This is a genomic window from Spirosoma luteum DSM 19990, from assembly GCF_000374065.1.
GTDB classification, from domain to species: Bacteria; Bacteroidota; Bacteroidia; order Cytophagales; family Spirosomataceae; genus Spirosoma; species Spirosoma luteum.
The window spans coordinates 57,672-173,014 of sequence record NZ_KB893279.1 but is presented as its reverse complement, the minus strand read 5'-3'; the positions used below and the strand labels follow the sequence as shown (position 1 = coordinate 173,014).

The 115,343-nt window shown below is 49.7% G+C and carries 83 protein-coding genes (1 of these 83 only partly in view); 45 read left to right on the top strand and 38 right to left on the bottom strand.

The features are described 5' to 3' along the window. Positions 1–140: 140 nt before the first annotated feature. On the bottom strand, positions 141–707 hold the full coding sequence (locus B156_RS0122105; RefSeq protein WP_245563800.1) for a Uma2 family endonuclease: 567 nt from the start codon (positions 705–707) through the stop codon (positions 141–143). A gap of 106 nt (positions 708–813) precedes the next feature. Between B156_RS0122105 and B156_RS0122100 the strand changes: the two genes are divergently transcribed. The 4 genes from B156_RS0122100 to B156_RS0122085 all read left to right on the top strand — a co-directional run bounded on the left by B156_RS0122100 (position 814) and on the right by B156_RS0122085 (position 6,222). Beyond that, the gene (locus tag B156_RS0122100; protein WP_018621975.1) at positions 814–3,108 is read left to right on the top strand and encodes an ATP-dependent helicase; all 2,295 of its coding nucleotides are present in this window, start codon (positions 814–816) and stop codon (positions 3,106–3,108) included. A gap of 80 nt (positions 3,109–3,188) precedes the next feature. Further along, complete coding sequence (locus tag B156_RS0122095) at positions 3,189–4,814, top strand: OmpA family protein (protein WP_018621974.1); 1,626 nt, start codon at positions 3,189–3,191, stop codon at positions 4,812–4,814. A 101-nt stretch (positions 4,815–4,915) separates the two neighbouring features. Beyond that, positions 4,916–5,788, top strand: a complete 873-nt coding sequence (locus B156_RS0122090; RefSeq protein WP_018621972.1) for a transglutaminase domain-containing protein — start codon at positions 4,916–4,918, stop codon at positions 5,786–5,788. Continuing rightward, positions 5,785–6,222 carry a hypothetical protein gene (locus tag B156_RS0122085; RefSeq protein ID WP_018621971.1) on the top strand — a complete coding sequence of 146 codons (438 nt, stop codon included), beginning with the start codon at positions 5,785–5,787 and terminating at the stop codon, positions 6,220–6,222. The genes B156_RS0122090 and B156_RS0122085 overlap by 4 nt, the downstream gene beginning before the upstream one ends. A gap of 67 nt (positions 6,223–6,289) precedes the next feature. Here the strand turns inward: B156_RS0122085 and B156_RS0122080 are convergent, their stop codons facing one another. After that, complete coding sequence (locus B156_RS0122080) at positions 6,290–7,225, bottom strand: hypothetical protein (RefSeq protein WP_018621970.1); 936 nt, start codon at positions 7,223–7,225, stop codon at positions 6,290–6,292. A gap of 372 nt (positions 7,226–7,597) precedes the next feature. On the opposite strand from B156_RS0122080, the gene B156_RS0122075 reads away from it, so the two are divergent. Together B156_RS0122075 and B156_RS0122070 are read left to right on the top strand one after the other, a co-directional pair. Continuing rightward, entirely contained in the window at positions 7,598–8,413 is an 816-nt protein-coding gene (locus tag B156_RS0122075; RefSeq protein WP_018621969.1) for an Fpg/Nei family DNA glycosylase, read from the top strand. A gap of 86 nt (positions 8,414–8,499) precedes the next feature. Then, positions 8,500–9,360 (top strand): pirin family protein, encoded by an 861-nt coding sequence (locus B156_RS0122070; RefSeq protein WP_018621968.1) that lies wholly within the window; start codon positions 8,500–8,502, stop codon positions 9,358–9,360. A gap of 63 nt (positions 9,361–9,423) precedes the next feature. On the opposite strand, the gene B156_RS0122065 is transcribed toward B156_RS0122070, so the two are convergent. Next, positions 9,424–10,689: a DNA polymerase Y family protein gene (locus tag B156_RS0122065; protein WP_018621967.1), complete on the bottom strand. Its 1,266-nt coding sequence runs from the start codon at positions 10,687–10,689 to the stop codon at positions 9,424–9,426. Between the two features lie 144 nt (positions 10,690–10,833). On the opposite strand from B156_RS0122065, the gene B156_RS0122060 reads away from it, so the two are divergent. The 9 genes from B156_RS0122060 (at position 10,834) to B156_RS0122020 (ending at position 23,222) form a co-directional block, all read left to right on the top strand. Beyond that, on the top strand, positions 10,834–11,523 hold the full coding sequence (locus tag B156_RS0122060; RefSeq protein WP_018621966.1) for a LexA family transcriptional regulator: 690 nt from the start codon (positions 10,834–10,836) through the stop codon (positions 11,521–11,523). A 679-nt stretch (positions 11,524–12,202) separates the two neighbouring features. Next, positions 12,203–14,317, top strand: a complete 2,115-nt coding sequence (gene fusA / locus B156_RS0122055) for an elongation factor G (RefSeq protein WP_018621965.1) — start codon at positions 12,203–12,205, stop codon at positions 14,315–14,317. A gap of 268 nt (positions 14,318–14,585) precedes the next feature. After that, positions 14,586–14,891: a 30S ribosomal protein S10 gene (gene rpsJ / locus B156_RS0122050; protein ID WP_018621963.1), complete on the top strand. Its 306-nt coding sequence runs from the start codon at positions 14,586–14,588 to the stop codon at positions 14,889–14,891. Positions 14,892–15,109: 218 nt separating this feature from the next. Continuing rightward, positions 15,110–17,110, top strand: a complete 2,001-nt coding sequence (gene mutL, locus B156_RS0122045) for a DNA mismatch repair endonuclease MutL (RefSeq protein ID WP_018621962.1) — start codon at positions 15,110–15,112, stop codon at positions 17,108–17,110. Between the two features lie 37 nt (positions 17,111–17,147). Next, entirely contained in the window at positions 17,148–17,927 is a 780-nt protein-coding gene (locus B156_RS0122040; RefSeq protein WP_018621961.1) for a rhomboid family intramembrane serine protease, read from the top strand. Between the two features lie 2 nt (positions 17,928–17,929). After that, positions 17,930–18,853: a rhomboid family intramembrane serine protease gene (locus B156_RS0122035; protein ID WP_018621960.1), complete on the top strand. Its 924-nt coding sequence runs from the start codon at positions 17,930–17,932 to the stop codon at positions 18,851–18,853. Between the two features lie 214 nt (positions 18,854–19,067). Continuing rightward, positions 19,068–21,002: a 1-deoxy-D-xylulose-5-phosphate synthase gene (dxs, locus tag B156_RS0122030; protein WP_018621959.1), complete on the top strand. Its 1,935-nt coding sequence runs from the start codon at positions 19,068–19,070 to the stop codon at positions 21,000–21,002. An 84-nt stretch (positions 21,003–21,086) separates the two neighbouring features. After that, positions 21,087–22,346 carry an aspartate kinase gene (locus B156_RS0122025; RefSeq protein WP_018621958.1) on the top strand — a complete coding sequence of 420 codons (1,260 nt, stop codon included), beginning with the start codon at positions 21,087–21,089 and terminating at the stop codon, positions 22,344–22,346. 54 nt (positions 22,347–22,400) lie between these two features. Next, entirely contained in the window at positions 22,401–23,222 is an 822-nt protein-coding gene (locus B156_RS0122020) for an aminotransferase class IV (RefSeq protein ID WP_018621957.1), read from the top strand. Here the strand turns inward: B156_RS0122020 and bioD are convergent. Further along, the gene (gene bioD / locus B156_RS0122015) at positions 23,184–23,825 is read right to left on the bottom strand and encodes a dethiobiotin synthase (protein WP_018621955.1); all 642 of its coding nucleotides are present in this window, start codon (positions 23,823–23,825) and stop codon (positions 23,184–23,186) included. The genes B156_RS0122020 and bioD overlap by 39 nt on opposite strands. Before the next feature lie 163 nt (positions 23,826–23,988). On the opposite strand from bioD, the gene B156_RS0122010 reads away from it, so the two are divergent. After that, positions 23,989–24,339, top strand: a complete 351-nt coding sequence (locus B156_RS0122010; protein ID WP_018621954.1) for a hypothetical protein — start codon at positions 23,989–23,991, stop codon at positions 24,337–24,339. A gap of 25 nt (positions 24,340–24,364) precedes the next feature. On the opposite strand, the gene nadC is transcribed toward B156_RS0122010, so the two are convergent. After that, positions 24,365–25,198, bottom strand: a complete 834-nt coding sequence (gene nadC, locus B156_RS0122005) for a carboxylating nicotinate-nucleotide diphosphorylase (RefSeq protein WP_018621953.1) — start codon at positions 25,196–25,198, stop codon at positions 24,365–24,367. Positions 25,199–25,606: 408 nt separating this feature from the next. Between nadC and B156_RS0122000 the strand changes: the two genes are divergently transcribed. The 7 genes from B156_RS0122000 to B156_RS0121970 all read left to right on the top strand — a co-directional run bounded on the left by B156_RS0122000 (position 25,607) and on the right by B156_RS0121970 (position 34,387). Then, a complete protein-coding gene (locus B156_RS0122000; RefSeq protein ID WP_245563799.1) occupies positions 25,607–25,987 on the top strand; it encodes a hypothetical protein in 381 nt (126 codons plus the stop codon). A 124-nt stretch (positions 25,988–26,111) separates the two neighbouring features. Further along, a complete protein-coding gene (gene secDF / locus B156_RS0121995; RefSeq protein WP_018621951.1) occupies positions 26,112–29,195 on the top strand; it encodes a protein translocase subunit SecDF in 3,084 nt (1,027 codons plus the stop codon). 166 nt (positions 29,196–29,361) lie between these two features. Then, the gene (locus B156_RS0121990; RefSeq protein WP_026260985.1) at positions 29,362–30,864 is read left to right on the top strand and encodes an APC family permease; all 1,503 of its coding nucleotides are present in this window, start codon (positions 29,362–29,364) and stop codon (positions 30,862–30,864) included. Positions 30,865–31,034: 170 nt separating this feature from the next. Continuing rightward, positions 31,035–31,841 carry a sulfite exporter TauE/SafE family protein gene (locus B156_RS0121985; protein ID WP_018621949.1) on the top strand — a complete coding sequence of 269 codons (807 nt, stop codon included), beginning with the start codon at positions 31,035–31,037 and terminating at the stop codon, positions 31,839–31,841. Between the two features lie 40 nt (positions 31,842–31,881). Further along, positions 31,882–33,285, top strand: coding sequence for an MBL fold metallo-hydrolase (locus tag B156_RS0121980; protein ID WP_018621948.1), 1,404 nt, complete (start codon positions 31,882–31,884; stop codon positions 33,283–33,285). 12 nt (positions 33,286–33,297) lie between these two features. Then, entirely contained in the window at positions 33,298–33,873 is a 576-nt protein-coding gene (locus tag B156_RS0121975) for a YeeE/YedE family protein (protein WP_018621947.1), read from the top strand. Positions 33,874–33,919: 46 nt separating this feature from the next. Next, positions 33,920–34,387, top strand: a complete 468-nt coding sequence (locus B156_RS0121970) for a DUF6691 family protein (protein ID WP_018621946.1) — start codon at positions 33,920–33,922, stop codon at positions 34,385–34,387. 122 nt (positions 34,388–34,509) lie between these two features. Here the strand turns inward: B156_RS0121970 and B156_RS0121965 are convergent, their stop codons facing one another. The 7 genes from B156_RS0121965 to cobA all read right to left on the bottom strand — a co-directional run bounded on the left by B156_RS0121965 (position 34,510) and on the right by cobA (position 47,204). Further along, a complete protein-coding gene (locus B156_RS0121965; protein WP_018621945.1) occupies positions 34,510–37,383 on the bottom strand; it encodes a M16 family metallopeptidase in 2,874 nt (957 codons plus the stop codon). Between the two features lie 126 nt (positions 37,384–37,509). Further along, positions 37,510–37,905: a hypothetical protein gene (locus tag B156_RS0121960; protein ID WP_018621944.1), complete on the bottom strand. Its 396-nt coding sequence runs from the start codon at positions 37,903–37,905 to the stop codon at positions 37,510–37,512. Positions 37,906–37,944: 39 nt separating this feature from the next. Next, the gene (locus B156_RS0121955) at positions 37,945–39,402 is read right to left on the bottom strand and encodes a rubredoxin (RefSeq protein WP_018621943.1); all 1,458 of its coding nucleotides are present in this window, start codon (positions 39,400–39,402) and stop codon (positions 37,945–37,947) included. Positions 39,403–39,447: 45 nt separating this feature from the next. Next, on the bottom strand, positions 39,448–43,065 hold the full coding sequence (locus B156_RS29660; RefSeq protein WP_040586186.1) for a nitrate reductase: 3,618 nt from the start codon (positions 43,063–43,065) through the stop codon (positions 39,448–39,450). A 100-nt stretch (positions 43,066–43,165) separates the two neighbouring features. Next, positions 43,166–44,464 carry a NarK family nitrate/nitrite MFS transporter gene (locus B156_RS0121945; protein WP_018621941.1) on the bottom strand — a complete coding sequence of 433 codons (1,299 nt, stop codon included), beginning with the start codon at positions 44,462–44,464 and terminating at the stop codon, positions 43,166–43,168. Positions 44,465–44,503: 39 nt separating this feature from the next. Continuing rightward, on the bottom strand, positions 44,504–45,994 hold the full coding sequence (locus B156_RS0121940; protein ID WP_018621940.1) for an alginate export family protein: 1,491 nt from the start codon (positions 45,992–45,994) through the stop codon (positions 44,504–44,506). 451 nt (positions 45,995–46,445) lie between these two features. Next, positions 46,446–47,204 (bottom strand): uroporphyrinogen-III C-methyltransferase, encoded by a 759-nt coding sequence (gene cobA / locus B156_RS0121935; RefSeq protein ID WP_018621939.1) that lies wholly within the window; start codon positions 47,202–47,204, stop codon positions 46,446–46,448. A 277-nt stretch (positions 47,205–47,481) separates the two neighbouring features. Here cobA and nirB point away from each other — a divergent pair, with 277 nt between their 5' ends. The 4 genes from nirB (at position 47,482) to B156_RS0121915 (ending at position 52,731) form a co-directional block, all read left to right on the top strand. Continuing rightward, positions 47,482–50,001, top strand: a complete 2,520-nt coding sequence (gene nirB, locus B156_RS0121930) for a nitrite reductase large subunit NirB (RefSeq protein WP_026260984.1) — start codon at positions 47,482–47,484, stop codon at positions 49,999–50,001. Between the two features lie 80 nt (positions 50,002–50,081). Then, positions 50,082–50,435 (top strand): nitrite reductase small subunit NirD, encoded by a 354-nt coding sequence (nirD, locus tag B156_RS0121925; RefSeq protein ID WP_018621937.1) that lies wholly within the window; start codon positions 50,082–50,084, stop codon positions 50,433–50,435. A 47-nt stretch (positions 50,436–50,482) separates the two neighbouring features. Then, a complete protein-coding gene (locus B156_RS0121920; protein ID WP_018621936.1) occupies positions 50,483–52,051 on the top strand; it encodes an ATP-binding protein in 1,569 nt (522 codons plus the stop codon). Positions 52,052–52,053: 2 nt separating this feature from the next. Then, positions 52,054–52,731, top strand: coding sequence for a response regulator transcription factor (locus tag B156_RS0121915; protein WP_018621935.1), 678 nt, complete (start codon positions 52,054–52,056; stop codon positions 52,729–52,731). 7 nt (positions 52,732–52,738) lie between these two features. On the opposite strand, the gene B156_RS0121910 is transcribed toward B156_RS0121915, so the two are convergent. From B156_RS0121910 to B156_RS0121895, 4 genes are all read right to left on the bottom strand, one after another. After that, a complete protein-coding gene (locus B156_RS0121910) occupies positions 52,739–53,893 on the bottom strand; it encodes an acyltransferase family protein (protein WP_052635784.1) in 1,155 nt (384 codons plus the stop codon). Between the two features lie 47 nt (positions 53,894–53,940). After that, positions 53,941–54,714 carry a hypothetical protein gene (locus B156_RS0121905; RefSeq protein WP_018621933.1) on the bottom strand — a complete coding sequence of 258 codons (774 nt, stop codon included), beginning with the start codon at positions 54,712–54,714 and terminating at the stop codon, positions 53,941–53,943. A gap of 249 nt (positions 54,715–54,963) precedes the next feature. After that, positions 54,964–55,488, bottom strand: a complete 525-nt coding sequence (locus B156_RS31985) for a transposase (protein WP_211211245.1) — start codon at positions 55,486–55,488, stop codon at positions 54,964–54,966. After that, positions 55,458–55,736, bottom strand: a complete 279-nt coding sequence (locus B156_RS0121895; protein ID WP_157627130.1) for a hypothetical protein — start codon at positions 55,734–55,736, stop codon at positions 55,458–55,460. The genes B156_RS31985 and B156_RS0121895 overlap by 31 nt, the downstream gene beginning before the upstream one ends. 24 nt (positions 55,737–55,760) lie before the next feature. Between B156_RS0121895 and B156_RS0121890 the strand changes: the two genes are divergently transcribed. Further along, complete coding sequence (locus B156_RS0121890; RefSeq protein ID WP_018621930.1) at positions 55,761–56,216, top strand: cytidine deaminase; 456 nt, start codon at positions 55,761–55,763, stop codon at positions 56,214–56,216. A gap of 157 nt (positions 56,217–56,373) precedes the next feature. Here B156_RS0121890 and nagB read toward each other — a convergent pair whose 3' ends face one another. Next, entirely contained in the window at positions 56,374–58,350 is a 1,977-nt protein-coding gene (gene nagB / locus B156_RS0121885) for a glucosamine-6-phosphate deaminase (protein ID WP_026260981.1), read from the bottom strand. A 186-nt stretch (positions 58,351–58,536) separates the two neighbouring features. Next, positions 58,537–59,682, bottom strand: a complete 1,146-nt coding sequence (locus tag B156_RS0121880; RefSeq protein WP_026260980.1) for a Gfo/Idh/MocA family protein — start codon at positions 59,680–59,682, stop codon at positions 58,537–58,539. A gap of 134 nt (positions 59,683–59,816) precedes the next feature. On the opposite strand from B156_RS0121880, the gene B156_RS0121870 reads away from it, so the two are divergent. The 6 genes from B156_RS0121870 to B156_RS0121845 all read left to right on the top strand — a co-directional run bounded on the left by B156_RS0121870 (position 59,817) and on the right by B156_RS0121845 (position 65,081). After that, positions 59,817–60,314 (top strand): (2Fe-2S)-binding protein, encoded by a 498-nt coding sequence (locus tag B156_RS0121870; RefSeq protein WP_018621926.1) that lies wholly within the window; start codon positions 59,817–59,819, stop codon positions 60,312–60,314. Further along, entirely contained in the window at positions 60,311–62,494 is a 2,184-nt protein-coding gene (locus tag B156_RS0121865; RefSeq protein ID WP_018621925.1) for a xanthine dehydrogenase family protein molybdopterin-binding subunit, read from the top strand. The genes B156_RS0121870 and B156_RS0121865 overlap by 4 nt, the downstream gene beginning before the upstream one ends. Before the next feature lie 13 nt (positions 62,495–62,507). Next, positions 62,508–63,113, top strand: a complete 606-nt coding sequence (locus tag B156_RS0121860) for a nucleotidyltransferase family protein (RefSeq protein ID WP_018621924.1) — start codon at positions 62,508–62,510, stop codon at positions 63,111–63,113. A 5-nt stretch (positions 63,114–63,118) separates the two neighbouring features. Then, complete coding sequence (ruvX, locus tag B156_RS0121855; RefSeq protein ID WP_018621923.1) at positions 63,119–63,541, top strand: Holliday junction resolvase RuvX; 423 nt, start codon at positions 63,119–63,121, stop codon at positions 63,539–63,541. Between the two features lie 94 nt (positions 63,542–63,635). Beyond that, positions 63,636–64,208, top strand: a complete 573-nt coding sequence (def, locus tag B156_RS0121850; RefSeq protein WP_018621922.1) for a peptide deformylase — start codon at positions 63,636–63,638, stop codon at positions 64,206–64,208. A gap of 57 nt (positions 64,209–64,265) precedes the next feature. Continuing rightward, positions 64,266–65,081 (top strand): amidohydrolase, encoded by an 816-nt coding sequence (locus tag B156_RS0121845; protein ID WP_018621921.1) that lies wholly within the window; start codon positions 64,266–64,268, stop codon positions 65,079–65,081. Here B156_RS0121845 and B156_RS0121840 read toward each other — a convergent pair. Continuing rightward, positions 65,071–65,766, bottom strand: a complete 696-nt coding sequence (locus B156_RS0121840; RefSeq protein WP_018621920.1) for an HAD family hydrolase — start codon at positions 65,764–65,766, stop codon at positions 65,071–65,073. The genes B156_RS0121845 and B156_RS0121840 overlap by 11 nt on opposite strands. 175 nt (positions 65,767–65,941) lie before the next feature. On the opposite strand from B156_RS0121840, the gene B156_RS0121835 reads away from it, so the two are divergent. Next, positions 65,942–67,441, top strand: coding sequence for a DUF4301 family protein (locus B156_RS0121835; RefSeq protein WP_018621919.1), 1,500 nt, complete (start codon positions 65,942–65,944; stop codon positions 67,439–67,441). A gap of 84 nt (positions 67,442–67,525) precedes the next feature. Here B156_RS0121835 and B156_RS0121830 read toward each other — a convergent pair whose 3' ends face one another. The 5 genes from B156_RS0121830 to crcB form a co-directional block, all read right to left on the bottom strand. Then, positions 67,526–68,020, bottom strand: coding sequence for an RrF2 family transcriptional regulator (locus tag B156_RS0121830; RefSeq protein ID WP_018621918.1), 495 nt, complete (start codon positions 68,018–68,020; stop codon positions 67,526–67,528). Positions 68,021–68,286: 266 nt separating this feature from the next. Beyond that, entirely contained in the window at positions 68,287–70,008 is a 1,722-nt protein-coding gene (locus tag B156_RS0121825) for an IPT/TIG domain-containing protein (protein WP_018621917.1), read from the bottom strand. Between the two features lie 50 nt (positions 70,009–70,058). Next, positions 70,059–72,947 (bottom strand): TonB-dependent receptor, encoded by a 2,889-nt coding sequence (locus B156_RS0121820; RefSeq protein ID WP_018621916.1) that lies wholly within the window; start codon positions 72,945–72,947, stop codon positions 70,059–70,061. Between the two features lie 672 nt (positions 72,948–73,619). Next, a complete protein-coding gene (locus B156_RS0121815; RefSeq protein WP_018621915.1) occupies positions 73,620–75,041 on the bottom strand; it encodes a M14 family zinc carboxypeptidase in 1,422 nt (473 codons plus the stop codon). A gap of 117 nt (positions 75,042–75,158) precedes the next feature. After that, positions 75,159–75,548, bottom strand: a complete 390-nt coding sequence (crcB, locus tag B156_RS0121810; protein WP_040586216.1) for a fluoride efflux transporter CrcB — start codon at positions 75,546–75,548, stop codon at positions 75,159–75,161. A 398-nt stretch (positions 75,549–75,946) separates the two neighbouring features. Between crcB and B156_RS0121805 the strand changes: the two genes are divergently transcribed. From B156_RS0121805 to B156_RS0121785, 4 genes are all read left to right on the top strand, one after another. Further along, on the top strand, positions 75,947–76,996 hold the full coding sequence (locus tag B156_RS0121805; protein WP_018621913.1) for a ribonucleotide-diphosphate reductase subunit beta: 1,050 nt from the start codon (positions 75,947–75,949) through the stop codon (positions 76,994–76,996). A gap of 132 nt (positions 76,997–77,128) precedes the next feature. Further along, complete coding sequence (locus tag B156_RS0121800; protein WP_018621912.1) at positions 77,129–77,401, top strand: DUF4258 domain-containing protein; 273 nt, start codon at positions 77,129–77,131, stop codon at positions 77,399–77,401. Next, positions 77,379–77,573 carry a DUF2283 domain-containing protein gene (locus tag B156_RS0121795; RefSeq protein ID WP_018621911.1) on the top strand — a complete coding sequence of 65 codons (195 nt, stop codon included), beginning with the start codon at positions 77,379–77,381 and terminating at the stop codon, positions 77,571–77,573. The genes B156_RS0121800 and B156_RS0121795 overlap by 23 nt, the downstream gene beginning before the upstream one ends. 110 nt (positions 77,574–77,683) lie before the next feature. Then, complete coding sequence (locus B156_RS0121785) at positions 77,684–78,379, top strand: class I SAM-dependent methyltransferase (RefSeq protein WP_018621909.1); 696 nt, start codon at positions 77,684–77,686, stop codon at positions 78,377–78,379. Positions 78,380–78,389: 10 nt separating this feature from the next. Here the strand turns inward: B156_RS0121785 and B156_RS0121780 are convergent, their stop codons facing one another. From B156_RS0121780 to B156_RS0121765, 4 genes are all read right to left on the bottom strand, one after another. Next, a complete protein-coding gene (locus tag B156_RS0121780; protein ID WP_018621908.1) occupies positions 78,390–79,877 on the bottom strand; it encodes a M48 family metalloprotease in 1,488 nt (495 codons plus the stop codon). Positions 79,878–79,932: 55 nt separating this feature from the next. Beyond that, positions 79,933–80,853 carry a glycosyltransferase family 2 protein gene (locus B156_RS0121775; RefSeq protein ID WP_018621907.1) on the bottom strand — a complete coding sequence of 307 codons (921 nt, stop codon included), beginning with the start codon at positions 80,851–80,853 and terminating at the stop codon, positions 79,933–79,935. A gap of 77 nt (positions 80,854–80,930) precedes the next feature. Beyond that, positions 80,931–81,392, bottom strand: coding sequence for a regulatory protein RecX (locus tag B156_RS0121770; protein ID WP_026260977.1), 462 nt, complete (start codon positions 81,390–81,392; stop codon positions 80,931–80,933). Between the two features lie 57 nt (positions 81,393–81,449). After that, positions 81,450–82,463, bottom strand: a complete 1,014-nt coding sequence (locus tag B156_RS0121765) for a nucleoside hydrolase (protein ID WP_026260976.1) — start codon at positions 82,461–82,463, stop codon at positions 81,450–81,452. 91 nt (positions 82,464–82,554) lie between these two features. Here B156_RS0121765 and B156_RS0121760 point away from each other — a divergent pair, with 91 nt between their 5' ends. The 3 genes from B156_RS0121760 (at position 82,555) to B156_RS0121750 (ending at position 85,180) form a co-directional block, all read left to right on the top strand. After that, entirely contained in the window at positions 82,555–83,739 is a 1,185-nt protein-coding gene (locus B156_RS0121760; RefSeq protein ID WP_018621904.1) for a glutathionylspermidine synthase family protein, read from the top strand. Positions 83,740–83,805: 66 nt separating this feature from the next. After that, positions 83,806–84,153 carry a DoxX family protein gene (locus B156_RS0121755; RefSeq protein WP_018621902.1) on the top strand — a complete coding sequence of 116 codons (348 nt, stop codon included), beginning with the start codon at positions 83,806–83,808 and terminating at the stop codon, positions 84,151–84,153. Between the two features lie 337 nt (positions 84,154–84,490). After that, entirely contained in the window at positions 84,491–85,180 is a 690-nt protein-coding gene (locus B156_RS0121750) for a TetR/AcrR family transcriptional regulator (protein ID WP_018621900.1), read from the top strand. A 70-nt stretch (positions 85,181–85,250) separates the two neighbouring features. On the opposite strand, the gene B156_RS0121745 is transcribed toward B156_RS0121750, so the two are convergent. The 6 genes from B156_RS0121745 to B156_RS0121720 form a co-directional block, all read right to left on the bottom strand. Further along, on the bottom strand, positions 85,251–87,305 hold the full coding sequence (locus B156_RS0121745) for a kojibiose hydrolase (RefSeq protein ID WP_018621899.1): 2,055 nt from the start codon (positions 87,303–87,305) through the stop codon (positions 85,251–85,253). A gap of 119 nt (positions 87,306–87,424) precedes the next feature. Then, complete coding sequence (locus B156_RS0121740; RefSeq protein WP_018621898.1) at positions 87,425–88,780, bottom strand: vanadium-dependent haloperoxidase; 1,356 nt, start codon at positions 88,778–88,780, stop codon at positions 87,425–87,427. A gap of 102 nt (positions 88,781–88,882) precedes the next feature. Next, positions 88,883–92,275 carry a VCBS repeat-containing protein gene (locus B156_RS0121735; protein WP_040586213.1) on the bottom strand — a complete coding sequence of 1,131 codons (3,393 nt, stop codon included), beginning with the start codon at positions 92,273–92,275 and terminating at the stop codon, positions 88,883–88,885. 45 nt (positions 92,276–92,320) lie between these two features. Continuing rightward, a complete protein-coding gene (locus B156_RS0121730; protein WP_018621896.1) occupies positions 92,321–95,740 on the bottom strand; it encodes a VCBS repeat-containing protein in 3,420 nt (1,139 codons plus the stop codon). 208 nt (positions 95,741–95,948) lie between these two features. After that, a complete protein-coding gene (locus tag B156_RS0121725; protein ID WP_026260974.1) occupies positions 95,949–97,424 on the bottom strand; it encodes a RagB/SusD family nutrient uptake outer membrane protein in 1,476 nt (491 codons plus the stop codon). Between the two features lie 128 nt (positions 97,425–97,552). Next, complete coding sequence (locus B156_RS0121720; RefSeq protein WP_018621894.1) at positions 97,553–100,687, bottom strand: SusC/RagA family TonB-linked outer membrane protein; 3,135 nt, start codon at positions 100,685–100,687, stop codon at positions 97,553–97,555. A 472-nt stretch (positions 100,688–101,159) separates the two neighbouring features. Between B156_RS0121720 and B156_RS0121715 the strand changes: the two genes are divergently transcribed. Further along, positions 101,160–104,111 carry an FAD-binding and (Fe-S)-binding domain-containing protein gene (locus tag B156_RS0121715; protein ID WP_018621893.1) on the top strand — a complete coding sequence of 984 codons (2,952 nt, stop codon included), beginning with the start codon at positions 101,160–101,162 and terminating at the stop codon, positions 104,109–104,111. 236 nt (positions 104,112–104,347) lie between these two features. Next, positions 104,348–106,921: a GEVED domain-containing protein gene (locus B156_RS0121710; RefSeq protein ID WP_026260973.1), complete on the top strand. Its 2,574-nt coding sequence runs from the start codon at positions 104,348–104,350 to the stop codon at positions 106,919–106,921. A gap of 12 nt (positions 106,922–106,933) precedes the next feature. Here the strand turns inward: B156_RS0121710 and B156_RS0121705 are convergent, their stop codons facing one another. Further along, complete coding sequence (locus B156_RS0121705; RefSeq protein ID WP_026260972.1) at positions 106,934–108,313, bottom strand: APC family permease; 1,380 nt, start codon at positions 108,311–108,313, stop codon at positions 106,934–106,936. A gap of 156 nt (positions 108,314–108,469) precedes the next feature. Beyond that, positions 108,470–111,568 (bottom strand): carboxypeptidase-like regulatory domain-containing protein, encoded by a 3,099-nt coding sequence (locus B156_RS0121695; RefSeq protein WP_018621889.1) that lies wholly within the window; start codon positions 111,566–111,568, stop codon positions 108,470–108,472. A 312-nt stretch (positions 111,569–111,880) separates the two neighbouring features. On the opposite strand from B156_RS0121695, the gene B156_RS0121690 reads away from it, so the two are divergent. Further along, the gene (locus B156_RS0121690; protein ID WP_018621888.1) at positions 111,881–113,227 is read left to right on the top strand and encodes a Gfo/Idh/MocA family protein; all 1,347 of its coding nucleotides are present in this window, start codon (positions 111,881–111,883) and stop codon (positions 113,225–113,227) included. 118 nt (positions 113,228–113,345) lie between these two features. On the opposite strand, the gene B156_RS0121685 is transcribed toward B156_RS0121690, so the two are convergent. Continuing rightward, complete coding sequence (locus B156_RS0121685) at positions 113,346–114,386, bottom strand: aminoglycoside phosphotransferase/kinase family protein (protein WP_018621887.1); 1,041 nt, start codon at positions 114,384–114,386, stop codon at positions 113,346–113,348. 39 nt (positions 114,387–114,425) lie between these two features. After that, positions 114,426–115,343, bottom strand: partial view of a glutamine synthetase family protein gene (locus B156_RS0121680; protein ID WP_018621886.1) — the 3' portion only. Its footprint extends 444 nt past the window's final position; only the last 918 of its 1,362 coding nucleotides appear in the window; its start codon lies off the right edge, out of view; it ends in the stop codon at positions 114,426–114,428.

Below are 115,343 nucleotides of genomic sequence, written 5' to 3'. Positions count from 1 at the left end.
ACTAGGGCATTCTGGAAGGATTCGTTTACAATGACCATACGCATGAGTAGTGGCGATACGGCAAAGGAGACGGGGCGTTGCCACTAATTAGTCGGTATCGACGCTGATGGACGTGGATATGGGGCCAATGGCCTAAAAAATCAGGCAAACAAATCGGCTACGGCGAATTGAAAGTCAGGTAGAATAGGAGCCGCCGAAATGATTTCTGTCCCTTTGTACGCTTTCGACTCGTCGGGGGATGAGTAAACGTAAATTTTTTGCTGTCCAGGAACAATGTACCAAACTAATTGAGTACCCGCATCAAAGTAGTCCTGAATTTTATCTGTAACATCTTTATAGGATTCGGAATCGGACAGGATTTCGATGGCAAACAGCGTCGCCAGGTGTTGCCCGGCCCTCATTTCCGCGATTTGTTCAGCCGTAAAATAGGCCAAATCAGGCCGACGTTTACGAGTGGAATCAATGTAAGCATCCATTTCCTGAAACAACTCACCTCCACTCTGAAAGGCTGATGTCGCTACAAAAATCCGGGTGAGGAATTTAATAATAAATGCTTCCAACTGCTTCATTTCTTTCTTTTCAATAATACGCCCCCGAACAAACTCATAACTCCCCTCATGAGCATATTGCTCCTGCCATTGCTCAAACTCCTCCACCGTTTTTAGATGAGTTGGCAACAGTATGTCTGATGTTTGTGCAGTAGTCATAGCGTTTTGAACGTTGGCCATCTCCTCAAAGATACCCTTTTGTGACAAGGCCCCAACCAAATTATTTCCTACTTTTATGGGTTATATAAGGATAGAAACGAGCTGAATGGTTGATTATATTTCCGGGTTGAATGACCCCCAGCGGGAAGCCGTTATGCACGGCAATGGCCCCTTGATGATTATTGCCGGTGCCGGTTCGGGCAAAACCCGTGTGCTGACCTACCGCATTGCCTACCTCATTGAGAAAGGCGTTGACCCGTTCCGGATTCTGTCGCTGACGTTTACCAATAAGGCAGCTGGTGAGATGCGGAACCGGATTGAAAAAGTAGTGGGCACCGAAGCCCGCAATATCTGGATGGGTACGTTTCACTCCGTATTCGCCAAGATTCTGCGTATCGAAGCCAAAGCCATTGGCTACACCAGCAACTTCTCCATTTACGATACCGACGACTCGAAATCGCTGTTGCGGAGTATCATCAAAGAAATGGGACTGGACGATAAGACGTACCGGGTCAACAGTGTGTTCGGGCGGATTTCAGGGGCTAAAAACCGGCTGATTGGACCGGACGATTACATCAATAACGCAGTCATTACGGCGGATGACGAGTCGGCTCGGATGCCGCATACGGGCCGGATTTACAAGCAGTACAGCGTTCGCTGTTTTGCCGCCAACGCGATGGACTTTGACGATTTATTGTTCAATACCAACGTGTTGTTCCGCGACCATCTGGATATTCTGAACAAATACCAGCACAAGTTTCAGCACGTACTGGTCGATGAGTTTCAGGATACCAACGTGTCGCAATACCTGATAACCCGCAAGCTGGCCGCTGTTCACGAGAACATTTGTATCGTTGGCGATGATGCCCAGAGCATCTACGCTTTCCGGGGTGCCAACATTGAAAACATTCTGAACTTCCAGCGCGACTATGGGAAGGAGAACGTCAAAATAGTGAAACTGGAGCAGAACTACCGCTCCACTAACACCATTGTGCAGGCGGCCAACTCAATTATTGCCCGCAACAAAAACCAGCTGGAGAAACACGTCTTTACCGCCAATGACGAGGGGCCGCTGATTGACGTTATCAAGGCTTCGTCGGACAATGAAGAGGGGCGACTGGTGGCATCGGCTATTTTTGAAGCCAAGATGAACGAGTCACTAGTAAATAACGATTTCGCCATTCTGTACCGGACCAATGCCCAGTCGCGGGCGTTTGAAGAAGCCCTGCGTAAGGTGAGTATTAAGTACCGAATTGTGGGTGGACTGTCCTTTTACCAGCGGAAGGAAATCAAGGACCTGATAGCTTACCTGCGCTTTACAGTTAATCAGCAGGACGAAGAAGCGTTCAAGCGTATTATCAACCTGCCCAAGCGCGGCATTGGCGACACGACGGTGGCAAAAATTGCGGTCATCGCAGCCGAAAAGCAGGACTCTGTTTGGGAAATCGTCGCCGAAATTGGCAAACACATCGCCGGGCGGGCGTCCATTGCTATTGAAGGCTTTGCCGATTTAATCAAGAGTTTCAAACTCCTGCTGGATCAGAAAGATGCCTACGAAGTAGCTTCCCATATTGCCAAAGCATCGGGACTGCTCAAGGAACTGTACGATGATAAAACAGTTGAAGGGTTGGCCCGCTATGAAAACGTGCAGGAATTGCTGAACGCCATCAAGGAGTTTGTCGATAACCCCGACAACGACGAAAAAAGCCTGGGAGCCTTTCTGCAATCCGTTTCGCTGCTGACCTCTGCCGATGAGAAAGAGGACGATGGTGATAATGACCGGATTACGCTGATGACCATCCACGCAGCCAAAGGGCTGGAGTTTAAGAACGTTCACATCGTTGGGCTGGAAGAAGATTTGTTCCCCAGCCAGATGATGCTCGAAAGCCGGAATGACCTGGAAGAGGAACGGCGCCTGTTTTACGTGGCCATTACCCGCGCCGAAAAACGCCTGTCGATTTCCTACGCCGAAACGCGCTACCATTACGGCCGCCTGAAAATGTGTGAACCCAGCCGGTTTCTGATGGAAATCGACCAGAAATACCTGAAGATGTCGAAGTTACGATCGGCACCCAGTCGGATGGATTTCGACCGGCCCGAACGGGATCGCAGCGAGAGTACATCGACTGGCTCAATGGCCTTTGTCCGGTCGCTGGCGCAGAAAACGGCCCGTTCGCAGGCTCCGCAGCCAACGGTATCCCACACTCCTTCGGCCGATTTTGCCCCGACCAGCACGGCCGAGCTGGCAACCGGACAGAAGGTTGAACATGCCAAGTTTGGGTTCGGCGTCGTCAAATCAATAGATGTGAACGGTACCGACCGGAAAGCAACCATCCAATTTGAAAAGGCTGGGGAGCGTACGTTACTGTTGAGCTTTGCCAAATTGAGGATTGTGGTATGAGGTTATTCGTTAACATACAAAACCCGCTGTTTGTATCGTTTTGAAAGTAACTACATCCCACTCTCCCTTCGCTTAATGTTATGAATGCCAATGGTGCCCTGGCTCTGTGCCTGATTTTCCTGTCAACTACCCTAGCTGTCAACGGTCAGCCCGGTGCCCCGGCACGTGACTCGACTAACGCTGAAAATCTGGGCAATCAGGTCAATTCGGAGTATAACGAGATTAACCCCCTTATCTCACCGGACGGTCGTACGCTGTACTTTGCCCGGATTAGCCATCCCAATAACACGCACGGCGATAAAGGCAGTCAGGATATCTGGTTTTCGGAATTTGATACCGTCAATAACCGGTGGGGGCCTGCCCGGCGCATGGGGTTCCCGCTTAATAAAGATGAGTACAACTGCGCTTACAGCATTACGCCCGATGGCAACAGTATGCTCATCAAAGGGCAGTATAACAATGGCGCTTACGAAACCCGTGGCTTCTCGCTCAGCAAGAAAACCGCCACCGGATGGTCGCCCCCGCAAAAGCTGGACATTCCCAATTACGTCAGTATGAGCAAAGGTCAGTTTGACTGTGGTTTTATGTCGGCGGATGGAAAAGTGTTGCTGATGGCGTTCAGCGAGAAGAAAAACAGTAAGGAAGATGACATCTATGTCAGCTTTCGGCAGAAAGACGGGTCGTGGAGCAAGCCGATGGATTTGGGGGATGAGGTGAACACTAAATTCACTGAAACTACCCCTTTTCTGGCACCCGACGGGGCCACGCTGTATTTTTCCAGTAATCGGGAAGGCGGTCTGGGCAGCAACGATATTTACGTGTGCAAGCGGGTCGATAAAACCTGGAAACACTGGTCGAAACCCGTTAATCTGGGTCCGAAAGTTAACACCGATGGGTACGATGCATATTACACCCTAAGTGCATCCGGGGATTATGCCTACCTTACAACCTTTAAAAACACGCTTGGCAAAGGCGACATTGTACGGGTAAAACTCACCACCGACCAACCTGATAATCAGCCGGGTAAGGTTGGCGGGGGCAGTGAGGTTGCCGGCACCACAGACGTGACCCGCCCCGACCCGGTTGCGCTCATTAGTGGTAAAGTAATTGACCAGGTTACGGGCAAACCGATTGAAGCCCGGATCATCTACCAAACCCTGCCCGACGGTGCCGAAGCGGGCGAGGCTACGTCTGACCCACTCACGGGCGAATACAAAATTGTGCTGCCTTATGGACAAAAGTACAGCATGCGGGCCATTGCTAAAGATTTCATTGCGGAAGGCGACAACGTCGATCTGACCCAGCCCAAAGCGTTCCAGGAAATAAAGGGCCGGGAAATTAAAATGGTGCCCATAAAAGAAGGAAGTATCGTTCGGTTGAACAATATCTTTTTCGACACGGGTAAATCGGAGCTTAGATCGGAATCAGGTCCCGAACTGGATCGGCTGGTTACCACGTTCAACGAAACCCCAAAAATGGTTATCGAAGTACGCGGTCATACGGACAATACGGGCTCTGACGAGATAAATAATAAACTCTCGCAGGATAGAGCGGACGCCGTTCGGGAGTATTTTATCAGTAAAGGCATTGAACCAGATCGTATTGCCAGTAAGGGATTTGGCAAAGCCAAGCCAATCGCCACGAATGATTCCGATGCCGGTCGTCAGCAAAACCGGCGGGTAGAATTTGTCATTATCAAGAAATAACTGCCTCTTACCGGTAATCAGCATAATTACGTCAACCATATACATTGTTTTGTGTTTATCCCTTGACAACCCCTGTTCTCTACTGACATAACTGACAAACAATGCAACTTGACGCTGGCTGTGAACTGTCTTTTGACGCCCAAACGCCAACTCCCCTAATCCTGATGTTACGCCCTCGTTCCGGTGCTGGCCAGTGGATTGTTCGGGAAGAATACCAGATAACACCCTCTGTTAACGTAACGGAGTTTACCGACTTATACGGTAATCTTTGCCAAAGGGTCGTTGCCCCCGAAGGCCCTTTCTCCATTCATTTTTCGGCTACTGTTCAAACTGCGGATGTGATCGACATTGCTCCCGGTGCTCCTTATACGCCGGTTGAGGAATTGCCCGATGATGTATTGCATTATACCTTACCAAGCCGCTACTGCCAATCTGACCAGTTGGGCGAATTGGCCACCCAAATTACCGAGAACGCCGAACCGGGTTACGATCAGGCCGAAGCCATTCGGAAATGGATCCATGAGAATATAAAGTATGAATATGGAACCAGCGATGCCAGCACCTCGGCTGTCGATACGGCCGATAACCGCGTTGGCGTTTGCCGGGACTTTACTCACCTGGGCATTTCTCTTTGCCGTGCTCTGAATATTCCTGCCCGTATGGTCGTTGGTTATTTGTATCAGCTTGAACCAATGGACCTTCATGCCTGGTTTGAAGCTTACGCTGATGGCCGTTGGTTTACATTCGATGCAACGCAGGAGACCCCCCGGGGAAACCGCATAACCGTTGCCTATGGGCGTGATGCAGCCGATGTGGCCTTTACGACTCAATTTGGGCCGATGCAGCTCAACGACATGAAAGTTTGGGTCGAACTGGCACAGAATGATACAAACGAGAGTGAAAAAAAAGCCAATCACGCTCCAACCAATTCAATGTCATCAGGGTCTAATCAGCAACCAAGCAATACACCATGAAAAAACCACTGCTTTTCTGCTCATTGATAGGCGCCTTGTCGGGTTGTTACAGCGAAACTGATATTTTGCCTGAATCGTCTTCGCCGGCATCCAGAGCGGTGGGTTTGTATCGTACCAATTTCTACCTCGACCCGTCCAGTGTGGCCATACCGGCTGACAAAATGCCTTATACTGAACTAAGAGCAGAGTCGGATAGCACCCTGACACTTACCTACACTAAATTCTACCCGACCCCGAGTAGCCAGTTTATCCAGCACATACTGGTAAGACAGCAATCGGATGGTATACAATTTGAACTGGCAGGTGCAGCAATCGGGACGCTGAAGGTTGACCGTATTTTCACTAATAACGGGATGGAAAAACAGGGGCAACTCCTGCGCCTAACCCTACCGGGTGATTCGACGAATAACCTGAATTTCAGCGGAATACAGTAAAGACCCAGTCCATAAAAAAAGCGTAACACCGTCGGGTGCTACGCTTTTTTTATGCGCTATTAATGAATTACCGTATGGCAAACTCACCCTGCCCGATCCGGAAACCTTCCGAGTACAGTTCTACCGTGTATTTACCGGCTTTATAAGGAATACCACGGGTATAAAGCAACTCAACATTCTTACCAGTGTTGGTGTAGTTGACGGTCTGCTTAGTCGTGTAAATGGTTTCATTGCCATCTACACTGAATGTACCTGACCCATTAGCCATGTCAGATACAACAGCACCCGACGGATCCAGTACCCGAACGTACACATCCTTAGGCTCTTCTTTCGTCAATGGGTTATCCAGCAGCGTGTAAACCAGTTTGATTTTGTCCAGACGCTTGGCCTTATATGAGTCGTCTTCTTTTACTTTACCCTTCGAGTTGACAGCAAACACTTTCACGTTCTGTGCTTTCAGCGCAGCAGCCCTAGTAACTTTACTAGACAACTCTTCGTTTTTCGATACAACCGTGGTTACGGAGTCCGCCAGTTTCTGCCGTTCTGTTTTTAAACCGCTGTTTTCCTCATCCAGCACTTTCACGTTAGTAGCCAGCGTCACGTTTTCGCGCTGTAGATTAGAAATCAGCGTATCCTTCTCGACGAGAAATGCTTCGTACTGCTTGATCTTGGCTTCGTATTTTGCCAGCGATATCCGGTTACCTCTTTTCAGTGACGCTTTATCTTCATTTAACTGGGCTTTTACTTTTTCCAGTTCTGAAACATCACCCCCTAGTTTTTGTACTTCGGCAATTTTGGCATCCAATGCAGTCGAGATCGAATCCAGTTTAACGCGGGTTGTCGACAGTTCTTCAACGCGCTCAGAAATGGTTACTTCCTGATTTTCGGCAACTTTCTTCTCATCAAAGTAAAGGTAACTCGCTACACCGGCCAGGCCAGTCATAATAATTAAGGCCGCGAGTAAGGCACCGTTGGTCTTTGATTTCTGCGGAGTATTTTCCATTGTTTTTTTTCAATTTTTATGATTGAACATACACAAACTTGGTAAAAAGCCGCTCGCGCGGTTGTGTAAAGTCTATTACATTTATGGTCTTTTTAGGGTTAAGAAATTAACTTTTATGACCAGGATCAGAATTCACCTTTTGGCCAATAGTATCGGAACGTTCACTTCTCCCAGCCTATTGCTCCCTACAACGAATATTTATTGAGAAATGTTTTTTATGGCCCTGGCAACATCGACAAAAATAGATATTGACTATCAAATAAATACGCCATCCAGTCAATCTTTGTTTTCTCAAACAAACTGCCAGCCATTGCTTTTCTACGCCAAACAACGAACTACTACCCACAGTTATTCCGCAAACAGCCCGTAAAGATGCCCGAACTTCCGGAGGTTGAAATCAGACGACATTACCTCGAAACGTCTTCGCTTCATCAGCCTATCAGCCACATTGAGATTGAGGATAAAAAATTAGTAACAACTGACCCATCCACCTTCGTAGCAACCCTAGTGGGCAGGCAGTTTATCGAAACCCGGCGCGTTGGTAAGAACCTTTTTGTCCTGACTGACCAACCCGGTGTAATCCTCCATATGCATTTCGGCATGACCGGCGATTTGGACTATTATCATGCTTCGCTGGACCGGCCCCGCTTTGCCCGCATTGTTTTCTCGTTCACAACTGGCTTTAATCTGGGGTTCCTGTGTCCGCGCAAATTCGAGCGGGTTGGTTTGATCGACGATGTTGATACCTTTTTAAAGCGAAAGAAAATTGGTTCGGATGGTTTGGCGATTTCCTTACCGGAACTGACAGGAAAATTACGAGCCAAAAAAGCGTTCATCAAACCGGTGCTACTGGATCAAAGCATTGTGGCTGGTTTAGGGAACTGGATTGTGGATGAAGTCTTATTTCAGGCGGTTGTCCACCCGCAACAGCGCGCCAATACCCTGACAGATAAGCAGATTGCCGGGATTCATGACGCTATTGGACTGGTACTCAACACGGCAATTCGCTACGAAGCTACCTATCGGGATTTCCCGAATACTTTCCTGATTCACGTTCGGGAGTGGGATAATTCCCCTTACGAGGATTTGGAAGCCCATAAATACTGCCCTCGTTGCGGTTCCCGCATCGAACGCTCGACAGTTGGTGGGCGAACCACTTTTTTCTGTCCAACCGAGCAGCTCATTTAATGTTGATACGATGTGATGTGAACTTGCTAGTGAAAAACACAGTTTAGTAATTTAATGTATATACATTTAGTACAAATACATCAATTATGAAAACGCAACGTACCATAGCCAACATTCAAACCGCCACCCCGAGTAGTGTGGGTGACGGGTTTGTTGGTCTTAACGCCTTTCACCCTCAGGGTTCAAGACCGTTTAATCCTTTTTTACTGCTGGACCATCATGGCCCCATGCAAGTGGAACCCTCTAGGGAGCCGAAAGGCGTCGACCAACATCCACACCGGGGCTTCGAAACGGTAACTATCGTCTTTGAAGGGGCTCTGGAGCACCGCGACTCGGCGGGGAATCAGGGGAAACTCTTCGCGGGCGATGTGCAGTGGATGACGGCCGCATCGGGTATTATTCACGATGAGAAACACGAACGCGAATTCTCGCGCCAGGGTGGGCAGCTGGACTTTGTGCAGTTGTGGGTCAATTTACCCGCCAAAGACAAGATGAGCCCTCCGAAGTATCAGGAAATTACGGCGGACAAAATTCCCTCGTCTACATTGGCGGGTGGTGGTCAACTACGGGTTATTGCCGGAGAACTGACCGGTCTGGCAGGCCCGGCTCATACATTCAGTCCAATTGTAGTAGCAGATTTAATGCTCTCTGGTGGACAAACCGAGACCCTTACTGTACCCCATGACTATAGCCTGATGGTGTATGTACTGAGTGGTTCGGCTGGTGCGAACTCGCAACCCATTGAACGGGGGCAAATTGCCCTTTTCAACGCCGATGGCGATACCATTACGTTGTCCACAGTGGCTGGAACGAAATTGCTCATTCTGGCTGGCGAACCAATCAGGGAGCCACTAGCCGTGTATGGTCCTTTCGTAATGAACACACGGGAAGAGATTCTGGCAGCCTTCGATGATTTTCAGAATGGGCGCATGGGCGTACTGAACTAATTTCTGGTTCCTGGCTGGCATTCATCATTATCTATCAATGAATGCCAGCCAGGAACCCTTTTTCTACAAATCCTTAATATTTCCGAACCCTATCACGTCCCGGTAGACCGGATTATCGCGTAGTTCCGTGGCACGAACCAGTTTACCGGCTCTGAACTTCGTTTTGGCATCATATAGGGTTTGGCGGAATTTACTTTTTCGGCTATTGTTTTCGAACAGGTTCAGCGGCACTACCTCCGCTGGTATGAACTGGAAAACAGCCACGCACATGCTCCGCAAATGCTCATTCAGGACAGGTTCGCACTGGTGCGCCGACTGAAACTTTACCATCCGTTCCCGAATAATCTGGTACAGTTCCGTGCCGTCCTGTTTCGGCGTGTCAAAATGGACTTCGTAATTATAGGTTTTGCCCGTATGGTATCGGCAGGAAAACGACATGTCCCGGCAATAGATACCTTTTTGCACCATCCGCCGTTCCAGGGTCAGGCAGAGCGATTGCAGCAACTCATCCAGCCGGTCGGTTGAGTGACGCTGGTCTGCCGAAATCGTCCGCATGGCCGACATACTTTTAGTATCCGGGTTTGTGTCCAGATCCACCTCTCCTTTAAAATTTAGCCGCAGGTGCCAGTGCCAGCCAACGATGCTCTTACAAACGGCCCGCAGGTGTTCCGGCGATGCATACCGTAGTTCGAGCGGTGTGTGTACACCACCAGCCTGCAATCGGGCTGCCATTCGATGACCAATTCCTGGCAAATCGGTGAGCACCAGGGTTCGCAGCACATCGTCAATAGTATCGGGCGTAATGACGGTCAGGCCATCGGGTTTCTGCATATCGGAGGCCAACTTAGCCAGGAACACGTTGGGAGCCATACCAATGGAACACCGCAGCCAGTCGCCCACTTTTTGCCGGATGGCCTGTTTGATAGCCAGCGCGGTTTGCCGCATGTCTTTATATACAAGCTGGTAGTTCGTCAAATCAACAACCGCTTCGTCAATGCTTTTTGGCACTACATCATCGGAGAATGTACGGAGCACGTCAATAATCCTGACGTGGTATTCCCTATACCGGGCCGGGTGGGTTTCGAGCGGTACTAAATCCGGGCAAAGTGCAATGGCTTCATCCAGCCGCATACCTGTTTTTACGCCCCTCACCTTTGCCTCTATCGAAGGCGCAATAATGCACCCGTGCCGCCCCGTGTATACACACACCCCCACCGGCCGACCCCGTAACCAGTAATTATCCTGCTGCTCGCAGGAGGCAAAGAAACTATTCATGTCGATGAATAATATCGTGGGCAGACTATGGGTACTGAGTCGGTTCCGGTTCATTGCGTCTCAATGAAGAAATTGGCTGTTCTTTTATGGATTCGTCTGTATTCGTAGTATATTTGTCGTAATACAAGTGCAATATATTTTACTTATATCATATCAGCAAGTATCTGCCCCGTAATGGTTGAAAATTGTTTGAAGAATATGGACACTTCCCTAACGATTCAGGACCGGCTGAAACAGATTTTCGATGCGCTGGGAATCACTATTTACCAGATTGCCAAAGAGTTGGGGGAGAACCCATCCAAGTTTTACAACATCCTCAATGGCCGGGCAAAGCCATCGTACGATACAATCATGAGTTTGCTGGCCTGTTACCCCCAAATCAGTGCCGATTACCTGATTCGGGGTATTGCACCCGTACTGAATTCGCCCGAAGCCAATGCCCGGATCATGGTTGCTGAAGACGATACCATCGACGTTCCGTTCATACCGGTCAAGTTTTACGCCACGTTTGTCGAAAGTTATTCAGATACGGTTAGTTCGTCTGATATAGAGCATTTTCGGGTTCGCAGACCACTGATAAAAGGACAGAAGAACACAGTTGTGCTGGAAATTTCGGGCAATAGTATGAGTCCGCAGCTGGCACATGGTGCCAAGGTATTAGCCATGCCTGTTAATGAGAACGACTGGGAGTATCAGTCGGGTGCGGTGTATGCGGTGATGTACCGGGATTACTTCGTTGTCAAACGCATCCGGGACAATGAACTTCTGACCCGTAAATACCTGACGCTTCACTCGGACAACCCCAACGGCGGCAACGTAACAGTGCCATTGCAGGATATCCGGGGATTATGGAAAATAATAGCCATTGTGGAAGCCCCCGTAGAGTAACATCATTCTAATGACATACAAAAAGACCTCTTCATCAACCTGAAGAGGTCTTTTTGTATGTCATTAGACTAGAACTAAGCCTTCTTCTGCTTCATCATTTCTTTCGGGTGCCCCGCTAAATAGCGAGCTCCGCTTCAAGGTCTACAAGGCTGGTTAGCTCATTCAGCAGGCTAAAGTCACTGATGCGGGCGGTCAGCACAACCCTTACAGCGCGAGCCGTAGCCGCAACCCACTCCCACCGATGAGCACCACGCGTTTATCCAGATTTTATTGAAAAAGCAAATCAATTTCACTGGGTACTTTTGCTGTGAATTACCCACTCGTCCGTGCGATAAATTGAGTCCGTCAATGGCAACAGTCTGCCAGTTGGCAGATAGCCTATAGAAAATAGACAACTACGTACTGCCGTTTTTCCTGGCGGGCATACGTCCAGGCAATTCTGAGTGGAGCGATGTACGAATTTTGCATGATTCCAAGTTGCAACCATGTTCTACGGTAACCTTCTCATGGTTAGAATGGTCGAAAAAGGGGAATAGTTTCTGCGATATTCTTGGGCATAGCATTGATTTTTCGGTTGACTTTCAGTAATTTTGCGTCCTGATTTACAGAGGGGTCAATTATTTTCAGTACCGATTCCTTTTCCGATTACAGAAAACATAACTTTTAGGATAACAAACTAATGGCTCGCGATTTAGATTTCACGAGGAACATCGGTATCGCTGCCCACATTGATGCGGGCAAGACGACCACAACCGAACGTATCCTCTATTACGCCGGCGTAAGTCACAAGATTGGTGAAGTACACGACGGTGCCGCTACCATGGACTGGATGGAGCAGGAGCAGGAACGGGGTATCACTATTACTTCCGCTGCTACTACTGTTGACTGGACCTACCGCGACAAAAAATACCATATCAACATCATCGATACCCCAGGTCACGTTGACTTTACGGTTGAAGTAAACCGGTCGCTGCGTGTATTGGATGGACTGGTATTCCTGTTTAGTGCCGTTGACGGCGTTGAGCCACAGTCGGAAACGAACTGGCGTTTGGCCAATAACTACAACGTAGCCCGTTTGGGATTCGTTAATAAAATGGACCGGTCTGGTGCCGACTTCCTGAACGTGTGCAAGCAGGTGAAGGAAATGCTTGGTAGCTATGCCGTCCCGCTGCAACTACCAATTGGCGAAGAAGACAACTTTAAAGGCGTAGTTGATCTCGTTAACTTCCGGGGTATTCAGTGGAATGAAGACGATAAGGGTATGACCTTCCAGGAGGTTCCTATTCCGGCCGACATGCTGGAGGAAGCAACCGAATGGCGGGAGAAACTTCTCGAAGCCGTTGCCGAATTTGACGATACGCTGATGGAGAAATTCTTTGAGGATCCTGAGTCGATTTCAGAAGATGAGATTCTGACGGCCCTGCGTAAAGCAACGATCTCGATGAAAATCGTTCCAATGCTTTGCGGTTCGTCCTTCAAAAACAAGGGTGTTCAAACCATGCTCGATTATGTAATGGCCCTGTTGCCATCACCGATGGACAAGGAGAGCATCAAAGGAACCAACCCAAACACGGGTGAAGAAATTTCGCGCAAGCCATCGTCGCTGGAGCCTTTTGCTGGTCTGGCCTTCAAAATTGCTACTGACCCTTACGTAGGTCGTCTGTGTTTTGTTCGTTCGTATTCGGGTGTACTGGAGTCAGGATCGTATGTACTGAACAACCGTTCGGGCAATAAGGAGCGTATCTCGCGTATTTTCCAGATGCACGCTAACAAGCAGAATCAGATTGATCGGCTGGAAGCGGGTGACATTGGTGCGGTAGTTGGATTCAAAGACATCAAAACGGGCGATACCCTGTCGGATGAAAAGAATCCAATCGTACTCGAGTCGATGGTGTTCCCGGAGCCGGTTATTGGTTACGCTATCGAGCCGAAGAAAACGGCCGATCAGGACAACTTCTCGAAAGCAATTGGTAAACTGATTGAAGAAGATCCAACCCTTAAAGTTGAATCGAACGAAGAAACCGGCCAAACCATTATCCGGGGGATGGGTGAACTTCACCTCGAAATCATCATCGACCGGATGCGTCGTGAGTTCAAGGTAGAAGTAAATCAGGGTGCTCCGCAGGTGGCTTACAAAGAGAAGCTGACCAAAAACGTTGAACACCGCGAGGTATACAAGAAACAAACGGGTGGTCGCGGTAAATTTGCCGACATCGTGTTTGAACTTGGGCCACGGGGCGAAGATGAAACGGGTGTTATTCAGCCGGGTCTTGAGTTTGTGAATGGTATTGTAGGTGGTGTGATTCCCCGCGAATTTATCCCTGCCGTTCAGAAAGGATTCGACGAATCGCTGAAAAACGGACCACTTGCCGGCTTCCCGCTCGAAAGCATGAAAGTTCGGTTAGTCCACGGTTCGTACCACGATGTTGACTCCGATTCGCTATCCTTCGAAATGGCAGCGCGTTTGGGCTTCCGTGAAGCTGCCCGTCAGGCTGGTCCGAAATTACTCGAACCAATCATGGCCGTTGAAGTATTAACACCAGAAGAATACACAGGTCCTATCACCGGTGACCTCAACCGTCGTCGGGGTGTAATGAAAGGCATGGATAGCAAAGCGGGCTCGCAGGTAATTAAAGCAGACGTTCCCCTGTCGGAGTTGTTCGGTTACGTAACGGACCTGCGTACGATGTCGTCGGGCCGGGCTACGGCTAACCTGACCTTCGCCCACTACGAAGTAGTACCGCAGAGCATTGCCGATACCGTTGTTGCCAAAGAAAAAGGCGGCAGCAAATAAATAAGCTTACCAAGCACTAGCACAAACAGAAGAGCCGTTCGGGAAGCTGAACGGCTCTTCTGTTTGTGGAGATTAAATTTGTGCGAATAAGCACTTGGTTTGCCGATAATGCGATTGCTTCGCATTATCGGCAAACAATCTTAAAAGAAATAGTCGGTCTGAGTTTTCTCCTCTCCTGATTTTCCCGTACCTTTGCACCCGCATTTAAGGCCCCGACGGAGTAAATGGTTCTTTCGCCGGATGCTTTCATCTAATGAACCAGAACACAATGAGTCAAAAAATTCGCATTAAGCTGAAATCATTCGACCACATGCTGGTCGATAAGTCAGCAGAGAAAATTGTCAAGGCGGTTAAGTCAACCGGTGCCATTGTTAGTGGACCTATCCCCCTGCCAACCAAAAAGGAAATTTATACTGTACTGCGGTCGCCCCACGTCAATAAAAAGGCGCGGGAGCAGTTTCAGCTTTGTACCTATAAGCGGCTCGTTGACATTTACAGTAGCAGTGCCAAAACGGTGGATGCTCTGATGAAACTCGAATTGCCGAGTGGTGTTGATGTAGAAATCAAAGTTTAACGGCTTTTTTGAGAATTTTAATGCTGCCAGCTCGAGACACTTTCTGTTTCGGGCTGGCAGTTGCTTTTTACTTTCCTGTCTTATCCAGTCGGTGGTAGCATACGGAAACAGAAAGAATACTCCTGGCTGATCAAACCGTTCTTGTTGAATTATCTACAGCTATTATGGGTTATTTTTTTGTATTGTTAAGGTTCCGTTAGTCATCGCATACCAGGTATATGTTAAATGTAATTCAGCTGCTACCCGATTCGATTGCCAATCAGATTGCTGCTGGTGAGGTGGTTCAACGTCCTGCTTCGGTGGTAAAAGAGTTGCTGGAGAATTCGGTGGATGCCAAAGCTAAATCGGTGCAGGTCATCATCCGGGAAGCAGGCCGTAATCTGATTCAGATTGTGGATGATGGCTCCGGCATGACCGAAACCGATGCCCGTATGAGTTTTGAGCGTCATGCCACATCCAAAATCCGCTCGTCTGATGATTTGTTTCGCATTCGAACCATGGGGTTTCGGGGCGAAGCGCTGGCTTCCATTGCGGCTGTTGCCCAGATTGAGATGCGGACGCGCCGGGCGGAAGAAGAACTGGGCACCCTGATTCGGATTGAGGGCTCCGACATTAAAGCCCAGGAATCCATATCCTGTTTACCCGGTACCAACCTGCTCATCAAGAACCTGTTCTTCAACGTACCTGCCCGACGCAACTTTCTGAAGTCGAATTCGGTGGAGATGCGACATATCATCGACGAGTTTCAACGGGTAGCTCTCGCCAATCCAGAGGTTGCCTTTTCGCTTTTCCACAACGATCAGGAACTATACAATCTGCCCGCTGGAAAACTCAGTCGCCGAATTGTGGATATGTTTGGCAAAAGCTACCGGGAGCAATTGAACTTCTGCGAGGAGCAAACTCCCTACGTCACCGTGCATGGCTACATTGGCAAACCGGAATCGGCCAGGAAAGCACGGAATGAGCAGTTCTTCTTCGTCAATAACCGATACATTAAGCATAACTACCTGCATCATGCCGTTGTGGGAGCCTATGAGGGCACCCTCCCCGACGGAAGCCAGCCTTTCTACGTCCTTTTTATTGATATTGACCCATCGCACATCGATATCAACATTCACCCGACCAAAACGGAGATAAAATTTGATGACGAGCGGTCTGTATATGCCATAATGATGGCGGCTGTTCGTAAAGCCGTTGGTGTGTACAATCTGGCTCCGTCGCTTGATTTTGAATTGGATGTTAACTTCCTGACCGGTTCCCGGCCCGACGCCACTCAACCTTCAGTTGGTGTTAAGGGCGCATCCACACACAGTACAGAAAGCCAGCTACCCCGTCCCGTTACGCCTTCCTGGTCGTCGGGCACTTCGACAAAGGAGCAGAATCCATCCCGCACTGACTCACTGGATAAAGCGGCTGGCAGTAGCTTCGATCTGCCCAAAAGACCATCGGTCAATAACTGGCAAACGCTCTACGAGGGCGTTGCCGGAACCGATACGCCCGTTCGGACAACCGACAGTACTGACGAAGGCGACTGGCTGGGCAATTCTAAACCGGCAGCGCCAGGTTCCGATAATGAGTCCATTACGCTGGGTAGCCGTGCCAATCAGTTGCAGATGGGGCTGGAAACAGCCGGAGCCGATGCCCCGGCACTGATGGAAGATGAGCACATTATTCAGGTACAAAACCGATATCTGTTAGCCCCGGTTAAATCGGGCGTGATGCTCATTGACCAGCGTCGGGCTTACGAGCGTATCCTGTACGACCAGTTTCATACAGCATTGACCAAGCAGAACGGAGCCTCGCAGCAGTTGTTATTCCCTAAAACAGTGACGTTGATGCCCGTTGATTTCCAGTTGGCACTTGATTTGCGCGAAGACCTGATTCATCTGGGTTTTGAATTTGATGAACTTGGCGCAAACACCTTTATCATTCGGGGTGTTCCTACATTGACCATGGGGGAAAATGAAGAAGACCTGTTTGCCAACTTACTGACTCAATTACGGGCTGATACAGGCCAGTTAAAATTAGACAAGATTGAGTCTATGGCCCGATCGCTATCGCGCCGATCTGCGTTGCATCACCTGACCCGCTTGAGTGCAACCGAGTGCCGGTCTCTGGTCAATCAATTGTTTGTATCGGCAAACCCAAGCTATACGCCGATGGGTGAACCGGTAATGGTTATGTTGACATTGGATAAAATTGCAGGACTTTTACGCTGAAAATTGAATTAATCAGCATAAATTAGGCTATATTAACATGTTTAATCTTACTCCGGTAGTTCGCGTATTATTGATAATAAACGTGCTGGTTTTTTTTGTTACGAACGAGTCGGTTATTGAGCAGTTTGGACTCCACTCGTTTCTATCTGATAAATTTAACCCGATTCAGCTTCTGACGCACATGTTTCTGCACGGTGGTTTCGGGCACATTTTTAGTAATATGATTGGCTTGATCGTGTTCGGGCCCATGCTGGAGACGTTCTGGGGCCCAAAACGATTTACGTTCTTTTACTTTTTTTGTGGTTTAGGGGCTGCATTGCTGTTTTCAGGAATAAACTATTTTGAGATGCACGACGTATATGAAACTATTCAGGCGTATCGGGCAAATCCAGGATTTGAGCCTTTTTCGGGCTTTATTGATCAGCATGCAAGTGCTTATTATGACCGGTTGCTACCGTTCATTGAGCAGTTTAAGAGGTTTCCAAGCGATAGTAAAAACATTCAGGACAGTGTAGCCATTGCCAACCGTATTTTTACGAATCAGGTCGATGAGCCGATGGTAGGCGCTTCCGGCGCAATTTTCGGTGTAATTATGGGTTTTGGTTTGTTGTTTCCGAACACTCAATTATTTTTATTGTTTCCACCTATACCGGTTAAAGCAAAGTATCTCGTTCTCTTCTACGGAGCCTTTGAACTTTATTCGGGAGTTTATCGGGCGCAGGCCGACAACGTTGCCCATTTTGCCCACATAGGCGGCATGTTGTTTGCATTTATCCTGGTGAAATACTGGGGTTCCCAACGAAAAACGTTTTACTAGTGATGAGCGGGTTGTTTGAGGATTTTCGGAGCGAATTCAATAAGCCCAACAATACGTTGGTGCAATTGATATTGGTAAATACGGTCGTATTTCTGCTGCTGTTGCTGGCCAAAGTTGGTCTGCAGATGGCGCAGAATATGGACGTTTACTACTTCATTCGGGGGCAGATGATGCTACCTGGTGGATTGAGCGACTTTTTGCGTAAACCCTGGACGCTGGTCACGTACTTCTTCATGCACGAAGATATTTTCCACATTCTTTACAACATGCTTTTCCTGTACTGGTTTGGGCGGTTGATTGATGAGTACCTGGGAAATCGTCGATTAATTGGTCTTTATATAATGGGTGGACTGGCCGGTGGTGTTCTCTACCTGGTCATGTATAACCTGGTTCCTTATTTCCAGAATCAAGCTGACACGGCCCGCATGCTTGGGGCTTCCGCAGCTGCTTTTTCGGTTGCGGTAGGAGCAGCCACACTACTGCCTAACTATACGTTTCATCTGTTCTTAATTGGCGCAGTACGCATTAAATACATCGTCCTCTTTTTCATAATCATCTCTTTTGCTCAGTCAGCCGGTCCAAATGCGGGTGGAAACTTAGCGCACTTGGGGGGAGCACTGATGGGCTTTTGCTATGTCAAACTCCTGCAGAACGGGACGGACTTAGGCAGGCCTATTTATTGGATAGCGGATGGATGGAGCAATTTGCTGAAGCCCAAACCGCCCGTTAAAGTATCCTATCGGCAGCGGAGCAGTGCCAGTACGCAGGGAGGCTCTTATCTGGCAACTACGGGTACTGCAACGGCCGTTTCAACACCTGACCAGGATGAGGTCGACATGATTCTGGACAAAATATCCCGGTCCGGTTATGAAAGCCTGACCCGCGAGGAAAAACAGAAACTCTTTCGGGCCAGTCAGCGTAATTGATTGGGTATTGGAAAAGGTACGTTCCAGTCCATAGGACAGCTATTCCTTTTAAAATCTAAGCCGCTCGTGTTCACGTAGATATACTGACGCGAGTGGCTTAGATTTTTTATAATTAAAGAATTAAGTGGTAGCTTCGCTTTTTGTATACATTAGCGCCTGTAGAACATTGTAATTAATACGTGTGTTATAAAGCAGACGTCTATTTACTACCATCATGCTCATTACCCCCGGCAGTCTTCTGGCCACCATCAACTCTCCTGACGATCTTCGCAAACTTGACAAGTCTCTTTTACCGCAGGTTGCCAATGAACTTCGACAGTTTATCATCGACGATGTATCGGTATTTGGTGGCCATTTCGGGGCTAGCCTGGGCGTAGTCGAATTAACGGTTGCTCTTCACTATGTGTTCAACACCCCTGACGACCAGCTGGTTTGGGATGTAGGCCACCAGGCATATGGTCACAAAATTCTGACGGGCCGACGGGACAATTTTCACACCAATCGTTTCTATAAGGGACTTTCAGGTTTTCCGAAGCGCAAAGAAAGTGAGTATGACTCGTTCGGCGTCGGTCACTCCTCCACGTCTATTTCGGCAGCTCTGGGCATGGCCGTAGCTTCTCAGCTACAGGGAAACATGCAGCGGAATCATATTGCCGTTATTGGCGATGGTGCTCTCACCGCCGGAGAGGCCTTCGAAGGCATGAATCACGCCGGTGCTACGGATAGTAACCTGCTGATTGTGCTGAACGACAATTGCATGAGTATCGACCCGAATGTTGGGGCTTTGCGGGAATATTTAACGGACATCACGACATCGCAAACCTACAACAGGGTAAAAGACGAAATCTGGAACATCCTGGGCAAAATGGACAAGCTGGGCAAGACCGCTCAGGATTTAGTGTCGCAGGTTCAGTCGGGCATTAAAAGTTCACTGCTGGAACAGAGTAATCTCTTTGAGTCACTGCATCTACGGTACTTTGGCCCTATCGACGGGCACGACATCGATCATTTGGTAAGTGTCCTGGACGATCTCAAAAACATTCCAGGCCCCAAACTGCTGCATGTGCTAACCGTGAAGGGCAAAGGTTATGGCCCCGCCGAGAAAGATCAAACGAAATGGCACGCCCCCGGTCTGTTCGATAAAGTGACGGGAGTCATTCAGAAAAAGGTTTACGATAAAGTCCAGCCGCCCAAGTATCAGGATGTATTTGGGAACACACTAGTTGAACTGGCGGAGAAAAATCCGCACATAGTAGGCGTAACACCGGCCATGCCCTCTGGTTCTTCCATGAACATCATGATGAAGGCTATGCCCACCAGAGCCTTCGATGTCGGTATTGCGGAGCAGCATGCCGTTACGTTTTCGGCCGGCATGGTAACGCAGGGTGAAGTGGTATTCTGTAATATTTACTCCACATTCATGCAGCGGGCCTATGATCAGGTAATTCATGACGTTTGTATTCAGGAACTACCCGTTATTTTCTGTCTGGATCGGGCGGGTTTTGCTGGTGCCGATGGCCCAACGCACCACGGTGCGTATGATTTGGCCTATATGCGCTGTATTCCGAATATGATTGTTGCGGCCCCCATGAACGAACAGGAGTTGCGAAACATGATGTTCACTGCCCAGTCTGATGACGTTCAGCAGGGCAAGCGGGCCTTTTCTATTCGCTATCCACGGGGCGAAGGTGTCATGCCCGACTGGCGTACACCCTTTGAAAAACAGATTGTTGGTAAAGGTCGCCAGATTGCCGACGGTACCGATGTGGCCATTTTAACCATCGGCCACATGGGCAATTACGCGGTTCAGGCTACTCAGCTACTGATAAAGGAGGGTATCCATCCCGCCCATTTCGACATGCGCTATGTGAAGCCATTGGATGAGGAATTGCTGCACCAGGTTTTTAGTCGCTTCGACCGTGTATTGACCGTTGAAGACGGTTGCCTGATGGGTGGTTTCGGCAGTGCAATTGTTGAGTTCATGAGTGATCACGGCTACACCGCCCGCATAAAACGGCTGGGTATTCCCGATGCCGTTATCGAGCATGGGGAGCAACTTGAATTGCACCGCGAATGCGGATTCGATCCACCTGGTATTGCCGATGCAGTGCGCGAGTTGCTGTTCACAAGCAAGCCGGTGTTCGTCTGATAAACTGATTTTTTGACAGGATTGCCAAATCAACAGGATAACGTCCTGCTCTGATACACGGGCAATCCTGTTGTTTTTTGCAGTATGAGAGTTTTTAAATTCGGCGGTGCTTCGGTTAAAGACGCCAATGGTATTCGAAATGTAGCGGAGATCATTAAAACCCAATGCCCAAGCGAGGTCGTTGTCGTATCGGCGATGGGCAAAACAACCAATGCGCTGGAAGAACTGGTTGCAGCCTACATGAATCAGCAGACAGAGCGCATTCAGGCGACCTTGTCAACAGTGAAATCGTACCATACGGCCATCATGAATGAACTGGAAGGCGACTTTGGCGCCGTCCATGAAACGTTCTGCTTTCTTGAGGAGTGCGTGGCCGTAAAACCTGTTTGCTCCTATAATGAGACCTACGACCAGATTGTCTCACTGGGCGAAATCCTGTCGACTCAAATCATTGTTGCGTATTTGAAAGCACATTATGTCCCCGTAATGTGGTTCGACGCCCGGCAGCTCATCCGTACCGATACGAATTTTCGGGAAGGCCGGGTCGACTGGCAGGAGACAGCCCGGCGTATCAGCGAGACCCTGGTTGGTAAAGGCGTGAAGATAACCCAGGGATTTATTGGTCAATCTGCCAATGGACGCACCGTAACCTTGGGCCGGGATGGTTCGGATTATACAGCGGCTATTTTCGCCTACTGCCTGAATGCGGAGAGTGTCACCATCTGGAAAGATGTTCCCGGTGTACTCAATGCTGACCCTAAGTGGTTCGATGAAACGGTTTTACTGGATACCATAACGTACCAGGATGCCATTGAACTTGCCTACTATGGGGCAACGGTTATTCATCCAAAAACCATTAAACCTATTCAGAATAAGGGGATTCCACTGCACGTAAAGTCGTTTTTGACTCCCGATGCACCAGGAACAACCATTGGGAATTTTAAGCAGCACTTATTGACCCCTTCCTTTATTTTCAAGGTAAATCAGGTACTTATCTCGCTCCATCCAAACGATTTTTCGTTCATTGCCGAAGATAATTTAAGCCATATTTTCGGTCGGTTTGCGATGGCGGGAGTGAAGATTAACCTCATGCAAAACACGGCTATCAGTTTCTCGGTCGTTGTCGATGATGATCCCGACCGAATTCCCCGGCTATTGGGTCAACTGAAGGATGACTTTCGTGTCAGCTACAACGAAAACCTAGAGTTGATCACGATTCGATACTACGATCAGGCCACCATTGATCGGGTGCTCGTTCACAAAAAGTTGTTGCTGGAGCAGAAAAGCCGCTATACCGTGCAGTTAGTCGTCACAGACGTAGCGCAGGAGCAGCGAGTTTTTTAGCGGTAATACGTCCGCTTACCTTATCTTTGATTTCGGACAAATCAACGCCATTTTATGCATTACGGGTATCTAAATGGCGTTATTGCGCCCACAGATCAACTTACCATCGGTATAACCGACCTGAGTCTGCTTCGGGGCTATGGCCTGTTCGATTACTTTCTGACTTACAATGGCCGCCCTTTTCAGTGGGATTGGTATTGGGAACGATTTCAAAATTCGGCTACCCGGATGCATTTACCCTTGCCGCTGGACAAAGGAGAAACGTATGGGATATTGATGGATCTTATCGAGCGTGGTGGCGAAGTTGACGTTGCGTTTCGGTTCGTAATGACCGGGGGTTATTCCGCCGATAGCATTACCATCGAACGCCCAAACCTGCTTATTTTAACCGAGTCCATTCACCCTGTGCCATCCATCCAGTACGAACAGGGAATCAAAGTAATTCTGGACGAGTACGTTCGGGAAATGGCCGAAGTCAAAAGTACGGATTACAAACGGGTTATATTATTGGCTCAGGCTATCCGTTCGGCGGGGGCTACGGATGTTTTATACCAGAAGGGAGGAGAAATCAGCGAACTAAGCCGAAGTAATTTTTTCCTGGTTCAGGGCAATCGGCTTATAACGCCCAACCGACATATCCTGCATGGTATTACCCGCCGGACTATCATGCAATTGGCGCAAACTGATTTTCAGGTTGAAGAGCGCCCTGTGCTTCTGTCTGAGCTTTATGACGCCAGTGAAGCTTTCACAACCAGTTCCACAAAAAAAGTGCTCCCCATCGTGCAAGTCGGGGATTTGACCATTGGAGATGGGCAGGTTGGGCCAGCAGTGAAGTTCCTACTGGAGCGATTCAATGAGTTGATTGAGACCTGGTAGCAACAAATCTGCATAACGCCGAATGATTTCGGGCGTTATGTGTTGCTCCTGCCCTATTCGCCCCACGCAGGGTAAACCCGTATAATTCAGGATAAACGTTTCGGTCGTTTCAACAGTAGGTCCGTTAAACAGGATTCCTGCCAGGGAAATGTTCCGTCTTCTACAGACATCCACCGACAACAGCGTATGGTTGATACTCCCCAGGTAGTTCTGTGATACCAGCACAACGGGCAAACCCAGTTCCTTGACCAGGTCAATATTCAGCTTGTGGCTGTTGAGTGGCACCATCAGGCCACCCGCCAGTTCTACAACCAGCGCATTATCCGTTTTGGGTGCTTTTATTCTATCCAGTTCAATCGTGACGTTATCAATGGCAGCCGCGGCATGGGGGGATAGCGGTTGTGTGAGTCGGTACGCTTCCGGATGAAACCGCGAAACCAGATTACTGGTCAGTCTTTTCACTGCATCGGTATCCGAATCATCTAACCCACCCGATTGGACAGGCTTCCAATAATCGGCCTTGAGGGCTTCTACCAATACGGCCGATACCACTGTTTTACCAATTTCGGTACCGATTCCGGCAACAATAATATGAGCAGGCATGCAGCTAGTTTAGTCAGGCACAAAAAAAGCCCGACCTGGTGGCCGGGCTTTGATTAGCGCAATTATAGGTAAAACGCCCTTAACCCTGTTTTAGTTTACGTAGTGAAAAATAATTAAATAATTTTTCACTATAATCGCATTGTTGATAGAATCATCATTCCCAATGACAAATTCCGCCGTTTTACGTCCTTCGGGACGAATCATTTACGAAGTCACTATTCAGCATATAGGGTCACTATCCTCCCTGCGGCATCGTGAACCAACGATAGTTTTCTTCTCGAACCTGCGAAAAGCCGTCGACGCCATTACAGCGGAGTTGGCTCTGAACAACTGGCCTCCACGGGTAAACTACACTGCCGTTTACCGGGGCGTCAAGGAACGGGCTTTCTATAGTTGCGATTTTAACGTGGCCGGAACGCGCATCTTTCGGATTAAAGTCACGCCGAGAACCCTCAATCCAGCGTTACCCCGGCTGGGAATCGATGAAAACCCAGCTGACTCCGGGAAGACATAAAGAAGAAGCTAGTCTGCAAACGGGTTCAGTAAGCCTTTAAACTTAAGTCCAGGCTTTTAATCTGGTGAGTCAGGGCACCGGATGAGACATAGTCTACCCCCGTTTCGGCGTATGCCCGCAGGTTCGTTTCATCAATTCCCCCCGACGCTTCGGTGGTGAAGCGGCCATTTACAAGTCGCACCATATCCCGGATGCCATCAGGTGGGAAGTTGTCGAGCAGGATTACGTCTACTTGTCCCACGCGCAGCACTTCTTCAACTTCGGCCCGATTCCGGGTTTCTACTTCGATGCGTAGCGTCCGCCCGGTTTCTTTCAGGTACGAAACAGCTTTTGTGACGGCGGCTTCGATGCTTCCGGCATAATCGACGTGATTGTCTTTGATGAGAATCATGTCGTACAGACCAAAGCGATGATTAACAGCTCCCCCAATTTTGGTAGCCATTTTCTCGCAGATGCGAAAATTAGGTGTGGTTTTACGCGTATCCAGCAACTGGGCACGGGTACCTTCCATTAGATTGACCAGCTCGCGAGTGTGGGTTGCAATACCGCTCATGCGCTGCATGCAGTTGAGTACCAACCGCTCGGCGGTCAGAATGTTGCGGGCGTTTCCACTAACCGTCAACACAATGTCGCCGGGTTTGATGGCAGCCCCATCGGGCATCAGCACATCAACGACAAAGGCGGGGTCTACTTCGGCAAAAATAGCCTGCGCCACGTCGACACCGGCCAGGATACCGGCTTCCTTCACCAGCAACCGGGCACGTTTCTGAGCATCGGCCGGAATGGTGGATAAGGAGGTATGGTCGCCATCGCCAACGTCCTCGGCCAGAGCCAACTGAATAAATTCGTGTAAGTTCATGCCCGCAAGTTATACGTTTCTTACAAACCAACTGGCTGAGAGGCTATAGGTTTTGCCGGGTTGGTGATAAAGCGTAGTAGTTCAGTTGATTAATTGGAACTCAACGCGGCTCTTAATTCATCAGGACGTATGTTTCTGGCAATGATCGTTCCGTTCGGACTAATGACCACAGAAGTCGGTAGACCTATAACATGGTACAGGCATGTACTAAGAGAACGCTTGAAAGCAGTATCCAGACCGAGTTTTTCGGGATCTTCATGTGCTAAGAATCGATTTTACAAGCTCGCCAGGCACCCAGGCAGGATAGCAATCTAATTTACTCAACTATATGGATATGTAATACCCTCTCCGTTCAAATTTGCATTCTTCCCGAATTGGTGCGAAATTTGTTATCCGCTAAGGAATTACATGAAGAAAACCCGTGTCATATACCGTTTTTCGAGCCTAATGCTGGCTACCCTGTTGCTGTTTACGGCCGTATGGGGGTATGGCAATGTAACGCCTGTTCAGCAACTGGCCGCTCAAAAAGCAGTTGCCCAACACGCTAAATCAGGTAAAGCGGATAAGTCAGCGGAGGTTCAACTCAGTGCTGCTCAGTTTGAAGCGGTTGTTACCCCAGCCATTCAGTTAGGCGAATCGGGACAGTCCGCGTTTCTATTACCAGTCCCCACGCTGGTTATCTTACTGCTGTTGAGCATTGTTCTGCTCCGGCACTTTACGCTTCCCCATTTTTATTTCTCTTATTTCAGGCACGTATTCGGGCATCATATTGCCACGAATGCACCCTGATGCGTAGCCAGGCTGGATCGCACAGCCTGCGTTTGACCGTCCGTTCCTCTTCAGCGTCAGTCTGTTGAGTCTCTTTTCAGTTTACCTATATTTTCCTAAAGCAGGCAACCGCCTGTTCTAACTAATGCAAAACAGAACCGGAATTCTTATTCTGACGGGAGTTATTACAGCCATCTGTATCTACTTCCTGTCGTTCACCTTCGTGTCGCGTAACATCAAAGCCGATGCTGAGACTTACGCGACGACCAAAGATGGTCAGGTTGACCGCAACAAAAAACAGCGTTACCTCGATTCGCTCTGGAAAGAGCCTGTCTATTTGGGCAGCACCCTGCAGGAAGTAACCGAGCGCGAACTGGGTCTGGGTCTTGACCTTCAGGGAGGTATGCACGTCGTGCTGGAAGTGTCGCCCGTTGAAATTATGCGCAGCCTGTCCGGTAACAACCGTGACCCTAAATTCAATCAGGCTTTGAAGCAGGCGCTGGAAGACCAGAAAACGAGCACCAAGCCCTTTGTAGACCTGTTTGTCAGTGCCTTCCAAAAGATTGCACCCGGTACCAAACTAGCCACCGTATTTGCTACCAGTGCCAACCGGAGCAAAATCAATTACCAGTCGACGGATACCGAAGTACAAAAGTTACTGACCAGTGAGGTGAATGATGCCACCACCCGGGCCTTCCAGATCATTCAGGCGCGGGTCGACAAGTTTGGAGTTGCCAACCCAAACATTCAGCGGTTACCCGGTTCGGGCCGGATTCAAATTGAACTACCGGGCGTTGACAATCCAGAACGTATCCGTCGCCTGCTGACGGGCGCGGCCAAACTGGAATTTACCGAAGTCTATCGCCTGAACGAACTCGCCCCGGCTATTGAAGGTATGGGGGCGTATTTGTTGCGCGAAGAAACTGTCCGCAAAGCCTCATTGAACACAACGGCTCCGGCAGCAGGAACGGCTGCCAAAGGAACGTCGAGCCTTGAGTCACAACTGGCGCAGGGTGCCAAGAAAGATTCGACAGCCGCCGGGGATACAGCAGCCGCAGCCGCGCAGGGAACTGCTCTGACGCAACTGTTTTTGCCCGTTGGCCAGGATCAACTGGGTGTTTACTTGAAAGATACAGCCCGTGCCAATGAGGTACTGAATGCTGCCGAAGTAAAAAGTCTGTTTCCGTCCGATGCCGTATTTGTCTGGGATCGGAAACCGTATAAAGCAACGGATGGTAAGGAAATTCTACCCCTGTATTTCATTAAAAAACCAGGTGGGCGTTCTCCCCTCGAAGGCGATGTAATCACTGATGCTACCAGTGATTATGATGACCGGGGTCGTCCGGAAGTGACGATGAACATGAATGCCGAAGGTGCCCGCAAATGGCGGAACCTCACGGCTGCCAATGTAAACCGGCCCGTGGCTATTCTGCTGGACAACCTGGTTTATACCGCTCCCAACGTACAGAACGAGATTCCAAACGGACGTTCGAGCATTTCGGGCAACTTCACCATTGAAGAAACCAAAGATTTAGCCAACGTGCTAAAAGCCGGTAAACTTCCTGCCCCTACCAACATTGTGGAAGAGAGTATTGTGGGTGCCACGCTGGGTTCCGAAGCCGTTAATGCCGGGGTACTATCATCTATCGTTGGTATTCTGCTGGTGCTGGCCTTTGTGGTGTTCTACTACAACCGGGCCGGTCTCATTGCCGATTTAGCGCTTGTAGTAAACCTCTTTTTCCTGTTGGGTGTCATGGCCTCGCTGGGTGCCGTACTAACCATGCCGGGTATTGCCGGTATCGTGCTCTCTATTGGTATGGCCGTGGATGCGAACGTACTTATTTTCGAGCGGATTAAAGAAGAACTGGCGGAAGGAAAAGGCTTCAAACAAGCCGTTGGGGATGGTTTCAAAAACGCGCTGTCGTCTATCATCGACTCCAACGTAACTACCTTCCTGACGGGTATCGTTTTGTTTGCCTTCGGAACGGGCTTGATTCTGGGCTTCGCTACCACGCTGATTATTGGTATCCTGACCTCTCTGTTCGCGGCTATCTTCATCACCCGCCTGATTCTGGAGTACTATATTCGGAACGGTAAAACCCTGTCTTTTTCGTCGAAATGGGCAAAAAACCTGTTCGCTGATTCCAACTTCGATTTCGTATCCCGCCGGAAACTGTACTACACCGTCTCGTCGGTTATCATTGCACTTGGTATCGTTTCGGCTATTTACAAAGGGTTTGGCTTAGGTGTCGATTTTAAAGGCGGCCGTTCGTACGTCGTTCGGTTTGAGAAAGCGGTAAGTACAGACGATGTTCGTAGTTCATTGGAGACTGTTTTGGGTGCTGCCCCCGAAGTAAAAACGTATGGTGGTACGGGTATCGGCTCTAATCAGGTGAAAGTAACGACTCCTTTCCTGATCGACGATAATACGCAGGGAGCCGACAAGCGGGCTGAATCAACGATTTATCAGGGTTTGAGCAGCATCAAAGGCAATCCAGCCCGGATTGAAAGCTCGCAGAAAGTAGGACCAACTATAGCGAATGATATTCTGACCTCTGCCATATGGTCCATCCTGCTAGCCGTAGCAGTCGTATTCGTTTACATTCTTATTCGCTTCAAGCGACTGGCGTTCGGCTATGGAGCGGTAGTGGCCATGTTCCACGACGTACTGATTATCCTGGCTATTTTCACCTTCTTCAACGGCATCCTGCCCTTCTCACTGGATGTAGACCAGGCTTTCGTGGGCGCATTGCTGACCATCATGGGTTACTCCATGAACGACACTGTGGTTGTGTTTGACCGGGTACGTGAATACCTGAATGAAAATAAAGGCCGGAGTGAAAGTATTCCGACCATTATCAACAACGCGCTGAACAGCACGCTGAGTCGTACGGCCGTAACGGGTTTCTCCACGATTCTGGTACTGCTGGTACTGTTCATCTTCGGGGGCGAAACTATCCGTGGTTTCTCGTTCGCGATGCTGATCGGTGTAATCGTGGGTACTTACTCTTCCCTGTTCGTCGCTACTCCTATTGTGGTTGATGCACTCAGCCGTGATCAGGAAAAGGGCGAAAATATGAGCGATAAGCCTGCCGTAGCTGAGAAGAAAACAGGCTTCGATGCCGTTCCGGTAGACTTTACGAGTGCCGCCCCCGCCACACCGGCTGAGTTCACGGCCAAGAAGGAGAAGAAAGACAAGAAGCCCTTAATCCGGCCTTCGCAGTCATAAAATCAGAGAGCGAATGGGTGAAAGAGTGAACGAGCGGGTGGCATTCAATATTTTTTTTCGCTCGTTCACTCTTTCACCCATTCGCTCTTTAATTTTCGTATATTTCGGCTTAAATGCCCTATAATCTTTTTCGAAGAGACACTATCACCAAACTCTATTTTGCTGCATGGAAACTAAATCAAAGCCTGTTAATACTAGTGTTATGCGCAAAAAGCCGCTTGCGGCTTATGCGGCAGACATGCAAAAAAGCGAACTAAAACGTGTTCTGACTCGATGGGGTCTCACCTCACTCGGTATCGGGGCCGTTATTGGGGGGGGCATTTTTGTACTAACGGGTATTGCCGCCAACGAATGGGCTGGACCAGCACTAGCCCTGGCGTTTGTGATTGCCGGGATAGCCTGTACGTTTGCCGCCTTGTGCTACGCCGAGTTTGCGTCTATTCTACCCGTTGAAGGCTCAGCCTATGCTTATTCGTATGGTACGGTAGGCGAGTTATTCGCCTGGCTTATTGGCTGGAACCTGATTCTGGAATATATGATGGGGGCTACTACCGTAGCAGTAAGCTGGTCGGGCTATTTTGAGAAGTTTCTGCACCTGTTCCATATTGATCCACCCCTTTGGTTGATGAACGACCCTATTACCGCTCAGGAAAAGGCGGACGTTATGCGGGCTGCGGGCCAGATAGTGCCTGAATTCAGTTTTGCCGTCAACCTGCCGGCCTTCCTGATTGTGTGGGTGGTAACGTATATCCTGGTGAAGGGGATCAAAGAAGCGGCTAGTACAAACAACCTCATTGTCATCGTGAAGGTGGCAACGGTCATCTTTGTTGTCATAGCCGGTTCTTTTTATATAGATGTGGCCAACTGGACCCCTTTTATTCCGGCTCCGGTTGTGGACGACACCGGGCAAACTCACTTCGGATTTGATGGTATTGTAACCGCTGCAGGTATCGTTTTCTTCGCCTATATCGGTTTCGATGCGGTTTCCACCCAGGCTGGTGAGGCTATCAACCCCAAGAAAGATGTTCCCTTCGCCATCATTGCCTCGCTGATTATCTGTACCGTATTGTATATCCTGGTTTCGCTGGTGCTGACGGGAATGGTTCCTTACAACCAGCTTGACCTGAAGGCCCCGGTAGCGCAGGCATTCTCTGATGTAGGCCTGACCTGGTCGGTGTACCTGATTACTATTGCAGCCATCGCGGGTCTGACCTCGGTTATGCTGGTCATGATGCTGGGACAGACCCGGATTTTCCTGGGTATGGCCAAAGACGGATTGCTACCCAGGAATCTTTTTGCGTCTATTCACCCCAAATTCAAAACGCCCTGGAAGAGTACCATTTTTGTGGGCGCAGTTGTTTCAATAGTGGCTGCTGTCACTCCCATTGATAAAGTGTCGCAGCTAACCAGCTCAGGAACCTTGTTTGCTTTTGCCATGATTTGTGGAGCGGTATGGCTACTGCGCGTTCGGGAACCAAATCTGGAACGCCCCTATCGTACCCCTGCCCTGCCGGTGATTGCCACCCTGGGAATTGTGGCGAACCTGTATCTGATGTGGAACCTGCGGACAGACACGAAACTCACCTTTTTAGTCTGGGGTATCATTGGTTTGATTGTTTACTTTCTTTACAGCCGCAAGCACAGTAACCTGAACAATCCTCAGGAGTAGCTTAATTGATTTGTATAAAACCTGTAAAACGCCCCCAACAACGTGTCGGGGGCGTTTTGTGTTTAGAGATTTTTCCGTCAGCCGTCTTTACCGCGCAAAAAAGGTAAAAATCCGTCTGTGTGACGTTAGTCACATAACAAGAGCATCGCCCACCCTACTTTTGTTGCGTAATGAGTATTCAGGAACTAATTGGTTACGCTTCGGCAGTGGTTGTGGGATTGGTTATTGGGTTGGCCGGGGGCGGAGGTTCTATATTGACCGTTCCAATCTTCGTCTACGTATTCGGCGTCCCAACCATGCTGGCCACTACTTACTCCCTGTTTGTAGTGGGGTCAACGTCGGCGATTGGATCCATTAATCATATCTGGAAAAAACGGGTAGACTTGCGGGTAACGATGGCTTTTGCCGCCCCCTCATTCCTGTCGGTTTATCTGACCCGCCGGTTTCTGGTTCCTGCCCTCCCCGACCCTCTGTTTCAATTCGCTACGTTTACGTTATCGAAGAACGATGCCATTCTGTACTTTTTCGCTTTCGTTATGGTTGTGGCTGCCCGCGCCATGATTCGCAGCGACCAGCCGGAACAGGGTGAAGCCGCTGATGGTCATCCCCGTTATGTAAGCTTGGCTCTCGATGGGCTGGCGGTAGGTTTGCTAACGGGGACAATTGGAGCCGGGGGCGGGTTTATTATCGTACCCATGCTGGTACTGCTGGCTGGGCTGCCCATTCACCGGGCCATAGCAACATCGGTGTTAATAATAGCCGTGAATTCATTCGTCGGTTTTCTGGGCGACATGCACCACACGGCTATGGACTGGAATTTTCTGTTACCCTTTACCAGTTTATCCATTGGTGGTATTTTCATTGGCATGTACCTGGCCCGCTTTATAGCCTCCGACAAATTAAGAAAAGGTTTCGGGTGGTTTGTATTGACGGTGGCAGGTTACATAATTTTTCAGGAAATATTCCACGGACATTAGTCCGTCCTTACCAACCTGGGTATACACCCAATCAATTACTATGCTAATCGAACAGATTTATACAGGCTGCCTGGCGCAGGGAGCCTACTACATTGAAAGCAACGGAGAAGCCGCTATTATCGACCCACTGCGCGAAACGGCCCCTTACATACAGAAGGCGGAGCGGTCGGGGGCAAAAATAAAGTACATTTTTGAAACCCATTTTCACGCCGATTTTGTATCGGGTCATCTGGATCTGGCCAAAGAAACGGGCGCAACCATTGTGTATGGTCCGCAGGCCAACACAGCCTATCCGGTTCATCATGCTACCGACGGCGAGCAGTTTACGGTGGGTACTCTCACCATCAGGGTGCTGCATACGCCCGGCCATACATTCGAATCGACTACTTATTTACTGATTGACGCGGCCGGGAAAGATCACGCCATTTTTACCGGTGATACGCTGTTCATTGGCGATGTAGGGCGGCCGGATTTAGCCATAAAAGGGACGCTAACCGAACGCGACCTGGCGGGTATGCTATACGACAGCCTGCAAACTAAAATCATGCCCCTGGCCGATGATGTTATCGTTTATCCGGCTCATGGCGCGGGTTCGGCCTGTGGCAAGAATATGAGTAAGGAAACGGCCGATTCGCTGGGTAATCAGAAGCGGTTCAATTATGCTTTACAGGCCAAGTCGAAAGCCGAGTTTGTCGAAAAAGTGCTGGATGGCCTGACTACCGCCCCCGCTTATTTTGCGGAGAATGCCCGGCTTAACAAAGAAGGCTACGAATCCATAAACCGGGTGATGCAGCGCGGCAGTCATGCCCTCTCGGCCGAGGCTTTCGAAGCTGCAGTGAATGAAACCGGTGCTCTGGTGCTGGACGTTCGGGAAGCCGCCGATTTTGCAAAGGGGTTTATCCCAAATGCTATTAACATTGGTCTGAATGGACAGTTTGCTCCTTGGGTAGGCGCGCTCATCCCCGATCTGAAACAACCAATTGCCCTCGTCACCCCCGAAGGGCAGGAGAGTGAAACCGTTTTGCGGCTGGCCCGTGTTGGGTATGATGCCTGTATCGGTTTTTTGGCGGGTGGCATGGCTGCCTGGAAACAGGCAGGAAAGGAAATTGATACGGTTACCTCTGTTACGGCCGACGAGTTTGCCCGGCAGCACCGGCAAAACCCGTCAATAGCCGTTGTTGACGTTCGGAAGCCCGACGAGTTTACGAGTGGCTATGTAGCCAATGCCGAAAATTTCCCTTTAGACAATCTCAACGAGTATATGGCAGAGCTGACCCACGACGAACCGCTTTATGTTCACTGTGCCGGTGGTTATCGCTCTATGATAGCCAACTCGATACTTAAGGCACGAGGTTTCGATAATGTTGTAAATGTGGAGGGTGGCATTGCTGCCATCCAAAAAACGGGGGTACCCGTACATACAAAACAATCGGTTAACCAGTAAATTCTTTTTATTGTGCTCGACTTCATCTCACAGCCCTGGCCCTGGTACGTGGCCGGTACGCTCATTGGTCTCATTGTACCCACGTTGCTTATTCTGGGCAACAAAGCCTTTGGCATTTCCTCTTCGCTGCGACACATCTGCGCGGCCTGTATACCCGCCAAACTTCCGTTTTTCGATTATGACTGGCGTAAAGAGTCCTGGAACCTGTGGTTTGTGGGTGGTATTGTTGTTGGCGGGTTCATTGGCGGTTCATTGCTGAAAAACCCGGCAGCCATGATTATTGCTCCCGATACCCTGCACAGTTTACAGGCCCTGGGTATCCGTGATTTTACCAGTGGCTTGTTGCCCACAGATATTTTCAACTGGGGAAATTTATTCACCGCCAAAGGGCTGGTCTTCTTCATTCTGGGTGGATTTCTGGTCGGTTTCGGTACCCGTTATGCGAGGGGATGCACATCGGGACATGCTATTATGGGATTGTCCAATCTGCAATGGCCTTCGCTCGTAGCCACGGTAAGTTTTATGATAGGCGGCTTCGCCATGACCCATCTGGGTATGCCTTATCTCATGCGCTGGGTGGGCCTCTAAGCCCGGAAGGTTGGTTCTTTTTTCAAAATTTTACGGTTTAAATAGCATGGTTCTTACAGGCAAATCAGAAGAGAAGATAGCTCCCGTAGCAACGCGCACTAAAGTAGCCAACTGGAAATTTGGTCTGGTGGGCGTTTTCTTCGGTATTGTATTCGTCAAAGCGGAGGTGATCTCCTGGTTTCGGATTCAGGAAATGTTCCGGCTCGATTCATTCCACATGTACGGCATTATTGGTACAGCCGTAGTAATAGGCATAATTTCCGTTTTCCTCATTAAACGACTAAATATCAAAACCTTACAGGGCGACCCCATCACTATTACGCCAAAGCAATTCAGCAAGGGGCAGATTTATGGAGGGCTAATGTTTGGGTTTGGCTGGGCCATTACGGGTGCCTGCCCAGGGCCATTATTCGCTCAGATTGGCGCGGGTTACTCCGTGGTTATCGTGTCTCTGCTAAGTGCTATTGCTGGTACATGGGTTTACGGAGCCCTTCAAAAGTACCTACCGCATTGAGGGCGAGTATGCTTCGTTGCCAGCATCTCATCCTGCCTGTTCTGTAAGCGGGCGATTTAAATCGCTCGCTTACAGAACAGGAACAATCAGGCCAAGGCCTTTTTTAAATCTCTTACTTCTCATTACTTCTTCTCCGGCATCAGCACCAGCCGAATGTAGTTTGAGCCAAAATACTGGTTAGCGGCTTCTTTTGTACTCTCTACAGTCACCTTGGCCAGCTGCGCGTCTTCGTGCAGCACCTCATCGGGCGCATCGCCGTTGTAATACTGGTTCTGGAGGTAGCCGAGCCAGAACTGGTTATCTTTCAACTGCAGTTCCGTTTCCCGGCGGGTTTCGGCTTTAAACTTAGCGATGTCGGTGGGTAAGGCTCCTTTTTGTTTGAGGTCATTAATTAACGCCTGCGTTTTGGCAATCAGTTTATCCACGTTTTCAGGGGCACAGCCAAAGTTGATGCGAAAGGTATAGCGAGGCACCGGATATTTGGCGTAAGCACCATTGGCACTCACTCCATACACGCCACTTTCCTCTTCGCGGAGCTTCTCAATCAACTTAATTTCCAGCACTTCACCCAATGCGTCCAATTGCATCGTCGTTTCCGGCGACCAGGTAATATCGCCACTATAAATCAGTTGAACAGAAGCTTTGGGGTCAAGTCCCTTATAGACCGTTTTGCTGACTTCCCCCTTTGGCGCCCGGATACCCAGGTCCTTAAATTTCTCCTTTGTATCTGTGGCAGGCAAACCGCCGAGATACTTTTCGACCAGTGGCTTCAACGTTTCCTCCTTAATGTTACCCACAAAGAAGAATGTAAAGTCACCCGCATTGGCGAAGCGCTCCTGGTAAATTTGAATGGCGCGGTCGAGGTCAATTTTATCCAGGTCGGCGGGTGTGAGGGGTTGCCGACGTGGATTATTACTCCCCAGCGTCACCGTTACCGTGTCCTGAAACACCTGCTGGGGCGTGGGTGTGTTGATACGATTTTGCAGGGCACTTCGCTGATTGGATAGAAAGCCTTTTATTACATCGGCATCTTTGCGGGGTTGTGTAAAGTAGCTGTAAATAAGCTGCATAGCTGTTTCCAGTTCCTTCGGAGCTGTACTGCCGCCAATCCCTTCGTTCAGTTCCCCCACAAAAGGATACACACTAACCTGTTTCCCCGACAGAAATTTGCCGAGTTGAATTTGGTTGTACGCCCCCGTTCCACCCATAGCGGCCAGCGTACTCGCAAACCGCGCCGATGGGAAGTCCTTCAGGTCGTACAGCGAAGAACCACCGAAGCTAGTGGCCGAAAACAGAATCTGGTCATTCTTGAAGTCCGTGGGTTTAACCACTACGTGAACACCGTTTTTAAGTGTCCACTCCGTTACACCGATGTCCTTGATTTTTTTCTCCTCCACCACGGGCAAGCCCGTTGGTACTTTTGCCAGCAGTGGGCTATCGAGCGTTTTATCGTCGTAGGCGGTCAGTCCTTTTCCCGCATCGTTTACATAGCTCAAAATCTGGGCTTCGGTTGGGAGTTTGTCCTTATCCTTCTCCGGTGCCAGGACAATCACGGCCCGGTTGTCATTATGGATAAACAGGTCGACAAGGGCGTTTACTTCGGGGAGTTTGATGCCGTCCTGCTCCCGCTTCAGGAAATCGTAGTAGAATTCGATGCTGGTGTATGGCTCCTTATCCGTGAAATTCTGAACGTACTCGTTCACGTAATTGACGGACCGGGTTTTGTTCCGTTCGCTGTACGCCTGCTCTACACTCGTCATGAACTCCTGCTTGGCACGGGCCAATTCGGTGGGGGTAAAACCAAACTGTTTAACGCGGGCATTCTCGTCCAGCACCGCTTTAATGGCTCGCTCTACGTTGCCTTCTTTCGCGATGGCAATAGACGTAAACGCATCCAGATTGCCCAGAAAATCGCTGTAGTTACTGTAGCCACCCAGAAACGGCGGGTCGGCCTGTTGGGTGAGTTCCTGAATCCGGTTGCCCAGCATGGTGTTGAACAATCCCCGTTTGATGCTCTCGCGCAGGTCGTTTAAGGTTTTCTCCTTTATTTCGGGCCGTTTATAAATTACCTGCACCACCGTGTTGGGCTGTTCGGGGTCGGTTACAATAACGACTTTGGTGTCTTTATGCGGAGGAATTTCATACTCCGTCCGGGGCTTGGGCATCTTTACAGCCGGAATCCGGCCAAACTTTTCCCGTATAATCCCCTCTACCTCGCTGATGTTGAAATCGCCCACGGCAATAACCGCCATCAGGTCGGGTCGGTACCAGTCTTTATAAAACTGCTCCAGGGTGGCCGGTTTAAACGTTGTCAGTACCTGCTCCGTACCAATGGGCAGCCGCTTTGCATATTGTGAATCGTTAAGCAGGGCCGGAAAGTACTTGTCACGCATCCGCTGACCAGCTCCACGACCCAGCCGACGCTCTTCCAGTACAACACCCCGTTCTTTGTCAATCTCCGCCGGGTCGAGCGTCGCGTTATGCGCCCAGTCTTCCAGAATCTGAAAACCCCCTTTAAATACGTTGGCCGAATCGGTTGGAACGGGCAGTTGATAAACCGTTTCGTCAAAGCCCGTGTAAGCGTTCAGGTCAGCACCAAACCGCACACCCGCCGATTGCAGAAAATTGACCAGTTCGTTTTTAGGGAAATTTTTCGTGCCATTGAACTCCATATGCTCCATGAAGTGCGCCAGCCCCTGCTGGTTGTCATTCTCCAAAACGGACCCCGCCCGAATCACCAGCCGTAGTTCGGCCCTATTTTTCGGCTCCGCATTTTTACGGATATAGTAGGTCAGTCCATTGGATAGCACCCCTACTTTCACAGCCGGGTCGAGCGGGATGGGCGTATTGAGATTAGTAGTGGCAGATGCCTTTCCAACTTTCGACGGTACTGTACTGACCGTTGCCTTACCGGGTGATTTTGCTTTGGGCGCGGGTTGCGCCAGTACAAGTACTGTACTCAATAAAAAACTTATGCTTAAAGGGAAACGTACCATCTGGTCGCCTGCGGTTTTTGTTCAACGGGTTGAAATCTGGAACAATAACGCCACAATACGCTGAATCGTTTAGCAATTGACTGAGTTAGCAATTTGAGGCTGAAAACGATTAACGTAACCAGTTTCTTACTGTTTCCACACTAACAGTATGGCAATGATGACCGATGCAATAACCGAGAACCAGCAGATGGCGACCACCCACCGAATGGGTATTTCCCACATCGGTGCGTGGAGCAAAACCGTTTCGTCGTCTGCCGCCACTTCCCCGTAAAAATTGCGGGTACAGAAATCTGCCCAGTCATCGTAGTCAACAAACTGGGCCAGGGTATCCAAAGAGTCTGGTGAAGGAACAACCGATGATTGCCAGAAATTTTGCAACGAATGAGCATCAACCCGCTGATGGGTGTAGCGAAAAACAAGATTGCTCAGGTGGGCAAAATCACGCGTTCGCCAGTGGGATGACTGCTCCCAGCGCAACACCCGTTCTATCTGCTGTTTGAGGTCGATGGTATGACGAAACATACCTTAATAATAAAACTTTTTTCCGTAACTCCGTCTCTCCTACACCACCGTCATCAACTGAACAGGGTTCATATCCTGCTTTGGCGCGTCGCAGGTTGAGCAGGCGTAGTCCGCAGGCAACTGCCCAAATGGCGTACCCGGCAGAATCCCAGCTCGTTCATCCCCATATTGTTCGTCGTAAACCGTGAAACAGTGAGGGCACTGGTGCACCGACGGGGCATTTTTGTAATCAGGTTCAATTTTTTCTGTCTCCTGACGTACCGGCTCCAGCCCTTCCTGTATCCGCCCGGCGTTGAATTTACGGCACAGGCGATGCAACTGATTAGGCAGGTGCAGTTTGAGTAAACCTTTCTCAAACAACCGATAGGTCCGGCTGTTGGGATTGAAGTTTTCAGTAAAATAAATGTCGTATAAACTGAACAGGGATACTTGTCCGATTTGTACCAAAGAGCGTTTCCGAATCAGAACGGAGCCGAATACTTCTGATTTTGGCCGTGTCTGAATACCAAAACATACCCCAAACGTTCGGGTGTCGTTTTTCGCAAAGAAGCGAATAATGTAGTTCTTCAGATTGGCCCCGTCTTCGTTTTGGTCCTCGGTTTGCCAGGCCAGTTCATTAGCCGCATGGCGCACGTTGATATTGTGTTTTCCCAGCACATACGACCACATCGCCCGGTCTTTCTCTTCGATTCCTTTAATAATGAGTGATTTCCAGGTTGTCACACACAGCTCGCCGATACGGGTTTTCAGGCACAACGCGCACACATCCAGCAGGAACGCCACCGAGAACTGCTCATCCCGCCGATAAAGTCCCAGCCACGACCGCTGCCCATACCGATTGAATCCTTCATAATAAGGCAGTGAAAATTCGGGTAGGTCAATTTCCTTTACAGCCGGTTGCGTAATAAATGTCTGTCCCGATGTAACAGCCTTATAAATCTCGGCCTCCGTTTGCTTGCCCTCATCCAGCATAGCCTCCTCAATGGCTTTGGCAAGTCGCCCAACGTCGTTGGTATAAATCAATTCGGGCCATCGGAACAAAGTATTCGTTTGTTTCGGCCGAATGTATAAATACAAAAAATGCGGTTCGGGGGAGGTGATAAAATTAAGATTACCCGTGAAAAATGGCGTAAAGCTCTGATTAAAATCGGACAGGTTTACTTTGAGTCGTGGACCGTAATCAAACTGGTCGAGCATGGTATGGTATTCGCTTTCGCGCAGCCACGCCCCCGCCCGAAACACGTCTTCCCCGCAATACGAGCTGATAACATTGGGGTAGGATTCGGTATTTACCTCATACGGCATCGACTGCTGTTTGAGGTCTTTCTCCAGAAAACGCATATCCTCATAATGCACCGTCATCAGCAATTGCTGTCGCGCGCCGAAGCGCACAGTCCGAACATGCGCGCTGTGCGCCATCGTCAGAATAGTTTGCAAAGCACCGGGTGCTACAATACCACCGGGCAAATTGACTTTTACGGTATAGTAATCGCGCATGAAAGTAAAGAGCGAAAGAGTGAAAGAGCGAGTCAATAGGGCGAATTATTCCTCTGCTGAGTATTCGCTCTTTCGCTCTTTCGCTCTTTCACTCATTAAAATAAGTATACTTCGCACTTCGGGTCGGCAGGAGCCGCAGCCGGTTCCGGCCCCCGTTTGCTGGCACAGTTGTTGAAAATCGCTGCATCCAGCCTGAATAGCCCGCTCCAGATTACCCTGCCCGACACTATTGCAGGAGCAAACCAGCTTGCCTGCTACAGGGTCCACTTTCTTGCTGGCCCGCAGCAGTTGCAATCGTTTGTCGGATAGTTCGAGTCCGCTGGCAATGAGTTCGCGAAATTCGGCAAACTCATTTTTATCACCAACCAGTACGGCACCCACCAGTTTATCCCCTTTCACAATGCACTTCTTGTAGTAGCGCTTTGCTTTGTCAATGAAGATGATTTCTTCGTAGTCATTTTTTGATGCGGCTGGCACTTCGGTAATACCCATGCTGCACAGGTGCAATCCCTCCATTTTGAGAATACTAATGGCCAGACTACCCCGGTAGGGTTCCGAAATATCGCCCGCAATGAACCGGGCAGCTACTTCGGCCTGTTGCTCAGCCGCCAGCGTGATACCCCACATCTGACCATCCCACTGGGCCACTTCGCCAGCGGCAAAAATAGCCGGATCAGAGGTTTGCAGGTAATCGTTGACTACCACCCCCCGGTTGCAAACCAGACCCGCTGCCTGGGCAAGTTCAGTATTGGGCACAGTTCCAATGGCAATAACTACCGCCTGACAGGCAATCTGTTTTCCGGAGTTTAATCGCACACCGGCAACGCGGTCCGTTCCTATGTAGGTCTGCACCTCTTCGTTGAAATAAATATCAACGCCCCGGTCAATCAGTTCCAGATACAACAACTCACTGGCCATGGGGTCGAGCTGACGTTCCATGAACCGACCTGCCCGTTGAACCACCGTAACCCGAATCCCAATCTGACGCAGGGAAGCAGCTAATTCCAGCCCCAGTAACCCCCCACCCACAATGACGGCAGCCGGCGGCTCGGCCGATGTACTGCCCGATGGATTCAGGAATGGCATCAGTGAGTCAGCATCCAGCCGGGAGCGCATGTTGAAAATACCGGGCAGGTTCGGTATGCCTTTGGGCATAAATGCCCGGCTGCCGGTACCCAGCAGAATCTTATCGTAGCAGTGCTCTACGCCTTCGGTATCCGTTACAACCTTCGCTTTCCGGTCGATGTGAGCAATCCCCACCCCTTTATGCACAATGATGCGGGCTTCGTCGAACTGGTCTTCTCGCAGTTTGACGAGCTGTTCCCACGATTGCGCTCCACTGATGTAATCGGGTAGCAATACGCGGTTGTAGAACGGAAAAATTTCCTTCGAGAATACATGCAGTTCATCTTCCACCGGCCAGGTAGTCCGGCCCGAACGCAGAGCGCGGTAGGCATTAATAAAGCCAAGTCCGGCAGACCCCGCTCCGATAATGATTATCTTCTCAACCGGCTTCCTGTACGGCGTGACTTCCACCGCCGTAAACTTAAAATCCGGTTCTTTTGAGCGCGGGTCGACCAGCGAATTTGTCAGGTTATTGGCCCGGTTCAGGTTGGCATTCAGCGCATCGCCAGACAGTTGTTTGCCCCAGTGCATCGGCAAAAAACACAGGCCGGGCCTAACATCGTCCGTCAGTTGCACTTTCACGCGCACCTCCCCTCTACGCCCCTGCACCGTTACCAGTTGTCCGTCCTGAATATCGCGGGCACGGGCGTCAACAGGGTTTAGTTGCAGAAAAGGTTGCGGGCTGTGCTGATTAAGTTTGGCCACCCGCCCCGTTTTGGTCATGGTATGCCACTGATCGCGGATACGGCCGGTGGTCAACACCAGCGGAAAGTCAGCATCGGTTGGCTCAGATGTGTTTTCATCGGGTACGGCGTGAATGTTGGCCCGCCCGTTTGCGGTGTAAAATTTGTGGTCGGTGAACAGCCGGGGGGTACCTAAAGACCCTGATCCACTTTTCTTCCTATCATCTGCCGGGAAAGGCCATTGCACCGTTCGTCTTTGCTTCAGCAGGTCATAATTCACGCCGGTTATATCAACGTTTGTACCGGCCGTCAGTTTAGCGTACTCATCGTATACTTCCGAGGGACTGGTGTAGTTGAATGAATCGCCAAAGCCCATTTTTTTGGCAAAGCGCCAGATAATTTCGGAGTCGGGCAATGCTTCGCCGGGGGCATCAATGATTTTGGGCAGGTGAGCAATCCGGCGCTCGGCATTAGTCATGGTGCCTTCTTTTTCAAGCCATGCCGCAGCGGGCAGCACCACATCGGCAAAGGGAACGGTGTCGGCCCGGCTCGACACGTCCTGTACGACCACGAAGCGGGCGTTTTTCAGGGCACTCTCAACCCTATTCACATCTGGCATACTCACCAGTGGATTGGTATTGATAATCCAGATAGCTTTCAGCGAAGCATCGCCCGATTTATCACTGGCCAGCGCATCGAACATTTCGGTAGCTGTCAGGCCGGGTTTGTCAGCAATTTTTACCGGACCGTTCCAGAAGGCTTCGACTTCGGCGCGGTGGGCCGCGTTGGTTACGTCGCGGTGAGCGGGCAGAATGTTAGCCAGACCGCCCGTTTCGCGGCCACCCATTGCATTGGGCTGCCCGGTGAGTGAGAACGGCCCATTGCCGGGTGTACCGATGCGGCCCGTAATCAGGTGCAGGTTGATGAGCGACAGGTTTTTATTGACGCCAACGGCCGACTGGTTCAGCCCCATTGTCCAAAGCGACAAAAAACCTGTTGAGGTACCAATCCAGTGAGCCGCCTGCCGAATACTTTTCGCAGAGATGCCGCACAGATCGGCGGCTTCATCGATAGTACGCAGCATCACCTGCTCCTGATAGGCCGTAAAGCCGTCGGCGTGGTTGGCAATAAAATCGAGGTCGATTACCCCGTTTTCAATCAGTAACCGGCCAATGGCATTATTCAGCACTATGTCGGTGCCGGGTCGGATGGGCAGATGCAAATCCGACGAGCGGGCGGTATCTGTCTTTCGGGGGTCGACAGTAATGATTTTAACGTGCGGGTTGGCTGCTTTGTGCGCTTCCACCCGACGCCAGAGCACGGGGTGGCACCAGGCGGGGTTTGCTCCCTGCACCAGAAAAACATCCGCTTCTTCGATGTCGTCGTAACAAACCGGCACTGAATCTTCGCCCAGCGACAGCTTATATCCCACTACTGCCGACGACATACACAGGCGGGAGTTGGTGTCGATATTGTTCGAGCCAATAAAGCCCTTTATGAGTTTGTTAACCAGATAATACTCTTCCGTGAGGCACTGTCCTGACACATAAAACGCAACGGAATTGGGCCCGTACTTCTGGATGAGTGTTCTAAAAACGGCCGCCGTACGTTCCAGTGCCGCATCCCAGCTAACCCGTTCCAGGGGCATAGACCGGTTGAGCCGCATTTGAGGATACAGCAGCCGGTCAGACTGGTCCATGACCGTATAATGCAGGTTCATCCCCTTCGAGCACAGCAGCCCCCGGTTAGAGGGGTGTTCCTTATCGCCCTCGACGGTTAACCGCCCATGCTGCTCCTGTTTGACCACGATTCCGCAACCAACACCACAATAACAACAGGTAGTTTGATGAGTCATAAGGTGTTGAATGATGAATTATAAATGATGAATGCGCTAGACTTAACTGTATGGATAATTTATCATCGCACCGGCGACCCGGTTATAATTCATCATTAAATTACGCCGTCTGCAACTCCGATTCGGCGGGTTCTATGACGACGGCTTTGTTGAAATTGACCAGGAACAGCAGCACACCCACTACGGCTACCACCCCGCCGATATACAGAAATGCCTGCCCATAACTGATGTTCTGCGACTTGAACAGGAAGCCCATCAGCATACCACCTACGTTACCACCCGCGCCCACCACACCCGAAATAACACCAACGGCTTTGGGGTTTACGAAGGGCACGATGGCATACGTACTCCCGTTCGACATTTTCAGGAACAGGGCGAAGGTCAGCATGGACGCAATGGCCAGCGGCAGACTACCCGCCTGCGCAAACAGCATAATACCTGCTCCTTCCAGCAGCAACAGGCTCGCCAGCAGTACGCCTTTACCCCGCATACCGTACTTGTTCCCTACTCTATCGGCAACGATACCACCGAGGGCACGGGCAAAAATATTCATGAAACCAAACAGCATGGCCCAGAAACCGGCTTCGGTTTGCTCCATCTTAAAATTGTCGAAGAAGTACAAAGCCGCCACGCCATCAAACGTAATTTCCATCCCGAAGCAGCAGGCATACGCCAGCGCCAGTGCCCACACGCGCATGTCGGAGCAGGCTTTCCAGAAACTGATTTGCTCACTTTTTGCCACTGTCCGGTCAATGTCGTCGTAGTTACCTGCTGGTGTGTCGGTGGTGTAACGGTAGTAGAGAAACGCCAAAACCAGCATCATTACGCCCGGCACAATCATGGCTAACCGCCAGGCTTCAGGTTTGGTATAACCAAAACCAACGATTACGGCCATGATAAGGGGCATAGCTAACTGCGTAATGCCGCCACCCAGGTTACCCCAGCCACCCGTCAGAGCATTGACGGTACCCTTGATTTTGGGCGCAAACATCATTGAGGTATGAAACTGCGTGATAACGAACGATGCCCCGATGGTGCCAATGGCCAGGCGAAACAACAGAAACGTCGTGTAATCGTGCGCCAGCCCAACCAGCATAACGGGCAAGGAACCTATCACAAGCAACGCCGTGTAGGTTTTGCGTGGGCCCCAGGTGTCGCAAAGCTTACCCACAATGAGCCGGGCAAAAATAGTAGCCGAGACGGCTGCGATAATAATGTTACCAATCTGGGGTTTGGTCAGGCCCAGGTCCTCCCGAATGGCAGGCATCAGTGGGGCCAGTCCGAACCAGCCAAAGAAACAGACAAAAAAGGCAATCCAGGTCAGGTGAAACGTTCGCATCTGAACGCCTTTCAGGCTAAACACATTGATTGATTCGAGTGGCTTATTCAATACATGCATGATTTCTCAGGTGTTTAAGGTTGTTCAAAAAATAGGTTCTTACTTTTTGGGGGCGTTAGCGGCAAAAAAATCGGGACGGATGTTAATCATCAGATAGGCCCAGGTACCTACCTTATCTTTTTGATTCATCGTGCCCTGTTTGGTGTATTCAAGCGTATTGGTGCCATTCATGATGGCGTACCCCCCTTCAACCGTTGTGAACTTATTAAGGGAATAGGTAGCCGTCAGGTCGTACTCCATGCCTAGCTTCGCAGCCAGGGGGGCACTCGGGGCAGCATCGGGCAATTTGTTGTACACGGTATTGGCCAGTGCGAAGTAGTGCGCGTCGAAACTGGTTGTCAGCCGCTTACCGGTGTATTTCACTTTTAGATAACCATCTTTCAGTCCGCCCGATGGGGAGCCGGTACCGGCATAGAAATAATCCATCAGCCCCCAGAATTTGTGAGGAGTGCCGTACAACGGGTCGAAGCGGCTGGTTTGACCGGCATTTATGGTGGCGTCATTCGTACCCGACAGCACTTCGTAACCGGGCCCAATACTCAGCGGACCACGCTGGAACATCAGGCTAGCCCCGTAGTGATAGGCTTTTTTGAGTTGAAGGCCATCCCGGTCTCTACCCCCCTGTCCGTAGGCAAACGCCTGCCACGCAATGGGTAGACTCTGACCAATCAGTCCGGTCAGCATAGCCCCGTAGGTAATGCGGGAATTGGTACCCGCCACATCGTAACGGCGGCCATATACGTAACCGTTAGTAGCGGACCCAATCGAGTCTACCCGATACTTCTGAAAGTTGTCGTTGAAGAACAGCGCCGAAAATTTCGTTTTATTGAACTTGTGCGCCAGATAAATCATGGTAAATGATTTGAACTGTTGATTTTGCCCGTTGGTACCCACGGCACTAGTCAGTACAGGTAACCCTCCTTTCGTGGCGGTTGGGATAAACCCTGCCGGTACAGCCAGCGTTACGCTTTTGGTAGAGAGAGCGGACGTGGGTACATTTCCCGGAGTGTAATACGTCCCGCTTACGCCAAAGGCATCCGTATTCTGATTAAAGCCAGTACCCAGGTCTAGCTGCCAGCCTTTGTGCTGTGCTTTCAATAGAGCCGCATCAAACCGACGGGCCTGCTGCAGCCAGTCCAGGTTACCAATCAGGCGGGAATCGTCGTACACCATTTCCTGCCGGCCAATTTTCAGCGACAGGTAGTCGATTGGCGCAAATTTCATCGTTGTATCGGCGCGGTTGATGAGCGCCACATCGGCCCATGCTTCGTGAATCATGAGCCTGTTGCCATCGGCGTTAGAGATTGTCGAGGCATCCTGCCCCCACACCCGAACATCCTGAATGGCCATGCCGAACGTAATCCGATCCCACTTGTAGCCGAATGTCAGTCGTGCCCGCTGCGAGGTAAAAGCCGCTGCGGGGCTACCCGCCACCGGTAGGTTACCAACACCATGCCGGATTTCGGTGCGGGTACGCAGCTGACCAATCAGGGAAAACTGGGCGTTAGTTTGTGGCAGCACGCCCACCATAAAGGCGCACAGGAGGGATAATTGTATGAAGTATGGTTTTTTCATTTTAGTGAGGTCATCAGGAAGTAAATAAGCGAAAGAAGACCCTGAACCGCATTTTTTGACGGGCAGGTCACTAGCAACAGGCTAGTTTCTTTATCTCAGAAGTAGTGTAGCAGGATGTGCCCCCGCACAGCATCCTCTTACCCACGCCAGCGTGGTAAAAATCAGACTGCTGGTAAATCGAGAGGCAGTTGTTGGGTGTTGAGAATCGAGCGATTCAACCGAACAGGTTACCCAACTGCTAGGAAAGCAGATTTGCTTTACGTGTTTTTTTTCATTTTCTTTGAATCGTTTGTGTTTTTCGCATAGACAAAACCCTGATTTAGCCGATCCAAAGGTGCCCCCACACCGGATCGGCTTTTTTGTTGTCCAGGGTTGGCATACGTATTAGCCAGCCAACCCTAAACGTTCACCAACCTGCCGCTACCTGTTGCATACAGGTAGCTATGTAGGACGGATGCAGCGTAACGACCTCGCCGATGATGAGCACAGCGGGTGCCCCCACACCCTGCTCTGTTACCAACTGCGGAATAGTCCAGACCTGACCAATAATGCACTGTTCATCAGGCCGTGTCCCATTTTGTACAACTGCCATTGGCAAATAACCGCGTCCGGCCTGACAGTATAGGGCACATAACTCATTTACTTTACTTAAGCCCATCAGGACCACGATGGTAGCGTTCGATTGAACAGCCAGTTTCAGGTCATCCGATAGTTCTCCGTCTCGGGTGGTACCGGTAATGACCCAAAAACTTTCGCTGACGCCCCGGCTGGTAACCGGAATTCCCTGTGATGCCGGTACGGCAATACAACTCGATACCCCCGACACTACGTTACAGGCAATCCCGAATTGACGGGCGTAGGCATTTTCTTCATAACCCCGCCCAAACACGTAGGGGTCTCCCCCCTTGAGCCGAACAACGTGTCCATGCTCCTGCGCCAACCGGACGATCAGCCGGTTTATTTCGTCCTGCGAGAAGGATACCCGTCCCGCCCGTTTGCCCACGTACATTTTCACCGCACGCTCAGGCGCAAATTCCAGTAAGGTACTATTGGCAAGGTCGTCGTATAAAACGACGTCGGCCTGCTGAAGCGTCCTGATTCCTTTTAAGGTAATCAATTCGCCGTCGCCGGGACCCGCCCCCACGAGTGTTAGCTTTGGCTGCATCTGACTTTCCCTTTAGTGCATATAGTAGTATAGTACTATTTTTAGTAAAACGCCACTAATCCGCTTTGACAGTTCAAAAGTAGAGACGAAATTTGTAAAAACAAGCCTTTCTCGAAAAAACATCTTTGTAAATAAACTTTATGCAGAATAATAAGTTAGGAAATGACATAAACACCTCTTACTTTTGACTTGTCTTTTTCGGGGGAAATAAGGCGGTTTTATTAAATTAGTACAATTATTAGTCAGGGTTTTTACAATTCTATAGTTGATTATAACTATGAACACAAACAAAAGAAGCAGTGTCGTTGTCATAGGCAATGGCATGGTTGGCTACAAGTTCTGCGAAAAACTTTTGGCCAAAGACAAAAACAGCGGGCAATTCATGCTGACAGTTTTTGGTGAAGAGCCACGGGTAGCCTACGACCGCGTTCATTTGAGTGCTTACTTCGACGGTAAAACCGCCGAAGACCTGACGATGGCCCCAATGGACTGGTACATCGACAATGGCATTCAACTGTACCTTTCCGACCCGGTTGTGGATATAGACCGGGAGCGGAAACAAATCAGGTCCCACCACGGGGTTGTTGTTCCCTACGATTACCTGATTCTGGCTACGGGGTCTGGTGCCTTTGTACCACCCCTCAGCGGTGTTGAAAAAGATGGCGTATTCGTGTACCGAACCATCGAAGACCTGGACCTGATACAGTCTCACGCGCGTAAAGCCAGAAAAGGAGCGGTATTAGGGGGTGGCTTACTCGGTCTCGAAGCTGCCAAAGCGCTCCTCGATTTAGGGCTGGAAGAAGCTCACGTAGTTGAATTTGCCCCCCGCCTGATGCCCCGCCAACTAGATGATGCCGGTTCGAGCGTTCTACAGCGTCAGCTCGAATCCCTGGGTTTACACATCCACCTGTCAAAAAGCACGCAGGAAATCACCGGCGACGATACCATAACGGGTATGCAGTTCAACGATGGCTCCCACCTGGACGTGGATATGCTGGTGATTTCTGCCGGTATCCGTCCCCGAGATGAACTAGCCAAATTATCGGGTCTGGAAACGCACCCGCGTGGCGGTATTGTAGTAGATAACTTCCTGCAAACATCCGACCCATCCATTTTTGCCATTGGCGAATGCGCCGTTGTCCACCACATGATTTATGGGCTGGTAGCACCCGGCTACGAGATGGCAGAGGTAGTAGCCGCCCGGATGATGGGCGACGACAAGGAGTTTAAGCCCTACGATATGTCGACCAAGCTAAAACTGATTGGCACCGATGTTGGCTCTTTTGGAGACCCGTTTGCTGCTGAACCGGAGTGCCGGACGGTTGTTTACGAGAACAGGGCGAAGGGTATTTATAAGCGCATCAACGTATCGGCAGACGGCAAAGAGTTGCTGGGTGGCATTCTCGTGGGCGATGCTGACCAGTACAACATGCTGCTTCAGACCTGCAAGAACAAAACCATCCTGCCACCCGATGCCGAAGACCTGATTCTGGGTTCGCGCGGGGGTGAGGAAGCAGGTGCGGGCGTTATGAGTTTGCCCGACGATGCGCTTATCTGCTCCTGCGAAGCCATTACGAAAGCCATGCTCTGCCACGAAATTGGGGAAAATGGCAACGATACCATCGACCTGCTTAAAAAGGCAACCAAAGCCTGCACGGGTTGCGGAGGCTGCACGCCTATGGTGAAAGACATTATTCAGGGGGTGCAGAAAGCAAAAGGTGTGTATGTACGGAACATCCTCTGCGAACATTTCGATTTTACGCGGCAGGAATTATTCGATCTGGTGAAGATCAATGGCCTGAAGACCTACACATCCGTGCTGAACACGTTTGGTAAAGGGGATGGATGCGAAGTTTGTAAACCAGCCACTGCGTCTATTCTGGCAAGTTTGTGGAACGAGAATATCCTGGCGAAAGACCGGGCTCCTATTCAGGACTCCAACGACCGTTTTCTGGCGAACATACAGCGGGGTGGTACGTATTCGGTAATGCCCCGCGTAGCCGGTGGCGAAATCTCGCCCGAAAAGCTCATCGTTCTGGGTCAGGTGGCGCAGAAATACGGTCTTTACACCAAAATTACGGGTGGGCAGCGCATCGACCTGTTCGGTGCTCACGTTGGCGATTTACCAAAAATATGGGAAGAGTTGATTGTGGCCGGTTTTGAGAGTGGTCATGCCTATGGTAAATCGCTGCGCACCGTAAAAAGCTGCGTGGGCACTACCTGGTGCCGGTACGGGGTTCAGGACTCCGTTACGTTTGCCATCGAACTGGAAAACCGGTACAAAGGACTCCGGTCTCCCCATAAGCTCAAGTCCGGCGTGTCGGGTTGTACCCGGGAATGTGCCGAGGCACAAAGCAAGGATTTCGGCCTTATCGCCACCGACAAAGGCTGGAATATATACGTATGCGGCAACGGGGGTACCAAACCGCAGCACGCCCAGCTCCTGGCTTCTGACGTAGACAAGGAAACCGCTGTCAACTTACTTGACCGGTTCCTGATGTTCTACGTAAAAACGGCTGACCCACTCGCCCGCACGGCCACCTGGCTAAACAAAATGGAAGGCGGAATGACCTACCTAAAAGCCGTTGTTGTCGATGACGTACTGGGCATTGGAGCCGAACTGGAACGCGAAATGCAACTCATCGTGGACACCTACGCCTGCGAGTGGAAAGAAGTGGTTGAGAATCCTGAACTCCGCAAGCGGTTCTCCCACTTTGTCAATGAGCCGGAAGTGAAAGACCCCACTGTGCAGTTTGAACCCCTGCGCGACCAGGTAAAAGCCAAAGAGTGGGCATAAATGCTTCCAGTCATCTCCCGTAAATCAATCAAACAGGGTATCGGGCTGGCACTCGATACCCCCATAAACGTATCGAAGCAATGGACGTAATAGCGATAAACAAAGACAAATATACCTGGCAGGCAGCCTGCACGGTCGACAGTATTCCTGAAGATGGCGGTGCTTGCGTGCTGCTCAACGGGCAACAGATTGCTATCTTTAATTTCACCCGCCGGGGCGAATGGTATGCTACCACCAATGAATGTCCGCACCGCCAGCAAATGGCGCTATCGCGGGGTATGATTGGCAGCCTGGGTAACGAACCGAAGGTAGCCTGTCCGTTTCACAAAAAGACATTCTCGCTCAAAACCGGGGAGTGCCTTAATGATGAGGGCTACCAGATTGCCACGTTTCCCATTAAAGTGGAGGACGGCGTAGTGTATGTAGGCGTTTGAACACGTCCATCGTTTTTGGCTTACGGTTTCTGATTACGCAATAAACTATGAACCAACTTAGTAGCGAACCTACCGAATACTTCGCGCAGCCAGAAACCGTAAGCCGGATACCGGAGGACGGCCCTTTCAGGAATCAGCTTGATCAGCAGGTAGCCAATCGACTAACCCGATTTTACGTTATCGCGCTCACGCTTCTGGCGGTGTTATCGATAAGCGGTCTTCTGTTTATCCGGCAAACACTCAGCACCCACTACGACGATGGGCGGGTTGTCAACGTAGCGGGGCTGCAACGGATGCTCAGTCAGCGGCTGACCAAACTAGCCTTACTGCGAACCCAGGGCCTGACTACAGCCGACACTGTTTCGTTCGACTCACTACTGGGCGCCTGGGCCTTAAATCATAGCCAGTTACGAAACGGCGTGCTGCGAATGGAGAAAAACTATACCGTTCGGAAAAGTCCTCAACTGGAGCAAATGTTTACCCGGATTGAGCCAGTGTTTCAGTCGATGTACCAACGTTTCAGCCAGATAAACAACCCGGATACGACACCAACTAATCGGGAAGCGGCTCTTGCAGTCATTCTTCGGGACGAGGTGGCTTTTCTTGGACAGATGAACAACATCGTTTTTCAGTTCGATACCGAAAGTTTTGGCCGCGTAAAACAACTGGAGCGTATCGAATGGGTATTGGCCATCGCTACCCTGCTCACCCTGCTTATTGAGGGTCTGTTTGTATTCCGGCCCGTTGTTACGCACACTAAAAAGGTTATCAACCGACTGGCCAGGTCCGAAATGTCCCTGCAACTAGCCAACAATCGGCTGGAAATTACCAATCGGGAGGTACGGGCCGCCAATGAAAACCTTGCCTTTACGAATCGTAAACTGGTAGAAACCCAGCAGGAACTGATTCGAACAACGGAAGAAAAATACCAGTTGAAACTGTCCGAAGAAACCATCCGGTCGGCAGCCCTGCTGGAGGGGCAGGAAGAAGAACGACGGCGCTTTGCCCGCGAACTGCACGACGGCATCGGCCAGATGCTGACCGGTGTAAAACTTCACGCCGAAAAACTGAAATCCTCCGTAACCCTGGATGACGATAAGCAACGGCAGCGGTTTGCTGAACTCTGCAACCTGATTGCCGACATTATCCACACTACCCGGCAGGTTTCCTACAATTTGATGCCCTCTACCCTGAGCGATTTCGGGCTAGGCCCCACGCTGCAACTGCTGGCTCAGCAAACAGGACGTTCGTCGGGAATCGATATACTCTTTACCGGAACCCGTGACGGAAATAGACTCAGTCCGGCAACGGAAATTGGGTTGTATCGCATCGCACAGGAAGCTCTGCATAATGCCATAAAATACGCAGCCGCCCGAACAATATGCATCAATTTGTTACAGGATAGCTATAAATTAGTGCTTTCGGTTGAAGACGACGGTAAAGGGTTTACCTTACAGGATGATCGCCAGAAAGAAAAACCCGTATTAATCGTAAATGGTCTCGATAATATGCGTACAAGGTCCAAGTTGCTCAATGGTGATTTTACCATCCGGTCAAAGCCCAAGAAAGGGACACTTGTTCAGGTAAGCATCGATTTATCAGCCAACACGCACTAGCTATGCCGATACAAATTCTAATTGCCGATGACCATTCTGTGGTCAGAAAAGGGATTCGGACTTTATTGGAAGATGAAGTTGATATGCAAATTGTGGGCGAAGCCTCGGATGGCGACGAAGCGATTGCGTTCCTTTTGGAAACGATACCCGATGTATTACTATTGGACATTACCATGCCCCGGATGTCGGGAATCGAGGTACTGAAAGTTATTTCCCAGCAGTATCCCAGGGTACGAACGCTGATGTTCAGTATGCACAGCAACCCGGAGTATATCCTGAAAGCCGTTCAGCATGGGGCAGCCGGGTACTTGCTGAAAGATAGTGGCCACGAAGAAATATTACGGGCCGTTCGCACCGTGGTTAAAGGAGATCTGTACTACCCACCCAATGCGTCGTCGGTCATTATCCAGCACCTGGTGTTGCCAAACAACGTTCTGCGGAAAGAAGATAAAGCATCTCCTAACAAAAAGGCGTCTATCTGGAATAAAATAACCTCCCGTGAAGCTCAGATTCTGACCTGCCTGATCGACGGCATGAGCAGCCCCGAAATTGGCGAGCGTTTTGGGATAAGTCCCAATACGGTAGCCAACCAGCGGGCCAGTATTCTCCGCAAAGCCGGCGTAAAAACCACCGTCGACCTGATCAGGCAGGCGCTGGAAGAAAAAAGAGTGGAAAATTAACGGCAGTCTATACCTTGATAATCACTTTTTTCCGGTACATCCACCACAAAATTATAAACCAGATACCCACAAACGTTAAGGCGCCGGCGAGTGACGCATTTTTAGGATCGGCAAACGGAGGAGCAATGAATGTGCGGAAAAGGTACTGCTGCAACCCCACTTCGGTGCCATCTGGTCTGGTTACGTGAATCAGGTTCATCATACGCGGAATCAGCCCCGACAAAAAGAAAACGGTGATGGCGTTCACACCAAATGCCACAATCGGCAGTACGCCCCGCTTCCGGTTTTTCACGTCAATCAGCCAGTAGCACAAAGCCAGCCCAATCATAGCCAGGCCGCCAGCCAGCAACACGTACGAACTGGTCCAGAGGGCTTTATTGATGGGAAAGAAGCCGCCCCACAGCAGCCCGCCCAGGGTGGTTAGGCAACCCGCCGTAAAAAGCCCGGCTGCCTTCTCCATTACTACGCGGTTACTGCGCAGCCAGGCACCGGTCAATAGACCCAACAAACCGGTACCAATAGCCGGCAGAGTACTCAACAACCCTTCCGGGTCCCACACTTTGGCGGGTTTGTAGACGTGGGCAGGTGTCAGAATAACCCGGTCGAACCAGGCCGCCAGATTACTTTCGGGTTCCATATTGGCATAACCTACTCCGGGCACGGGAACAACCGTTAACAGGAACCAATAGCTAAACAGTATGCCGACAAGCAGGTACAGTTGCTGGCGTGGAGTAGTTTTCAGAAAAATAAGGGAACAGGCAAGATACACCAGGGCAATTCGCTGCAACACGCCCATAATCCGAACCGTAATAAGATCGAACTTCGGGAAAAAACTCAGGAAAAACCCCAACATAAACAACGTAATACTCCGTTTCACAATCTTGCCGATCACCCCTTTTTGCGCGTCATTCCGGCCTAAAGCAAAGGTGATGGATACGCCAACAATGAACAGGAAGAAGGGGAATATTAAGTCGGTAGGCGTCCAGCCGTTCCAGGGAGCGTGTTCGAGTGGCGCGTAGATATGCCCCCAGTCCCCCGGATTATTAACCAGAATCATAGCCGCCACCGTCAGACCCCGAAAGAAATCGAGCGAGAGCAAACGATCAGATTGGTGCTCGTTTGGTAAGGTGATAGCAGGGCTGCTCGAAACGGAAGGTTGCATAATGGCCAAAAAGGTTTCCCGAAGATACAAACAATAAAAGAATGGAATCAACTGAACACCCTTGCCAGTTTCTTTTCCAAATCCTTTTCCAGTTGCAATAAGCCTTCGGCATTGGGCAGATAGGTCAAGGCCCGGTGGTGCCGTAAATCGAATGGAATATCACCTACCGACTGCGTGATGGGAATAACCAGTTTGCCCAGCGTATGCGCCACGCCCGTTTCATAGAAAACATTCGGGTTGCGGTCGGTGAAGTCGGTGATGACAGCCCTCGATGTGAAAATTAAATCGAACACATCCTGAATCAGAATACTGTTATCCCAGATATCATCGGCCCGTTTACAGTCGATGCCTAATGTGGCACATACATTCCGGATGGCAGTATACGTACCGGAGAATTTACCGTCAAAAGGCATCATCACCGACAGCCGGTTCGGTTGAACTGGCTTATCAGGAATACGAAACACATCAGGAGCAAACGTGATAACCTGCTCTGGCGGATGTGCTTGAACGGTCGACACAAAGGCCGAAGCCACCGGCACAAGCTGTTTCATCCCCACTTTCCGTCCCTCCACGTACCGCTCTATTTCGGATAGATTGATGGTGCCATCGGCAATGAGTTTCGACAGCACCTGCAAGCTGTTACCGTCGTAGTCGTCGTCGCGGAAATCCAGGCTACGCAGCAGGCGGGGATGGTCTTCAATCAGGTCGACGTTGTCCGTCAGGTAAGCGACCCGAAACCAGTCGGCTTTAGTAAAATGTGCCCTGACAAATTCGTGGAGTGCAAAAAGCCGGGCCGTTCGTTGTTTTGTTTCTTTAGTCATAACGCCGTTGAATGGTAACTTTTATAATATAACTATAATATAAAATACAAGTATAGCATTTTTATGTATTACAAAACAACAGTACCACAGACTCCAGTCTGTTTTTATTCACGCTAAGGTTGTTCAATGGATAGAATGAAGTTTATAGTACCCCTATCGGTACTTCTCACTCAAATAGGAGTGGGGCCACGCCTGCCAGTCGGTAACGAGCCCGGCTTTTACGGGGTTTCGCAGAACGTAATTGACAATTCAGTTTAGTTCGTCGGCATTCCGTACGTAGTGGTCGTAGCTTTCAGGTTGCCAAAACGAACCGGCCCGATTCAGTAGCCGGTTAGCCAGCAACGCTGAACCACCTTTTATACGCTTAATAGCGGTGTACAATGACTTGTAATTTTGCTCGTTGATTACATCGTCAGCATTTATGGTATCTAACTGAAAAGATAGATTAACTACCATATGTACATGGTTTGACATTACACAATAAGCCAAGAGTTCGTAGTAATATGTGTCGTACTGGTGCAGTTTGGTTTTGAGAATCCCGGCTCTTTCGGGAAGTTTCAACCAGTCAGGTCCGAACTGGCTGGTGTCTAGAAAGTAGTCGACCCGGGCAAAATATCGTTTATGTTCTGCGTAACGTTCATCGGTACCTCTGCCCTGGTCCCCTATTCGGTGCAAAGCCAGTCGCTTTTCTTCCTGTAACCGGTTCAACACTTCTTTCGGGATAGCTCCCTTCAAATTGAACGTCACAAAAAACAAGCCCCAATATGTTGCCAATGCGGCAGGTTGCGATAGTACTCCGTAATAAGCATGAAGGTACCACAGACTTCAGTCTGCTCCTGCTTCGACAAACCCCGTTTGTTATACAAGTCGGCGGTGTCGCGGTTGCGGTATTTGGCGCGTTGCCGGAATTTGCGGGAGTCGGTGCCCTGATATGGCCGGTCCGTCAAATCAACCCGGTTAGCCATCCCTACCAATGTGCTGCTGGAAATTTCGTGACCACGTAACGGTGCTGTTCGCGTCAAGGGATTTGGCTAATTAAATCGATAATGATAGATTTGATTAGTCACAAGCTTATCATAATGTTAGATCATACAACAGCAAAAATGACTCGTTTGCCAATTGATGATAGCGATCAAGAGCTAATTCGACAGGCTCGGGATCTAATTACACTTCGGTATAAACCTGACGTTCATGCTGTCAGCTCAGTACTTAGAACTAAATCAGGGAAGGTCTTCGAAGGTATTCACTTAGAAGCTTACATTGGCCGAATTGCCGTTTGCGCAGAAGCAGTTACAATTGGAATAGCTGCTACACAGGGGGATAGTGATATAGAGTCAATTGTAGCCGTTTACCACACAGGAAAGATAGTGGCTCCTTGTGGCATGTGTCGAGAATTAATTTCTGACTATGCTTCTGATACCCTAGTGATTTTGGAAGATAGTGCAGGTATTTTCAAGACCCCAGTACTTGATCTGTTACCAATCAAGTATGAGAGAGAATAAAACTATTTTCAGAAGTAGACATAGCGCTTACTTAAATCGATCTTTTCTTGAAAAGATCGAATAACATAATTGGAGTTACAAAACGACTATCCAAAAAGCACAACGCCCGGCTCTCTTACATGAGTGGCCGGGCGTTGTACTTTTGACAGAAATCAGTTTAGAACCGCCAGCGCACGAAGGCTTCCATGGCTTCGTATTCAGCTAAACCCAATTTGTTGTATAGTTCAGCCGTGTCACGGTTGCGGTCTTCGGCGCGTTGCCAGAACTCGCGGGAGTCGGTGCCCTGATACACCACGCCATCTTTCTGCGACTGGTGTTTGAAGATACCCAGCCGCTTTTTCATCACCTGGTCGGGCGACATAGGTACGGCCATTTCAATTTCGTGAATATCCCACTCGGCCCAGGCTCCGCGATACAGCCATACCCAGCAGTCTTTCATGAACGATTCGTCCTTCAGTCGACGCACGGCTTCCAGTACAGCGTCCAGACACACTTTATGGGTGCCGTGTGGGTCAGCAAGGTCACCGGCGGCATAGATTTGATGAGGCTTTACCTCTGCAATCAGTGCCATGGTGATTTTAACATCTTCCTCGCTCAGCGGCTTTTTCGCGACCGTGCCTGTTTCATAAAAAGGCATGTTCATGAAGTGCGCCTGTTCTACCGGAATACCCACGAAGCGGCAGGTCGATTTAGCTTCGCCCATCCGAATCAACCCCTTCACATACCGTACTTCGGCCGTATCCATTTCGGTATCCCCTTTATTGCGGAGCGATGCAGCGGCATCCTGAAAAATTCGGGTAGCTTCGGGACTTTTGATGTCAAACTTCGTATTGAAGTCTACTACGTAGTCGGCAAAACGCAGGGCTTCATCATCCGCTACGGCAATGTTGCCCGATGTCTGGTAACCGATGTGTACCTCATGTCCTTGGTCAACAAGGCGCTGGAAGGTCCCCCCCATCGAAATAATATCATCGTCGGGGTGGGGGCTGAAAATCAGGCAGCGTTTGTGGGCAGGCAGCGCACGTTCGGGCCGGTTGGCATCATCGGCGTCAGGCTTGCCGCCCGGCCAGCCGGTAATGGTATGCTGAAGCTGGTTGAATACGTCGATGTTGATATCATAGGCCTGCCCATATTGTGCCAGCAGGTCACTCATTCCGTTATCGTTGTAATCGCGGTCGGTAAGTTTCAGGATTGGCTTGCTGAGGGTCAAGGACAGATGCGTGACCGCCTTTTTCTTCATCCGATTGTCCCACACCACGGAATCCACCAGCCAGGGTGTTTTCATGCGGGTTAACTCAGACGCAGCCGCTTCATCAATCACAAACAGCGCGTTTGGGTGGGTTTGCAGGTAAGAAGCCGGATTCAGTTCGGTTACCAATCCCTCTACAGCACCCTTAATAACGGGCGCTTTACGTTCTCCCCAAGCCAGTAACACCACCCGTCGGGCACCCAGAATACTCGACACCCCCATCGTAATGGCCTTACGGGGTGTTTTGGGTAATCCCCCAAAGTCAACCGAAGCAGCCGCCCGCGTAGAGTTATCCAGCATCATCAGGCGGGTGTGCGAGTTGATAAGCGACCCCGGTTCGTTGAAACCGATATGGCCGTTACCCCCGATACCGAGCAGCTGAAAATCGAGACCACCGGCGGCTTCAATTTCAGCCTCGTACTTTTTAGTAAACTCACTTACCTTTTCTGGGCGGAGTGTACCGTCGGGCACATGGTAATTGTCCTTCGGAATATCGACGTGGTCGAACAGTTGTTCCCGCATAAACCGCCAGTAACTCTGCAACGAGTTAGGCTCCATGGGGTAGTATTCGTCCAGGTTGAACGATACAACGTTGTGGAAACTCAGGCCCTCTTCGCGGTGCATCCGAATCAATTCAGCGTAGACTGTTTTGGGCGATGAGCCGGTAGCAAGACCCAGAATACAGGGTTTACCTTCGCCTTGTTTCTGACGAATCAGGCTGGCGATTTCCTGCGCTACGGCCCGGGAGGCATCTTTAGCGTCGGCGTAGATATGCGTCGGAATTTTTTCGTACGTAATGGCCGACTGAATGGGACCACCGGTAGGCATTTCGCCCGCCGGTGCTATACCGTTCGGGTTTTCGAGTGCGGGAGACTCCGTTATCATGATACGTTAGGCGGAGAAAAGATATGACTACACAAAGGTCTGAAAAAAATCAGGTAGTTTCCAGCGATTTGGCCAAAAGGGCTATATATTTTTAAAATTTTTTATTAATTGACCCATACAGAACTGGTTCCTGCTTCCATGGTCCGGAAACGCATAAAATCGCTTTGACAGTCCGGAAAGTCGCGTTCACCCACGGGCCATTCTATCAGCCACTACGGCTGTTTCTAATGAGGTCAGGCCATTGGCTTCCGTAATGATCCGGTGCGTTTCGGGATAATGGATGGCGGCTGACTGATCGCGGAACATGAGCCGGAGCAGTTCGCTGTAAATGTGCTGTTTCTCGTTGCCGAAGCCGAATTTAAGTTCAATCTGCTGGTAGGCCTCGAACGTTTTATGCCGTCCGCGCAGGGTACGGTCTTTCCCACCAATGTTGGCCGTTACGTTGAGTTGGGCACCCGGAAACAAATCCATCAGGGCACGGGTCGTTTCCTCGTCCGCTACGCAGCGCATCACCATCCGGGTGGGCACCCATTCATACAGGGTGATGTCGCCCCGCTCAAAGAGCAGCCGCATTTCCTGCCGGTCCATACGCCCGGTTTGGGTGAAACCATGATAAAAGTTAACCAATTTTTTGCCGGTTGCTTCATCACCGTATTCCACCGTAGCCTGAACCTGATCCTCTATATCGGCGGAATTTGGGCGCTTTAAAATTCGTGAAGCAATTACTTTTCCGTCGCCCAGCCAACCGGCAAACATGTCGAAGAAATGAACCCCGTGCTCGATAAAAATACCGCCCGATTTCTCCCGGTCCCAGAACCAGTGTTCAGGCGACAAGCCCTCGTCGCCAGCGTAGTTTTCGAAGTAGCCATGCAGGAACTCCCCCAATAAATTTTTATCAATCAGGTGCTTCACCCGGGCGAACATCGGGTTGTACCGCTGCATGAGGTTGGTTACCATCAGCAGGCCTTTTTGCTTTGCCAAGGCCAGCATCTCTTCACCCTGTTCGGGGTTCATGGCCAGGGGCTTTTCACAGATAACGTGCTTACCGGCATTCAGGGCCAGCATGGACTGTTCGTAATGTAGAAACGGTGGGGTAGCAATGTAAATCAGGTCCACATCCGGGTGACTCACCAGTTCCTCCAGGCTACCTAACTGCTCCGCGCCAAACCGTTTGGCGACGGCAATCGCTTCTTCGCGCTTTGAGCCAGCAATGGCCACCAGGTTCGTGTGGGGCACCTGTAAAAACTGCTGAACGGCAAACAGACCGAAGCCTCCCATACCGATAACACCGATACCAATTTCGCGTACATCTGCCGCGTCTGTATTTGTCATATTCCAGGTTGTATACAGCAAATCAACCATTTACAGGTCTCTTATGTTGGAAAAAAACTATTTCTCCGGTAATTTAGCCATCCGCAGGTGTAGCCTGCTTAACGACGTAACCAGCAAGATTTTTTACCGCTATTATGGCATCCTTTAAATTGACCATTAATAATCAGCCGCACACGGTGGACGTTGAGCCAACGATGCCGCTACTGTGGGCCATCCGCGACGTAGTCGGGCTGACCGGCACCAAGTTTGGCTGTGGTATTGCCCAATGTGGAGCCTGTACGGTACACCTGGATGGAAACCCCATCCGGTCCTGTAGCTACCCCGTATCGGCAGCGGCAGGGCATAAGATTACGACGATTGAAGGTATTTCTAAAAATGCCGACCACCCGGTGCAGAAAGCCTGGGTTGAGCATCAGGTGCCCCAATGTGGCTATTGCCAATCGGGGCAAATCATGTCGGCGGTAGCTTTACTGAAGCAGACGCCTAAACCAACCGATGCCGATATCGATACCGCCATGCAGGGGAATATATGCCGGTGTGGTACCTACAATCGTGTTCGTGCCGCTATTCATACGGCTTCGGGCGAGATGGCCAGTCTTCCTAAATCAACCCCTAAAGTCGGTAAGCGATGAGCCAGAAACCAACCCAACCAAACGCATCCCGCCGGGATTTCCTGAAGGCGGCTGGTCTGACCGGAGCTGTTTTTGCCCTTGGCTGTACTACCAACGATGTTCATGCCAGCCCGGTACTGAACCTGAGCGCTTTACCCGAATCGGTAGAGCTGACGCCATATATCCTGATTGAGAAGTCGGGCAAAATTACCATCATGAACCCCCGTCCCGAAATTGGACAGGGCACCTTTCAGTCTATTCCAGCCCTTATTGCCGAAGAACTGAACATTTCACTCGACAAAGTAACCATCCGGCAGACCGGGGGCGAAACCAAGTTTGGGGATATGTGGTCGCAGGCCGTAGGCGGTAGTGGCTCCGTTCGGGGTGGCTATCTGCCCATGCGTAAGGTGGGGGCATCCGCCCGCGAAATGCTCATTAAAGCCGCCAGCGACCAGTGGAACGTACCCGTTGCCGAGTGTACTGCCGAAAACGCAACCGTCATCCACAAACCGTCCGGTAAAAAGCTTTCGTACGGCGAATTGGCCGGAACAGCGGCAAAACTCCCGGTTCCCAAAGAACCTAAACTAAAAGACCCGGCACAGTTTACCATCCTGGGTAAGCCAATGCCCCGCCCCGATGTACCACTCAAAGTAACTGGTCAGGCGATGTTTGGTATTGATTCCCGGGTTCCGAATATGGTGTATGCGTCCATTGAACGCAGTCCCATTCTGGGAAGTAAGCTGTCTGGTTTCGATGCGGCTCAGGCGTTGAAAATCAAGGGGGTGAAGCAGGCGGTGAAAGTGGAGCGCGTCGTGGGCAAAAACCGCTACGAAGGGGTTGCCATCATTGCGGACAACTACTGGGCTGCGCTGCAAGGTCGCAAAGCCCTCAAGGTTACGTGGGACCATCAGGGTCACGACACCTTCAACACGGCCAACTTTGAAAAACAGTTGCGTGATCTGGCCAAATCAGAGGGCGTCATCGGGCACAATACGGGCGACTTTGACAAGTCATTTGCCGAGAGTCCAAATCAACTAGAGGCTTTCTACGAGACGCCTATGCTGAGTCACTCTACTATGGAGCCGATGAATGCCCTGGCGCATTATCAGACTGACGGAAAAGTAACGCTGTGGCTATCCACGCAGGGTGGAGACCTGGCCCGGCAGGAAGTAGCGAAGGTACTGGCCATTCCGGTCGATGACGTAACCGTGCATGTGCAGTTTAACGGCGGTGGTTTCGGCCGGCGGATTACGCAGGATTTTGCCAGCGAAGCAGCAACGCTCTCCAAAACGATTGGCAAACCCGTAAAGGTTATCTGGACGCGGGAAGACGATACGCAGCTTGGCCCTTTCCGTCCCATGACGTTTTCGGCCATGCGGGGTGCCCTGTCGGCTGACGGGAAAGCAGTTGCCCTGCAACACAAAGTCATTGCCCCGTCTATCGACGCGACAATGAACGAAACGTATGATAAGACCAAGCCCGACGGCACCATGCTGGAGGGCACCAACGAACAGAAATACGACATTCCGAATCTGAACACCCGGTATGTTCACGCGGATATTCACATCCCGCTTACCTACTGGCGGTCGGTGACAAGCTCGACGCTAGCCTTCGCCCACGAGTGCTTTCTGGACGAAATGGCGCACAAAGCGGGGCAGGACCCAATGGCGTTCCGGCTTGCGATGCTGACGAACGGTTCCGATACGAAACGTGTACTGGAAAAGTTGAAAGAAGTATCAGGCTGGGATAAGCCACTTCCGGCAGGAAAAGGGCGTGGCGTAGCGCAATGGGACTTTTTCGCCGGGCTGGCGGGTCAGGTGGTGGAAGTGTCGAAGACTAAAGACGGCGGTATTTCCGTCGATAAAGTGTACTGCGTTATCGACCTCGGTACGGTGGTAAACCCCGATACGGTGAAGGCACAGGTGGAAGGTTCGGTAGCGATGGCCCTCACAGCTGCGCTGAAAGACGGCATCACGTTTGAAAATGGACAGGCCGTACAAGCCAACTTCGACAAGAACCGGATGTTGCGCATTAACGAGATGCCCGAAGTAGAGGTACACATTCTGGCCGAAGGCGGACCAACCATTAAAGGGGTTGGCGAACCGGGTTTACCACCCCTGGCGCCAGCATTAGCGAACGCTGTTTTTGCCGCCACGGGCAAGCGCATCCGTCGGCTGCCGTTCGATCTGGAAAAGGTATAGGCTGGTTTAGCGCATGACTATTGCAACCATTATCCTGGCCGCCGGTAGTTCCAGCCGTCTCGGAGAGCCCAAACAACTACTCACGAATAACGGAAAAACATTGGTTCGCCAAATAACCGAAACGGCCCTGTCTCTCCAGGCAGGGCCGGTTATTGTTGTACTGGGTGCCAATCAGGCGCGTATACAGGCGGAACTGGCGGATTTACCGATTCAGCTGGTTCATAACCCAGACTGGCCGGAAGGCATGGCTTCGTCATTACAGACAGGGCTGAACTGCATAACCGACCAGCCCATTGACAGTTTTCTGGTGCTGCTCACCGACCAGCCCTTTGTGACCCCCTCCCTGCTACAGCAACTCATTGATACCCGTCAGAAAACGAATCGGGGTATTATAGCGTGCCAGTATGGAGAAGCTGATTTTCTGGGCGTACCAGCCCTGTTTGATATCCAGTATCGGGCAGCATTCATGCAGCTATCGGGTGATGTGGGGGCCCGTAAGCTCATAAAACAGCACGTAAATGACTGTGCAGCGATACTGTTCCCCCTGGCTACCGTTGATTTGGATACGAAGCAGGATGTAGAAAACTGGCAATCCTCCCGTTCCTCCTTACCTTTGTAGCAGAAATGGCCAGACTTTTAGCAATCGACTATGGTGCCAAGCGTACCGGCATCGCCGTAACAGACCCGTTGCAGTTGATTGCATCGGGTCTGGAAACGGTGCCGTCGCACGAAGTGCTGAAATTCCTGAAAACTTATATCGTTCGGGAGCCGGTCGATGCGTTTATCGTTGGATTGCCAAAGGGGCTGGATGGGCTGGATACCGACAATACGCCCAGGGTAAGGAAGTTTGTGACACACCTGCAAAATGCCCTGCCTGATATCCCTGTTCACTGGCACGACGAACGGTTCACGTCCGTCATGGCCCTTCAGGCAATGATTTCGAACGGCAGTACCAAAAAAGACCGTCGCCAGAAAGGGAACATCGATAAAATTAGCGCGGCCATTATTCTACAGTCATTCATGGAAAGCAAAAAGAGTTATGAATGATAAATGATGAATTATGAATGATAAATAACTATCGCGGTGAACAATTTATCATTCATAATTCATCATTTATCATTCATAACTCATCATTCAACTTATGATTCTCCCTATCGTTGCTTATGGTGACCCGATTCTTCGGAAGCGGGCAAAGATTATTGAACCGGGAACCCTCGATGTGAAAGCATTGAGCGAAACGATGTTCGAAACGATGTACGCAGCATCGGGTGTGGGGCTGGCGGCTCCGCAAATTGGGCAGAGCATCCGGCTATTTGTTGTCGATGGTGAACCCCTGAATGAAGACGAAGCGGAAGAGGACATTGACCAAACCCTGATTGGGTTCAAGAAGGTATTCATCAACCCTGAAATCATTGAGGAAGCGGGCGACGACTGGGATTTTGAGGAAGGTTGCCTGAGCATTCCGGGTATCCGGGGTGAAGTACGTCGGCCCGAAATCATCGTGATTCGGTATATGGATACCGACTGGAACGAACGCGAAGAAGAATATGAGGGCATGGCAGCCCGAATCATCCAGCACGAATACGACCACCTCGACGGCAAACTGTTCACCGATTATCTGCCTACCCTCCGCCGAACCCTCATCAAGAAAAAACTGGCCGATATCACCAAAGGCAAGACCGACGCCGAGTATAAAATGAAATTCCCTAAATAATGATCAATGATGAATAGTTGAAAGAGACCGTGCTCGCCTATTCATCATTTATAATTCATGAATGTCTCCCTCCTCCAACCCGACCTGTACTGGCATGACCCCGTAGCAAACCGGGCGATGCTGGAGGAGCGTATCTTTAGCCTGCCCGAATCCACCGACCTGATTGTATTGCCCGAAATGTTTACGACAGGCTTTACAATGGATGCTGCCGCTGTGGCCGAACCCATGAACCTGACTACGTTTCGCTGGTTAAAGCAAATGGCCGCCCAAACGGGAGCCGTGGTAACGGGTAGTTACGTCGTGCAGGAAAAGGACAGCCGGAATGCCGTATCACCGACGGGTCGGAAGTTTTTCAACCGGCTTATCTGGATGCAGCCCGACGGGCAGTTTGACACCTACGACAAACGACACCTGTTCCGGATGGCGGGCGAAGACACCATCTACACCGCCGGGACGCACCGGATTGTGAAGGTCTGGAAAGGGTGGCGTATTTGTCCGCTTGTCTGTTACGACCTCCGCTTCCCGGTCTGGAGCCGCAACACCCAGGCAGCTCCCTCTTTATTCGATTTCGATTTACTGCTGTACGTAGCCAACTGGCCAGCCGCCCGGCGCAACGCCTGGAATGTGCTCCTACAAGCCCGCGCTATTGAAAACCTGAGCTACGTTGTCGGCGTTAATCGGGTTGGTAGAGACGGAAACGGGCACCCCTACAGTGGCGATTCGGCCGTAATCGATTACAAAGGCGAGGTCCTTTTCCGCCAGTCCGATATAGAAACGGTTCACCAGCAAACGCTCTTGCTGGATGAACTACGCGCCTTTCGGGCAACGTTTCCGGCAAACCTGGATGCCGATAGCTTCACGATTAGCCATTAACCGTTTCGAACAGGTTCAGCAGCTCGCGGGCACTGCCCAGCGTGGTGAATAATTTTCCCGTCAGTTGCTCATCTTCTACCCGCTCATGCGCCCAGGTAACAGCGGATGGAATGTGGATGGCCCGCCCGCCAATATGCACTACCGGTAGTATATCCGATTTCAATGAGTTGCCAATCATCAGAAAATCAACCGGTTCTACCCCATGTTTCTTCAGCNCCCGCCGGTAAGCCTCTTCATTCTTTTCGCTGAGAATTTCTACATATTTGAAGTGGTGTACCAATCCCGAACGGGCTATTTTACTCTCCTGATCGAACAGGTCGCCTTTGGTTAGCAGCATCAAATCGAACTGGGTGGACAGGATTTCGAGAACTTCTTCAACTCCATCCAGCAGGTCAATGGGGAAGTCGAGTAACTGCCGTCCGGCATTGATGATTTGCTGAATCTCGGTACTCGTTATGGCACCGTCGGTCAGCTCAATGGCTGTTTCAATCATGGAAAGAATAAAGCTCTTGGCTCCATAGCCAAAGTGCTGGAGATTACGAATCTGCGCATCGTAGAATCGGCTCTCCAGTGTGTCCTGGTCAATATGATGAGAAAGCAGCTCGCATAATTTCTGCTTCACGTCAACGTAGTTTGGTTCGTTTACCCAGAGGGTATCGTCGGCATCAAAAGCGATTAGTTTCATAGCTCTAGCAGGTTTAGGATAAGGACAAAAATAACGCTTGATTCGGAAATAGGTTAACTGGCATTGGTTTAGTTCATCATTGACCCGCCGTATTTTGCGCAATTAGATTTGCGTCATATTCCTGAAATGGCCAATTTGCCGCCTATTCCTAACGCTTTTTTTTCCTTCTATTATTATGACTTTCACAGAGCAGGATCAGGATCAAATTCTGGTACAAGGCATACCACTCGACAGGATTGACCAACAGATAAATCACTTCGTTCAGGGCTTTCCATTTCTGAACGTAATCAAAGCGGCTACCATTGGTGATGGCATTGTCCGGATTGACGAAGACCAGCTGTCAACCTATACCCAGCGATTTGACTCAGCCGCCCATGAGCGTGATTTGGTGAAGTTCGTACCTGCTTCGGGAGCCGCTACCCGCATGTTTAAGACCCTCTTTTCGGCCCTGGATGGTAAGATGGATAAATCCGTCGATGAGGTATTCGACCGCCTGACCGACTTCGCCTTTTACGACGATTTGAAAAAGGTGATGGCTGCCAAAGATCAGAATATAGAAAAAGCAGACCGGCAGACTGTGCTACGTTTTCTACTCACCGAAGAAGGGCTCGACTACGGTAGTTTACCCAAAGGTCTGCTTAAGTTTCACCGCTATATCGATGGCCCCCGTACGCCGGTAGAAGAGCACCTGGTAGAAGGTGCGGCCTACGCTAATTCGGATGGTCTGGTAAAAATCCACTTCACGGTTTCGCCCGAACACCGGAGCCGTTTCGAGCAGCTCATCAACGAGCAGAAAGCCGATTACGAGGCCTGGCTTGGGGTTACGTTCGATATTAGCTTCTCGGAACAGAAGAAAGCGACGGATACGATTTCGGTCAATATGGATAATTCACCGTTCCGCAATGCCGATAATTCGCTGCTATTCCGGCCCGCGGGGCACGGTGCACTGATTGAAAACCTGAATGACATCGACGCCGATATTGTGTTTATCAAGAATATTGACAACGTTGTCCCAGACGAAATTAAGGAGCCAACAGTTACCTACAAGAAAGTGCTGGCGGCAGTATTACTCGACTCTCAACAGCAGATAGCCCGGTTGCAGGGACTTCTGGAAGGCAGCGACGTAAGTGATGGCTATTTGGCCGAGGCCGATGAACTTCTCCGCCGTACCTTATTTACCCTGCCACCAGATGGGTTTGATAGCCTGTCGAAAGAAGAAAAGCTCGACTATTTCCGGCGTAAACTGGATCGTCCGGTGCGAGTATGTGGCATGGTTAAAAACGTGGGTGAGCCAGGTGGAGGCCCTTTCTGGGCCAAAAATCAGGATGGCTCTACATCCCTGCAAGTAGTTGAGTCGGCGCAGATAGACCTGGAGAATCCAGCACAAAAAGCCATTTTTGACGAGGCTACACATTTCAATCCGGTCGATCTGGTCTGTGGTCTGAAAGACCACACCGGAAAAAAATACGACCTGCCTGCCTATCGCGACCCACAAACGGGTTTCATAACGGCCAAGTCGAAAGACGGGAAAGAGTTGAAGGCGCAGGAGTTGCCCGGTTTGTGGAATGGAGCGATGGCCGACTGGAACACTATTTTTGTGGAAGTCCCTCTCATTACGTTCAACCCAGTGAAAACGGTGAACGATTTGCTACGGAAAGAACACCAGCCGTTGTAAGGTTTACGGTATTTAGTTTATGGTTGGCTAACGCACGATCTGTTAATGCGTTAGCCAACCTCAAACCGAAAACCTTATCTCCGCCTACGCCGTCATCCGATTCATCGGTGATTCGGCTAAGTCAGTCCCGTTTGCGCCGATGGCTATTTCTTTGGTGGCCAGTAGCCCTGGGTTCTGAAATGTCAGCAGGGTCGTGTTTTCGTAAACGCCGAGATTGGCATCCCGAACCCGCTCCATGATGGGCCGTAACGCACAGGCAACTTCGTCAGAGCAATCGTCGCACTTAACGTAAAAGTTAAATGAAACACAGGGCGTTGGAGCAATGGGGCCATCAATTACCCGAAGCACCTGTGCCAGGTTAACCCGGCCGGGATCTACCCGCAATAAGTACCCTCCTCCTTTCCCTTTTTGGCTTTGCAAAATTCCGTGGTTGCGTAATTCCAGCAGAATAGCCTCCAGGAATTTCTTCGGAATGTTTTCCTTCGCGGAGATATAGGAAATGAGTACAGGACCTTTGCCATATTCTTCAGTCAAAACCTTGAGGGCTTTGATTGCATACTTGGCTTTCTTCGATATCATGGTTACGGTGGTTGGGGGTTATAGAAATAATGTGTAATCAAATTTATTGCCAAACAGTCATGAACTTCCTAAAAGTTCATAGACGTAGTTGGGTATAAGACGTATATACGTAGTAGAAGTAACACGCCTTTACTTTATTTTTTATACCTTTCAGTTACAATAGACCTGTGTAACAGGTTTTTCTACTCATAGCAACAATATAAAAAGAGCCGGTGCAAAGCCCCGGCCCTTTTCTGCGACACCAATATAAAAAATTATCGTATAAACTATTTATCGTAGTTCGTATTCTGCGGATCGAAGTTGGTCCAGCCGGTAGTCCAGTTGGTTGTACCAAATGCACCCCTATAATCTACTTTATCGAAGAAAGCATCAGTCACCTTACCCGTTTTAACCGCACCCGTCAACAGTGGCGAACCCGTTTGTGGCAGGAAGTTGGGAGCCGTCAGATTGAAATTAGCCGAGTTGAGCAGCAGCGTAGCTACTGCCGAACTGGCAACAACCGTATTCGCCCGGGCTGGATCGTTGAAGTAAGCCTGGGCCTGCGCGTCCGTAATTTCGTCCTTACCAAGTATGGTGAGTGCTGTCGATTGGGTGTTGGCAAGTACAACTCCCCGCAGGTCCAGCTTATCGGCCAGTGCGTTGGCATACGTTGTGTTGGCTTTGCCATCTAAACGCAGTCCTTCCGGATAACCAGAGAACACCGAATTGTAAATACTGATGGCCGTGAACCGGCGCAGGTGCATAGCCGACTGATAGGCACCACTGCCCTTAGGTGATGGGGAGTTGTTGGGCACACCGCTGAAAACGAAGTTGCTCATGTTGGCGAAAACAGCCGACGTTAGCGGCAAGCCATTGTTGGCTGAAATGGAGGTTGGTGTTGTACCGGCAGGATAACCAGGGTTACCCATGTTGTCGGACTCAAAGCCATTGGAAGACGATTGGTCCGCAAATTCGGGATCGCGCAGCGATACGCCGTATTGCACTTTGCCCGAGAAACCCCAGTCCGTATCCCAATCATCATCAAAACCACGCAGAGCCACCAGGTATTTGGCATTCACCGTACCACCAAACCACTCGTAGGAGTCGTCACCACTGTACGATACCTGAATGTGATCGAGGGTCGTACCCGAACCTACAGCGTAGAGGGTCAGACCGTTGATTTCACTATTGGCAGTACCTGACAGCGCCACGCCCGGAAACTCGATCCGTACGTACTGCATCGTTCCCGAGTTGTCATTAGCGATGTTATCCGTACCCAGCTGCCCCCGAATTCCTCCTTCTGCAAACACGGAGCCTGCCTGGTTGTGCGGAGCTTTACCAAATAGAATGACACCACCCCAGTCGCCATAGCTACGCTGACCAACGGGCTTATTCGACGTAAACACGATTGGCTCGGCTGCGGTACCGATAGCATTGATTTTACCGCCTTTCTCCACAACCAGTGTTGCCGCATACTGCTGGCCACTCGGGTCATCCGCTTTACTACCACCCCGAATGATAGTGCCAGCCTCGATATTGAGTGTAGCCCCGTTTATTACGTACACGTATCCTTTGAGCAGGTATACTTTATCTTTCGTCCAGTTGACGGTACCGGTCAGTTCTCCGCTAACGAATACGACCGTTTTGTTACCCACTACAAAACTAGCCGTACTGGTTGCTTTGGCCCCGTTGGCAGATACCGAAATGGGAGCGTCTACAGCACCGGCCGGTACTGTAACAACCAATTGAGTTGGTGTAGCTGAGCTGACCGTAGCGGGGAGCGTACCAAACGTAACGATATTATTGCCAGCAGTTGTGTTGAAATTTGTTCCTGTAATGGTAACCGTTGTGCCAACTGGAGCGGTGGTAGGCGAGAAACTGGTGATACTTAACACCGGAGCAGGCTCTGCTATATCATTTTTACAGGCTCCCATGACCAGAAAGATTCCCGTAACGAAAAGCATAACCAGTTGCCAGGTTTTGAACCGGCCTACTTGCTGAACATTCATACTAATTGACGTTTGGTTGTTTTTCACTTGTTTTGGATTCGTACTGTTTTTTACGGTACAAGTGTCCGGCGTCCGAAGGTATACACCGCCGAAATTGTATAGTAACTGCCCCGCTTGAACGAGCGAATAGTTTGGTCAGCATTCGGTGATAGTGAACTTACATCGCTACCGATTTTACCATCCCGGTTATAGTCCTGCACATACCGAACCGGACGGTTCAGGACATCCTGAATACCAAGCCGAAATTCTAACTGCTGCTGTACGCGCTTACTGATGTTGATATCAAGGACACCGCGCGACATCTCGTATACCGTTGGATTTTGCTGATTACCCACCGCGAAAATGCGCGCACCCGCTACGTTGTACAGGATATTACCCTGAAAATTATTCTTTTCGTCCGCGTAATAAAGGCCTGCATTGATAAGGTAAGGCGACTGATTTGCCAGGGGGCGCTCCGTATCCGTAATGCCCGTCAAATCAACGTTTTGGGTAGTACCGCTCAGGTCAGGTACCTGCACAAATTGCCCCAGCTTGATTTTGCTGTTGATGAATGACGCATTGGCCACTACCTGTAAGTTCTGTAGAAACACGCTCGACGAGCTGGCAAATCCTTTGCGCACTTCAACTTCTACACCGTAGTTCTGTGCCGATTTGGCATTGGTAAACGAGTAGGCAAGGCCGTTGCCCGTTGGCAGCAGAAACGTTTCAATTGGATTCGTAAAATGCTTGTAAAAGCCAGTTATCGAGATTAATTCGTTTGGCGATGGATAAAATTCATACCGTATATCGGCATTCTGAATGTTCGCGGTTTTGAGCGCCGTATTTCCCCGAATGTCGGCTAACAGCGCAAAGTCGAAATAGCTAAAGGGGGCCAGTTCGCGCAGCTCAGCCCGATTTACCGTAGCTGAGTAGGCCAAACGGACGCTTTGCCGTTCGGTCATTTTGTAATTCAGGTTAAGGGAAGGCAGTGGACTGAAAAGGGGATTATTGACCAGTTTTTGCTCGGCACCGTTAACCGACGAACGCAGGTCCTGCAGGTAATACTCACCCCGAAACCCGATGTTCAGGTTGACATTGGAACCAAAATTAACGTCGCCACTCACGTAAGCTGCGCCGTAGGTGGTGTAGCCCTGATACGAATCCAGATCACGGGTACCATCCTGAATAGACAGTCCACCCGGTTGGCCCGTTACGTTCTGGGGCTGGAAAAGTGTGTTCATCGACTGCTGGGTGACGGCCGATGCGTTACCTATCGTTTGATAGCCGTAAAAACGCGCGGCATAACTCCGGTTGCGCCGTTCGCCATACACGCCAAACTTGAGTTTGCTGGGTTCGCGGTCGGCGGGATTACCAAACGTACGCTCACCGTTCCCAATCAGCGAATAAACGTTCTCGTGCAGGGTTGAATAAAAACGACCTACATCTACCGGGTTAGGGTCATTAGGGGCAGCTAACTGAAACGCCTGTAGCTGACCATCATTTCCAACGGCACCTGTTACCCGTTGAAACCGGGCCCGCTTCCAGTCTGGCTCCCAGCGGCCCGTGTAGCCGTAGGAGGCAATCCAGTTGAATTTTGTTAACTCGCTAACCGTATGCTCCCCCGCTACCTGCGTTGTCAGAATGCTCCGGTTCTCGAATCGCTCCGAAAAACTTTGCACATCAACACCATCTACTACCCGCTGCCCGCTCCGAACAATGGTTTCGGTGTTTCCTAACTGGTTAAACTGCGTTTTCCATTCGAGGTTAAAACTGGGCGAGAATCGAAGGCTCCAGTTGTGCAAAATACCAACCCGGGTACTACGCGAATAACTAGCGTCAGTATACTGCTCATACACGTCATTGGCCTTGTCCGCGTTTTGAAACAGTCGGAAATTAATGTTGGTAAACTGATTGGTGTTAGAGTAATTGATGGCCGTCAGGTTGCTCACCGACACATTCCCAACATCGAACCGGCGACCAAAATTGAGGGCAAAACGCACATCGGGCGATACGGTACTATTGCTCAGTCCCCACGAATCGGGCAAGAGCCGGGCGTAGGCAGCCCGTTGCGGGGCATTTAACTGATTAAAATCGGAAGAGCGAGCCGGGAATACGAGTGGAACCTGCTGGTTTTTCCCCCATAAACCCAGTGCGTTCACACCACTGCGGCTGTGTGTTTGTACGTTCTGGAACGTTGTGTTGGCCCGATTTCCAATGGTAAAGCCGGCATCTATGAAGTTGCGGTCGGGTTTGCGTTTCGTATAAATTTTGATGACACCACCCGCGAAGTCACCCGGCAAATCCGCCGAACCAGACTTGAACACAATCATCCGGTCCAGGATGTTACTCGGCACCAGATCAAATGAAAACGAGCGGGTTTCCACTTCGGTAGAAGGGGCAATTACATCATTCAGCAGTACCGAATTATAGCGGGAACCCAGTCCACGAATCAACACGAAGCGATTATCGACCAAACTAACGCCCGGTATCCGGCGTATGGCCGCTGCGGCATCCCGATCCTGCGATTTTTGAATCTGCATCGCCGAAATACCTACTGCTAGGGCTTTTAGCTGCTTTATTTCGGTGATAACGGCAATCTCGGTGTTAGTAGCTTTACTGGCCCGAACCACTACCTCCTGTAAAGCAGTATCTCCTTCATCCAGTTCGGTGTCAATAGCCGTCGTGTTTCCCGACTCTACCCGAACGTTCGGAATTTCTTTGGTCTGATACGAAATATATGAGATGACAACTTTCTGCGTACCGGACGGTACATTGGCAATGTTAAAGTTCCCTTCAATATCGGTGGTAGCGCCAAGTTGGGTGCCAGCTATCAGCACGGTGCAGCCAATCAGTGATTCTTTTGTCTTCCCATCCTTTATAGTTCCCCGGATGGTACCGGTCTGTGCCAGGGCGGCAGAAGTGACCAGTGAGAGTAGAAGAAGTACTATTTTACGGTTCATCGTTAGTTTGGTATCGCTTTAAGCGCTGCAAAACTAACGGCCCAATGTTAAGCCAATATTACACCAATATTATGCTTTAATCACCCTTTGAAGAACAGATGCATGATGTATAATGAGGTCCTGCTACTGATGAAATAACCCTAAAATCTGCCATTACGCTCTTTTACACGTTTAGCGGGAACAAATCACCGGATGCCAACTAGTTTATTTGGCTTATCAACGGAAAGTCAGTTATTACTTTGCTGGCTTATTGGTAGAAGCGCTTAGTCGCCAATCAGGTGTATATAAAATCATTACCATAGGTATTCACTCAAAAAGCAGCCCTGCTATGATCTAAGTCACTAATTTTAAACACTTTACCAAGTTTAATTCAAGTTTACACGGAACGTAATGTTTACGTAACATACAACGACTCAATCCGAATGAGTTTTGCCTGAGAATCGTGCATGCGACACCAAACGGTGCTACGTAACCATACCTTTTGGCTGTGTTGTGCTCCTGTATGTGTTAGTAGGAATGAGCAGCAGGAGAACGAGCCGCGGACTTTCTAGCCACCCTACCAACGTCCTGACCGGAACAGGGATAGCTCATCAGCGCAACGGTTCAGGCAATCGACAGGGCAAAACGGGTGCTTAACAGACGCTTTTGTTACCGGGCAGATTAACGGGCCGGTCACTCAACTATTCCATTTTTTCGACTCAGTTGATCCTCATCCCAAAACCCATTCACCACTCGGTACATAATCTCGTCCCCTTTCTTTAGCAGGAACGTAGGCACCTGCCCCAGCGACAGGGGTTGGGCCGGAAGTTTACTACGATAAAGCAAATGGATGAGCGACTCCGGAAATTTATCCTTCGGGGCTTTGGCTACTTTGAAGGCTATCACGCCATCCTGCCGCAATGTCGCTATATCCAGTTTTTCCAGTTCAGCCGCCGAATCGAGTGTAGATTCGTACACGCCAGCCGGTGTCAGCGTGAGTCCCGTTGCGTCAATTTCCTGTAGGCCATAAAAAGTAGAGAGGTCGCCAATATCTTCAATGCTGCTCTTGTAGGAGAATGACGTAGCGCCTTTGTTGCTTACTTCATTGTGGTTGATGCCAATGTCAACCACCACGGGTTTGCCCTTTTGCACAGTCGTTACGTTGCGAATCAACACGTCAAACAGGGCGCGGTTGTTTTCAGGAATGGCCTGATAGGCGGCAATTACCTGGTCGGCGGTATTATCCTGTGCGTAAGCACTGTCGGCAATCGCTTTCAGGGCGGTTAGGATAGCTACGAAATTCAATTTTCGGATTTCCATCTTCTCCGGGTCGCCAAAAAAGCCGCCGGATTCAATCAGTACCAGCGTTGTTCCCCATTTCTGAATGTTGTCACCAAAGGCACGGGGTTCAAACTCATCATCATAGCGAGCCACCTGCCCCGGTATGAATTGCTGCAATACCTCGTTCATGCCCACAATTAGCTGCATGGACCGTTGCCGGACATCGTTGATGTTGCGGTCACGGTCGTAGGCGGTTGCCAGAAACGACACCACTGCCTGTTTGCCCGTTTTACCCACGCTATAGCGCGGGTTCTGGTCATGGAGGTTAAAGCCGACGAGTGGTTTCAGGCGTTGCTGAAGTCGTTTGAGTAATCGCCCTTCGGGGGTTTGCAACCGCAGGGCGTCCCGGTTCATATCAATGTCGGAGACGGTACGGCGTTGCCAGCGCTCGGCTCCGTCTGGATTAAGCATCGGCACAAAGTAGAGCGATGTGTTGGTCAGGATTGTCTGTCGAAGGCTATCGAATTCATCATTTTCGGCCTGGAGGAAATTGAAAATATCGAACAGAGCCATTGTCGCCGTCGCTTCGTCGCCGTGCATCTGACTCCAGAGCATCACCTTCGCCGATCCCGTTCCCGCCTGTACCTGATAAATGGCCCGATTTTCTGTGGACTCTCCCACCTGACTCACCGAAAGGGGACCGCTGAGCGAATCCAGCAGGGGCACTAGGGCAGAATGCTTGAACCGGCGGTGCGTGAATGTTTTCTCCCTATATGTTTCATGGGCATCGTACAATCGACGCGATACATCCTGAGCCTGCGCAAAAGTTGACATCATCAATAATAAAAGGAACAAAGCCTGTCGTTCACTGACCGGCCTGATTTTGGTTAACCAACAAAAAAATGGGTTCGTCATGGCCGTGTCAACTGGTGTAATCCATACGTCATCTGATCATAGTTTTTCGCCAAAAAACAATCCTGTTGTCGAAGCCACCAGGCATATCACCACGTTAAGACCGATATTGAGCACGGCTGCGCCTAACCGTCCCTGTTGCAGGAGGACTACGGTATCGACGCTAAAACTGGAAAATGTACTGAGTCCTCCGCAAAAACCCACGCCAATGAGCAGCCGAATCGACTCGTCGGCTGACCGGTGCATTATCCACCCCACTAAGGCACCCAACATGAAACTGGCCACTACATTGACAAGTAGAATCGCATTCGGAAAAGGTGAACTGTTGAGCGTTGCGGGAACTAAGCGCCCTGTCAGATACCGAAGTAAACTCCCCGCTCCTCCCCCCACAAATACCAGCACGTACGGATGCGTCAGTAAGAGTCTCATGTGGGCAAACATACAAAAAACACGGACGCAAACCTTCCAGACGGGATGCCCATGCTAATGCAGTTCTCTTTTTCAGGCGAAAGAATCGAACAATTACCACCAACGTTTGCTTAAGAATAGACGTCGGCAACCAACAGGCCGGGCGTTTTCTCTTTCGGATAGGAGTCAACAGACGTAACTGAATTATTTCAAGAATTTCGCCGACTGCCAACTTCATAACGTATTGATATACCAGACGTTGCCAGCAAAAGCCAGTTGTCTTATAACCGGTATACGCTTAGTTAGACTTGTAGAAGCGGCCAGAAATCTTAATTTTGTTACGCCGAATTCATTTGCCAGTTATCCACTCAGCCACTTGTTCTGCTGAGTTTTCATTTATAAAAAAGCATCCCGAAAACATGGTACAGCCTGCTGTAAACGAACCTATTTTAGAAGAAGACAAAAGCCGCTTTGTGCTGTTTCCCATCAAACACTGGGACATTTGGGAATACTATAAAACCCACGAAGCTTCGTTCTGGACTGCCGAAGAAATCGACCTCGGCCAGGACATGAAAGACTGGAATAACCTGGGCGATGGCGAACGTCACTTTATCTCGCACGTGCTGGCCTTCTTTGCGGCATCGGACGGGATTGTGAATGAAAACCTGGCCGTTAATTTCCTGTCGGAAGTGCAGTATGCGGAGGCCAAGTGCTTTTATGGTTTCCAGGTGATGATGGAAAACATCCACTCCGAAACCTACTCGCTGCTGATTGATACGTACATTAAAGACCCCGTTGAAAAAGACCGGTTACTGAACGCTATTGATACCATTCCGTGCGTTCAGAAAAAGGCCGAATGGGCTTTGCGCTGGATTGACAATGGTAGCTTCGCCGAGCGGCTCATTGCTTTCGCGGTAGTAGAGGGCATATTCTTTTCGGGCTCGTTCTGTTCCATTTACTGGCTCAAAAAGCGCGGTCTCATGCCGGGGCTGTCGTTCTCCAACGAGCTTATTTCGCGCGATGAGGGCCTGCACCGCGATTTTGCCTGTATGCTTTATACGGACCATATTCAGAATAAATTGCCCGAATCGCAGATTTACGACATCATTCGCAACGCGGTTGATATCGAGCAGGAGTTCGTGGCCGACGCGCTGCCGGTATCACTCATTGGTATGAACGCCGATTTGATGAAGCGGTACATTGAGTTTGTGGCCGACCACCTGCTCACGACACTAAACCTGAAGAAAATTTATAACGTCAGCAACCCGTTCGATTTCATGGATATGATTTCCCTACAGGGCAAGACGAATTTCTTCGAGAAGCGAGTGGGTGAGTACCAGCGGGGCGAAGTGATGTCTAAATTCAAAGCCATGAAAGCGGCCGCGCTGACTCCTCAGGATGCGGATAGTGAAACGACTGCTGTAGCTGCTGAAGAGCCGAAAGGCATTACGTTCGACGCTGATTTTTAATTTATTCAAATTCCTCAAGCTTCTCCGGCTATCATTAGGCTAGAGAAGCTTTTTACTGTTAAAAAGTGATTTTATTGTTGTCTATACCATTTACTACTATGGCGTATAGTATTAAAACAAGTAACCCTACTAGTGGACTGTACGTTATCAAATCATGCGAAAGAACAGGGAAAAGCACGCAATATTTCTGTTGAAATTATTGATCAGGTAATTAATTTCCCTGGTCAAATCATCGAAGAAGAAGAACTTGGACAAAAAATTTACCAATCTATCGTCGCTTTCCCAGAAAATAGGACGTACTTAGTAAGGGTTTTTGTTAGTACTAATGAAGGAAGGACTATCGTTAAGACAGTCTATAAAACGTCGAAGATAGATAAGTACGATGAAAGTAAAGTACGATCGTGAAGTAGATATCTTGTATATCAAACTCAATGATTCTCCAATCGAAGAGAGTGATGAAGATCGTCCTGGTATGGTAATCGACTATGATACTGACGGTCTAATCGTTGGGATTGAAATTATGAATGCATCGAAACGCATGACACAACCTACTACCATTGAGTTGGAAGTTGCCTAATTACTCAGAATATTTTTGAAAATGTTTACCAGCGAAGTCCCGGCCAATGACCGGGACTTCGCTATTTTTGCCTTTCTGTTCAACCTGATATTCCTACTTTATTCACCTGTATGAACCGTTTAGACGTAATCCAGGCCCTGATGACGCAGAAAGGGCTCAAAAATTATTTAGAAATTGGGGTTGAAAACGGACATATCTTCTTCCGAATCAAAAGTCGTTTTAAGGTAGCCGTTGATCCAAAATTCATTTTTGACGCCAGCCGCCGGTTTGGGAAAGCGCTGCTTAACCCCTATAACCTGACTAATCAGTATTTCGAGAAGACCAGTGACGATTTTTTTGCACAGAACGCCCAGCAGGTTTTTGCCGACAAAAAACTTCAGTTAGCCCTCATTGACGGCATGCACGAGTACCAGTTTGCCCTGCGCGACGTAGAAAACACACTCCAGTACATGGAGGATGACGGTGTCATTATTATGCACGATTGTAATCCACAAACGCCGGGTGCTGCCGGACGCTTTGAGGACTGGGAAACCGGCGAGTGGAATGGCGATGTGTGGCGAACCATCATTCACCTGCGGAGCCAGCGCTCCGACCTAACCGTGTTTGTGCTCGATTGCGATCAGGGACTTGGCATCGTTACCCGCAAAAAAGCCACCACTCCGGCAGCGTTACCCGATGAAGCAGTGGCTTTAACGCCAGACCAAATTCAAAACCTGACGTATAACGATTTAAAGGCTAACCGTCGCGCGTGGCTAAATCTCAGGAGCGAGACTTACTTCTATGACTACTTTGGATTGAAGCCCTAAGTCAGGGTTACTACTGCCCAATAACCTTGATGGCGGCTCCTCGTGCGATACGGTCATCGGCCTTTTGCCCGTTCAATACACCCAGCTCTTCCATGCGGCTGGCAGGCATACCCAGGGCCGTCATTACTTCACGAAATGATCCATCGCGAGGAACCGTTTTTACAAATATCCGCTCTGGCTTGCGGTTTATCTTGGTGGGATCGGTGAGGGCGCGAAAATTACTGGCAACCTGCTTAAAGGTATTAAAAGAGCCGTTGAAATCGGCGGCACTTGACAAACCGTGCAGCGCATAAATGGCATTGTTATACTGAATAAGCCATGTACCAACCTGTAGTGTCGTTTTAGGATCCTGTTGCTGTTGTTGTTGCTGGGGCTGCCCCTGCTGCTGTTGTGGCTGCTGCTGCGAAATGATTACGTAGGCAGGGTTCCCATTAATTGTGGTCTTGGTGTTTTCCAACACGTTCAAACTTAGTTCTTTCACCATGTTCTGGGCGGCTTCGTCCAATGAATTACCTTTTGCCAGGAGCAAAATCATGGCTGATTTTCCATCTTTACCAGCCATCTGAAACTGGCTCGGCGAATTCTGGGTTTGCCAGCCGTTAGGCACCGGGAACTGAAATTTCAGCTCGGGGTGATAGAACTGGCCGTTTTCTACATATCCCTGTTTGGGGTCTTCGCCGTACATGATACCGTCAATCATCCGCAGGTACTGGTCCCGATTCACCTGGTACGAAGCCGCATGATTCGTTTGGTACTCTTTGGCTAACTGGTGAACGCGGGTATAGCGGTTGCCGGGGTCCGGATGAGTAGACATAAATTGCGGAACAGCATTCCCTGAGTTATCGGATAGTCGCTTGAGCGTTCCAAAGAAATCAGCCATCTGATTGGCGTCGTAGCCAATTTTGCTGGAATACTCTACGCCCAGCTCATCCGACTCGGACTCATGATCGCGACTGTATTTGAGCGATAGAAGCCCTAAGCCCTGCTGTAGTGCTTCCATGTTTTGCCCAACAACGTTAGGTGCCAGAACGGCTCCACCAATAAGTGCCAGGGTACTCAGCAACTGACTTTTTTGTGAGCGGGCAGCATGTTTGGCCGTGATATGCCCAATCTCATGCCCCAACACCCCGGCAAACTCAGCTTCGTTGTTGAAGTGTGCCAGAATACCCCTCGTGAAATACACATAGCCGCCGGGAACAGCAAACGCATTGACAACGGGGGAGTCAACAATATAAAACTGATACGGTAGGTCGGGGCGGTGCGAAACCTTTGCCATCGCCTTGCCTTTCTCATTAATGAAACTGTTCAGTTTCTGATCTTCATATAAACCCATCGTTGCCACAACGGATGGATGGGATTCTTTCCCGATAGCAATTTCCTGTTCCGTTGACATCAGGCTTATTTCCCGCTTTCCGGTGACGGGGTTCCGGGCGCAGGCCGCTAAGCCAATAGTAATGACTCCTAAAAGAAGGCGGGTAAGTAATTTATTTACGTTCATAATGTAGGAGGTGTTTTTCTCATTTATTACTAAAACAGGAAAATGTATAAACAGTTTAATTTTTGATTGTCTGTCTATACCGCAAGCTTTCGCGCATGGGGCTTCCCCGTCCAATAAACCAGGCCAATCGACCATAAACAGGATCTCGGCGGAACTTGCGTCCAAGTTTAATGAAGTAATAAGCCCGAAACAGGGTACAGGCAAGCCAGGAGTGGTACTTTCGGAAATAGAAGAACAGCGAGATGTAGTATTCCTTCGCTACATCGAAGTTTTTGACGGTGCTTTGACCGGTGAAATGAATGTATTCGGCCTGGGGCACCAGGTACGTGTAGAAACCGGCATTTAACAATCGTTTTGCTAAGTCCTCTTCTTCAACGTATAGAAAATGAGCAACATCGAACCCCCCGATTTTATCGAAAGCTGACGCCCGAAGAAACAACGTACTACCCATCACAAAAGGCACCCGAATCGGCTCGGTATATACCTGCCGGGTAGCCGGATAACTATCAGGGTCAAGCAACCGGACAAATCCATGACCGAGTAGTTTACTACCGAGCGTTGGTAAATAGCCAAACGTTATCTGGTGTGACCCATCGCCCGCAAACATTTGAGCACCACACAAACCCGCATCGGGTGTAGTCTCCATAAAAGCGGCTAACTGACTACAGACGTCGGTTCGCAACAGGCAATCATTGTTCAAAAAATAATAGTAGTCGGAAGCAGAATCGGCGAATTGAACACCCAGCATATTCCCTCCCGAAAAGCCGAGATTTATCCGGCTCCGAATAAGCTGCACGTTAGGCTGTTGGCCGACTGGCTTCAGCGCTTCGAACTCCTCATTGGTCGAGTTGTTATCAACGATTATAATTTCATACCGTACAGCCTTTGTTCGCTCAACGATAGACGCAACACAATCGAACGTGAAGCGATGGGAATTGTAGTTCAGTAAGATTATAGAGACTTTTCGCGGGTTCATAGGCGCAAAGAACCGTGAAATTATAACAGGATGGGTCAGTTTTGCCCATGTTAACACGACGAACTACACCTGCTGTGCTACGATTCATCATTTCCCAGTACCGAAAAAATCAGCTCGAACTCGTAGCCTTTACTCAACGCGTACCGAACCAGTTTTTGCCTAACCACCAGTGGGTTATCATCCCGCAGGGTTTGGCGTTTTTTATCGAGCAGGCTGGTGAGCGTATCCCGGTAATCGGTAGGGGCAATTTCCTTCATGGCCGCATCGAGATTATAGCCCGATACACCACGCTGTTTTAAGTGTTGCGTTATTTTGCGTTTCCCCCAGCCTTTTATCCGAAATTTCCCACCTGCAAACGACTTCGCGAATCGCTCTTCATTGAGGTAGTTTTGCTGAATCAGTTCGGCAATTACTTCTTCGGCATCATCGCCGAAAACACTCCACTCTTTCAGCCGACTACGTACTTCCTGCTGGGTTCGTTCCTGGTAAGCACAAAACATAGCCGCTTTCTGGAGGGCTTCTTTTATTTCATCAGTCATGGTACAGACATAACAAACCGAACGGCCTAAAGACTCGGGCGTGCCCTTGTTTTTACACTATTTACCCGATAGTCTTTTTTGGGGCTGGTGCTGCATCAATTCATTAATCAATGTTTCTACCTCGGCAACGGGCCTGCTGACAACCAGATACGAATGGCCTTTCCCGGCACTATCCCACCCGTTGGAGCCATCCGCATTCATAACCAACCGGCCCGTTTTGACCGTATAATACGGCGCATATCCCCGCACACCAACCAAAACAGCGGTCTGGTCCCAGCTCATACGTCCCTCTTTGTCTTCCTTCGACTTAGGTAGTGAAATGGAGAAGACGTCTTTCACCGGGCTATTCTGAATCGCTTTATTTCGGGTGAGTGGCAGGCCGGAGTGAATCTTCTCCCCTATTTCAAAGCCACTCATCAGAATTGGTGTGGGCCAGTTGGCAAATACTTTTTTTGACGAAGGCGTATCTCTGAACACATTGTATTCCCGCCCACCCGGAAACTTACCGGCCATACTCACCAGCTTCCTGACTTTCAGATTCACCAGCTCTTTACCACTCAGAGTCGAGTACTTATCTGATTTGGAGTCCAGCAGATTGGCCAGGTTCGTCAGGAAACCCACGGTAATGATGGTAACACTATGGTCAGGTTGTTTGGCCAGAATCTGCCGATAGAGCGCAACGGCATCCGGTACGTCCTTATTGGAGCGAATGCGATGGGGGTAGCGCGCCGTTATGGTGTCCGACCAATGCTGCGTATCTTTATCTCCTACGGCAGTTCCTTTTGGTACGCCAATGGGTACGTCCGGGCGATTGAAGTAGGTGTTCAGCACGCTCAGCACCTGCGTTACTTTCGGGTAGTTAGTGCTGGCAATCGTTGCCAGAATGGTTGCCTGTCCCTCATCGGCAAACGCATGGAGTAATGCAATAGCACCTACGTCGTCGTAATCGGGTCCCATATCAGTATCAAAAATAACGGGCACAGCCTGTTGCTTCGGGGCCGACTGTCCCATTACAAAACCGTTTATCAGAAGTACGAGTACACTGATTGAAAGTAAGACTTTTTTAGTCATTGAAATAAGGGGGTATAGCACGCATTGTATAACACGAATTACGAACTGTTTTGGCAGGAATTGTTATTCAGCACCCATAAATTATAAAATTATGATAGCATTAAGGAAACTATCCATTCCGCCCGACACGCAGCTCCGCAACCTGGGCTGGGACTGGATGCTGGGGCAAGATACCTTACCGTATCTGACAGATGAAGTGGTGCTGGTAGCCTCAGCCAGGGCGGATACGTACTATGAGGCCGCCAATGAGCTTTTTGACATGTTCGTAGCCGCCGGGCAATACGTTATCGATCAGAATCGCTTTGCTGAACTGGGTATACCAGCCAATCTTATTGAGCTAATAAAACTCTCCTGGGATGATGACCGGCATATTCACCTGTACGGTCGCTTCGACCTGGCCGAGATAGACTATCCCTCAACAGGCGCACAGATTAAACTCATCGAGTTCAACGCCGATACCGCTACCTGTTTGCCAGAAACGGCGGTAGTGCAATTTGCCCACCTGCTGGCTAATGGTTTGGACGAGAGCCAGCAGTTCAATGCTGTTTTCGAGACGCTTACCGGCCAATTCGAAGAAATTCTGGCGCACAATCCAGATTTGCAACCCACACTGCTTTTATCGGCCATTCGGGATAATCCGGAGGATGATGCCAATGTGGCCCTACTGGGAGAAGCCGCCCGGGAAGCAGGGTTTGATGTTGAGTTCGACTTTGTGGATAACGTTGAATTCTCTGCCGACGAAGGTATTTTCTGGCAAAACCCAAAGAATGGCCAGTTTGAGAAGCTGGATTTCTGGTTTAAACTGATTCCCTGGGAATCCATTGCCGAAGATGAACCTGAATTACTCAACATACTCACCGAAATTGTCAAAAAGCGGCTGGCGGTGGTATTGAATCCTGCTTATAGTCTGTTGTTTCAATCGAAGTACCTGTTAAAAATCCTTTGGGAGTTATACCCTGATCATCCGCTGTTACTGGAAACGGATACTGCACCGTTGGCCGGTAAACAGTGCGTGGAGAAAGTCCTGTTCGGGCGGGAGGGCGCCAACATTCGCCTGATAAACGCCGACGGCACTGAACTAAAGGAAACCGACGGGGAGTACAGTACTTACCCAAAAATTTACCAGCAGTACGTTAACTTCCCTAAAGACTCATCGGGCAATAGCTATCAGGCGGGCGTTTTTTACGCGGGCGAAGCCTGTGGACTTGGTTTCCGGCGCGGTGGTCTCATTCTGGACAACAGCGCCGGTTTTGCAGGACACGTTATTGATGCATAGTAGTATACAACCAACAGACGTTTTTGGGTTGAGCGACCTTACCGTGTTCACTCCTCCCTGATTTATATGGCAAATTTATTCCTTTACCTACAGGCCATTGTTTACATAGCGGCAGGGTTGAACCACTTCATCAATCCCAAAACGTACCTAGCCATTATGCCGCCTTATATTCCGGCTCATGAGCAGATGGTTATGTTGAGTGGTGTTGCCGAGGTAGTACTCGGAGTAGGGTTGTTATTTCCGGCCACCCGGTCGTTAGCGGCCTGGGGCCTTATCCTGTTACTAATTGTGGTATTCCCGGCTAACGTTTATATGGCTATGTCAAACCGATTTCGCCGGTTTCCAGCCTGGATCCGGTGGGCACGCCTGCCGTTGCAGGGCCTTCTGATATGGTGGGCTTATCAGTATACCTAAACAAAAACTACTAACGGTGTTGTTTATTCGTAAACAAATTCTGGACATTAGTGTATATAATACATGCCCTTTAGCTGTTTTCCCTCCTCAATGCAGACCACTAAATAGCTTTAGAACCGTTTAAGTAATTTATTTCGTTTAATAAATTACTTTTATAATAGCACATGCTTTATATAGATTATTCGTTAAATATAAAGTTTTGGGGAGAGTTTTATTCTCTTCTGGCGCGCTGTTATCACTATTGGCCGCTATAAATTAATCGGCCAATACGTAGTTCACTAAGGTGACTTTCAGAATTAGTTATAGTCAAACTAAGTAACAAAAACATGAATTTGCAATGACCCTGATTATGGAAAAGGATGAGAAGATTCGACGCAACCGTGCCAAAACCACCCAGCGAATTGTTGAAGCATTGGAAGAAGTAATTGCAGAGCGTGGTCTGGAAGGCGTTGGTGTAAACCGGGTGGCGGAGAAAGCGAGCGTTAGCAAGGTTCTGATATACCGCTACTTTGGTGGTATGGAAGGATTGCTGGAATACTACGTGAAGATGGGAAAACTATTTCCGATTTTCACCCCTGCTCTACTGGATCAAATTCGTCCTTTACATGAATCGGATATTGCCCGTATCTGGTATCGCCAGGTTATCCAGACGTATCGCCATTTTCGTACCTACAAAGCAGCTCGTGAAGTCCTGAAAGCCAGTGTTATCGAAAATGACCCTATCGCTGAAACTACCGCACGTGCCCAGGATGAAGAAATGACCCGGCTCGTTAGCCAGCTTTCCTTCGTGAAAGGAGCGGATACGGAAGCCATCTCAGCGGTTGTACTCGGAGCGATGAACTACCTGACCATCATGGCCCAGAATGACCGGACCATGATCAGTATCGATCTTCGTAGCGAGGAAGGCTGGGAGCGCATCGAAAATGCCGTAAAAACGATTTACATCGCTTTAAACAAAATGGCCATCGGGTCAAAAGAGGTTAATCTGGAAATTCAGTCGGCTTATATGCCAGCTGCCCAATGGTAATTACTGGCGTTAGCGGCCAAATATGAGTGGCCGCTAACGTCGATCATTGATGCCTTTCCCAAGCTTGCCTTTATTTTACCTCAACTGTTTTCATCTGAGGCCCCACTCCTTTAATGGTCAGCGACTTCCACTTCCCGGGAAGTTTTGTTTTTAGTTGGGTTATCCCACTGTCGTTGATGTCGATTCCTCCAAATCCATTCAGTACGGCCTGTAGCATCCCGCCCGCTCCGGTGGCAAAATAGGGATTCGTTCCACCCGCCGTTTCGGCCAGAACCCCAAACGGGGGTACTTCGTTGGGCTTATAACTCCTCACAAACCATTGATATGCTTTGTCTGGCTCACCCAGGCGAGCATGTAGCGTAGCCAATACAGACCAGCCCATTGCCGGACCCTCGGGCGAATAACGAGGCTCGTAATACGCTAAATCCTTCTTTATAGCTGCTTCCTGATTGACGATGGTTAGCGGGTAAGCAAGCAGATTTGCGTCGGCCTGCTTGATTTGCACACCATCATACGTCCGATTTTCTTTTGTTACACCATCCGGGAATTTGAGTATGGGAATATTATCAGCCACCAGCTTCCAATCGGGGTTAGGAGAGATGCCTAGTTCCTGAGCGGCCTGAATGGCGTACTGCAACGACGTTTTCGCCATACCGTTCGTAAACGCATTGTCGTCGATATTTTCCTGCCATTCGTTGGCCCCGATAACGTTATTGATGTGGTATTTACCTGTTCCTTCCCGCTCAACCCGGCTGGTCCAGAAATCGGCTACTTCTTTTAATAATGGATAGCCGCGCGTCTGGAGCCATTCTTTATCTTTCGTAACCTGATAATATTTCCAGAACGCCCAGCCAATGCAACCTGTGATGTGTTGCTGAAACGGGCCAGTCAATGCCCATACGGGTGTTGCTTCCTGCCCATCGGCATCCGATTCCCACGGGAACATAACCCCCGCATATCCGTGGCTGAATGCATTCTGTTTTGCCATTTTCATCCGCTCGAAACGGTACTCCAGCATAGACCGGGCAATTTCAGGTTTTAGTGTCAAAATCGGCGGGTACATCCAGAGTTCGGTATCCCAAAAAACGTGGCCGTTGTACCCTAACCCCGACAATCCCATTGGGGATAAACTGTACCCGGTCCCCTCGCGAACGAAGGAGTACAAGTGATACAAGGCCGACCGAACGGCCTTCTGTGCATCGGGGTCGCCTTCAATGACAATGTCACTTTTCCAAAGTTTGGCCCATTCGGCATTATGGCGGATAAGGAGTCGCTCCGTTCGCTCCAGCGCAGCAAATAGGGTCAGGCGTTCGGCTTCGTTTTGTGGGTCGGCGGTGTGGGCAGTAGATGATACGGACCCAACCACACTAAACCGGTATAGTTCACCAGCCTTCAGCCGCTTTTTAAATTTGGCCAGGTGCATGTTATAATCCCAGTCTTCGTGGATTACATCGGGTTCCTGTCCGTGCGGCTCGTCAAAAATAAAGCTGTTGGAAGCAGCCACCGTGTGCCTGCCAGTCGGACTTTTAGCGACGGAGGTCAGTAGGCGAATAGTAACGTGCTCCCGGTCGATTTCGGAGTAGAAATTTTTCACGTCCCGCAGTACCTCCGGCGTTTCGATAACGCTCATGGGGACTATTTCACAGTCCTTTTTCGCCGTTATTTCTACCATCGACAGTTGGGTAAATGGTAAATGCCGTAAGGCCATCATCGTTTGCCGAACGCTCACCTTATCCGTATAATCGAAGGTAGTGGTGAGGGCTGCCTGCTGCATATCCAGTGTCTGTCGGTAGTTGCTGATATTCTTTGAGCCAATCCGCTGCCCGTCCACCTCAAGGTTCATATTGGCAAAGTTGAACACTTTAAGAATGTTGGATACGCGCCCCCGTCCGTAGGTGTCGAATGCCCCATTTAGCACCACATCTTTTACTTTCATGGGTTCGGGCGAGGAGACTAGCCCAATCATACCGTTGGCCACGGTAATACCGTAGTAGATAGCCGGATTTATGTCCTGCCCAACCAGTTGCCAGTCGGCCTTATTCGATTGCGCGTGAACGGCACACCAGGAATTGATACAGGCAATCAAAATCGACGATACCAGTAATTTTCTTTTCATAAAGATCATAGGTGAAATAACGTCTAAAAATAGTTCTATTTATCAGGATGAGTAATGCTTTGGAGTTAATAAAAAAGAAAGGCCTCACTTTCATGAAAGTGAGGCCTTTTTGGATCAGTTTTTACCTATCAGCGACTGACTACAACACCCTTTCGGGCGTGGATTTTCTCGATTATCCACTGGCCTATTTTTTCACCCGCTGCCTGACCATTCATAAGTGAGGAGCGATAGTGAATACCACCATACAACCGGCTGATAGAGGCCTCATTAGCCGCATCCTTAAATGATTTGTAAGTGCGAACGCCGTGACCATATTTGAACTCTGTCGAGTCCGTGAAGGCAATGTTATCGCCAATCAGCTTTGTAAGTACGGTCGCTGCCGCTGCTGTGATGGTGCTATGTCCACTGGTGTATTCAGGAAATGGAGGGGTCTGAAGAAAGGGGGTCCATTTAGGATCCATGTATTTATTGATAACCGTTTCCGGCCGAATCATCCGGCTACGGTATTTTTCGTCCCAGCACGAAATGAAGGCGTCACTGAGGGCAAACGAGGTTAGGGCATAGGCTTCGACAGCATGCATCATGTCCAGTTTTTTCTGACGGGCAACCGTCTCCGCAATGGCCAGCCAATGACCGCCCGGCGTCATTTTTTTACTGGCAAACATGACGTGCCCGGCCACGTTCATCACAAAGGCATTGTCATCCCAGAAATAAGCAATGTCCTGTTGTTGCTTGTCCATCTTCTTCCCTATCTCATACACTTCATCTACTTCCTTTTTGTAGGGGCTTCCGGGAGCTATCGTGTATGGGTAAGGACGGGGCGGCTTAAACTGACTACAGGTGTCCATAGCCCAGCACCTTATCTTATTCCATTGTGGCTCGGCAGCGTCCATGTAGGCCGGTGGCGTTGGCACCCAGGTTCCGTCTTCATTGGTAACCGTGTGTTTGAAACCCCTTGTTTCTTTGTACCCGTCTTTGGCTGCATAGTCCAGCACGTGTTTGGCTACGGCTTCCCCATACGCTATTGACCGGTCGTAGACATCATCGGGAACACCATCCTTCTTATACTGCTCGTAGAAGGGCTTCTCAAACTCATCGTAAAATTCGACCGAAAAAGTAAGGGCCCGGGCGATAGTCAGGAAAGCGTGCGTGCTGGCCAACGGGAAGCAATACTCTTTCCCGGCTTCCGGTTCAGGACTAGCCTGGAAGCGCTTTAATTTACCACCCATCGACTCATATTGAGGGTCGAACGGAGTGAGGGCTTCATAGCCCGCCAGGTTAGCGTAGGAATAAATCCGGCTGGCCACAGGGGGCGAAAAAATATCGTGAATAATAACATCCGTCAGCTTATTCAGGGCTGCGTTGTAGTAGTCAACGTTACTCGCTTTAGCATTGTATTCGGCTGGTGTAGCCGATTTTCGGCAACCAGTAAATACAAGACCTACCAGGGTTAAAGTGCAAATGAAGCGAATCAAATGATTCATAAAAGTAGAGACTAGTTAGAGTGTTTACCAACCCAGTAAGTGTTGATAAGCACTGACAAAATTAACGAAATTTTCGGGGTAAAAGTAAGCATCTACCTCCGCTTACTTCATGTGTAAAGGTTTGAAAACCTGCAAGCCAGCATCGTTCCGGGCCACCATTACCAGTGTTCCCTGAGTGGTGCGAACGGAACGTATATCCCGGATTTCACCATTTAGCAGAAAACCGGAATCTACCGGCGACAACGCACTGAAATTCCCTTTGCCATTGTTGCGCAGGACTAGTCCATAACTGGCATCGTACCGCCCCTGATAGGAGCTGACACCGTAAAAATTCCCTCCACCCAGCACGTCCAGGTCACCATCATTATCGATGTCCATTGCCTGCAAGGCAAATAGTTTCGATACCTGAGCCATCATGGGTAATTCATGCACAACAAACGTTGCCTTGCTGCCCTTTCCCCCTTTATTCTCCAGGTAAACGGAAGCGAATTGATTTACCGTGTACTCATCAGCCCCTTTTAACTCAGCATCATTCAATACGCTGCTTAATGGCTTTCCGGCAAAGGATACATAATCTGTAAACCGTTTGTTGATAATCCCCGGCATCTGCTTACCCAATTCATCTTTAAATGCCAGTGGGTACCACTCTTTGCCTCCGCCTGAACCGGCGCGATTGTACGCCAGTATCTGTTCGGTCGTCTGGTTATTATCGATGTCTTTTACCCACATCGCCAGTTGCGAATCAGGGGTTTTGCGCAACTTGGTATTGGTGCCCACATTACCCGCTATCAAATCCATATCCCCATCGTGATCGAAATCAGCGGTAATGATGCGCTGAAAAAAGCCGCTCAATGGTGTTTCGTCGGCAACAAAGTCGGTTACTTCGGCGAACCGGCCATTGGTATTGGCAAAGACTCGGATGGGCATCCAGTCGCCCGCTACGATCAGGTCGATGTCTTTATCCCCGTCATAGTCCGTCCAGACGGCATCCGTTACCATACCTACTTTCCGCAAACCCGTAGCATAGCTATCAGTTTTGTCGGAGAAGTGCCCTTTACCATCGTTAATGAGCAGGTACGAACTGGGTGATTTTCCGTAGCCAAACCCGACCACACGCCCCCCCACGAAAAGATCCACGTCGCCATCCCGGTCAATATCGGTGGGCCGAACACAGCTCTTGTTGTCGTACATGGGGGGTAATGCATTGGCAGCGCGACTAAACATACCCCGGCCATCATTCAGATAGAGCCGGTCGAACTGCTCGGGCATTTTGTTGTAAAACTCATTCCCGCCGGTAACTACATACAAATCCAGATCCTTATCACCATCGGCATCAAAGAAAGCGGCATCGACATCTTCATACGTGGAGTCCTTGACAAAACCAGCTTGCCCCACTGGTTTAAACGTACCATCAGGCTGTTGCATTAATAAACTCCCCGCCTGCCATTTGGCCCCGCCAACGTACATATCGTCCAATCCATCACCATTCACATCCCCAACGGCCAAATGTGGCCCTTCCGTAGAAACCTGAAATGGCATGAGTGGCTCCCGAACGTAATCGAAGTACTCTTTATTCTCCTTATGCCTATAGGGAATCGAGTCTGCTTTTGATACGTCCGTAAAGAGTGCCTGCCCCGCGGGTTGCGTATATCGATACAACGTACCATCCAGTTGAGCATCGGCCTGTTTGAGCGTCAGCAGCTGATTCACTTTTTGCTTCGTTCTGATTTCCATGCGCTGGTTCGGCCAAATGACAATCAGCGAATCAATGACCGTGCGTTTGCCCAGCCCAAAGAGCAGTTCAGGTGCTGTAGACGACTCGAACCCCCGGGTGAGCATCAATTGCTGCACCTGGAGTGAGTCACCGTATTTCATAATTACCTTCGCCCCTACGCCAAATGTATTGGGGGAGTTGCCCTTGAGCCGGATGGTCAGGTGATGGTTATCTGGAAAGAGTTTGTCCGCATCATTCTGGTATATTCCGGCCGGATCGTCAATATTGTTCGTCACCAGGTCTAAATCACCATCATTGTCTAGATCAGCATAAGCCGCTCCGTTCGAGTACGTTGGGGTTTTAAAGCCCCATTCGAGGGATTTATTATCAAATCGCAGGGATGGAGTACCGTGGTAGAAATAATTATGCACTTTACCATCAGGCATCAGTTTAACGGCGCGTTCATCCAGTGCTTTTGATGTTTCCATGGCATAGCGCAGGGAATCGTCGGCCGCAAATTTTACGTAATCGAGGTTGTTAGGCCGATGTACAATGCCATTGCTGATAAACAGATCCTTTATACCATCATTATCATAATCGGCCAGCAGAGGAGACCAGCTCCAGTCTGTAGCGGCTACGCTCGCCATGGTGCCAATATCCATGAATTTTTTGCCCGACAGGCTCAACTGAAGGCAGTTTCGGCTGTACTGATTCATGTAGCCAAACGCCTGTTTGTAGAGGTAAATATCGAGCGGATCTTCACCCAGCGATGATTTTTCTACTGTTTCATCTTCCGGGTACATATCCAGGGTGATTATGTCCGCAAAGCCGTCGTTGTTGACATCGCCGATATCATTTCCCATTGAGAAACGACTGATATGCTGAAATGCCTTTTTCCCACTTTCGGTAAATGACCCATTTTGATTATTGATGTAATAATAATCGTCCTCATGAAAATCATTGGATACGTAGATATCTTCCCAGCCATCGTTATTCAGATCGGCAACGGAAATACCCAGTCCATACCCCATGGCAGCACCATAGATTCCGGCTTGCTGGCTTACATTGGTAAACCGGACTGGCTTGCCTGCCGGGGCCTGGCCCGTACTTGATATAAGCTGATTCTCGAAGAGGTAATCGCCCGATTCGTTATGACGCAGGTTACGGGCAGTTACCCGATCATAACTACGGGAAGTATGGACCGCATGGTTCAGGAGATAACAGTCCAGATCGCCATCATGGTCGTAATCGAAAAAGGCGGCCTGAGTTGAGAAACCCGTAAAATCTAATCCGTAGTCAGCTGCCTTCTCGGTAAATGTTCCATCGCCGTTATTGATGTACAACTCGTTAGCACCTTCCAGCCCCCGGAAGTTGCCAACGGCACAAACGTAAATATCCAGGAAACCATCGCCATTGACATCAGCCATGGTCGAACCCGTTTGCCAATCGGCGTAGCCCTCTACCCCCGCTTTAGCGGTTATGTCCTCAAACTTGAAATTCCCCTTGTTCAGATAGAGTTTGTTCTTACCCTGGTTCGAAATAAAATACAGATCGGTTAAACCGTCATTGTCGATATCTCCCGCTGAAACGCCCCCGCCATTATAAAAATAGAGGTAGTCGATAATATTTACCTTTTCGTTGGGTACCAGGTGGTTTATAAAATCAACACCCGTTTGCGTGGAGTCGAGAGGTTGAAAGAGTGGTTTTTCTGACCTGAAAAATTGACAGCCCGCCAGCGTCAACAAGCCAGCGGTCAGGAAAAAAGCAATTTGTTTTACCATGGGAATCACAAATGGTGCCTACTAGTGAGACATTCACCAGTCTGTTTACTTAGTAGTGAGATTAAATAGCTGGGCGCGGTCGTTGTTTTTGGCCAGTACAAATTGACCCTGAGCCAGCCTTGCCATGTGCCGAACCTGCCCCCGTACAAAAAAGCCGGAGATGGCAGGATTAACGGACTCGTATGAAATGGTATTGTTGGCAGCTTTACCCTTATTTCGCAGGATGACACCGTAGTTGGCATCGTACCGACCAATCTCGGGGAGTACGTCCAAAAAGTTACCTGCCAACACAAGGTCCGTTCGGCCATCATGGTCATAATCCATAAAAACAACGCTACTTATAGGGGAAAGCTGGGCTTCAGTTGGCAACGCCTGAAACGTAAGGCCACCTTTGCCATTATTGAGCAGGATAGCTGTTGCACCCGTATACGCTTGTTTGACTGCCGCCTGCTTTAACTGGTCTTCGTCCAGAATTTCATTTATTTTCTTGCCCGCATAGTCGTTAAACTTCACGAATTTCTTTTTGATAGCGGGCATCACTTTCTGGAGGTCGTTTTTCAACACCATCGGATACACCTCACCCGTTTCATCGGCGCAGTTTATAATCTGCTCCACAGTGCCATTATTGTCAAAATCGCCGGCGTAAAGTTCAGCCGGTACCGTTTGGGTAGCCCGAATGCGAGAGTTCAGCCCCAGGTTGCCCACCACCAGATCCATATCGCCATCGCCATCGGCATCCCCTGCGGTTACGCAGTTCCACCAGCCATTAGTTTTGATAGCTTGCCCCTGCACATCCTTTATAATGAGTTCGGGGTTCTGACTCAACTTACCTCGCTTGTTCTCGAAAACCTGAATGGGTGCCCAATCGCCAACCACAATTAGTTCGGGGTATTTATCCCCGTTCAGGTCAGCCCAGGTTGCGCCCGTTACCATCCCCAGCTTATCAATGTCTGGTAAAATACGCTTCGTATAATTTTTGAAGTTGCCCGTGCCATCATTCGTGAGCAGGTAGCTGGATGGATCACGCCCGTACTGACCGGGAATGAGTCGCCCACCCACGAACAGATCAATATCCCCGTCCTGATCGAAATCCCCCGCTGCCACACAGGAACCACTTTGTTTGAGACTGGGTATACTCGTTTCAGATTGCGTGAAATTACCTTTTCCATCGTTCAGGTAGAGGTAATCTAACAGATCGTCCGACTCGGCGCGAAACTCATTGCTACCCGTCACTACATATAAGTCCAAATCCTTATCACCATCAGCATCAAAGAGAGCGGCATCCACTGCTTCTGAAACCGTGTCCTGCTTCATTGCAACGGACGTTTTGTCCGTAAACCGTCCCGTTCCCGGTTGCTGTATAAACAGGTGTCCTGCATGACCGCTGGCACCACCTAAAAACACATCATCCAGTCCATCGCCATTCACATCTCCCGTTGCCAGGGCTGGCCCCTGGGTAGAAAACTGCTGTTTGAGCAGTGCATCGCGGTTGTAATCCACAAAACTGCTTTCAGTATGCTGGAAGTTAAGCCCTGATATAGTTGTAAACTCCTGAAAGGCGGGCTTCTCCAGAATAACGGCTGGTTTCCACACCTGCGTTGCATCCGCTTCGCGGAGCGTTAGAAGCTGATTGGCCCGTGGCCTGCGTATGATTTGTTTCCGATCAGTTGGCCAGACAACCACCAGCGAATCAATGGTTGGGTTGTTTCCCAGGCCGAATACCATATTCAGGTCTACCGAGGATTCGAAACCCCGATTTGGCATTTGTTGCAGTAACTGCGTTTGCCCCGCCTGATATACTAGTACCCGGGTACCAATCGCATTCTTATTGAGTCCTGCTCCTTCCAGCTTTACTTTTAAGTAATTCGTTTTATGTTTCTCAACCGATTGATTTTGATAGATGGCCACTGGTGAATTCATATTATTCACGACCAGGTCCAGGTCGCCATCATTATCCAGATCACCATAGGCAGCTCCGTTCGAAAAGCCTGGCTCCGCCAAACCCCAGTCAAAAGCTTTGTTGGTGAACTGGATGTTCCCTTCGTTATGAAAAGCGTAGTTTGGCAACGGTTCAGACGTTGCTTTATCCAGAAACTCCTTGAAGTTGAACTTGCGCTGCCGGGCAATTTGAGCCATATTTTCTCCATCAGCCAGAAAATTGACGAAGTCCTGATCGGTTACATCTTTAGCGATACCGTTAGCCACAAAAATGTCTTTGCGCCCATCGTTATCCATGTCAAAAATCAGGGCGCCCCAACTCCAGTCCGTTGCCTGAACGCCGGCAAACCGAGCCACATCGCTAAACGTCGGCAAATTGTTGTTACCGGGCTGATTACCCTGATTCAGGTGCAGCATATTCTGCATGATCTGATAGTGAAAATCGCGACCAACTTTAATCTGCTCCAGATCGTGCCCCTCGAATGTAGAGGTCTTTTTCAGGCGCCGGTCGTTGCCGGGCAGCATATCCGTTATGAATATATCGAGCTTGCCATCGTTATTGACATCGGCAACATCAGCCCCCATGGACGATAGGCTGGTATGCGGCATAGACTCCTTTATCGACTCCCGGAAAGTACCGTCGTGGTTGTTGATGTAGAGATAGTCGCGCTCGTAAAAATCATTGGAGATGTAGATATCCATCCAATTATCGTCATTCACATCACCAATGGTAATGCCCAGACCAAAACCAATCAGGCTTCCATAAATACCAGCCTGTTCCGATACATCAACAAAAACAATCGCCGTTTTACCGTTGCCCTTTCTGTTCTCTACAGTCATGTTTCTGAACAGCTTGTGCCCCCCCAGCGAATCCCGCTGCGCCCGTAAATTAGCATAAGCCAGCCGCCCGACGGGCATAAAACTGTTGTTGAGTAAATACATATCGAGGTCCCCATCGCGGTCATAATCGAAGAAAGCCGCGTGGGTAGAGTAACCCCGATCATTCAGACCATATTCTGCGGCCCTTTCCGTGAAGGTGGGCACTCCGCTGGCGTCATTGCCATTGTTAATGAAGAGTTCGTTAGCCCGGTCATCGCCATCACGATTACCAGCGTTACATACATAGATATCAAGACGGCCATCACCATTTACATCAGCAAAAGTGGCTCCTGTACTCCAGGCTCGTTTCCCGGCTACACCTGCCCTGGCCGTTACGTCTTTGAACTGAATTTTGCCAGTGCCAGCAGAGGTGTTGTTTAGATATAGTTTGTTGTCGCCCATGTTGGCGATCATTAGAATATCAGACAGTCCATCGTTATTAATATCCCCAATGGCTACGCCCCCTCCGTTGTAAAAATTACGGTAATTAAAGATGTTAAAATCCTGATCGCCGGTAACAGTATTGGCGAAATCAACGTGGGTTTCATCAGGCAACAGCTTTCGGAACAGGGGGTCTGAGGGAGTTTGCGGCTTTGACCGGCAACTGGCTACCAAGCCAATTACCAGGATAAGTAAACTAATACGCATTAATACAAATACATGAAAAATAGATCGGGTTCGCAAAGCGAAGGGCAGAAAACAAGTTTGCCTGATTTGAATCGTAAGGGACTACAAATGTAACGAATTATAGGGCCTTATTAGTCCTTACAGTTCAATTAATTGGCTTTTAATCAGCCCTTAAACACAAAAAAGCAAGCCCAACTGGGCTTGCTTTTTTTACGCCTTAGGTTAGCTATTAGTAGCCAGGATTCTGCTTCAGGTTAGGATTCAGCGATAGCTGGTCCTTTGGAATTGGGAATATATTCCGGAACGCCTGATCAGCAGGCTTGAAGCGCCAGGCCTTATTGTATTGCCCAAACCGAATCAGGTCCTGACGACGATGTTGCTCCCAGGCTAACTCACGTCCACGTTCGGCCAGCAGTTCATCCAGCGTGATTGTGGTGTAGGCAGGCATACCAGCACGGGCACGAACCAGATTCAAGTCTGGCAAGGCAGCACCCATGTTACCTAACCGCATATTAGCCTCCGCCCGCATCAGATACACATCCGCCAACCGGTAAACGACAAAATCGTTATCCTGTTCCGTAAACGTGTTGTTTTTCTGAATCTCATATTTCTGGCTCCGGGCACCAGCCAAACGGCCACTCGCACCGGCAGCGAACTCGAATGCCTCAACTTCAGGCCGGAATACCATCGGCAGGGCGTCATCCATCAAGGGAACGCCTGCCGCTGTATACTGCTGACCAACAATCCACTGCTTTTTACGAGCATCCTTGTCGTCGAAGGAGTTGTAGAACTCCGTTACCGTTGCCCAACCATTCCAGGGAGCCGTGCCCAGATTATAGGTCAACTGGTTCAGGTAGTGAAGCGTCTGCATCTGCGGGTGAAAGCCCCCCCGCTTCGATTTGTCGAAAGGAGTAGCCAGAATAGTTTCCGGCGAGTTCTGGTTCTGAACGGCGAAATTGCTCAGATAATCGCCAGCGAGCTGGAATTTGCCGGATTTAATAATACTGTCTGTGCGTACTATAACATCAGCCCAGCGCGGAGTACCCGTATACACCTGCGCATTGAGGTACAACTTCGCCAGAATCATATCAGCCACGTACTTGTTCATCCGGCCATAGTAGGCACCACCTGAAACATTGCTCAGGTTAGGACGTGCGGCCAGCAACTCTTTCTCTACAAAGGCAAATACCTCCGCTCGGGTATTCTGCTTTGGCGTTGTGGCTCCCACAGAGTCAGAAATGATGACGTTGCCAAACAGATCCATAGCCTGATAATGGAAGAAAGCACGTAGTGCCTTCAACTCAGCCTTAGTTTTGGCATCCGTAATGGTGCCCAATTGCTGGTTGATAGACGTGATGTTGTTATAACACCAGGTCCAGGGGCCATTAAATTGTCCATTGTCCGTAATGGGGTCCCAGGTATGCTGATACAACCGCTTCCAGTTGTCGCCATCTTTCCAATCACCACCCCGGGTGGGTACAATCATCTCATCCGTCGTTGCATTCAGGTTGGACATATTGCCGTGATAATCACCCAGACCATTGTATAATGGCCCGATCAGGGCTGCCTGCTGACCTGCCGTGCTACCAAACGTACCACTAGTTGGAATAACGTCGTACGTAGTTTCGGTAAGATCAGTACACGCCTGGGTTGCCAGTAACAGGACTGAGCAACCCAGAAGCATTTTTATGTTTATTTGTCTCATGGAAGTTTTTGATAATTAATTAGTTACATCGCTTTACCTACAGTATGATACTAACGATGTGTTAAAGAAAACGGTTTTCACTAACCGGATATTATTTTGCACAAAACCCGGTTAGTGAAAACCTGTCACTAGAAGGTTAAATTAATACCCAACTGGAACGTACGCGTTTTAGGGTAAACAACGTTTCCGTACCCACCACCGTCCAAGCCAACGGCATTAGGTGCCTGCTGGATGGTGCCATTGTTCTGTAAATCAGCCTTAACCTGTAACTCCGGGTCGATACCCTTATACTTGGTGAGGATGAACAGGTTATTACCACCGGCATAAATACGGGCATTGGTGATGTACTTGCTGGCAGGCAATGGAATAGTGTAGCCTACCTGCCAGTTGTCGAACCGAACGAATGAACCGCTTTCCAGCCAGTTTGTCGACAGCACGTTCACGCCATAACCGTTCGGGAAATCCGTTACGCCCTTCAGCATGTTCGTCTCCAGAATAGAGCCTGGTATCAGCAGGTTTGACCGTATGGCGTTCAGGATGGTATTACCAAACGTTCCGCGTAACTGAAAGTATACGTCAAATCCTTTGTAACGGAACGTATTTATGTACGACGCAGTCAGGAACGGTTGCGGATTACCCTGTTTCAATGGAGAACCGGCTGTAATTGCCGCAGCCGCGTCTGCCTTCGATACATCCGTTACCGGTGTGTCGCCCGAAGCGGCTTTCAGCAATGGTTGTCCATCAGCCGAGTAGGCTCCGGTGAAGGTTGGCACGTTGTTGAACTCGCCCAGCGGCTGACCAGGGGTCAGATAAGAGGCAAATACATCGGACAGACCACGACCGTTAAAGGCGTTAAAACGAACCTGTCCATTGCTGAACTGATCGTTCGAAAGTGAAACAATCGTGTTTTTGTTGTAAGCACCTACAATGCGGGAGTTCCAGGAGAAGTTATCCTTCTGGATTACATCACCACCAAACGACAACTCAAAACCGCTGTTTCGCATCGAACCTACGTTAGCCAGAATGGTATTGGAGAAATAGGTAACTCCATCGGCAGGTACTGAATAGGGATAAAGCATATCCTTAGTCAGTTTATTGTAGTATTCTACCGTACCAGAGAACCTCCCACCGAGCAACTGGAAATCCAGACCTACATTGGAGGTTGTCAATATTTCCCATTTCAGGTTTGGGTTCGCGTTTTGTGTGATACCATAGCCTGGCAGGAAGTCACCCAGCGTACCATCATAATAGGTACCTTTCTGACCGTACAACTGAATGGAGTTGTAGGGAGAAATACCTTCCGAGTTACCCGTTGCCCCGTAGCCAACGCGCAGTTTCAGGAAATTAAGCGTGTTGCCCTTTGGGAAGAATGATTCGTTCGAGATTGTCCAGCCTGCACCAACCGATGGGAACATACCCCACTTGTTGTTAGCGCCAAATTTAGAACTACCATCCCGGCGTAACGTTGCCGTTACGTTGTATTTATCATTCAAGTTCACCGTTGCCCGACCGAAGAAGGAAATCAGTTTGTTCTGATTGCGGTACGACGATGTATAGTTGTTACCCGGATTGACAATAGTACCGGAGCCCAGGCCCAGATTGCTAAAGTTGATGTCGGGCGTTACAAAACCGGAGTTAGCCGCACCAAAACCATCGCGGTCAAATTGCTGGTACGAATACCCGCCTAACAGCGAAAAGTTATTGTTCGGATCACTACCAAACCCTTTCGTGTAATTGGCCGTCAACTCCAGCAGCTTATTGTTATCTTCCGAGAAGTTCCGGCTCGCCCGGCCATTGTTAGCAGCAAACGCTTTGATGGTTGGGTTGGTGTAGAAGTTGTTGACGGTGTTATCCCGCTGTAACTGACCATTAACGCCCACCGTCAATCCGTCCAGTATCTCGTAGCGCAGGTTCATACCCCCCTGCAAGTACCGCTGAACACCGTTGTTGATGATGTTTTCCTGCATGGCAACCGGATTGAACAGGTCAAAGCTACCGCCTACTTCATAATACGATCCGTCCGCGTTACGAACCGGTAATGTTGGCAGGAACGTAACGGCCCGGCCAATAATACCACTGTCGTACTTCTTGTTCGTTTCGGAGTACGATAGATTGTACTGAATATTCAGACGGTTGTCGAACGCTTTTTGATCGAGGTTGATACGGCCTGTTATACGATCAAGACCCGTATTTTTGATAATACCGTTCTGATTGATGTAGTTGACCGAACCCCGGTAGCTGAACGCTGGTGAACCACCCGCAATAGCGATATCGTGGTTGTTGACAGTTCCATTCTGCGTCACTTCCTTTGTCCAGTCGGTATTAAAGTTCCCGGCTGGAAAGCGCTGTTGGTCAGCCAGCGAAGTAGCTCCTTTGATTTTAGTAACAGCATCCCGGTATCCCTGTGCGTCCAGCATGTCGTACTGCCTGGAGATAGTAGATACACCCACGTAGTTGTTGAACGTTACGGTTGTTCTACCCGACTTACCACGCTTGGTCGTAATCAGGATAACGCCGTTTGCCGCCCGTGAACCGTAGATAGCGGCTGCCGAAGCATCTTTCAGTACATCCATCGACTCAATATCGGAAGGCGAGATAGTGTTAATAGGCACCCCAATCATACCATCTACTACATAGAGTGGATCGGAGCCACCAGCCAGCGACGTGTAACCGCGCAGACGAACGGTTGGCTGTGTATTCGGGTCGCCGGAGGGGGATGTAATAACCAGACCGGCTACTTTACCCTGAATAGCCTGCAGTGGGTTTGGGTTTACCCCGGCGTTAAAATCCTTAGCCGTTACCTGCACCACCGATCCGGTCAGGTCTTTCCGTTTAGCTGTACCGTATCCCACTACAACCACTTCTTCCAGTGCTTTCGTGTCGTCGGCTAGTTTAACGTCCACCGTCGAGCGATTGCCTACCACAACTTCCTGCGATGTGTAACCAATAAAACTCATCACCAGCGTTGCATTGTCGGGTACGTCAGACAGCGTAAACGCCCCATTCGCATCGGTATTTGTACCACGTTGGGTACCTTTAAGCTGAACACTCACTCCTGGCAAGCCAAAGCCAGTGGGGTCAGAAACTTTCCCGGTAACGGTGCGGCCCTGAGCCCATGCTGCTGAATTACCAATCAGCAGCATCATTGCCAGCATAGCCAGAAAGCTGAATAAGGCTTTCTTCCCGAAAAGTTTAGGTTGGAATGACCCAACCTGACCTACGTCGCCACCGAAGCGGTTAATTTTGTAGGATTTATCCATCATAGGTTTACAGTAAAAAATTTGAAAATAGGTTATTAAATTAATCAGCGTTCAGGCTAGTATTATCCTTTGTTTTCTATCACTACTAAGGTAAACATATGGTTTCATCTTATTAAATCTTTAGTAGTCTGAAAGGAATTTATAGAATCTAAACCTGAATCATTTAGCGAATTACAGCATGTTAAAATGAAAATACAAATGCCCTGAGGGTAAAAATTGCTTGGTTACCGTCAAAATCGTATCATAATTTTTCTTAAAAAGATTGTAAAAATTAAACTATTTCCTTGCCTTAAACACATAAAAATGTGTTATATAATTAGTAGTCAGCAAGTTGATTGGAAAAATGGACTTAGAAAAATTATAATTTTTCTAATAAAAGCCAATCATTTTTCATAACTGCCACCAGAAATTTGTGTCAATTACATTTAATTTTGCCCACTAATTTTTCCGACTGACGGCCAGTCTGTATGCCTCCATGAGTATAGAAACGCTTAACTCCTTAGCTAATCAACTAACAGGTGATCTCTTCTTCGACAACACGCACCGGACTCTGTACGCTACTGATGCCTCTGCCTATCGGGAAATGCCTGCTGCGGTGGCTATCCCAAAAACAGTCGATGATTTAAAGACGCTTATCCTGTTTGCCAGTAAGCACAAAACGTCGCTTATTCCGCGTACTGCCGGTACGTCTCTGGCCGGTCAGGTAGTAGGCAATGGTATTGTGGTCGATGTATCCAAACATTTCACAAAAATTCTGGAAATAAACCCGGAAGAACACTGGGTTCGGGTGCAGCCGGGTGTCATTCGCGATGAGTTGAATCAGTTTTTAAAACCATACGGTTTATACTTCGGTCCCGAAACTTCTACGGCCAACCGGGCCATGATTGGCGGCATGGTGGGCAACAATTCCTGCGGCTCCAACTCCATTGTATACCGGGCCACGCGTGAGCATACCCTTTCTGTAAAAGCCTTACTGGCCGATGGTTCTGAAGTAGAATTTAAAGAGATGAGTGGTTGGGACTTTACCAAATCGGTAAGCGAAGCCAGCCGCCGGAACGGAACCGCTACCCTGGCCGATAAGATCCTGCTGAAAACGAATGCAATCTTGTCGGATTCAGACAATCAGGAAGAAATCCGACGCAACTTCCCTAAAAAGTCAATTGAGCGACGGAATACAGGCTATGCTCTGGATACCCTGCTCGACATGCAACCGTTTGCGGAAGCGGGTGAGCCATTTAACCTGGCAAAATTCATTGCGGGTTCCGAGGGTACGCTTTGCTTCATGACGGAAATCAAGCTGAATCTGGTTCCACTGCCCCCCAAAGAAAGCGGCCTGGTATGTATTCACTGTCACTCCATCGACGAAGCCTTACGGGCAACGCTGGTAGCGTTACCCTACAAACCGTACGCGGTCGAACTAATTGATGATATTATTCTGGAACGGGCGGCAACGAATCCTGAACAACAGAAAAACAGCTTTTTTGTCCAGAAAACCCCAACGGATCATTTCCCCATTATCCTCGTAGTCGACCTCTCGCGCGGTACGAGAGAGGAGATTGAGCAATTGGCTACTGCTATGGAAGCCGACATGCGGACGGCTGGCCTGGGGTATCACTATCCATTGTTGTTCGGCGACGATACCAAAAAAATATGGACGCTTCGTAAAGCAGGGCTTGGCTTGCTGGGTAATTTGCCAGGCGATGCCAAAGCAGTAGCGGTTATTGAAGATACGGCCGTTGATGTGGTTGACCTGCCCGACTATATCCGCGACTTCAATGACATCCTGACCAAGCACAACATGCACGCGGTTCACTACGCTCACGCGGGCTCGGGCGAAATACATCTACGCCCCATCATTAACCTCAAAACCGCCGAAGGACACCAGCAGTACCGGATGATTGCGGAAGAAATTGCCAAGCTGGTTAAAAAATACGATGGTTCACTATCGGGCGAACATGGTGACGGGCGACTGAGGGGCGAGTTTATCCCACAAATGGTGGGTGCACACAATTATGAGTTGATGCGTCAGCTAAAACATACCTGGGATCCGGAGGGTATTTTCAACCCCGGCAAAATTGTGGAAACGCCCCCCATGGATACGTTTTTACGATATGAAGCCAACCAGAAAACGCCCGATTTCCAGACTTACTTCCGCTACAACGACCAGAACGTACTGCAACATGCCGAGCAGTGCAACGGCTCGGGCGATTGCCGCAAAACCGAGGCTTCCGGCGGTACCATGTGCCCCAGTTATATGGCCACCCGAAACGAGAAAGACACTACGCGGGCGCGGGCCAACATTCTGCGTGAAATGCTGACCCATTCTCCAAAAGAAAACCGGTTTGACCACGAAGAAATCAAAGCAGTCTATGACTTGTGTCTTTCCTGCAAAGGCTGTAAGAACGAATGCCCGTCGAATGTGGATGTGGCAAAATTAAAGGCCGAATTTTTACAGCATTATTATGATGCCAACGGCATTCCGATTCGCTCCCGGCTGATTGCCAACTTTGCCCGTTTGTCATCACTCGCTTCGCTGGTTCCCTGGGCTTGGAATGGAGTGCTGGGCACTCCCTGGCTTCGGCGCCTGGCGAATCGGGTGGTCGGTTTTCACCCCGACCGGACGATGCCGCTATTGGAAGGTACCACGCTTAAAAGCTGGGCTAAAAAGCGTAAAACGGGTTTACAGGCTACTGGCCCAATGCGCATGTATCTTTTCTGCGATGAGTTTACCAACTACAATGACGTACAGGTTGGGCAGAAAGCAATTCAGCTTTTTGAGCGTCTGGGCTATGAAGTAATCATTCCTGAGCACGGGGAGAGTGGCAGAGCTGCCCTCTCGAAGGGTATGCTGAAGTACGCGAAGACCCTGGCTGAGAAAAACGTGCGACTCCTGAAAGATGTGATAACGGACGAAATGTCCCTGGTAGGCCTGGAACCGTCGGCCATTCTCACATTCCGGGATGAATATCCTGACCTGGTCGATGAATCCCTTGTAGCCAGTGCCAGACACCTGGCCCAAAACACCCTGACCTTCGAAGAATTTATAGCGCGGGAAATGGAAGCCGGACGTATCCGACCCGATCAATTTACGGACCAGAAGCGGCTCATCAAGCTTCACGGGCATTGCCAGCAGAAAGCGGTATCTTCACTAATACCGGGCAAAAAAGCCTTGTCTTTACCCAAAAACTACACGGTACAACTGATCCCATCCGGCTGCTGTGGCATGGCCGGTTCATTTGGGTACGAAGCCGAACACTATGAGGTATCAATGAAAGTGGGCGAACTGGTCCTTTTTCCTGCTGTTCGTCAGCAGCCCGACGACGTTATAATTGCAGCACCGGGCACTTCCTGTCGCCATCAGATTAAAGATGGTACCTCTCGTAAAGCTATCCACCCGGCAGAGATTTTGTTTGCTGCTTTGGCGTAGACCAATAGGTAAACAGCCATTTTTCACAAGAAGAGCGCGCTCTTCCACGCAGCTATTACTGTATCCAACTGCAATGTCTACCAAAATTATAAACTGGTATACCATGTCCTAATTTATGCTTAGTAAGCCAGTTATAATTTTACCAATCCATTAAAATCGGTTCATATATGGCATAAATATTGCTCGAAATACGACAAGAGTTACAACATCAGAAAAATTGTCAATCCGTAGTATTTATGAGAAATAGTTACTGGCTATTATGGCTGGGTGTGCTTCTGATGTTTTGTAGCTCCGTGGTCGCTCAACGCCACAAACCAATTCCTGTTGAATGCGCTGCCCCTGACCTTACCTCCGCACAGCGGCAGATGCTGGAGCAGCAGGCTCATGACGCGCTCATCTCGAAGAAAGGTACCAATGCTGCTTTTACTTCCGTTACGTATGTACCCATCCGGCCACATATTCTGCGCCGAAGTGACGGAACGGGCGGTATGTCGCTGGCCAACCTCAATCAGGTTATAGCCACCACTAATTCGTATTACCTGCTCAACAACTATGGCATCCAGTTTTACCTGGCGGGCACTACGCCTGATTATGTCGACAATGACGCCTACTACGCTAGTTATAATATAGTCGATGAGGATGCCGTAGCGTCTGGTCACGACGTTACGAATGCGCTTAATCAATATTACGTCAACAATTTCTCGGCTAATATCGGAGGTTACGCTTACTACCCCAGCAATGATGTACCGTCTACCCGATCCTTCATTCTAAATGAATATTACAATCTGGATGACATGGGTAACCGGCTCATTCCGCATGAGTTAGGGCATACGTTTAACCTGATTCATACCTTTGGCGACAACAATGGTACAGCGGGCACAACCGAACTGGTAACCCGGGGTGCTGGCGCTAACTGCGCAATAGCAGGCGATCTGGTTTGCGATACACCCGCCGATCCCTATGGCAAACAAGGAACTAGTTTGATTAATGACGCGAATGGTTGTCCGACTTACAACCCCAACAGCACAGCACGGGATGCTAACAATATGCTGTATTCGCCATCTGTTCAAAATATAATGTCGTACTATTTCCCCTGTACGCACAACTTCACCGCTGGGCAATTTGATCGTATGCAAGCCGGGCTGGCCCTTCGCCAGTCGCACACGGCCTACAGTTTAAACTATCCCCCCACGCTGGTATTACCACCCAGTAACGTAGCAGCATCCTTATCCAATAACCAGGTCACCTTAACCTGGCAGGACAATGGAACGAATGAAATGGGCTACTTCATTGAGCGTTCCTTATCTCCCTCATCGGGTTTTGTGTTGATTGGGGGCGTTGGACCAAATACAACGACCTTTACGGACACAAAAACGACTGCATTCACTACCTACTATTACCGGATTAAACCCTCCAACTCGACTACCACCGGCCTAAGCCCAACCGCTAGTGTTACAACGGCTACCTGCCATCCTACGTATGGTACCGACGGCTGTGAGTTTGGTGATGGGCTGAATGGCTTTATACTGAATGGCATTGTGATAAGCCAGAATACCAGTTGCTCAACGAGTGGGTACAGTTCCAGTACAGCTATCTCAGCTAAAATAACTGCGGGAAGTTCCTACACATTCACCGGAACCCTTTTATCGGCAACGGAGCCGGAAGGAGTAACTATCTGGGCAGACCTGAACCATAACAATGCCTTTGAAGCAAATCAGGGCGAACTACTGTATCAGTCCCCCATTGTAACCGGCCAGTTTTCTGGTTCCCTAACCTTCCCTGCCAGCCTTACTACAGGAAAACTCGACCTGCGGATTATCGTGGCTTACAACGTTTCTCCCACTAATCCCTGCGGCAATTATAATTACGGAGAAACCGAAGATTATGCGTTTAACGTAGTTAACAGTACTGATTTAAGTTTGTCCTTACAAACCAGTAGCCGAACTGTGGTGGTGAATCAACCCGTCAGTTACTCACTAACTATCCGTAATGATGGCCCTTTCGATGCAACGGGAGTCCAGTGGCAAAACAGACTTCCTCAAGGCTTAGTGTTTGTTAGTGGCGGTCCGGGCATAACTGGCTCATCAACAGCCGTAAGTGGCACGAATAGTCTCTCGCTGGGTGCAGGTCAGGCCACCACCGTTTCTTACCTGCTTCGGCCAACGCAGCCGGGCGTATACAGCAACGCGGCTCAGATTATAACCAGCGATCAATTTGATCCCGACAGTCAGCCCGGCTCCGGCACGGGTGATGGACAGGATGATACTGCTACAGTGGATATGCGAACGCCGGATAGCAGCACCACTACTACGGCTTTTTATAGCTCGCCTAATCCGGAACAGACTCCTCTACCGACCGTCTTGCCTAATCAGCCCACACCCGACCCGGCCAAAGCGGATCTCTCTCTGGCAATAACGGTTGATAAACGAACACTTAGAGTGGGGCAGCCGTCAACATTTACGATTACTATTGCTAACGCAGGGGGAATAACGGCCTCGAATATAGTGGTGCGGGATACGTTGCGGGGGCTTACCTTCACCTCTTCCCCCACAGGTATGAGTGTAGTTTCCAGCGGAAATGGCTATACGATTGTTGAGGGGAGAGTGGCTTCACTCGCATCAGGGGTAAACGCTCAATTGATTTTTATTGCATCAACCACCACGGCAGGATACCTCTTAAATGCAGCTCAGATATGGTCTGCCGGTACACCCGACCCGGATTCAAAACCCGGTTCAGTAACGCCAAATGCCAATAATCTCAACGGGGAGGATGACGTGGCGCTGATTGATCTACGCGTGGGAACGCCATGACATTACACGCTACTAGCGGCCAAATGGCCACTGCTTCCGAAACCGAGCAGAAAGCAAAAAAGCGACGATACCCAGGGCAATGACAACGAGTCCCGACAGCATAAACGTGAGCCCGGTAGAGAAGAAGATGAAGAGCCAGATACCAATGACCAGCACAACGGGTAATGGATAAAGAGGCATTCGAAACGGGAACATGTCGGCGGCCCGCCTGCGGTGAAGCAGCAGTAATCCAATGGCCTGACCAACGAACTGCACCACAATTCGCATGGCCAGGATAGCCGTAATCACATCGCCAAGGCGAAAGAATAAACTAAATACGAAACCTAATCCTCCCAGCAGTAGCAGCGACACGTGCGGGAAATGGCGGGTTGGATGCAGGCGGGCGAAGATTTTAAAGAACTGCCCATCTATGGCAGCCGCGTAGGGTACGCGTGAATAGCCCAGGAGTACCGCAAACAGGGAGGAGAAAGCCACCAGCAACACCAGTACAGTTGCCAACTGAGCCGCACGGGGCCCATACAGCGTTTCAACAAACGTGCTGACAATGAATTCGCTGTTTTGGGCAATTCGCCAGGGCACTACACTAACAACGCTCAGATTCATCAGTAAATACAAGCCCGCTATACCAACGATAGAAATAAATATGCTGGCTGGAATATTGCGGGATGGACGCTGAATTTCGCCCCCCAAATGACACACATTATAGTAGCCCAGATAGCAGTAGATTATTTTGACAGATGCCTGCCCCAACCCGGCCGCCAGTACCCCACCACTAACCGACCCAATGGAGCTTAGTGTTTCTGATAAAGGAATCCGGGCATTACTCAGGCCACCAATAATAATCCAGCCCAGCGTGAGCAGTACAGCTCCCCACATAATCAGGCCTATCTTACCAATCGAGTCAATTTTCCGGTAGAGTAACGCGATAATTATGAGCACAACTATGCCCGAAACGGCTTTGCGCTGCCATTCCTCCAGCGGTAACAGGTACGAAGCATACTGGGCAAATCCGATAGCGCCGGAAGCCACAACCAGAGGTGCCTGGATGAGCGTTTGCCACACATACAGGAATGATAGTAAGCGCCCCCAGCGTTGTTCGCCGTACGATATTTTCAGGAAGTTGTAGCTTCCACCAGCCTTTGGGAAAGCGGCACCCAACTCCGCCCAAACGAACGCATCGACCAGCGACACAACGGCACCCAGCACCCAGGCCCATAAAAAGAGGGAACCACCCAGCGTTTTAATAACCAAAGGCAGCACCACAAACGGGCCGATACCGACCATATCGATCATGTTCAGCGCGGTACCCTGCAACAGCGTTAACCGACGAGGTAACTCCCCTGCCGGGGGTGACGAATCAGGAAATTGATCGGGGGGTATCGCTGGAGTCAAAAGGGTAGTGAATTGTGTAGCCAGATAATATTCTAAAAAAGGGCAGAACCTGGTTAAAAGTTCGGAATCAACGCATGTATTTAGACAGCTACTTGCACCAGAAAGCCCCGCTGCCTAGTACACAGCGGGGCTTTCTGGCCCTGGCAAACAAACGAATCAGTTAAGCAATTCGTCAAAAGTTAGGCCTACGTAATATGTTGTGCCAATGTAAGGGCTACCATATGCCTGAAAATAGGGCTTACCGAACAGATTGGTGGCCCCCACTTTAATAATTGACTTGAGACTCTGCACTTTGTAGTTCACCTGCGCATCGAGATTGTTGATAACCGGCACGATGGTGTTGCTGTAAAGCGGTACACCCACTTCGGTTGGTTGACCAAAACCCTGCCACTCGAACGAACTTTGGTGCTTGAAGGCAATTCCAAAGCCAATGTTCGAGCCACCCACGGCCCGCTTGGTGAAGCCAAGATTCCAGCGGTATTTGGGTGTGTTGAAACCCGATGTCTGCAGTTCTTCCGTTGGTACAAAGTTGTTCAATTGGTTATTAGCAAGGTTACCCGACAGGCCGTAGCCTTTGTTCAGCGCGTAGTTCAGGCCAATGGCCCAGCCCGATGCCGTAATTTGTTCGCTGCTGTTGGCCGCTACTGAATAAACTTTGCGCGTTCCGCCACTAAATACCCCCGATGCGATTGATAACAGGCCCGGTGCCAGCGAGGCCGTTGGCTGTAACAGAATTACCCCACCGATAAAGTTGGTGTAAACGCTGTAATAATAATACGCATCTACCAATAGCCTCTTGTTGAACACGCTCCGATACCCAATTTCATAGCTGGCTACGCGTTCTGGCTTGAACTCTTTTCGCTGGTACGGCTTCAAACCACCCAGATTGGCTCCAACGGCCTGGGCCTGAATGAAACTAGGCGCATTGGCTGTCACCTGCGCTGTTACGTTTTGAGCGATGAGTCCCTGAACAGCAGGTGTGGCAAGTTGTGCAGCTACGCCTTGTTGAATAGCAGCGGCAGCGGCAGCGGCAGGAAGCTGACCGGCGGCAACGGCGGCATTGACCTGGGCCGTAACACCCGCCGTAACCTGCGCTGTAACGGCTGAAACAACCTGGGGAGTAATGATGCCGGTCAAGGCCTGAACCTGCTGGGCCTGGAAAGCGGGGTCGGATCCAGTAGCGGTGATGGCTGCGCCTACCGCCGTTACGTTGGCCCGGGAGTACGAGTTGCCCAGGTTAAAGCGATCATAGAATTCGGGCAAACCACCAAGAAGCCGGGCCTGTGGCGTTTGCAGGTCGATGTACTGATTCTGCGTGGTTGGAATGCGGAAGCCAGTCTGATACGATAACCGGATGTTATGCTCACCAAACGAGGCCACCGCCGAGACGCGGGGCGTGAACTGACCCTTGAAATTCTGATTCTTGTCGTAGCGTGTCGATGCTGTTATCTTCAGGTGATCAGCAAACAGCGACTTGCTGGCCTGTATGAATGCGCCAAACTCATTAATCTTGATTTTGCCGTTACGGTCTTCAACCTGATCGGCAAAGAGTGTTCCATTGGAAACAAGTTGATACTGTCGCACGTTGGCACCTACCAGTACATCGGCAAACTTTACCTGATTTTTGAAATTGTACAAACCCTCGGCATGGTACAGGTTCGAGTTATCTTCAAAGGCTCCCCCTTTGCCGGTTGTAATGGAGCCGGTACTTACGGCGTTGAGCAGCGTGTTAAAAGCATCCGAGCCAGGAACGGGCCGACCCTGGTCAGCTACACCCCGGGCCGTAAGCTGAGCAGCCGCATCCGCCTGACCGCCCCCCCGTGCCTGGGCATAGGCACCGGCATATTCGCCAAACCACTGCTGACTGGGCTTCCAGGCTTCGTTTAGGTAAACAGTGGCCAGCCCCGCCGTATACGATTTTCCCGACCGCTCCTGCGTAGTATAAGCCCGTAGCGTGAAATTATCGCCCCGCAGTTCAAGTTTAGCCTGGGTTAAGCTAAAGTCCCGCAACGAGTAGCGGCCATTGGCGGTATAGACCGTTGTGCCAAACCCATAATTTATTTGCCCAATGGCTTCGATTTTATCGGTGATGCGATAATGAAGTGCCCCATTAATTTTCAAACTCTTCGTGTTATAGTCAACCACGTCGCGCTCCTGATAGCCTGTCCGGCTCACGTTGGTATTAGGAAATAGGGCCAGGGCGGCAGCAGGGAGACGGTTAGCGGCAATCAGGGCCTGGCCAACGGTTCGCAGGTTCTGCTGATTTTCGTCGCCGTAGATGTTCATGCCGTCGTAGTTGGGTGCAGTTGCTGTACGATCCGATGTGTTGGTTGCATTGGTGGGGTTGTTCAGATCGGTATAATTGGTTGCCTCCCAGTCCTGTGCTTTGATGTACGCTAGGTTCAGTTTAAACGCGAGTTTATTATTGAATGCTTTGGCGTAGCGAATCGAGGCATCGTAGAAGCCCGTGTTAGCCGTAGTTCGGTTGGATGCGCTCATGATGCCGGTTTTTACGTTGGCACTCAGGCCCTGGTATAGAAACGGGCTTTTGCTGGTCAGTAAAATCAGCCCCTGAATGGCATTTGGGCCGTAGAGTGCGGAAGCGGCACCGGGCAAGATTTCGACGCTTTCTACATCCTGCTCTGGTACGCCCGCAATGTTGTCGATAGGGAAATTCAGTCCGGGTGCCGAGTTGTCCATACCATCGATGAGTTGTACGGTCCGGGGATTACCCGTTGCGCCGAAACCCCGCAGGTTGATGGATTTGAAGAGCAGGCCCTGCGTAGCAATATCAACGCCCTTTATGTTAGCCAGACCATCGTAAAAGTTGGCCGCTGGGGTCGTCTGAATATCGCGTAGGCTCATCTTTTCCACCGAAACCGGCGATTTAAGTACACTTTCTTCCACGCGCGAAGCTGATACCACTACTTCCTGACCCAACAGAACCTGCTCTTTCAGGCTTACATTCAAGTCTCTTCGGCTACCATTGACAACAAAATCCTGGGTTTGAAACCCAACCCCCGATACGGCAATGGTAAAAGGCGTAGGCGTACTGGTCGATAGCGAAAAGTTACCCTTTTGGTCCGTAATTGTACCAATAACTTTCCCTTTCACGGCAATGCTAATCCCGGCGAGTTCATCCCGTTTAGCCTCGTCAGTTACTTTCCCGGCTATTTCTGTCTGAGCCAGTACGGCGGTACTGAATAAGACAGCGATTCCTAAAAAAAGCACCGAACAGGTAATTGATTTTTTCATAAAATATGAGAAAAAGGTGAGTGATGTAACTCCTGGTTACTTTGACAATAAAAATACGGATAACTATGAGTTTTGTGCAAAAAAATCTTCCCATTAATAAATTTCTTTTAAATTATGAATAGATTTTCGGAGAAGCAGGTTATCAACTCTCTTATCTACTACCAGAATAAAACGGAACACCAATCGAGTGTTAAAGAAAAGTATGCCGGTAGCGGCACAAAAAATTAATGCTCAATTTTTGTATTTCTTAGTAAATATCGATCCTCATATACTTCTATATCAGACAATTTCCATAATAAAATTTCATTCGACATGGCACATGATTCAAATCAGGAACGCCGGGAGTTTTTAAAAGCATCCGGCCTGCTCGCTGGCGGAGCTATACTTAGCACTCTACCCTTTGGCACAAAAGCCGCCGGTTATCATTTTTCGGCCAATGATACGATAAAAGTGGCCCTTATTGGCTGCGGAGGTCGTGGTACAGGAGCGGCTCAGCAGGCACTCAGTACCAAGCAGAACGTTAAAATTGTGGCTATGGCCGATGCCTTCCGGGACCGGCTGGACAATGCCTACAAAGCCTTGACGGAACGCGGGGCAAAAGCGGCCGACGGTACACCGAAAGTAATGGTGCCGGAAGACCATAAGTTTGTCGGCTTCGATGCCTACAAACAGGCTATGGCTTTGGCAGATGTGGTCATTCTGGCTACTCCTCCGGGCTTTCGTCCCAGCCATTTCGAAGAAGCGGTACGGCAGAGCAAGCACGTATTCATGGAGAAACCCGTTGCTACCGACGCGCCCGGCATTCGACGGGTACTGGCCGCAGCCGAAGAAGCAAAGAAGAAAAAATTAAACGTCGTAACGGGCCTTCAGCGACGGTATCAATCCAGCTATCGCGATATGATCAAGCGCATTCAGGATGGTGCGTTAGGCGATATTGTGGGTGGTCAGGTTTACTGGATTAGTGGCGGTGTCTGGCAAAAACCCCGCCAGCCAAATCAAACGGAGATGGACTACCAGATGCGAAACTGGTACTACTTTAACTGGCTCTGTGGCGATCACATCAACGAGCAGCACGTTCATAATATCGACGTAGCGAACTGGGTAAAAAATGGCTACCCCGTATCCTGCCAGGGAACGGGTGGCCGGCAGGTCCGCACCGGGAAAGATTACGGCGAAATTTTCGATCACCACATCGTTGACTACGTCTATGAGGACGGAACAACCATTAACAGCCAATGCCGCCACTACGAAGGCACCTATAGCCGGGTGGATGAAATGTTCCTGGGTACCAAAGGTAAAGTGGAAGGTATTGAAAAGAAAAGTAGTGCGCTGATGGGCTACAATGGGCAGCCTATTTACACCCATGACGCCAAAAAAGATGGCAACCCCTACCAGATCGAGCACGATGAGCTATTTGAAGCTATTGCCAAAGGGGAGTATAAATTTGCCGATGCCGAACGGACTGCCAAAAGTACGTTGACTGCCCTCATGGGCCGTATGGCTACTTATTCCGGTAAGCAGGTGAAGTGGGAAGAAGCATTGAACTCACAAATTGACCTGTTCCCCACTACGCTGGCATGGGATGCATTACCCAAAAGCCTACCCGACAAAGATGGATTTTATCCTATTGCCGTTCCGGGCAAAACAGTAGCGGTATAGGGATCAGATAGCAGAACGGAAAAAGGCGTAAGACGGTATCGATACCGTCTTACGCCTTTTTCCGTTCTGCTATCTCACTTGCGTTCTGCTTAAACCCTACCTTAGAACCCGTGTACGGCTAAAGGCCCAAAGCCCTCAATATCTTCTCCACATCGAATGTTTCGATAGACGGAAAGTAAGTCTCATAAGCCTCTCGCTGGAGCTTCACAGCGTAGGTACGGTGGAAAAAATAGCGCCCGTATTTGATGACGTAATTGAGAATGAAAAATCGGTAGGCTTCGGGCAGAAAACGAACCTCGTTTTCGGTAAGCGGAAAAACCTTGTGGTACTCTTTCAGAAAAAGCAGAAACCGGTCTTCCATCATGGGTCCGATTACGTAGCTGAACACCGTCCGGTCACCGGCATCGGAAACAACGCGACTGAAAAAGTAGAAATCCATGACCCGATAACTAATCCTGAACCAGTCATAATCCCAGCGGGAGTACAATTCCATATTATCAGTCACGGAAAAGTTGCCGATGTTCCAGTCCACGAAAACCGGCATCGTCTCCACCGTTTTGGCAACCAGTTTCTGTCGGTTGGTTAGGAACAGGTCGCATTGCCGTCTTAATTCAGTGATGTGCATCCGGTGCTCGAACTGGCCCACTTCTGTATCCAGGATGTCCAGTAAACCACGTATATCGGAGCGCAGCGTTTTGCTGGATTTGGGCAATACGGTACTCACCCGCGAACAGGCTTTGTGAAACCGCGCGATTTCCCGGCCCAGCAAAGCAATATGGTGCTCCTCCAACCGGCGGGGCAGTTTAAGCTGAATCCTTATCGGATTGTAAAACACCACCCATGCATCAATAAAGCTGTCTTTATGCCGGTAGGTGAACAGCTTTCCATTACGCACGAATGACTTAGCCAACACATTCTCAAACGGATACAACAGGTTGTTAGCCAGCGCATGAATGATGCGATGGTCTTCTACAAAGTGCTCATATTTGCCAAAATAAGACATCTTGGCGATGATGTGTTCGCCATCCTCGAAGCGCACTTTAAAGACGTGATTGGTGGACACCCGTGCACTGATATCTTCGATGCTATGCACGGGCACAGAACCATCAAACTCAGCCCAGGCTTTCTTTATAATCGTTGCGTAGTCGACAAGACGCATAAAACGGACGGTAGAGACACAACACCTTGCGTCTCTACATTATATGATTTCAAAATATCGTTTCAATTCCCAGTCACTCACCTGTCGGAGGTACTGCCGCCATTCCCAATCGCGGGTACGGGTGAAATGGTCAACAAATTCGGTGCCGAAGAGTTCAGCCGCTATGGGCGAATTGGCCATGGCGCGGGTTGCTTCGTCCAGGTTTGTTGGCAAAATACCGTTCCGCTTATCGGCATAGCCATTACCCTCCGAAGTCGGGATATCGAGCGAAAGCTTACGGCGAATTCCATACAACCCTGATGCCAGCGAAGCAGCTATGGCTAGGTAGGGATTTGTGTCTGCTCCCGCTACCCGGTGTTCAACCCGCGTGTAGGCTTCTTTGTGGTTCAGTACCCGCAAGGCTGTGGTTCGGTTATCGACAGACCAGGTAACGGTGGTGGGTGCCCATGCCCCTTCTACCAGGCGTTTGTAGCTATTGATAGTTGGGGCGAACATAGGTGTAATATGCGGCAGGCAGTACAACTGCCCGGCAATATACTGCCGCATCAGTTCGCTCATCTTATCGGGTTTAGACACATCGAAAAACAGGTTTTTTGTCTGCTCTTTATTCCAGAGACTCTGGTGAATATGTCCACTACAACCGGGCAAATCGGCGTTCCACTTAGCCATAAACGTAGCGATAAGTCCATACCGATACGCAATTTCTTTCACTCCGGTTTTAAACAAGGCTGCTTTATCGGCGGCCCGAATGACCTCGTCATGCATGATAGCCGCTTCATAAACACCAGGCCCTGTTTCGGTATGAAGTCCTTCCAGCGGCACATCAAACTGGGCTAACAGGTCAAATAAATCGTGATAGAAAGCACTTTCGAGTGAGGGCCGGAGGATGGAATAGCCAAACATACCGGGTGTCAGGGGTTCCAGATTCTGGAAGCTTTTTTGTTGTAGGCTATTCGG

What these genes read in the sequence shown, in the direction of transcription:
- B156_RS0122065 (WP_018621967.1), bottom strand. Translation starts at nt 10,689, where the DNA reads ATGAACCGGAACCGACTCAGTACCCATAGTCTGCCCACGATATTATTC.
- dxs (WP_018621959.1), top strand. Translation starts at nt 19,068, where the DNA reads ATGCTCATTACCCCCGGCAGTCTTCTGGCCACCATCAACTCTCCTGAC.
- nirB (WP_026260984.1), top strand. Translation starts at nt 47,482, where the DNA reads ATGAACACAAACAAAAGAAGCAGTGTCGTTGTCATAGGCAATGGCATG.
- B156_RS0121730 (WP_018621896.1), bottom strand. Translation starts at nt 95,740, where the DNA reads ATGCGTATTAGTTTACTTATCCTGGTAATTGGCTTGGTAGCCAGTTGC.
- B156_RS0121940 (WP_018621940.1), bottom strand. Translation starts at nt 45,994, where the DNA reads ATGGTGGGCGTGCTGCCACAAACTAACGCCCAGTTTTCCCTGATTGGT.
- B156_RS0121715 (WP_018621893.1), top strand. Translation starts at nt 101,160, where the DNA reads ATGAGTATAGAAACGCTTAACTCCTTAGCTAATCAACTAACAGGTGAT.
- B156_RS0121945 (WP_018621941.1), bottom strand. Translation starts at nt 44,464, where the DNA reads ATGCATGTATTGAATAAGCCACTCGAATCAATCAATGTGTTTAGCCTG.
- B156_RS0121695 (WP_018621889.1), bottom strand. Translation starts at nt 111,568, where the DNA reads ATGAAAAAATCAATTACCTGTTCGGTGCTTTTTTTAGGAATCGCTGTC.
- B156_RS0121825 (WP_018621917.1), bottom strand. Translation starts at nt 70,008, where the DNA reads ATGAATGTTCAGCAAGTAGGCCGGTTCAAAACCTGGCAACTGGTTATG.
- def (WP_018621922.1), top strand. Translation starts at nt 63,636, where the DNA reads ATGATTCTCCCTATCGTTGCTTATGGTGACCCGATTCTTCGGAAGCGG.
- B156_RS0122105 (WP_245563800.1), bottom strand. Translation starts at nt 707, where the DNA reads ATGACTACTGCACAAACATCAGACATACTGTTGCCAACTCATCTAAAA.
- rpsJ (WP_018621963.1), top strand. Translation starts at nt 14,586, where the DNA reads ATGAGTCAAAAAATTCGCATTAAGCTGAAATCATTCGACCACATGCTG.
- B156_RS0121735 (WP_040586213.1), bottom strand. Translation starts at nt 92,275, where the DNA reads ATGGTAAAACAAATTGCTTTTTTCCTGACCGCTGGCTTGTTGACGCTG.
- B156_RS0121755 (WP_018621902.1), top strand. Translation starts at nt 83,806, where the DNA reads ATGGCAAATTTATTCCTTTACCTACAGGCCATTGTTTACATAGCGGCA.
- B156_RS0121830 (WP_018621918.1), bottom strand. Translation starts at nt 68,020, where the DNA reads ATGATATCGAAGAAAGCCAAGTATGCAATCAAAGCCCTCAAGGTTTTG.
- secDF (WP_018621951.1), top strand. Translation starts at nt 26,112, where the DNA reads ATGCAAAACAGAACCGGAATTCTTATTCTGACGGGAGTTATTACAGCC.
- B156_RS0121805 (WP_018621913.1), top strand. Translation starts at nt 75,947, where the DNA reads ATGGTACAGCCTGCTGTAAACGAACCTATTTTAGAAGAAGACAAAAGC.
- B156_RS0121905 (WP_018621933.1), bottom strand. Translation starts at nt 54,714, where the DNA reads ATGACTAAAGAAACAAAACAACGAACGGCCCGGCTTTTTGCACTCCAC.
- B156_RS0122100 (WP_018621975.1), top strand. Translation starts at nt 814, where the DNA reads ATGGTTGATTATATTTCCGGGTTGAATGACCCCCAGCGGGAAGCCGTT.
- cobA (WP_018621939.1), bottom strand. Translation starts at nt 47,204, where the DNA reads ATGCAGCCAAAGCTAACACTCGTGGGGGCGGGTCCCGGCGACGGCGAA.
- B156_RS0122095 (WP_018621974.1), top strand. Translation starts at nt 3,189, where the DNA reads ATGAATGCCAATGGTGCCCTGGCTCTGTGCCTGATTTTCCTGTCAACT.
- B156_RS0121965 (WP_018621945.1), bottom strand. Translation starts at nt 37,383, where the DNA reads ATGGTACGTTTCCCTTTAAGCATAAGTTTTTTATTGAGTACAGTACTT.
- B156_RS0121890 (WP_018621930.1), top strand. Translation starts at nt 55,761, where the DNA reads ATGATAGATTTGATTAGTCACAAGCTTATCATAATGTTAGATCATACA.
- B156_RS0121740 (WP_018621898.1), bottom strand. Translation starts at nt 88,780, where the DNA reads ATGAATCATTTGATTCGCTTCATTTGCACTTTAACCCTGGTAGGTCTT.
- B156_RS0121745 (WP_018621899.1), bottom strand. Translation starts at nt 87,305, where the DNA reads ATGATCTTTATGAAAAGAAAATTACTGGTATCGTCGATTTTGATTGCC.
- B156_RS0121970 (WP_018621946.1), top strand. Translation starts at nt 33,920, where the DNA reads ATGGTTCTTACAGGCAAATCAGAAGAGAAGATAGCTCCCGTAGCAACG.
- nadC (WP_018621953.1), bottom strand. Translation starts at nt 25,198, where the DNA reads ATGAACTTACACGAATTTATTCAGTTGGCTCTGGCCGAGGACGTTGGC.
- B156_RS0121845 (WP_018621921.1), top strand. Translation starts at nt 64,266, where the DNA reads ATGAATGTCTCCCTCCTCCAACCCGACCTGTACTGGCATGACCCCGTA.
- B156_RS0121760 (WP_018621904.1), top strand. Translation starts at nt 82,555, where the DNA reads ATGATAGCATTAAGGAAACTATCCATTCCGCCCGACACGCAGCTCCGC.
- crcB (WP_040586216.1), bottom strand. Translation starts at nt 75,548, where the DNA reads ATGAGACTCTTACTGACGCATCCGTACGTGCTGGTATTTGTGGGGGGA.
- B156_RS0121820 (WP_018621916.1), bottom strand. Translation starts at nt 72,947, where the DNA reads ATGAACCGTAAAATAGTACTTCTTCTACTCTCACTGGTCACTTCTGCC.
- B156_RS0121865 (WP_018621925.1), top strand. Translation starts at nt 60,311, where the DNA reads ATGAGCCAGAAACCAACCCAACCAAACGCATCCCGCCGGGATTTCCTG.
- B156_RS0122010 (WP_018621954.1), top strand. Translation starts at nt 23,989, where the DNA reads ATGACAAATTCCGCCGTTTTACGTCCTTCGGGACGAATCATTTACGAA.
- fusA (WP_018621965.1), top strand. Translation starts at nt 12,203, where the DNA reads ATGGCTCGCGATTTAGATTTCACGAGGAACATCGGTATCGCTGCCCAC.
- B156_RS0122090 (WP_018621972.1), top strand. Translation starts at nt 4,916, where the DNA reads ATGCAACTTGACGCTGGCTGTGAACTGTCTTTTGACGCCCAAACGCCA.
- B156_RS0121815 (WP_018621915.1), bottom strand. Translation starts at nt 75,041, where the DNA reads ATGTCAACTTTTGCGCAGGCTCAGGATGTATCGCGTCGATTGTACGAT.
- B156_RS0121955 (WP_018621943.1), bottom strand. Translation starts at nt 39,402, where the DNA reads ATGCGCGATTACTATACCGTAAAAGTCAATTTGCCCGGTGGTATTGTA.
- B156_RS29660 (WP_040586186.1), bottom strand. Translation starts at nt 43,065, where the DNA reads ATGACTCATCAAACTACCTGTTGTTATTGTGGTGTTGGTTGCGGAATC.
- B156_RS0121780 (WP_018621908.1), bottom strand. Translation starts at nt 79,877, where the DNA reads ATGAACGTAAATAAATTACTTACCCGCCTTCTTTTAGGAGTCATTACT.
- B156_RS0121765 (WP_026260976.1), bottom strand. Translation starts at nt 82,463, where the DNA reads ATGACTAAAAAAGTCTTACTTTCAATCAGTGTACTCGTACTTCTGATA.
- B156_RS0121720 (WP_018621894.1), bottom strand. Translation starts at nt 100,687, where the DNA reads ATGATGGATAAATCCTACAAAATTAACCGCTTCGGTGGCGACGTAGGT.
- B156_RS0121785 (WP_018621909.1), top strand. Translation starts at nt 77,684, where the DNA reads ATGAACCGTTTAGACGTAATCCAGGCCCTGATGACGCAGAAAGGGCTC.
- B156_RS0121910 (WP_052635784.1), bottom strand. Translation starts at nt 53,893, where the DNA reads ATGCAACCTTCCGTTTCGAGCAGCCCTGCTATCACCTTACCAAACGAG.
- B156_RS0121985 (WP_018621949.1), top strand. Translation starts at nt 31,035, where the DNA reads ATGAGTATTCAGGAACTAATTGGTTACGCTTCGGCAGTGGTTGTGGGA.
- ruvX (WP_018621923.1), top strand. Translation starts at nt 63,119, where the DNA reads ATGGCCAGACTTTTAGCAATCGACTATGGTGCCAAGCGTACCGGCATC.
- B156_RS0122020 (WP_018621957.1), top strand. Translation starts at nt 22,401, where the DNA reads ATGCATTACGGGTATCTAAATGGCGTTATTGCGCCCACAGATCAACTT.
- B156_RS0121795 (WP_018621911.1), top strand. Translation starts at nt 77,379, where the DNA reads ATGAAAGTAAAGTACGATCGTGAAGTAGATATCTTGTATATCAAACTC.
- nagB (WP_026260981.1), bottom strand. Translation starts at nt 58,350, where the DNA reads ATGATAACGGAGTCTCCCGCACTCGAAAACCCGAACGGTATAGCACCG.
- B156_RS0121920 (WP_018621936.1), top strand. Translation starts at nt 50,483, where the DNA reads ATGAACCAACTTAGTAGCGAACCTACCGAATACTTCGCGCAGCCAGAA.
- B156_RS0122040 (WP_018621961.1), top strand. Translation starts at nt 17,148, where the DNA reads ATGTTTAATCTTACTCCGGTAGTTCGCGTATTATTGATAATAAACGTG.
- B156_RS0121725 (WP_026260974.1), bottom strand. Translation starts at nt 97,424, where the DNA reads ATGAGACAAATAAACATAAAAATGCTTCTGGGTTGCTCAGTCCTGTTA.
- B156_RS0121880 (WP_026260980.1), bottom strand. Translation starts at nt 59,682, where the DNA reads ATGACAAATACAGACGCGGCAGATGTACGCGAAATTGGTATCGGTGTT.
- B156_RS0122035 (WP_018621960.1), top strand. Translation starts at nt 17,930, where the DNA reads ATGAGCGGGTTGTTTGAGGATTTTCGGAGCGAATTCAATAAGCCCAAC.
- B156_RS0121770 (WP_026260977.1), bottom strand. Translation starts at nt 81,392, where the DNA reads ATGACTGATGAAATAAAAGAAGCCCTCCAGAAAGCGGCTATGTTTTGT.
- B156_RS0121980 (WP_018621948.1), top strand. Translation starts at nt 31,882, where the DNA reads ATGCTAATCGAACAGATTTATACAGGCTGCCTGGCGCAGGGAGCCTAC.
- B156_RS0121915 (WP_018621935.1), top strand. Translation starts at nt 52,054, where the DNA reads ATGCCGATACAAATTCTAATTGCCGATGACCATTCTGTGGTCAGAAAA.
- mutL (WP_018621962.1), top strand. Translation starts at nt 15,110, where the DNA reads ATGTTAAATGTAATTCAGCTGCTACCCGATTCGATTGCCAATCAGATT.
- B156_RS0122060 (WP_018621966.1), top strand. Translation starts at nt 10,834, where the DNA reads ATGGACACTTCCCTAACGATTCAGGACCGGCTGAAACAGATTTTCGAT.
- B156_RS0121685 (WP_018621887.1), bottom strand. Translation starts at nt 114,386, where the DNA reads ATGCGTCTTGTCGACTACGCAACGATTATAAAGAAAGCCTGGGCTGAG.
- B156_RS0121990 (WP_026260985.1), top strand. Translation starts at nt 29,362, where the DNA reads ATGGAAACTAAATCAAAGCCTGTTAATACTAGTGTTATGCGCAAAAAG.
- bioD (WP_018621955.1), bottom strand. Translation starts at nt 23,825, where the DNA reads ATGCCTGCTCATATTATTGTTGCCGGAATCGGTACCGAAATTGGTAAA.
- B156_RS0121710 (WP_026260973.1), top strand. Translation starts at nt 104,348, where the DNA reads ATGAGAAATAGTTACTGGCTATTATGGCTGGGTGTGCTTCTGATGTTT.
- B156_RS0121750 (WP_018621900.1), top strand. Translation starts at nt 84,491, where the DNA reads ATGACCCTGATTATGGAAAAGGATGAGAAGATTCGACGCAACCGTGCC.
- B156_RS0121690 (WP_018621888.1), top strand. Translation starts at nt 111,881, where the DNA reads ATGGCACATGATTCAAATCAGGAACGCCGGGAGTTTTTAAAAGCATCC.
- B156_RS0122075 (WP_018621969.1), top strand. Translation starts at nt 7,598, where the DNA reads ATGCCCGAACTTCCGGAGGTTGAAATCAGACGACATTACCTCGAAACG.
- B156_RS0122070 (WP_018621968.1), top strand. Translation starts at nt 8,500, where the DNA reads ATGAAAACGCAACGTACCATAGCCAACATTCAAACCGCCACCCCGAGT.
- B156_RS0121835 (WP_018621919.1), top strand. Translation starts at nt 65,942, where the DNA reads ATGACTTTCACAGAGCAGGATCAGGATCAAATTCTGGTACAAGGCATA.
- B156_RS0122025 (WP_018621958.1), top strand. Translation starts at nt 21,087, where the DNA reads ATGAGAGTTTTTAAATTCGGCGGTGCTTCGGTTAAAGACGCCAATGGT.
- B156_RS0122000 (WP_245563799.1), top strand. Translation starts at nt 25,607, where the DNA reads ATGAAGAAAACCCGTGTCATATACCGTTTTTCGAGCCTAATGCTGGCT.
- B156_RS0121960 (WP_018621944.1), bottom strand. Translation starts at nt 37,905, where the DNA reads ATGTTTCGTCATACCATCGACCTCAAACAGCAGATAGAACGGGTGTTG.
- B156_RS0121870 (WP_018621926.1), top strand. Translation starts at nt 59,817, where the DNA reads ATGGCATCCTTTAAATTGACCATTAATAATCAGCCGCACACGGTGGAC.
- B156_RS0122080 (WP_018621970.1), bottom strand. Translation starts at nt 7,225, where the DNA reads ATGGAAAATACTCCGCAGAAATCAAAGACCAACGGTGCCTTACTCGCG.
- nirD (WP_018621937.1), top strand. Translation starts at nt 50,082, where the DNA reads ATGGACGTAATAGCGATAAACAAAGACAAATATACCTGGCAGGCAGCC.
- B156_RS0121775 (WP_018621907.1), bottom strand. Translation starts at nt 80,853, where the DNA reads ATGAACCCGCGAAAAGTCTCTATAATCTTACTGAACTACAATTCCCAT.
- B156_RS0121860 (WP_018621924.1), top strand. Translation starts at nt 62,508, where the DNA reads ATGACTATTGCAACCATTATCCTGGCCGCCGGTAGTTCCAGCCGTCTC.
- B156_RS0122085 (WP_018621971.1), top strand. Translation starts at nt 5,785, where the DNA reads ATGAAAAAACCACTGCTTTTCTGCTCATTGATAGGCGCCTTGTCGGGT.